This window comes from Arthrobacter sp. fls2-241-R2A-172 (assembly GCF_030208885.1).
GTDB lineage: Bacteria > Actinomycetota > Actinomycetes > Actinomycetales > Micrococcaceae > Arthrobacter.
In genome coordinates this window covers 287100-401155 of the sequence record NZ_JARVTB010000004.1, presented here as the reverse complement: position 1 = coordinate 401155, position 114056 = coordinate 287100, and the positions used below count along the sequence as shown (strand labels likewise).

Sequence of the window (114056 nt, the reverse complement as noted above, 5' to 3'; positions counted from 1 at the left end):
GGTTCAGGACGATGTCCACCGGGGTACCGTCTGCAAGGAAGGGCATGTCCTCGATCGGCAGGATCTTGGAGATAACACCCTTGTTGCCGTGACGGCCGGCGAGCTTGTCGCCGTCGGTGATCTTACGCTTGGCTGCAACGTAGACGCGGACCAACTGGTTCACGCCCGGGGGCAGTTCGTCGTCGTTGTCGCGGTCGAAGACGCGCACGCCGATGACCGTACCGGACTCGCCGTGGGGCACCTTCAGCGAGGTGTCACGGACTTCGCGGGACTTCTCACCGAAGATGGCACGCAGCAGGCGCTCTTCCGGGGTCAGCTCGGTTTCACCCTTGGGGGTGACCTTGCCTACCAGGATGTCGCCTGCTTCAACCTCGGCACCGATGTGGATGATGCCGCGCTCGTCCAGGCCTGCCAGGACTTCCTCGGACACGTTGGGGATGTCACGGGTGATTTCCTCGGCACCAAGCTTGGTGTCGCGGGCATCAATTTCGTGCTCCTCGATGTGGATGGAGGAAAGAACATCCTCAGCGACGATGCGCTGGGACAGGATGATGGCATCCTCGAAGTTGTGGCCTTCCCATGACATGAATGCCACGAGCAGGTTCTTACCAAGGGCAAGCTCACCCTGGTCCGTTGCGGGACCGTCAGCGATAATGCCGCCAACTTCCAGGCGCTGGCCTTCGTTGACCAGGACGCGGTGGTTGTAGCAGTTGCCCTGGTTGGAACGGGCGAACTTGTTGATGCGGTAGTTGGTTTCGGTGCCGTCGTCGTTGATCATCACAACGAGCTCGGCGGAAACCTCGGTAACCACACCTGCCTTCTTCGCGATGACAACGTCACCGGCGTCGACGGCTGCTGCACGTTCCATGCCGGTACCCACGAAAGGAGCCTCGGAACGGACCAGCGGCACAGCCTGGCGCTGCATGTTGGCACCCATGAGTGCGCGGTTTGCATCGTCATGCTCAAGGAACGGAATAAGGGCCGTTGCCACGGACACCATCTGGCGCGGGGAAACGTCCATGAACTGGACCTCGCCTGCGGGAACCAGGACGGGCTCGCCTCCACCACCACGGGCACGGACAAGGACGGTCTCTTCGGAGAACTTCTTGTCAGCATCCAGCGGGGCGTTGGCCTGTGCAATCAGGACCTCTGCTTCGTCGTCGGCCGTGAGGTACTGGACCTCATCGGAGACAACTCCGTTGGACACCAGGCGGTACGGCGTCTCGATGAAGCCGAACGGGTTGATGCGGCCGTAGGAAGCCAACGAACCGATCAGACCAATGTTCGGGCCTTCAGGAGTTTCGATGGGGCACATACGTCCGTAGTGGGACGGGTGAACGTCTCGGACTTCCATGCCTGCACGGTCGCGGGACAGACCACCCGGGCCAAGTGCCGACAGGCGGCGCTTGTGGGTCAGACCCGAGAGCGGGTTGTTCTGGTCCATGAACTGCGACAGCTGGGAGGTTCCGAAGAACTCCTTGATGGCTGCAACAACGGGACGGATGTTGATCAGCGTCTGCGGCGTGATTGCCTCGACGTCCTGCGTGGTCATGCGTTCGCGAACAACGCGTTCCATACGGGACAGACCGGTGCGGACCTGGTTCTCGATCAGTTCGCCAACGGCGCGGATGCGACGGTTGCCGAAGTGGTCGATGTCGTCGATGTCGACGCGGAGCTCGTGGTCCTGGCCATCGCGCTTGCCCATGAGGGTCTTCTCGCCGGCGTGGAGCGCAACGAGGAACTTGATCATGGCAACGATGTCTTCAACGTGCAGGACCGAAGCTTCCTTGTCGCCAAGGGAGCGGTCGATGCCGAGCTTGCGGTTGATCTTGTAACGGCCAACCTTGGCCAGATCGTAGCGCTTGGCGTTGAAGTACAGGTTGTCCAGCAGGGACTGGGCAGCCTCGACTGTGGGCGGCTCGCCCGGACGCAGCTTGCGGTAGATGTCCAAAAGGGCGTCTTCGCGGGTTTCGGTGGCGTCCTTCTCCAGCGTTGCACGCATGGAGTCGTACTGGCCGAACTCTTCCAGGATCTGGCCTTCGGTCCAGCCGAGTGCCTTCAGGAGAACGGTGACCGACTGCTTGCGCTTACGGTCAAGGCGAACGCCGACCTGGTCGCGCTTGTCGATTTCGAGTTCGAACCATGCGCCACGGGACGGGATGATCTTCGCGGTGAAGATGTCCTTGTCACTGGTCTTGTCTGCGGTGCGCTCAAAGTAGGCGCCCGGCGAACGGACCAGCTGGGAGACGACGACACGCTCGGTGCCGTTGACGACGAACGTTCCCTTCTCAGTCATGAGGGGGAAGTCGCCCATGAACACGGTCTGCTGCTTGATTTCGCCCGTGTTGTTGTTCATGAACTCGGCCTTGACGTACAGCGGGGCCGAGTAGGTGGCGTCACGGTCTTTACATTCGGCCATGGTGTACTTCGGGTCAGCGAACTCCGGCTCGGAGAAGCTCAGGGACATGGTGCCCTGGAAGTCCTCGATAGGGGAGATCTCTTCGAAGATGTCGGCAAGTCCGGAGGTGGTGGCGACGCTGAGGTCGCCCTCCTCGACAGCCTTCGCAACCCGCGCCTGCCAGCGTTCGTTTCCGACCAGCCAGTCAAAGCTGTCAGTCTGCAGGGCGAGAAGATTCGGAACATCAAGGGGTTCGTGAATCTTTGCGAATGAGAGGCGGCGGGTGGCACCATCGGTGCTTGCCGTGTTAGCGGTTTCGTTATTAGAGGTGCTCGAGGCGACCAAGAGGGATCCTTCCACAGACCTTCAGGCGTTTTCAGATCTCCCCCGTTTGCATTCCGCGGAGTGCTCCGCAGGATACTTGTTCCGGTTCCGCTATATGACCCGGACCCAGCCTGCCCAAGGCCGTGCACGTTGAGGAACGGCACGTCAATGACGCAGCTGAGAGGTAAAGCCCACCGCTATATGAAGGCTGAAGGTTAACAGGGAAGACGCAAATATCTACAATACGGGAAAGCAGCCTTCCTGTCTACCCCAGATCGTCCGGGATTGCAAGCACCGTTGCTGAAGGCACCTACATGCCCATGCATGAGGCGCAAGGAATGCCTTGATAGGCACCTTCGTTGAAGGGAGTAGGTTCACGCTCGCCCGCGATAGCCTTGCTACACCACTCCCGGATCGGAAGAGAGACCATGACCAACTCCGCTGACGACAATGATGTTGTCATTCTTGCCGCTTCCCGAACCCCACAGGGTCGGCTCAACGGGCAACTGGCGGGATTCACCGCCGTCGACCTTGGTGCGCACGCCATAACAGCCGCCCTGGCAGCCAGCGGCGCGAAAGCCGAACAGGTGGACGCCGTCATTATGGGTCAGGTACTGCAGGCCGGCGCCGGACAGAATCCGGCCCGCCAGAGCGCCATCGCCGCAGGTATCGGGTGGAACATCCCGGCCGTCACCATCAACAAGGTGTGCCTCTCCGGTTTGACCGCAGTGATAGATGCTGCGCGCATGATCCGTAGCGGGGACGCGACAGTGGTGGTTGCCGGTGGCCAGGAATCCATGAGCCGCGCTCCCCACCTCCTGCCGGGCTCCCGGCAGGGATGGACCTACGGAGCCATCCAGGCCCTGGACGTCGCCGCCCACGACGGCCTCACGGATGCCTTCGATGGCCAGTCAATGGGTCTTTCCACCGAAACCAAGAACGTCACGCTCGGCATTGACCGCACCTCCCAGGACGAGGTCGCGGCCGCTTCACACCAGCGGGCCGCCGCGGCCATCGCAGACGGGACGTTCGACGTCGAAATCGCTCCGGTCAGCGTGAAGCAGCGCAAGGGCGATCCGGTGGTCCTCACCACGGACGAAGGAGTGCGGCCCAACACCACCGTGGAAACGTTGGCACCCCTCAAGGCCGCCTTCGCCACGGACGGCACCATCACAGCCGGCAATTCCTCTCCCCTGTCCGACGGCGCCTCCGCACTGGTGCTGGCAAGTCGCCGCTTCGCCGAGGACAACGGTTTGGAGTACCTGGCCGTGGTCGGTAAGCCGGGCCAGGTGGCCGGACCTGACAATTCCCTGCACTCCCAGCCGTCCAACGCGATCGCCCAGGCGCTGAAGCGGGCGGGGTGGACGGCAGAGGACCTGGACTTCATCGAGATCAATGAAGCGTTCGGTTCAGTGGCTGTCCAGTCCCTGAAGGACCTCCGCTACCCCCTGGAAAAGTGCAACATCCACGGCGGTGCCATCGCACTTGGGCATCCCATCGGCGCCTCCGGTGCCCGGTTGGCCCTCCACGCAGCCCACGAACTCAAGCGCCGGGGGACGGGCAAAGCCGCCGTTTCCCTGTGCGGTGGCGGCGGCCAGGGCGAGGCCTTGCTCCTGTACCGCGACTGATGGGAGACAGCATGTCTGAAAACGTGATGGACGGAGCCGAGCGCTTCCTGAAGGATGCCGCCGCCCGCGGACTGGACGTCGACGTCGTCGAACGTCCCGCCGCCCGCAGCCTTGAGGAGGCGGCCGGCATCCTGGGCATCAGCCCCGCGGACATCGTGAAGTCGCTGGTGGTCAAACACCGCGATGGGAGCTTCCTGTTCGCGCTCATTCCTGGGGATCGCCAGATTTCCTGGCCGAAGCTGCGCGCATTGGTGGGCGTCAACAAGCTCTCGCTCCCCCACGCCGACATCGCTTTGGCTGCCACCGGCTACGAACGCGGAACCATTACGCCCTTGGGCAGTACCACCGCGTGGCCAGTGTACGCGGACGCCACCATCACGGGGCGTCGGATCTCCATGGGCGCAGGCGCGCATGGCCGCAGCGCTTTCGTGGACGCCGACTCGCTCACTGCGGCGCTCGGGGCGACCGTGGCGGACATCAGCGAACCTTCCTAGGTCAACGCGGGGTAACTTACGGCCGGTAAATCCCCTGGGGATGGGCCGTAAGTGACCCCGCGTTGCTGCTTAAAGCAGGAAGCCCCGCCCGGCTCCTTTGACGGAACGGGCGGGGCTTCCACAAGCAAAACGAGTTACTTGAGGGTAACCGTTGCGCCAGCTTCTTCGAGCTGAGCCTTTGCCTTCTCGGCAGCTTCCTTGGTGGCGCCTTCGAGAACAGCCTTCGGTGCGCTGTCAACCAAGTCCTTGGCTTCCTTGAGGCCGAGGGAGGTGATGGCGCGAACTTCCTTGATCACTGCGATCTTCTTGTCGCCAGCAGCTTCGAGAACGACGTCGAATTCGGTCTTCTCTTCAGCAGCTTCAGCAGCACCGCCGGCAGCGGGGCCAGCAACTGCAACAGCAGCAGCCGTAACTTCGAAGGTCTCTTCGAAGAGCTTGACGAACTCGGAGAGCTCGATGATGGTCAGTTCCTTGAAAGCTTCAATGAGCTCTTCGTTGCTGAGCTTCGCCATGGTGGCGTCCTTCCATTAGTTGGTGCGGATCCGGGCTAAACCGGTCCAAGCACCAGAGTTTGATTGAGGGGAGAACTTAGTTCTCTTCGGTTGCAGCTTCGGCAGCGGCCGGTGCTTCTTCAGCAGCCGGAGCTTCCTCTGTTGCAGCCTCTTCGGCGGCCGGGGCTTCTTCAGCGGCCGGTGCAGATGCGCCGCCCTCTTCTTCAAGCTTGAGGCGCAGAGCGTCGATGATGCGTGCAGCAGCGGATGCGGGAGCCTTGAGGACACCAGCAACGCGGGCAAGCTGCAGTTCGCGGGACTCGAGGGCTGCCAGTGCGGCAACTCCTGCTGCGTCCAATGCCTTGCCTTCGAAGACGCCGGTCTTGATGACCAGCTGCTTGTTGGCCTTGGCAAAGTCCGTCAGGCTCTTTGCAGCAGCAACAGCGTCACCCTTGATGAAGGCGATTGCAGTGGGGCCGGCAAGCTGATCGTTGAATGCTTCAACTCCAGCTTCCTTGGCTGCAATGGCGCTCAGGGTGTTCTTGACGACCGAGAACTTGGTGTCCTGGCCGAGTGCAACACGCAGTTCCTTGAGCTGTGCAACAGTGAGCCCGCGGTATTCGGTCAGGACAGCCGCGTTCGATTCCTTGAAATCGTTGGTGATCTCTGCAACTGCGGAGACCTTGCTAGGCGTTGTCATAACCCTCCTTCCGGGGATAAAAGCCGGTCTTCCGGGTCCCCGCTCACGAGAGCTAAAACTAAAAACGCCCCGCGCAGATGCACGGGGCTTGGCTCAACATGGTTTGATCCATGGAGACTTGCTTCGTTCACCTGCGCCGGCCGCCCTATGTTCAGGGTCCTTCGTCAAGGAATTCACTTGTGCCTCAGGGGCGCAGCTGCAGAATTGAGCTGGGCTCGAAAGAGTGGATTCCCATCAACCGACGGTCTTTGGTATTTCAAGATTACGGGAGACTGTGCAGCAAACCAAATCGGGGGCTGCCTAGTCGGACGTCGTTGCTCCGGATGCCCGCCCCGGAAGTTCCTTCTGCCACAAACCCGTGACACCCGCCGTCGCGAATCCAAGCTGCTTATTCACTGTGAGGAGGTAGCGGTTCTCGGGCGCATTCCATGTGTAGATCACCCGGGCATCAGGGAACTGCTCGCTGAGCCTTTCCATGTTGGCCACCTTGATCAGCAGGCCCAGCTTGTTGCCCCGGTGTTCCTGCAGGACCAGTGTGTCGTCCTGGAACACCACATCCTGGCGGTGTGCCAGGACGCTGATGGTGGTCAGGCCCACGATGCGTCCGCTCTCCAGGTGCTCGACGGCGGTCACCACCGTTCGCCGGCCCTGCGCCAATGCTGCGTCCTCGGTCTCCCGCAGGACGACGGGATCGAACACCATGCCCGTGGGTTCAACACCGGGGGCTTCGCTGTCCTCGTCGTCGCGGACCACCTCCCCGGCCGCGTTCTCCAAGGCGGCCACGGCCTCCAGCCATGGCTCCGGGCACCGGTCTGTCCAGTGATGCAACGCGTAGCGGCCGCCATTGGCCTCGTCGGCTTCCAACTGGAGGGTGGCCGCCAGTTTGGAATCGAGCGGCAGAATGCAGGAACTGAACTGCTCGATGTGCTGCAGCGTGTAGCCGGCCCGTTTCGCGAAATCCACCTCACGGCTGCTGACCGGAACGAAGCCCGCACCACTGCCGGGGATCAGCTGGTCCTCGGGAATCTCCGTCAGGGATGTGGCCGGGTGGTTGGTGTCCACCAGGACCATGGTGCGGCCTTCGGCCCGCGCCAGCTCCTCGGCCGCTTCCAACAACTGGCGTCCTACGCCGCGGCTCTGGAACTCAGGAAGGATGTCCAGGGTGAACTCGGCCAGGTCCATGTTGTCCGCCAGGGGCAAGGCGATATCCACGGTGCCCACGATGTCGCCGTCCACCTTGGCCACCAGGATGATTTGGCGTTCGTACGGATCGGAAAACTCGAGCAGCTTCTCCAAGGGGGTGTAGGCGAGGTCGTCACTCCCCCATGTCTCCATCCGGACCCTTCGCCCAACTTCCACGGCGGCCAGGAAATCATTGGCATCAGGGCTGTCCAGGGTGTCAGGCACCCACAGCTGCTCGATGTGAACGGTCTTCGCCTCGTCTACAGTCATCCCAGCCGTTTCTGCCATTCGCCTTCAAAGCCGGAGGGCTTGAATCCCAGGGCGATATTTATGGCCAGCATATGCCGGTTTTCATTGGCGTTCCATGTCAACACCGATGTGGCGCCCGGCCAGGAGTCCTTGGCGCTGCGCAGATTGGCGATCTTTATCACCATTCCCAAGCCATGACCCCGGTGTCCCGGAGCCACTAAGGTGTCCTCCTGGTAGATCACGGCAGGCCTCGCGTCACGGTAAGTCAGAACCGTATAGGCTGCCAGTTCACCAGTGGCATCGTGCCGGGCCGCCGCCGTCAGCGAGTCCCCGCCACTTGCCTGCCATGTGACTTCGTCCTGGCGCACCCGCGCAGCATCCCACTCCTCACCCTCCCAGCCCAAGCCGGCAAGGGGGACCTCTGTGCTCATCAAGCCCTTGAGCCTGGAAAAGGTGTCCACCAGGTCCTCCGGGCAGCTCCCCCGCCATGTTACGAGGCTGTAGCCCAATGCTTTGGGCGCCACTTCCGCTTCGCACTTCCGGAGCAGTGCTTCCGGCGCCGGGAAGGGCAGCAGGCTGCTCGTTTCGACCTGTTCCAACGAGTAGCCGTGGTGCAGGGCGAACCGGGTTGGCGCAGCGTTCAAGGGCACGCAACCTGCACCCGATTTCGACTCCAGGACTTCCGTGCCAGGTGCCACAAGCTGAATGGGCGCACCGCAATACGCATCGAAGGACACGCGTCCCCGTCCCCTCGCAATGCCCTCCAATTCTTTGAGGATCAGCGACCCAAAGCCACGCCGCCGATAAGGCGCGCTGACCACAACGTCCACGCCCGCCGTCGTCGTGTTCTCGCTCAAGGGCAGTGTCAGTGTTCCGCTACCCACAACGGTGCCGTCCAGGCGGGCCAGGAAAACCTGCCGTTCTTCGTAGTTGTTGCCCTGCCAGAAGAGCACCGCCTCGGCAAAGGTGGCGCAGCGGTCCAGGTTGCCCCACAGCTCCAATTCGTGGGCTTCCGCCAACTGCTGAAAAGCGCTGAAGTCGGCCGATCCACTGGCCGCGGGACTTTTGGGGACGGCGATCCGTTCTACGGACAGCTCCCCACGTGCTGAAATGTTCGACGTCGACACGCACCACAGCCTACGGCCCACCGCCCGCAAGGAACAGGCAGGACAACAAAAGGACCGCCCGGCTAAGCCGGACGGTCCTTCATGTTCAGAGCAAGGGCTCGTGAAGCTTACGCTTCGGTGAGGACCTTGGTGACGTTCGGGTCAACGGTGATGCCCGGACCGAACGTGGTGGCAACAGTAGCCTTCTGGATGTAGCGGCCCTTGGAAGCGGACGGCTTCAGACGAAGCACCTCTTCCAGTGCAGCTGCGTAGTTCTCGGCCAGCTTGTTGGCGTCGAAGGACACCTTGCCGATGATGAAGTGAAGGTTGGAGTGCTTGTCGACGCGGAAGTCGATCTTGCCGCCCTTGATGTCGTTGACAGCCTTGGTGACGTCCGGAGTAACCGTACCGGTCTTCGGGTTCGGCATGAGGTTACGCGGGCCGAGGACCTTACCGAGGCGGCCAACCTTGCCCATGAGGTCAGGGGTTGCCACTGCGGCGTCGAAGTCGGTCCAGCCGGCTGCGATCTTTTCGATCAGGTCATCGGAACCAACGAAGTCGGCGCCGGCAGCGATTGCTGCTTCAGCCTTGTCACCGGTTGCGAAAACGAGGACGCGGGCGGTCTTACCGGTGCCGTGCGGCAGGTTGACGGTGCCACGAACCATCTGGTCGGCCTTACGCGGGTCAACGCCCAAACGGAAAGCTACCTCAACGGTTGCGTCGAACTTGGAAGGGTTGGTGTCCTTCGCGAGGTTGATAGCTTCGACCGGGGCGTAGATCTTGCCAGCCTCGATCTTGGCTACGGCTGCCTCATATGCTTTGCTGCGCTTTGCCATGCTGCTGTTTCTCCTTGTGCAGTTGTGGTCTGCGGACCGCGCTGGGTCCTGCCACAGTCATGGGATCCGGCAAGGATCCTCACGACATTTCAATGTTCAAATGCCGGTTGCCCGGCGGGGGAAAGCTGGGATCAGCCCTCTACCGTGATGCCCATGGAACGGGCGGTGCCTGCGATGATCAGGGCAGCTGCCTTGATGTCGTTGGCGTTGAGGTCTTCCATCTTGGTGGAAGCGATCTCTTCAACCTGTGCCTGGGTCAGCTTGGCAACCTTGACGGTGTGCGGGGTAGCCGAACCCTTGGCAACGCCTGCAGCCTTCTTGATGAGCTCTGCAGCCGGCGGGGTCTTGGTGATGAAGGTGAAGGAACGGTCTTCGTAAACCGTGATTTCAACCGGGATAACGTTTCCGCGCTGGGATTCCGTTGCAGCGTTGTACGCCTTGCAGAATTCCATGATGTTGACACCGTGCTGGCCAAGCGCAGGACCGATCGGCGGAGCCGGGTTAGCGGCACCTGCCTGGATCTGCAGCTTGATGAGGCCGGTGACCTTCTTCTTGGGAGCCAATGTAGGGTCCTTCTCTCAATAGCTTCCTGGGACACAGGAGCGCGTCCCAGGTTGGTGGCCGCCATGGCAAGGCGGCCGGCCGCTCCCGAACTGCTAAGCAGGCAGGGCTGGAGCGAAATTTGTGAATCAGCTAGATCTTTGTGACCTGGTTGAATGCGAGCGTCACCGGGGTTTCGCGCTCGAAGATCGAGACCAGCACCACCAGGGTCTGGGACTCGGGCTTGATCTCGGAAATCGTGGCCGGGAGGGTCTCGAAGGGGCCTTCCTTGACGATGACCGATTCGCCGACCTCGAAGTCGACGGCCACGGGAGTCTGGTTCTGCTTGTTGACCGGCTTGCCCTGCTCTGCCTGCTCTTCTTCGAAGACCGGGGCGAGCATGGAGAAGACCTCATCCAAGCGCAGCGGAACCGGGTTGTGGGCGTTGCCTACGAAGCCGGTGACACCGGGAGTGTGGCGGACAGCGCCCCAGGAAGCGTCCGTCAGGTCCATGCGGACCAGGACATAGCCGGGGATACGCACGCGGTTAATGACTTTGCGCTGCGCGTTCTTGATCTCGACGACCTCTTCCATGGGCACCTGGATTTCGAAGATGTAATCTTCCATGTCCAGGGTCTGGATGCGGGTCTCAAGGTTGGCCTTCACGCGGTTCTCGTAACCGGCGTAGGAGTGGATGACGTACCAGTCACCCTCCTGGCGGCGCAGCTTGCCCTTGAATTCCTCGGCGGGATCCACGGGTGCTGCAGCAGCAGCGGCAGCCAGGGCATCGCCGTCGGAATCTTCCGCAGCGTCGTCTTCGTCCTCGACATCGGCGGATGCGTCATCCGACTCGTCATCCACGTCAGCCTCGAAAGCGTCTTCGGAATCGTCGGCGTCGGCAGATTCGGGCGCAGCGGAATCAACCTCGGACTCTTCCACAGCTTCAGCTGCGGCGTCGTCAGTTGCTTCCAGCTCAGTCTCGTTTACCTCGAGCTCCTGCTCAGACACTTGGTCTCCTGCTTCCTCATTGCCTAACATGCCTATTTAAATGGCTCAATTCCGCAAACCCTGTCTATCCGGAGGAATTGACACAGTTTGCGGACAGATCCGCTTAGCGGTCCTTGATGCCTGACCCACCGAAGACCCAGCTGGCACCGGTCCCGAAGGCGATATCCAGCAGGCTGACGATGACCATCATGATGACCACGAACACCAGCACCACGAGCGTGTAGTTGATCAGTTCCTTGCGGGTGGGGGCAACAACCTTCTTCAGTTCACCAATGACCTGGCGGACGAAGAGTGCAATACGGGCGAAGAAGCCGCGATCGGCTTTCTTGGCGGGACGGCCCTTTGAGCTGCTGGCAGCTGTTTCGGTCACCTGGTCCTCACTCACCTTGCAAAGTCGTTGACCCGACTCTGATCAGAGCCATGGTTGCTGCGCGTGTTCCGGCGTTTCCGCCGGAACAGCTTGCGCAGGGCAGACAGGACTCGAACCTGCAACCTGCGGTTTTGGAGACCGCTGCGCTACCAATTGCGCCACTACCCTATGGAATGAATCCATGTTTCAGGCCGCACTTCAGCCTGTGGTGCTTTTCAACACCGGTGAACCAGTCTACGCAAGAATTTCGCGATAGTCGAACCGGCCTGTTCAAGCACCTCCGGATCCTGGATAAAGCCTGTGACCAGCAACATCAGTCACAAACTCCGGCAGGCGCCCGGGAGCTCCGCAGAACAGCATAAGGTAGTTTACGTCGAATCCCATCATCCAGCCCATGAGCTGCCTGCGAAGAACGGTACCTAGATGTCAGCCGGAACAACTGCCGCCCGCATTTCACAGCGAATCTCCGCCATTGCCGAATCCGCCACCCTTGCCGTTGATGCCAAGGCCAAGGCATTGAAGGCCGCAGGACGTCCCGTGATCGGGTTCGGCGCGGGCGAACCCGACTTTCCTACGCCGGACTACATTGTCCAGGCAGCCATCGAAGCGGCCAGCCAGCCGAAGTACCACCGCTACTCCCCCGCAGGAGGTCTTCCCGAGCTGAAGAAAGCCATTGCCGACAAGACCCTGCGGGACTCCGGCTACAAGGTTGATCCTTCCCAGGTCCTGGTCACCAATGGTGGCAAGCAGGCCGTGTACAACACCTTCGCAACCTTGGTTGACCCGGGCGACGAAGTCATGATCCCCACCCCGTTCTGGACCACCTACCCCGAAGCCATCCGCCTCGCAGGCGGCGTGCCTGTGGAAGTTTTCGCCGGCCCCGAGCAGGGCTACCTGGTGACGGTTGAGCAGCTGGAAGCGGCGCTCACGGACAAGACCAAGATTTTGCTGTTCGTTTCTCCGTCCAACCCCACCGGTGCTGTCTACAGCCCGGAGCAGGTTGCGGAGATCGGCAAGTGGGCTGCGGCCAAGGGCCTGTGGGTGGTCACCGACGAAATCTACGAGCACCTCACGTACGACGGCGTTGAGTTCACCTCGATCGCCACTGCCGCCCCGGAGCTCGGTGACAAGGTAGTCATCCTCAACGGTGTCGCCAAGACCTATGCCATGACCGGCTGGCGCGTCGGTTGGATGATCGGCCCGGCAGATGTCATCAAGGCCGCAACCAACCTTCAGTCGCACGCGACGTCGAACGTTTCGAACATCATGCAGGTCGCGGCCGCCGCTGCCCTCACGGGCCCGCTGACCGCCGTCGACGAAATGAAGGTGGCCTTCGACCGCCGCCGCAAGGCGATAGTCGCCGGACTGAACGCCATTGAAGGCGTTGAATGCCCGACGCCGACAGGCGCCTTCTACGTCTACGCTGACGTGCGGGGCCTGCTGGGTAAGGAATTCGAAACGTCCAACGGCCCCGTCCGTCCGGAAACCTCCGCTGAACTGGCGGCGCTCATCCTCGACGAAGTTGAAGTTGCGATCGTTCCGGGCGAAGCCTTCGGCCCCTCCGGCTACGTCCGCCTGTCCTACGCACTCGGAGACGAAGACCTCGCCGAGGGCGTCCGCCGCATCCAGGAATTCCTGGGCAAGGCCAAATAACGGTCCGTCCTGACGGCGAACGCTCTTCCAACCCCGGCGGGTGGAAGAGCGTTCGCTTTTAAGCGGGCGGGACGTGATTGAGCGTTCGCGGTTAAGGGGGCGGGAGGTGATTGAGCGTTCGGCCCAAGGGGGCGGGACGTGAGAGAGCGTCAGAGGAGGCGGCGCTCGGCCGCCCACTTGGTGAGCTCATGCCGGCTGGAGAGCTGCAGCTTCCTCAAGACCGCGGACACATGCGTTTCAACAGTCTTGATGGAAATGAAGAGTTCCTTGGCCACTTCCTTGTAACTGTATCCGCGCGCGATAAGCCTCATGACTTCCAGTTCCCGGGCAGAGAGCTTGTCCAGTTCATCGTCCGCGATGTCCGCCGGAGCCGTCCCAAAGGCATCGAGCACGAAGCCCGCCAGCCGTGGCGAGAAGACGGCGTCACCATCGGCCACCCGGATCACGGCGTCGGAAATCTCCTTGCCGGAAATGGTCTTGGTAACGTAGCCTCGCGCGCCGGCGCGGATCACGGAAACCACGTCCTCGGCTGCGTCGGAGACGCTGAGGGCCAGGAAGCTGGTGGTACCAAGCAGCGCGTTTGAACCGGCGATGACTTCCCGGCCGCCCCCACCCAGGCCGCCCGGAAGGTGGACGTCAAGCAGCACCACCTCCGGGCGCTTCTCCGCTATCACGGCGATGGCTTGTTCCACGGTGCCGGCCTCGCCCACCACGTCCATGCGTTCATCGAGGTCGGCTTTGAGCCCGGAGCGGAAGATGGTGTGGTCATCCACGATCACCACCCGCACCCTGCGTCCCGCGCCACTGTCAGGGTTGGTATTCATTGCTTCGATTCTCCATTCCGAGCATCACTGGTCCGTTGTTCCCCGGCTTCCACGGTTGCCAAAGGGAGCACCAAGCGGACTTCCGTGCCTGCACTGCTGCTGGTGATTACCGCTGTACCGCCGTGCCGCTTCATGCGGCCGATGATCGATTCTTTGACACCCAACCTGTCTTCGGGGACAGCATCGGGATCGAAGCCGGGGCCGCGATCCTTAATGAAGATCTCCGTGCTGCCTGCCGTACTTTCCATGTACACAGAGACCGTTCCTCCACCATGCCTCGAAGCGTTGAGCATCGCTTCCCTGGCAGCCTGGACCAGGGCTTCATGCCGGTCCGTCATGGCGGTATCCCCCACTGTTACCACCTCGACTGCTTGGCCGTGGGAATCTTCCACCTCGGCCGCCACGGATTTTATGCGGTCAGCGAGGAGCCCGGATTCCTTGGCGGCGTCGCTGAAGAGCCAGGCACGGAGTTCGCGTTCCTGCGCCCTTGCCAGGCGCACCACGTCCTGTTCGGAACCGGCCCGGCGTTGGATCAGGGCCAAAGTCTGGAGGACGGAGTCGTGCAGATGCGCCGCGATCTCGGCCCGCTCCGTCTCGCGTACCCGCCCGGCCCGTTCGGTTTCCAGGTCCTTCCAAAACTTCAGGCCCCATGGCAGGAGCACCAAGGCCACCCCACCCAAAACAGCCACGGATGCCAGGAGCGCCAGCCACGTTTGCTCCCACGAACCCGAACCGGACACCATCACCAGGACGCCGGCCACCACCAGCGCCAGGCCTGCTGCCAATCGAACCCAGCCACCGGCTTGGTCGGCTTTCGTCTTGTCCACCAGGCCTGCCCTGCGGGTCTCATCCAACTGCATCCAGGCGATCGCCGCACCACCCAGGATGGCCGCAGCCGGGATCAGCGTCCCCAAGGGGACGTCCACGCCGAACTGGCGCGCGATCAGGATGGCCGCCACCAGCAGCAAGGCGGCGCCCAACAGGATTTCCTTGCCGTACTGGATCCGACGGAAGGAGAACCACGATGCCAGCGCTGTCCCGCCCCACCGGTCTTCAGCGGAGGCAGCGCCGAAGCCATACGGTGCTCCCTCCGGGCTGGCGGTACCTCCGGCCGCTGGCCCGGCCGTTGGTCCGGCAGCAGCCGTGCCACCCGCAGAACGGTCACCGGGCACGGTCGCCGACCCTCCGGCGTTGTACGCTGCTGTGGCGGGGCCGACGCCGGGTGCCGGCACGGGCGGCAGGCTCACCGCCGGGGCAATGGGCGACGCCGGTCGGCGGGCGTTGCGCTTGGCGTTCTCATCCGCGGTGGGAACCATGGTCCACAGCCACGCGTAAAAGGCCACGCCCGCTCCACCGGCGAAGCAAGCCAAAATCATGCCGAGCCGTATGTATTTGACGGGCCAGCCCAGGTGGTCGGCCAATCCACTGCAGACGCCCGCGATCATGCGGTCGCTGCTGCGAACCAGCGCGGGGCGTTGTACAGCGGTTGTCATGTACCAATCCAAGCACGGATCAGGGTGCCCCGGACCGGGAACCAGCGTGGTTCGGGGGTCTCTCAGGGATCATTCAGGGTATCCCCCAGTAGAGGGCACGGGGCGCGGAACGGCAGGATCGAAGTATGAACGCGAACAGCATGAACCCAGAGGAACCCGGAACGCCTGGCAATGCCGGCCCGTCCGGCTCCAGTGCCTACACCGGTGCTCCTGCGGGCACGGGTCCCGAGGGCGGAAAGGGCGCTCCCACCAGCGGGGACACGTCCCCTGCCCAGCAGAACTTCTTCGACTGGATCCGCAGCCAGGGCATCCGCCGCGGTCCGGACCGGTGGATCGGCGGCGTCGCGAGCGGCGTAGCCCACAGGTTCGGCATCGACCCCCTGATCGTGAGGGGCATCTTCATTGTCCTGGCGCTCTTTGCGGGCGTGGGCGTGCTCCTCTATGGCGTTGCCTGGGCACTCCTGCCGGAACCCGATGGCCGGATCCACGTACAGGAAGCTGCAGCGGGCCGCTGGTCCGGTGGCATGACGGGCGCGCTGATCACTACCATCATCGGCCTGCCGGGCCTGGGGCGCGGTTTCTGGGGCTGGGGATGGGATGGACTGCCCGGCCTGTTCTGGACCCTCTTCTGGGTGGGCGGCGTCTTCTACCTGATCTACTTCCTGGTCCAACGCAATAAGGCGTCGAAGGGGACTCCGCCCGTAGGGCAGCAAAACTACGCAACGGCTCCGGGCAGTTCGCCCGCCTACGGCACGCCCACCACTTACAGCGCCGCGACGGCGACGGGCACCAACACCGGCGTTCCTGTTTACGGCCCGGCCCAAGCCGGCACCACGCACCGCGGGCGTCCGAGTCCGTCCGGCAACTACGGTTCCGGCCCTGTTCCACCATCCGGCCCTGTTCCGCCGTCCGGACCTGTTCCACCGTCCGGCCCTGTTCCGCCGTCCGGACCTACTCCTCCACAGGGATGGCAGCAGAAACCAGCTGCCCCGAAGCGTAAGGGACCGGGTCCCGCGATCGTCGCAGTCTCTGCCGGTGCCGCACTGCTGGCCGGCGGAACGTTGAAGGCGCTCGACGCCGGTAACGTCATTGAGCTGGGCAACTCCGCAAACGCCGTGGTCTGGGCCACGGGGGCTGCGGTCCTAGGCATCGGCATCCTGGTGGCAGGTCTCCGTGGACGGACATCGGGGTTCCTGGGATTCCTGGCAATCGTGGCACTCATCATCGGCGGAATCTTCAACGTGGTTCCCAGGAACGGCGACCGCTTCAGCTTCCACGACGTGAACTGGGCACCCACCAGCCTGGAGCAGGCGCGCCAGGGCATCAATGTCACCGGAGCCCAAGGCCGCTTGGACTTGAGCGATATGACCCTGGCTGCGCCCCTGATCTCTGAAGTGGTGGTCCCCGTGGACGCCACCGCCAGCAACGTGACCGTTGTTATCCCGGACAACGTGCCCGTGGAGGTCAAGGCGGACATGACCTTCGGAAACCTCAACGAACGCGGCTCTGACCGCGGCGGCCGCCTCCAGGACGACACCACCGTCTACAACACGGACAAGCCCGGAGCCAACCTTGTGGTGAAAATTGACGGCACGTTCAGCAACGTGACCATCCAGGAAGGAAACTGACATGGGTACCAACGAGCCAGGCGAGGCACGCGACGCACAACCGACCGAGGCCCTGCCCAAGGAAACCCGTCCCACGCAGGCCCTTCCCAAGCCGCAGCTCCAGCAGATTCCCTTGACGCCCCCGCTGGAACCCACGTACCGGGTGGAGCCCAAGGACGACGATGAGCCTCGCCAGGCCAGGATCGGAACAATGGTGTGGGGTTTGATCGTCATCGCCTTGGCCGCCCTGATCGTCGTTTCCACTCTTGGCTGGGTGGCACTGAACGGCACCTATGTGCTGATCGGCCTCATGATTGGAGCCGGTGCGGCACTGATAGTCGGCGGCCTTTTGTCCGCCCGTAAGGGTTCAGCTAAATCAAAGAGTTCGGCACGGTGACTTGGCCGTGCACGTGACAAAGCATCCACAACAAGGAAGTGTGTAGCCATGGACAAGTTCTTCAGCATCGTCAGGGGTTTCGGCCTGAAGCGTGGGCCACAGCGTTGGCTGGGCGGCGTCTGCGGAGGGATCGCAGCCAAGCTCAACGTGGACGTGGCGTACGTCCGCGTCGCGTTCCTGCTCTTCTGCTTGCTCCCAGGGCCAGCATTCGTGGTCTACATCCTGGCTTGGCTCATCCTGCCGGACCAGCAGGGCAAAATCGCCCTCGAATCCTTCATTAGCCAGCGTTCCAGGTAATAGCCTGAATCGCAGAGAAGCGCCTTGCCTGCCGGCAGGGCGCTTTTGCTTGTTTTCAGGCAGGTTTCCAATACCGCACGGCCAGGCTAAAAAGTAACCGTTTGTGTCCCACCCCACATGCCCGTCTACAATCATGGGGAGCTCAGCGTGGCGCTCTGACGTATTCCTCCAAGCCATGAGTGAGCAAACATGAAAATTGGCATTCTTACCAGCGGCGGCGACTGCCCCGGCCTCAACGCAGTGATCCGCGGCGCAGTCCTCAAAGGCATCGCGATCCACGGCCAGGAGTTTGTGGGTTTCCGCGACGGCTGGCGTGGAGTTGTTGAAGGTGATGTCATCGACATCCCGCGCACCATGGTCCGCGGTATCGCCAAGCAAGGCGGAACCATCCTGGGCACCTCCCGGACCAATCCTTTCGAAAACGGCGGCGGCCCGGACGTCATCAAGGCGCACATGGAGCGCCTGGGCATTGACGCCATCATCGCGATCGGCGGCGAGGGAACCCTGGCTGCTGCCAAGCGGCTCACGGATGCCGGCCTGAAAATAGTCGGCGTCCCCAAGACCGTCGATAACGACCTCGACGCTACCGACTACACCTTTGGTTTCGACACAGCCGTGCAGATTGCCACTGAGGCCATCGACCGGCTTCGCACTACCGGTGAATCCCACCACCGCTGCATGATCGCCGAGGTCATGGGCCGCCACGTCGGCTGGATCGCCCTGCACGCTGGAATGGCGGCCGGTGCGCACGCCATCCTGATTCCGGAACAGAAGGCGAGCATCGAACAGATCACCGAGTGGGTCCAGGAAGCCCACGACCGCGGCCGTGCGCCGCTCGTGGTCGTGGCCGAAGGATTCGTACCTGACCACATGGAATCCCCGCACTCCGAACGCGGCCTGGACACCTTCGGCCGTCCGAGGCTTGGCGGCATCGCCGATCAGCTCGCCCCCGAGATTGAGGCCCGCACGGGCATCGAGACACGTGCCACTATCCTGGGCCACATCCAACGCGGCGGCGTCCCCACCGCCTACGACCGTGTCCTGGCGACCCGCCTTGGCATGGCCGCCATCGATTCCGTGGTTGAAGGCCGCTGGGGCACCATGGTCGCCCTCAAGGGAACGGACATCTCGCACGTCGGTTTCGAGGAAGCCCTGGGCAAGCTCAAGACTGTGCCCCAGCACCGCTACGACGAAGCGTCAGTCCTGTTCGGCTAGTCCGCTAGGCTGAATCCATGACATTAGAGCCCACGTCCGCTGCAATTATCCAGCTGGCGTGGGCTCGCCATTTAGGGCTCGACGACGACGCTTTCGCCACCGCCGCTGCCAGGCTCGCCTCTACCGGGGCTGCCCCGGGAGAACCTGCCCACAGAATCACCCGTGTGGACGAGTCCGCCCGGGACGTTGTGTTTCTGCGGTTGTTCGGGGTGTCAGCCCTGGTGGGACCGCAATGGGCACTGGACGCGGCAGCAGGGATCCCGGACACGGACCTCGCACAGCATGTGACGCTGTTGACCCTCACCCGTTCACATGGGGGGCACGGACTGGGATCGTCGGCTTTGTTCTTCGCCGACGATCTGCCGCTCCAACAGCCCTCTGACGACCTCATGGTTTCGCCGGGCAACCCCGAAGCCATCCTCCTGGAAGGGCTGTGCCCTCCGGATGACGTGAACGAAGTGGGGCTCCAAGGCCTTGAACACCGGTTCACCATCATGAATCCGGCAGATGAGCAATCCACGCCTGTGGCCTGCGGAGCCTACTCCGAGTGGGAGGGGATACTGGCCGACATGGGTGTGCTGGTTGCTCCGCCATGGCGCCGGCGCGGCCTGGGAACACTGGCTGCTTCCATCGCCGCCCACGAAGCCCTCGCAGCTGGCCTTACGCTCCAATGGAAGTCCGACGTCAGCAACACCGGAGCACTTGCGATGGCCCGCCACCTTGGCCTCGCCACGGGCGGTCTCCACGCAAGCGTTCGGCTCGGCTGACTCCTCGCGGAAGTTTTGTACAGCTGACGGCCCAAAGAAGCGCCAATGAGCACGTCAGCTGCACAAGAACACCACTGCTAGCTCTGGAGTTCGGCGTTCGCTTCCTCGGCTTGTGCCGGAGCCTTGCCACCCCAACCTGATACGGACTTCGGCTTCGCGAAGAACAACGCCACGATGGCGCCGACCAGGACGGCAAAGGCGGGCAGCAGGATTGACTGGCTCATCGCCGTCGAGAATCCTGCGTGGAGGAACTCCGGCAGGACGCCGCCCATGGACGCTTCGCCGGCCGGTGCACCGGCCGGTGCTGCCGGCAGTTCCGCGGCCAGGCGGGATTGGATCAAGGCAGCGATAGCGGCCGAACCCAGTACAGCGCCAATCTGGCGAGTGGTGTTGAAGACACCTGAACCAGCACCAGCCTGGCGGGGATCCAGGTTGCGTGTGGTGGCATTGGAGACCGGGCCCCAAATGAAGCCATTGGCAACACCCTGCAGAGCGCTCGGCAAAAGGAACATCCAGATGGGCGTATCAGGACCCAGCAGGGACGCCGTCCAGAACAAGGCACCCGACAAGCACAGCAAGCCGAAGGCTGCGAACCACCGCGGGTTGGCACGGTCGATCAGCTTGCCCACGAACGGCGCCAGTGCACCGGAAATCACGGCCATGGGGATCATGAGCAGCGCCGACTGCGTAGGCGTCAGGCCGCGAACCGTCTGGTAGTAGAAAATAGTAGGCAACGGAAACGCGGTCACAGTAAAGCCAACAACCATAATGGCGGTGTTGCCCAGCGAGAAGTTCCGGTCCTTGAACAGGCCCAGCGGAAGCAATGGCTCACCGCCGCGGCGCTCAAGAATCCACTGCCATGCGACAAAGAGGGCCAGCACAACAAGTCCCGTGATGATGAGTCCCCACACCGAAATGACACCGGAAACGGTGCCCCACTTGTAGGTCTGTCCCTCCTGGATGCCAAACACCAGCAGGAACATGCCGACGGCGGAAAGCAGCACTCCGACGACGTCGAAGGTGTGGCTGTGCGTGGTCAGCTTCGGCACGAAACGGGTCACCAGGATGAAAGCGACGAGTCCGATGGGAACGTTGACGAAGAAGATCCACTCCCATCCGAGGCTGTCCACCAGGACACCACCGAGGATGGGGCCGACGAGGACTGCCATGCCTGCAGTGGCACCCCACAGGCCCATGGCCGCACCCCGACGGTCCGGCGGGAAGATCCGGGTGATGACGGCCATGGTCTGGGGTGTCATCATGGCAGCACCCAGTCCCTGGACTGCGCGGGCGGCGATCAGCATGGTGACATCACCAGAGAGGCCGCACCACAAGGAAGCCAGGGTGAAGACCACCAGGCCAATCAGGTAGAGGTTCTTGGGACCGAACCGGTCACCCAACCTGCCGGTGATCAGCAGGGGCACCGCATAGGCCAGCAAGTAGGCACTCGTGACCCAGATGACGGCGTTGATGTCGGTGTTGAGGCCCTCCATGATGCGCGGATTCGCGACCGACACAATGGTGGTGTCGATGAGGATCATGAAGAACCCCACGACGAGTGACCACAGCGCGGGCCACGGTTTAGCTACGTTTTCCAAGGGATTCCTTAGGCTTGTTTGAAAGTTCGACAGGAGTTGGCCGGGGTTCATCCCAGGGCAGTTGCCCGCTGCTCAACTCCTCGAGGAGACCGCGGATCCACGCAATCTCCGTACGGCGCATGGCCTGTTGGTAAGAGATATCAATCCAGTACTTACGGTCCAATCCTTTGCCAGTCACGACGTCCTCGGCATGGACCAGGAAGTCGAGGTCGGCGGTGAGTGCCACCACCCGTTGTTCCAGCAATTCGGCCACCACCAGGGCCGGCAGGTGGTGGGCTTCGGCGATGGCGTGGGGGAAAATCGGATACTCATTGACGGGCGTGGACAGCATGGCCTGCAGCCGCGAGTCCAAGGCCTGGTGGCCGGCATCCGTAATCCGATACGTCGTCCGCTCGGGCCGGTTACCTTCCCGCTCGGTTCCGGTGGCCTCCACGAGTCCGTTTTCCTCGAGGCGGCCGACCGAGTGGTACAGCGTACCCGGACGAACCTTGACCAGCCGGTCTTCATGGCGGGCCATGAGCAGCTGGTACATCTCGTAGGGATGCATTGGCCCTTCGGCCAGAAGAGCCAACGACGCCACACCAAGTGGCGTCAGTTCTGCAGCTTTGGGCATACAGCGCCTTCCCCTCATATATTCCACAACAACTATTCCACGTGGAATAGTATGACGCAAGAAAGCCCGGCCGCCATGGCGACCGGGCCGTCCTGGTGGTGGTTCAGCCCAGGAGTGCCAGGATCTCCGCCCGGGCAAACATCGCGGCGGCCTCCCGGGCGGTGGGCTGACCGGCGTCGGGGTCCGCACCCGCATCCAGCAGGACCCGTGCGACGCTGGTGTAGCCCTTGAAAACAGCGCCGGCAAGTGGCGTCTGGCCGCGGTCGTTGGCCGCATTGACGTCAGCGCCGTGATGGAGGATCAGCTGCACGGCCTCTTCGTGGCCGTGGTAGGCGGCCAGCATCAAGAGGGAATCCCCTGCGGCATTGGTCAGGTTCGCCGGAGCACCGGCATCCAAGTAGCCCCTCAGTAAGTCCGTGTTTCCTTCACGGGCAGCATCGAACAGAGCGTGGGCGAGTGCCAAGGCGTCGTCGTCTGCGCCGCCCTCGGTACCGGCGTTGGTGGGTTGGCTCATCGGTGGGGTCCCTTCAGGAATCCGGTCTGGCGCCCGACGACCTGGCCGGCGTCGGGGGCGACGATCACTTCCTGGGCAGCGGCGTAAGGCTCGTCACCGTCCATCACCGTCAGGTCTTCTTCAGCCGACACTGACCGCTTGATGACAGCCAAGGCCACTGGCCCCATTTCGAAGTGCTGCGCCACAGATGTCAGGGTACCCACCTTGCGTTCCCCGGCAAATACGACACTGCCGACTGCCGGCAACGTGTGCTGCGAACCGTCCAACTGCAGGAACACGAGGCGCCGCGGCGGGTGCCCCAGGTTATGGACCCGCGCGATGGTCTCCTGGCCCTTGTAGCAGCCCTTGTTCAAATGGACGGACGTGCGGAGGAGATCCAATTCGTGGGGAATGGTCTTCTCGTCAGTCTCAGCGCCAAGCCTCGGCCGCCACGCGGCAATACGGAGGGCATCCGCGGCCATCGCGCCAGCCAACGGCAGGCCATCCACGGCATGTTCCAGCTCAGCGGACGGGACCAGGTACTCGAACCAGGGCCGCTCGAGGCCCGGATGGGACTCCTCCGGGACGATGCTGTAGGCGTAGCCGCCCGGGCCGACACGCGGCCACGGATCTTCCCACACCAGGCTCGACGACAACTGCTCTACGGGCTTGGTGGCACCCACCACCGCCCACTGCTCAGAGACGTCCTGGATGTCGACACGGAGCATGAACTTCATCTTGTTCAGCCACTCGGCCAAGGGACCTGCTTCTGCCGCCTCGACGATCAGCCAGGTGGTCGCGCCGTCGTCAATGACCCGGGCATCAAATTCAATGCGGCCTTGGACACTGAGGAGGAGCAACTCGCTTGAGACGCCGGCCTGCAGATTGGTGAGCTGCTGCGACGACAGCGTGTTGAGCCAGCTGAGCCGGTCCGGGCCGGACACAGTCACCACCCCGCGATGCGAAAGATCGACGACGGCGGTTCCGGTCGCCAGGGCGCGCTGCTCCCGCAGGGGTTCACCGTAATGCGCCGCGACACCGGCGTCGAGGCCGGTATCTTCGACCGCGCCAGGGCGCGACAACAGGGGGCTCTTGTAAGTCATATGTAGTAGAAGTCCTTGCGCCTTAGCGGTATTCCGGATTCTCGAAATCAAAACGGGTGCCGGCTTTCCACTCCGCCGGAAGATTGCCGTACGCGGGGATCCCGCCGGCGTCCCGAAGGATCTTGGCCATGTGCAGGAGGTTCCACGTCATGAACGTGGTGTTCCTGTTGGTGAAATCACTCTCGGGGCCACCCGATCCTTCGTCCAGGTAGCTGGGGCCCGGACCCACGGGACCGATCCACCCGGCGTCGGCCTGGGGCGGGATCGTGAAGCCGACGTGCTGGAGGCTGTACAGCACGTTCATGGCGCAGTGCTTGATGCCGTCTTCGTTGCCAGTGATGAGGCAACCGCCGACTTTCGGGTAGAACGCCCACTGGCCCTTGCTGTTCAACTCGCCGGAATGGGCATACAGGCGTTCGATCAGCTTCTTGGTCTGCGATGAATTGTCACCCAGCCAAATAGGACCGGCAACCACCACAATGTCGGCATCGCGCACTGCGGGGTAGAGCTCGGGCCATTCGTCCGTCGCCCAACCATGTTCCCGCATGTCCGGGTAGACGCCGCTGGCGATGTCGTGGTCCACCGTGCGGATGAGCGTGGTGGAAACGCCCTGCTTTTCCATGATGGCGCGGCTGATGCTGATCAGGCCGTCAGTATTGCTCAACTGCGGCGAAGGCTTAAGGGTGCCATTGAAGAAGACGGCCTTCAGGCCCTCGTAGCCCTGGGGCTTGAGGTTGGTGTTCACTATCTGCTCCTTTTGCTGGTTGCTGGGCGGAACGTACAGTGAGACCTCTTGTCAGGAAGACCTCTTGTCAGGAAACCCTGTTGAGGAAAGCCGAGGCGTGCGCTTCGAGGGCCTTGCCACTGGCAGCAACATCCCAGCGCCATAGCAGGTTGCCATCAACCAGGCCGAAGATCCGGGTAGCTGCGGTGTACTCCTTGGAGTGGCTTCCGCGCATCACCATGTCGGTGCTGAGCTGGATCTGGGGCCCCTTGATCTGGCCATAGTAGAGCTCGGTGATGCCACCGGGATGGGCAATCGACACGGAAATGTCGAAGCCGCCGTCGTCGTTCCGGCGCTCCTCCACCTCGTCCGCGGTCTTGAGCACAGGGACGATGTCGGCCGGAATCAGTCCCGGGCCGCCGTCGCCCTCTTCAAGCTTTCGCTCCAAGGCCCAGAAACCCGTCTCAACCGTCAACGGGCGCAGCTTTGCGCCGGCGTCGTCACTGAGCCAGGTTTCGGCCCTGTACTGCAAGTACGGAAGGCCGTTGTGGGTGAAGGAGACATGCTGGACGAAGTGCTCGGAATCCTCGTCTCCACTGCCTAGCCGTCCACGGCCTTCCCACTCACCAATGAGCCAGGAAAGGGGGACGAGTTCAGGCGTCAGGTCAGTTGGGATCTCAATAGGCACAGCGGCAACCTTGCTTGGACTGCAGAACCAAAAGTCCTACTTCTGGCCCTGGAACAGACGGTAGACGACATAGCCGGCAAACCATGCCATCGCGACACTTGCCAGGCCGAGGAGAACGAGGAAGAAGATTTCATATGCGAGAACAGACATGATGCCATCCTAACCGTTAGTAGATGAGAAGTTTGTCGATGAAGTAAGCCAAGGCGCCCACGGCCCATACGGGTGCGACACCCATGCCAATCGCGGCAGCAAGGTTAAGCCGGCCGCGCCGCAACGTGGTCATCCGCCGGAAGCTGACCAGCACCGATCCGACGACGACACCCACCAGCGCCGCGGGAAGCACTGCGATGTCCGAGAAGACAAGGCCGGCCAACGGACCCATCAGGGCCGCCATGACCACGCCGAGCGGGGCCACGATACGGTCGGGCCAACGGATGATTCCCACCAGCAGGGCAACCGCAGCGCTCAGCCCTGCCACGAGGACCATTTCCTTGACCCCGTTGAAACGGGCACCGGCAATCCAGCCTGCGCCCAGGCAGTTCAGCAGGACGCCGGCGCAGCAGCCAAGGGTCGATTCGAGGCGTTGGGCCTGGCCCGTGCCACGGACAAGCTGGACGACGAAAACTGCCATGACGCCCAAAGCAACGAAAGCGGGGGCGCCATCCAGGAAACCCGGCGCCGGCATGTAAGCCGCGGCCACAGCCGATCCCGCACCCGAAAGCCCAATGACGGCGGCCAGGGTCTTCTTGGCCGGAACCGCCAGGAAATGCGGCCACCCGATGCCCACGGCTGCAGAGGCCACGATGCCCACGCCCACCATGGCTTCCCGGGAAACGAAGGTGCTGGCCACGATGGCTGCGAGCGCCACAAGTCCGAATACCCCGATGCTCCAAGACTTCACTGTGTGCCGACCTCAATCCGATGCGCCTTACGACCTCTCGACAATCCTGCCTTAACCCAGGCCAATATGTCGTAATTCCGCCCCCTGCCCGTCACGAATCCCTGTCTGGCCGGGCCCGGGTGGGTATACTCAGACTTCAACGGCGCACAGTGTATGCCTTGATCCCGTTACAACGGGAAGAGGCGGCCTGCGTGCTGTGACCGACCGGTGAGACTCCGGTTTCGACGCCCGATGATGCGCGTAAAGCCCATTGGAGGAACTATGTCGCACATCCTGCTCCTAACGAACAGCACCGGCTCTTCGGTGGACATTCTGCCTGCCTTGGAACTGTTGAACCACCGTGTGCACATCCTCCCGACGGAACCCACAGCCTTGCTGGAAACCGATCCCACGGACATCGTCTTCCTGGATGCCCGTAAAGACCTTGTGGGTGCCCGCTCGCTGACCCAGTTGCTCAAGGCCACCGGCCTCAGCGCACCCCTGATGTTGATCCTCACCGAAGGCGGCATGGCTGCAGTCTCGTCGGCGTGGGCTGTTGATGACATCGTGCTGGACTCCGCGGGACCGGCCGAGGTCGAGGCCCGCATCCGCCTGGCCATGGCGCGGGCCGTCACCGGCGAAGAGGAAACCCAGACAGAGATCCGGGCGGCCGGCGTCGTTATTGATGAGGCGAGCTACACAGCGCGCGTCAACGGCCAACCGCTCAACCTGACCTTCAAGGAATTCGAACTCCTCAAGTACCTGGCACAGCACCCAGGGCGCGTGTTTACCCGCCAACAGCTGCTGACCGAAGTGTGGGGCTACGACTACTACGGGGGAACCCGGACAGTGGACGTCCACATCCGGCGCCTTCGCGCCAAGTTGGGCGTGGACCACGAAAACCTGATCAGCACCGTGCGCAACGTCGGCTACCGGCTGACGTTGGTTCGCCTTCCCGACGACGAACTCTCTGAAGCCTGAGCACGTTTTGATGCGGGCCTGATACAGAAAAGGCCGGAATCCCTGCGGATTCCGGCCTTTTCCTTGTTCTGTGGTGGAGGACATACGGGTCGAACGTATCGAGGCCACCCCACTGGTGGATCCCCCTCGGGTTCACTGCTGCGGTCTAGCCGCAAAGCCGAACGAGATATAGAGACTATCCGTGTTTAGCGGTTACTTCAAATCCCGCTGTTTGCCCGTGGCGTATAGCCTTGCATCATGAGTCACGCGCACCCGGAGAACTGGCCCGTCTTGATCGTCAACGGCGCGTTGGACGCCGAACTCCTCAAGGACTTCACCACCCTTGCCGCTGCAGCGGAGGAATCCGATGGGAATCCTCCCCTCTCGGAGCAGACCTTGGTGATGTTGCGCGGCGCCGACTCGGGGGAATCCTCGGTTCTGTCACTGGCCGTGTACGCCCCGGACGAGGACTCAGATCCGGCGACCGGAGAAGATCTGGCGGGGATCGCCGTCGTGGTTGAAGGCCCCGACGGCAGCGGCGTGCTGGAGCTGGCGGTCCACCCGAGCTACCGCAACCAAGGGGTGGCGGGCCGGCTGCTGGCCGCGCTCCAGGAAAAGCGGAGCTTGGACGGCCTCAGCGCCTGGTCCCACGGAAACCATGAAGCCGCTGCCGGGCTTGCCACCCGTTTCGGTTATCGGCCGGTGCGTGAGCTGTGGAAGATGCGGCTCATGTCTTCTGCTTCTGCACTGCCCGACGCCGGCCTTCCGGACGGGGTCTCGCTGCGCGCCTTCGTCCCGGGCCAGGATGAGCAGGCATGGCTGGACGCCAACCGGGCGGCGTTCTCACACCACCCCGAGCAGGGTTCGATGACTCTGGCGGACCTTGAGGCCCGCAAGTCCGAGGACTGGTTCGACCCCCAAGGCTTCCTGCTCGCCGTCAATGACGACGGTGAACTGCTGGGCTTCCACTGGACCAAGGTCCATCCGCGGCAGGGTCCGCACCCGGCCATCGGCGAGGTCTACGTGGTGGGGGTGACCCCGGCAGCCCAAGGCATGGGCCTCGGCAAGGCCCTTACCGTGGCCGGGATCACCTATCTCCAGGACAAGGGCCTGCACGCTGTGATGCTTTACGTGGACGCCGACAATGAGGCTGCGGTAGCCCTGTATCAGAAGCTTGGCTTCGTTCGATGGGACACCGATGTCATGTACGGTCCGGTCGCCAAGGATTAACCTGGTGCGAATGCCGGGACATCTTGGATTCGGGCACCCGAATTGCTTGTAATGTGGGAGGAAACCCTGTCCTGAGCTTAGGAGAAACCCATGCAGCCGGACCCCGTCGGCACCGCCGGATCCACCTCGAAGGGCGCTACGTTGCCTCCGCGCTTCGGATCATCGGAGGTCCCGGCCTCGCGTGCCACACAAGACCGCATCGACATTCCTGAGTTCGCACCAAGCCTGGAGCCTGAAGGGGACATCTCCCCGGACCGTTTCCTTGATCGCGAGCTGAGCTGGCTGGCGTTCAACTCCCGGGTCCTGGAACTTGCCGAAGATCCGGACCTTTACTTGCTGGAACGCGTCAATTTCCTCTCCATTTTTGCCTCCAACCTTGACGAGTTCTTCATGGTTCGCGTGGCTGGCCTCAAACGGCGTATCGCTACCGGGCTGGCGGTCCCGTCCCCCGCCGGGCTGAGCCCCATCGAGGTACTGGAGCAGATCAGCGAGGAGGCCCACAAGCTGCAGGAACGCCACGCGCGGGTCTTCGCTGAACAAATCCGCCCCGCATTGGCCTACGAGCACATCCACATCATGCACTGGGATGAACTTGATGAGGATGCCCGCCACCGCATCAGCGCCATGTTCCAGGAGAAGGTCTTCCCCATCCTGACGCCCCTGGCCGTGGACCCGGCCCACCCGTTCCCCTACATCTCCGGGCTCTCCCTGAACCTTGCTGTCATTGTCAGTAACCCGGTCAGCGAGAAGGAACTCTTTGCCCGTGTCAAGGTTCCGGACCAGCTCCCCCGGCTGATCTCCGTGGACGGTCCGCGTGCCGGCGCCATCCCCGGACGCGTGGCCCGGTTCATCGCCCTCGAAGAAGTTATTGCCGTGCACCTGGACAAGCTCTTCCCCGGCATGGAAGTCCTGGAGCACCACACTTTCCGCGTCACCCGCAACGAGGACCTCGAAGTTGAAGAGGACGACGCCGAGAACCTCCTCCAGGCCCTGGAGAAGGAACTGCTGCGCCGGCGTTTCGGTCCTCCCGTGCGCCTGGAAGTCACCACGGACATCAACCCGAACATCAAGGCACTGCTCATCCGTGAGCTCGGCGTCGAGGAGTCCGAGGTCTACTCCGTGCCGGCACCCTTGGACCTGCGTGGGCTGTCAGCGATCAGCGGCATCGATCGCGCCGACCTCCACTACCCCAAGCACGTGCCACACACGTCGCGGTACCTGAACGAATCTGAAACGTCCAAGGCAGCCAACGTCTTTGCCGCGATGCGCCGCAGGGACATCCTGCTGCACCACCCGTACGATTCGTTCTCCACCTCGGTCCAGGCCTTCCTGGAGCAGGCTGCGGCGGACCCCAAGGTGCAGGCCATCAAGCAGACCCTGTACCGGACGTCCGGCGACTCCCCCATCGTGGACGCCCTGATCGATGCCGCAGAGGCAGGCAAGCAGGTTCTGGCCCTGGTTGAGATCAAGGCCCGCTTTGACGAGCAAGCCAACATTTCCTGGGCACGGAAGCTGGAACAGGCAGGCGTGCACGTGGTCTACGGCATCGTCGGACTGAAGACGCACTGCAAGTTGTCGCTGGTTGTCCGCCAGGAGGTGGACGGCCTGCGCCGTTACTGCCACATCGGAACCGGCAACTACCACCCGCGCACTGCAAGGTACTACGAGGACCTGGGTCTGCTCACCGCCAACGAACAGGTCGGCGAAGACCTGTCCAAGCTGTTCAACCAGCTCTCCGGCTACGCGCCCAAGTCAACGTTCAAGAGGCTGCTGGTGGCGCCCCGGTCCGTGCGTGCCGGGTTGGTGGAACGGATTGAAACCGAGATCCGCAATGCTCGTGCAGGTATCCCCGGCCTGGTGCAGATCAAGGTCAACTCGATGGTGGACGAAGCGATCATCGATGCCCTGTACCGCGCCTCGCAGGCTGGCGTGAAGGTCGACGTCGTCGTCCGCGGTATCTGCTCGTTGCGTCCCGGGGTTCCGGGGCTCAGCGAGAACATCACCGTCCGCTCCATCCTTGGCCGGTTCCTGGAACACTCCCGCGTATTCGCTTTCGGAAACGGTGGCGAGCCTGTGGTGTACATCGGGTCGGCCGACATGATGCACCGCAACCTGGACCGTCGCGTGGAGGCCTTGGTGCAGTTGGCAAGCAAGGAAGACATAACGACGGTCATGGACCTGATGCGCCGCTACGTTGACGACGGAACAGCGAGCTGGCATCTGGACAACCAAGGCCACTGGACGCGTCATCACCTGGACGCCGACGGCAAACCGCTGTTGGATATGCAGTCATGGCTTCTGGAATCGCGTTCCCGGCAGCGAGCATCGGCACGGCGGTAGAGAAGCAGTTGAACAGCGATACCCCCGTGGCCGATCAAACAGATCACCCTGGCGAGTCGGTGGCCGTTGTTGCGGCCGGAGGCATCCCCTGGCGGCTCAACAAGGGTGCCCTTGAGGTACTCCTGATCCACCGGCCGCGCTACGACGATTGGTCCTGGCCCAAAGGAAAGCTCGACGCCGGCGAAACGGTTCCCGAATGCGCCGCACGCGAAGTCCGGGAAGAGATCGGGCTTCAGGCCACCCTGGGCATCCCGCTCCCACCCATCCACTACCACGTGGCTGCCGGGCTGAAGGTGGTCCGGTACTGGGCCATCAAGGTCAATGGTGCGCAGCTGCGCCCTGATGGGAAAGAGGTGGACAGCGTCATGTGGTGCACCCCGGACCGGGCCGCCACATTCCTGAGCAACCCGAGCGATGTGGAGCCACTGGAATACCTTCAAAAGGCGCACGTCCGTGGCGAGCTGGACACGTGGCCTTTGATCCTGATCCGCCACGCCAAGGCAAAGCCCCGGTCCTCATGGACCAAGGCCGAAGGTGACCGGCCGCTGGCGGCAACCGGCCAGCGCCAGGCTGTGGCCGTCCAGCGCCTCCTTGGCGTGTGGAAGCCCCAGCGTGTCGTCACCAGCCCATGGGTGCGGTGCGTCGCCACCATCGCACCCTACGCCAAAGCCAGTGGGGCCAAGGTGAAGCTGGTGGAAGCCCTCACGGAACACCACCATCAGCGCTCCCCCAAAAAGACTGCGGCCGCTGTTGAGTCGTTGTTCGACAAACAGGTGCCCATAGCTGTGTGCACGCACAGACCTGCACTGCCTACGGCTTTGAAGCAATTGGGACAGCACATGCCTCCGGCTTTAAGGGCAGTCCTGCCGGGCGCGGACCCTTACCTGGCCCCCGGCGAGGTCATCGTGTGCCAGGTAGCGCGGGGTGCCGAACGGAAGATCGTCTCCGTGGAGCAGGTCAAACCCTTCGACGACTGACGTATGACTTGACCCCCGGCTCTTTGTGACGAATCGTAGGAACTTCGTTTCAAAGACTTGGGGGTCTTGTTGTGGTTGCAGTGCTGGGACCGGGTATCGGGGCTGTCGTGGTGTACCTGTTCCTTCGGATGCTGGTCTGGTCAAAGCCCGATGCCCGGTCCTTGGCCTCGCATGGGCTCTGGGTGGGAATCATCGGCTGGATGGCCAGCTCGCTCCAAGGGGCCATGAACGCCGGGATCCTGCCCGGAAACCCGACCGTGCCGGCTGCTCAAGCAACTCCTGAACAGATCGGCACCGCCCTGGCATGGCCCATCCTCGCCTGCCTCGCCATCCATGCCCTGGGCCAGTCCAGCTATCCAGCGGCCAAGGGGCAACGCAGGTTTACCGAACGCCCGGGCTGGGAGTTCCTCCCCCGACGGCTCGCTTGGACCACCACATCGATATTCGCCTTCACGGCCGCGGTCTTAGCGTGGGTTGCCACCCTTCCCGGACACACCCCGGTAGCCCCTTCAGCTACCCCGCCGCAGCCCCAGGACGTCGACACCGGGTACTACGGTCAAGGACAGGACGGCAGGATTCCGGGCTGGGAGCTGGCCGCGTGGCTCGGAGGCGCGCTGCTGGTCCTCGCCTCCGGCACCCTGCTGTTGCTGTGGTTGATTGGGCGCCGCCGCCAGCTGGAAGCGCTCGACGCCGACGACGACCGAACACTCCGTGGCATCGCAGCCAACCGGCTCCTGCGCACGGTGGCAACCATTGCGGCAGGCCTTGCCACCATTGCCGGGAATTTCGCGGCACAACCAGAAACCGGATCCGCGTGGCAATCGTCGTGGTTCAATGCCCTGGGCGTGGTCAATATGGCGGTACTGCTGGTGATGTTGTTGTGGCCGGTTCCCCGCATGCCTTCGCTCTGCACTGCAGGAAAGGGCACCAGCGTCTGGGCCATCCGTGCTCACCCTGGAACTCACGGAGCAGCCCGGCTAACCATCAGCATCGGCGTTGCGCTCGGCATGCTTGGAGGGCTGGCGGCAGTCGCGGGTTTCGTTGCAATGTACGCGCTGACCCAACCCCAAAATTCGTGGGTGGCACCCCTTGCGCTGGGGCTGGTGGCGGCACTCCTCCTGGTAACCATTTGGGGAGGAGACGTTCTCATCGGACGAAATTACGGAACCCTGGAGGCACCCGTCAGGTGGCCGTTACGACCAGTATCCCGCGGGCTGTCGTCTTTCGCGTTGGCCAGTGCGCTGCTGGTCGTTGCGTCCATCACCTTCGTCGTGGCCATCCACGCCGGGCAACCATTCGCTGCGGCAACATGGCCGGCTGCCGTAACCGGGACCTTGCTGGTCGCCGCGGCAGGTGCCGTTGCTATCCTTGCTGCCCGCCGGCGTCGTGGTATCCCCGAAGACGACGGCGACACCGGCTTGGACGCCGCCCTGAGGGTAATCTCCATGTACCGCATCGTCAGGACCTTGAGCGCCTACTGCCTCGGGCAATCGGCCCTTCTCCTCATGACTTCGGGGGATGCCTGGTACCAGCTGTTCGTGCCCACCCCGGGGGTCTATCCGCTCGCACCAAGCCCCGCCGTTACCCTCGGAATGGTGCTGGCAGCGATCGCCGTCATCACCGCCATCACCCCTGCACGGGGACTTATCCAGGCTATTCCCCGCCCTCGACATGCCACCTCCGTGATGGCCAACCCGCCCCGGCAAAGTAAGCTGGACCCGTGAGTATCCCCACCCCCTATGAAGACCTTCTGCGCGACGTCATGGCCAACGGCACGCACAAGTCGGACCGCACCGGAACCGGGACGCGCAGCGTCTTCGGCCGTCAGTTGAGGTTCGATCTTGCCGAAAGCTTCCCCCTCATCACCACCAAACGGGTTCACTTCAAGTCCGTGGCAGTGGAGCTCCTGTGGTTCCTCCGCGGCGACTCGAACGTGAAATGGATGCAGGACCAGGGCGTCTCCATCTGGGACGAATGGGCGGATCAGGACGGCGAGCTCGGGCCGGTATACGGAGTCCAGTGGCGCAGCTGGCCCACTCCTGACGGTGGACATATCGACCAGATATCCGAGGTCATGAAGGGCCTCGCCAGCAACCCGGATTCACGACGACACATTGTGTCCGCGTGGAACGTGTCCGAGCTCAAGGACATGGCCTTGCCACCATGCCATGCGTTCTTCCAGTTCTACGTGGCAGACGGCAAGTTGTCCTGCCAGTTGTACCAGCGTTCGGCGGACACTTTCCTGGGCGTCCCCTTCAACATTGCCTCGTACGCCCTGCTGACGCTCATGGTCGCGCAGCAGTTGGGCCTCGAACCCGGTGAGTTCGTGTGGACGGGTGGGGACGTCCACGTCTACGACAATCACGTGGAGCAAGTTGCCGAGCAGCTGAGCCGCGAACCGTACGAATACCCGCAGCTGAAGATCCTCCGCAAACCTGATTCGATCTTCGACTACACCCTGGATGACTTCGAGGTTGTGGACTACCGCCACCACCCAACCATCAAGGCGCCGATCGCCGTATGAGCACCCCGTCCCCCGACGTTCCCGCGCAACTCCCCGGCGTCATCTTTACCCAGGAGACGGCTGCCGCCATGACCGGGATCGGAATGATCTGGGCCCAAACCAAGGCCGGTGTGATCGGCAAGGACGGCAGCATGCCATGGCACCTGCCGGAAGATTTGAAGCACTTCAGCCAACTCACCACCGGTCACCCCGTCATCATGGGACGCAAGACCTGGGAGTCATTCCCCGCGAAGTACCGCCCCTTGCCCGGGCGCACCAACATCGTGGTGACCCGGAACGCTGAATGGGCCTCCACGCCAGAAGCAGAAGGCGCACTGGTGGTTTCCTCGCTTGACGAGGCCCTCCTGGAGTCCCAGTTCGCGCCCGGCGGCCAGAAGGTGTGGATCATCGGCGGCGCGCAGATTTTCGAGCAGTCCATGAACCTCGCCAATCTTGCAGTGGTCACCATCATCGATGCCGACTTCGATGGCGACACTTTTGCGCCTGAACTCGGTGATGATTGGACTTTTGACACCATGGCGCCGGCCGAAGGCTGGCTCACCGCCAAAAATGGCACAAAATACCGGTTCACCTCGTGGCGCCGGAACGAACCCTAGGAACGACTGCATGCTGAAGAAACCCGAAACCCTGTTCGTGCTGGGCTACATGCTGCTGCCGCTCTTTGCCCTGATCTCCGCCATCGTGGGCCTGACCATGATCCTGGGCGGAAACAAGATCGTGGGCATCATCATCCTGGTGATCGTGACCCAAGTATTCACGTTTGGCTCATTCTTCGCCGTCCGGGCACGCAAAGCCGCTCTGGTTCAGGAGCATGAAGCCGGCAACTAGCTTTCGAGCCGCAAGCGGGGGTGGAGGTTGGATCGGCCGCCTGGCCGGGTGTCGTCGTAGTGCGTCCCGCCCGTGACGTAACCAACAGCGGCAGTCCGCTCCGAAAGTTTAGACTTGGTGAATGACTACAGCAGCTAATCCGTCCGTTGGACTGGTCGGTTGGCGTGGCATGGTCGGCTCCGTCCTGATGCAGCGCATGCAGGAAGAGAACGACTTCGCCAACATCAACCCGGTATTTTTCTCCACCTCGAATGCAGGAGGTGCCGCCCCTTCCTTCGCTGAGGGGGCAGGCAAGCTCGAGGATGCGTTCGATATTGAGACGCTGGCCAAGCTGCCTATTATTGTCACCGCCCAAGGTGGCGACTACACCAAGCAGGTCCATGGTGAACTCCGCAGCCGTGGCTGGGACGGCCTCTGGATCGACGCTGCTTCCACCCTGCGCATGAACGACGATTCGATCATCGTGCTGGACCCCATCAACCGCGACGTCATAGACGCAGGGCTTTCCGGCGGGGTGAAGGACTTCATCGGCGGAAACTGTACGGTCTCCTGCATGCTGATGGGCCTCGGCGGCCTCTTCAAGAACAACCTCGTGGAGTGGGGTACGTCCATGACGTACCAGGCCGCTTCCGGTGGCGGTGCCCGCCACATGCGTGAGCTCCTGAACCAGTTCGGCACCCTCAACAACGAGGTCAGCAGTGAACTGGAAGATCCCGCCTCCGCCATCCTGGAGATCGACCACAAGGTCCTCGCAGCGCAGCGCACAGGTGTTGACGCCACCCAGTTCGGCGTCCCGTTGGCCGGTTCCCTGATTCCTTGGATCGATGCCGACCTCGGCAACGGCCAGTCCAAGGAAGAGTGGAAAGCCGGAGTAGAAACCAACAAGATCCTCGGCACCGGAAACGGTACCGCCGGCAAGGACCACATCGCCATGGACGGTCTCTGCGTCCGCATTGGTGCCATGCGCTCCCACTCGCAGGCACTGACGCTCAAGTTGCGTGAGGACCTGTCCGTCACCGAGATTGAGAACCTCCTGGCCAAGGACAACGAGTGGGCCAAGGTTGTTCCCAATACCAAGGAAGCCTCCATGGCGGACCTGACCCCGGTGGCTGCGTCCGGCACGCTGGACATCCCCGTGGGCCGTATCCGCAAGCTCGAAATGGGTCCGGAATACATTAGCGCCTTCACTGTGGGCGACCAGCTCCTGTGGGGTGCGGCCGAGCCGCTCCGCCGTATGCTCAACATCGCGACGGGCAAGCTCTAATAGCCGTCCGCCCCTGAACGTCGTTAACCCGCTGTTCCGTTGCTGCCCAGCAACGGAACAGCGGGTTTTCGACTTCCTGCCTTGGCCAGGGCGGTTTTGAGCAGACGTTCAACCTCCCAGGGCCTGCTGAGGTCTCCCCACTCGATCCTGATGACGTTCCAGCCCATTGCCATAAGCGCTTTCTCCCGCCGCCGCTCCTGGAATATGACATCCTCAGTTGGTGCGTAGTCGAAGTACTTGGCTCGACCATCAAACTCAAGGATGAGCTTGTGGTCCCTCCAACCGAAGTTTCCCCTGTAGGTTCCGATGGGCGTCGTGACCTCTACCTGAAGGTCTGCGCCAACGATGCCGAGCCGGTCCAGGAGCGCACGGGTACGCGTCTCCCCTACTGATTCGGACCTCCCATCCATGGCGTCCAGGATCCGCCACAAGCGTCGGGCACCCCGCGTGATCGCTCCGGTGCTGAGGTAATCCCGCATCGCTTGCGGGTCAGCACCCTTTCGAAGAGCTTGGTCCGCGATAACCAAAGCCCGCTCAAAGTCCAGGGCCCGTGCACAGTCCACCACGGTGCGCTCAAGGCTGGTGACCGGGATGGGCCTTTCCCAGGGGGCCAGCACCTCGACGATCTCAGTACCCGACAGCGGACTTCCGTGGGCCACAACATCGTCACCAGAGCTCCCCTGGGACGGGGAAAACGGTGTGGTCACGTGCACCTGGGCACCACTGTCCCAAGGGGAACATCCGTGCAACCGTGCGGCACTGGCATGACTGTAGACACTGGTTGTCCGCGCGCCACGATGATGCGCCTCTATCCGCAGCAGGTCCTGTTCCCATGGCTTTCTCCGATGCCAATCCTGGGCCCTGACGTAGGCACCACGCCTCAGCCTGATCAGTTTCCCGGAGCGGACGCCAGCTGTGAGCACCCGATCACTAAAGCCGAGCCCGGACAAGTCTGCTGTTGTGGCTACCGAGGTGCCGGGCCAGAGCTTCGAGATGTGTTCGTCAAGTTTCTTTGTTTGCATCTGTCCATCGTGTGGGGCAAAGGGATGCCTCACCATGGCCCAGTTCCCGTATGTGGACAACCTAGATCAGCTCATCGGAGTCGGGGCGCCGGGGAGTGCGCCAGCACCCACTGCGTCGGCAAAGCCGTGCCAACCCGCTACAACGTCGTTGGCCAGCAACGGAACAACGGGCCAACCACGGATCAGCGGGCCAGCAACGGACCACCCGGCCGGGCCGGCCTCAGCTCGCCATGAACTTCAGGTACGCCCGTCCCTGAGCCTGGAACGCCCGCTCGGCGGCAGGACCAAGCTCGCCTGCAAACGGTTCCGGGACCACCCCGGCGTTCTTCCCGGAGCCCGAACGGGCCCAGGTCCCCACCACTTCGCCTCCGGAAACGATGATGCGCTTGAAGACGCCGTTATTCCCCGGCACCACGCGTTCGGCGTACTCCGGGGCGAGAACCAGGCTTCGGTCCTGGTAGCCGAGAAGGTATTCGTCGAACCCAGGCAGTGCCAGCAGCGAGCGGGAGCCGGGAACGCCGTCGTCAAGCATTGCTGCCGCTTCGGGTGACAGCCAGTAGCTGGCTCCGCGGAATTGAAGCTCAACCAAGCGGTCCCGCACAACTGCCAAGGCAGCGCGGGCCTCGGTGAGCGGCACTTGGCTCCACCACGCAAAGTCCTTGATGGTCGCCGGACCGTGGCCCCGGAAGTACCGGAAGAGGAGTTCGGCTATACCTTCCTCACGGCCCAGGTCCCTGGACTCCGGAATCCAGTCCTCGAAGGGGACAAACAGTTGCTGGACGCCGGCTTTTCCGCCAGAGGCCGCCATGGGTCCTTGGACCAGCCATCCTTCGCGGCACAAAGTTCCCAGGATGTGGATGCCCCGCTGGGAGGTAGTGGGCTGGCCGGCTTCCTCAAAAGCGGTGAACAGCTGTTCGCGGGTTGCCCCGGCGGCACCCTCGCCTGTCTTGAGGACTTCGGCGGTTTTGTACGCTATGTCCCGGCAGTGGCTGATGTCGTCGGAAGTGATGGCCAGTTCGCGGTGCCGGCTCGCCACCGCCACTGCCAGCCGGCCGCTGGTGATACCGAGGATCCAGCGCAGATCTTCGGGTGCCAGCAGGTGCAGGGTCCCGCGCATGGGCCAGGAGCGAACCACCGTCCCGGCATCGAGGGCTGCACGGACGTCCGAGGCCGCAACACCGGGCACCCTTTTCCCAACAGCCCAGAAAGCCATCCCAAGGTCCTGGGCCTGCATGGCCGTCATCCAGCGGACGGCATCGGCGATGCCAGGGAAGCCACCAGCCAGAAGGCCCTGGCTGGCGAGCCGGAGCCGGCCCATGACGCGGGGAGTCAGCGGTGTAGGCATGCTTCATCCTAAGAGCGCACGCGGGCACAGGGAACCTTGCCGCGCCTCCCAGCCGTCACCCAGCAGGGGAACCTAGGATAAGTTCATGCTTTTTGGTGACCTCGCTCCGTTCGTGCGGCCGATGAGCCGGTGGTTGGCTACCGCCGGCTGGTTCTGCACGCTCGTTGGACTTGGTGCCGGTCTGATCGTGGCCGTCGGGACCGGCGTCAGCCTTTCCCCATCGATGCAGGCCATCCAAACCGTCAGTCTGGTCGCAACGGCTACGGCCGCGCTCCTCATTGGAACAGCTGCGGCCAGCCAGCCCGTGTCCGATCGTGATGATGACGCCCCGGAGCCGTGGTTCTACCCGGCGGCGGCCGCCCAAGTCCGCAGCTTCCTGCTCGGGTCAGTTGTCATGCTCCTGGGCTTGGTGGGCTTCGCTGCAGCCGGGCTGTTCATGCCGAGTGGTCCCTCGCCCCAGAGCATCGCCTTTAGCCAGATATTCCTTCTGGGCTCCATCAGTTGCGGGTTGACGTTCTTGCTGCTCAACAAGGTCCTGCCGATCGCCGAGCGGCGAACACGCTAGGACCGCCGAGGGGCAAGATCCCCGGGAGCCCCCCAGCGAACGCGCCTTAGAGGGACACACCGATCAACAGCGGCTCCGGGTGCAGCTCAATACCAAAACGCTCGAGGACGCCGGCACGCACCTCGCGCGCGATCGCCACCATGTCCGCAGCTGAGGCTGAACCGCGGTTGGTGATGGCCAACGTGTGCTTGGTGGACAGGGACGCCCTCCCCCCGGAAACACTGCCCTCTTCAAGCCCGAAGCCCTTCCCGAACCCGGCTTGGTCGATGAGCCAGGCGGCGGAGAGCTTCACCAGTCCATCCGTTCCGCCTGGGTATTGCGGTGCGTTCGCTGGCAGCCCCGCGGCGCGCTCTGCGGGCACAATCGGGTTGGTGAAGAATGAGCCGGTGGAGTAGGTATCCCGGTCTTCTGCGTCCAGGACCATTCCCTTGGAAGCCCGGAGCCGGAGGACTTCACGGCGGACATCGTTGGAGTAGGCGCGCTTGCCTGCCTCCACGCCCAGCACCCGGGCCAGCTCGGCGTACCGGATAGGGGCACTCATCCGACCCAGCGGCAACTGGAACTCGACGGTCAGGACCACGTAGCGCGGCGAGCCCTCCACCGTGGTCTGCTTGAGGATGGAGTCGCGGTATCCGAACTTGAGCTCGGAGTTGGTGAAGGTCTGCACGGCGTTGCGTTCACGGTCCCAGGTCCGCACGGCCGCAATGGTTTGCGATACGTCGGCACCGTAAGCTCCCACGTTCTGCACGGGCGTAGCTCCTGTGGCACCCGGAATGCCGGACAGTGCTTCCAGGCCGGACCATGCGTGCAGGACGGCGTGTTGGACCAGGGCGTCCCAGTTGTGGCCGGCCTGTACCACCACCGACACGCCTCCGCAGCTGTCCTCGGAGTTCACTGTGAACCCTTCGGATGCGATCTTAAGGACTGTGCCGGGGTAGCCTTCGTCCGAGATCAGGAGGTTGGATCCGCCGCCGATGATGAGGAGTTTTTCGCCTGCAGCGTCAGCCGACCGTACGGCGTCGATGATTTCAGCCTCGGTGCGGGCCTCCACAAAGTTTCCTGCGGGGCCGCCAACAGCGGCGGTGGTCAATTCGGAAAGCAGCGTCTGGGTCACCAATCAAGCCTAACGGGCTTCGTTGGGCTCCATGGACTTCCTTGTGGTTTGCCCGGCGAGGGGGGCCAGGAAGAAGCTGACAACCAGCATCACAAGAGGTGCAAGCAGGGAGTGGAGGATGCCAAAGTGTTCGGCCAGCAGGCCCAGGAGTGGCGGTCCGCACAGAAACGCACCGTAGCCAATGGTGGAGACGACGGAAACGCGGGCGGCAGCGTGCACGGGGTCATCAGCTGCGGCGGACATTCCCACCGGGAACCCCAGCGAGGCACCGAGGCCCCACACAGCCAGCGCCACGAAAGCAAGCCAAGGCACGGGCGAAAAGACAAAAAGCGCCAAACCCACGACGGCGGTGGCCGAGCACCAGCGCATCACCACTACCCGCCCGAACCGGTCAAGGATGACGGTGCCGGCGAAGCGTCCAATGGTCATGAACGTCACGAACAGGCCGTAGCCAACCGCTCCTGCCGCGTCCGATTGGCCGTAGCCGTCGGACAATGCCAAAGCCACCCAGTCTCCAGCAGCCCCTTCGGCCAATGCCAGGCCGAGGACCAGTACGCCGATCAGCAGCGTTCGACGGTCACGCCAGGCCAGGGCCACGAGCCGTTTGTTGTCCAGTGGCGCAGCGGCGGTCCCGGTTTCCGCCGTAATAATGGGCAACGGTCCAGTAGAGGGATCCTGGAAGGTATCGGTTTCCTCCGGACGCGGAGCACGGGCCGGCGCCGCAGTCTTCTCGGCCCGGAAGAAGAAGCCTGCGGTCACCACGGAACCAGCCACCACGACACCCGCGATGAGGAAATGCCAGAACACGGCCAGGTGCACGGCGGCGGCCCAGGCACCAAACCCCGCAGCCGCGACAGTACCGAGGCTGAAGGCGCCGTGGAGGTGCGGCATGACGTGCCGTCCCAGTGCCCGCTCCATAGCCGCGCCTTCGACGTTGGACGCCGTGTTCCAGCTGGCAGTGCCAAGGCCCAGTACCACCAAACCCGTGGCAACAACCACAGGGTTCGCCGCGATGGACGCCCCGACGCCAACCGTGACCAGGCCTGCCCCCACCATGCAGCTTCCAATCCAGCTGGTGAGTTTGGGCCCGAGCCGCAGCACGATGAGCCCGGATGCGGAGATCGAAATGAACGACGCCACGGTCATGCACATGAGCAGAAGCCCGATGCCGCCGGGGGTCAGGTTCAGTCCGTCACGGATCGCCGGGAGCCGCGACACCCACGTGGCGAACGCAACGCCGCTGGCCGCATAGGACGTCAGGACAGCAACGCGCCACTGGAGCATCTGGGTCGCAGTGGCGCGTTGCGGGGAAGGGTTCGGTTGATTCAAGAGACCTTCACGACCGCCTGCGACTTCATGAGGACTTTCTGTCCGCCGGCGACGACAGTGAGGTCGATACGGGCGGTGCGGGCGTCGGCGTCGAGGGCTCCCACCACGCCGGTGACGTCGATGACAGCGCCGGGTTCGTCCGTGCCGGTGGTGTCCGTGACCAGGACTGGCTTGGTGAAGCGGGTCTGGTAATCGACGACGGCGGCCGGGTCGCCCGCCCAGTCACTCACGAGCTGCACTGCGGCTCCCATGGTGAACATGCCGTGCGCAATAACTCCGGGCAGTTCAACCGAGGTGGCGAAGGCTTCGTTCCAGTGGATGGGGTTGAAGTCACCCGAGGCCCCCGCGTACTTGACCAGGTCCTGGCGGGTGACGTCGATGCTGCGCGTGCCGATTTCCTGGCCGACAGCGAGTTCTTCGAATGTGAGGCTCATGGTTACTGTCCCTCTCCGCGGACCAGAATGGATGAGGTGGTGGTGGCGACCTTTTCGCCCGCTTCGGTGGAAATTTCGGAACGTGTGGTGATCATTGCTCCTCCACCCATGGCCCGGACGCCGTCGACGTGCAGTTCGGCCACGAGCCGGTCACCGGCAACAATGGCGCGGTGGTGCGTAAACCGCTGGTCGGCGTGGACCACGCGGGAAAAGTCGATGCCGGACGCGGGGTCCTGTACAAGCTGCGCGTCTGCGCGCTGGGCGACGATGATGGCAAACGTTGGCGGTGCTACGAGGTCGCTGTGTCCGAGGGCTTTGGCCGCCTCCACGTCAAAGTGCGCGGGGTTGGTAGCCTTCACGGCCTGGGCGAATTCGCGAATCTTTTCGCGCCCGACGTCGTATACCTCTGCGGCAGGGTAGCTTCGGCCCTGCAGGTCCGGATTGATACTCATGATCCAACCCTATCGGCCCGAAGGGTTGGTTTACTTCCTGTAGTCCTTGCGGATTTTCTGGCCGCGGACCACGAGCCCCGCAACGTGCAGGAGCAGGCCGACGCCGATCAGCGGAAGCGATGCCAATGCCAGTCCCTGGTTGCCGGACGTGTTGCCCACAATGCTCAGGATAATTCCGACGGCGATCAGGCCCATGGCGCCAAAGACCAGCACTTTGTAGGACGTAGGGGCGGTGGCCCAGAATTGTTCAAGCACCGTCCAAGTCTACCGGCGCGCGTTGAAGGGGTTGCGTTGCGGGGCCCACTCTGCGCCCCACGACCACGAAATACCCCGCACAACAGGCCCCACAACGGGAGGGGGTTAGAAGAGGGAGTCCTGCAGGGCCGGGATCTCGGTGGTGTGCGGGCCGAACTCCACTTTGCGGCCCTTCAAGGCACCAAGGTCTGCCACGAAACTGCCGTCCACCTCGTTCCCTGAAGCGTCGGGGAGGCCAACCAACGCGATTGCTCCGCTCAGCGAGCGGACCCGCACACCGTGCCCACCGCCGTCGAACGTTGCCGGATAACGGTGGCGAAGGCCGGTGTGCGCGGTGCAGAGGGTGTCCGCCAGCGCAGGCCTCTCCCACTCTTCCTCCACCACCGTGTAACCGGTCATGGCCAGGCCGCCCAACAGTTCCCGCACGCGCCCGGCATGCCGGCGGTTCACAGCGGCAAGCTCGACGCCGGAACGCGGCTCCACCAGGCCGGTCACCTTTGCCGCCGAGCGGACCTGCTGGACGAGGCCGAGTTCGCGGGTTACCAGGTCCTCCAGGACACGGACAGTGCGGCCGTCTTCGGCGTGCGCCACGTAGGAGGCATGCACGGCGCCCTGTTCAGCAAGGCGGTTCCACTTGCGTGGCGCTGAAGCTGTCCCGACTTTGCTTGCACCGTTCGCGAAGGTGGCCACGTAGAGCCAGTGCGGTTGCATGAGGTAGGCCCTCAGCCCTGACGGTACGGAGCCACCCCGGTGGAAGTCATGCATCAACCGCGGCTCGTCGCGCGCAAAGCACGCACCGCACTGCTTGCCCCGCTCCGCCGGGGCACCACTGGGGCAGGCAACATACGTCCGGTCTCCGGGTCCGTGGACCCTTGTATGGCCAAGGCACCACAAACCGGGGGCAACGCGAAGGCCCAGGGACGTACCCCGGGCCAACGCAACATCAGTAAATTCCGCCTGCGGCGACCACAGCCTCAACGCAGGGACGGAATAGTCCCATGAGACTCCGTGGACCAGCATCCCTACAGGGAAGGCTGGACTCCGAAAGCCACTGCGAGCTTCATGATCTTCTCGGCACGGCCCAAACGCGGGAGATCGGAACCGTCGCGGATGACACGTCCGTTGGCTTCGAAGTCGTTCATGAAGTCCGTGGCCCAGGCGACGTCTGACGGGGTGGGGCTGATGACTTCGTTGATGACCGTGGTCTGGTCAATGGCCAGGCACAGCTTGCCGGTCATGCCCATGGTCACGGTGATGCCGGTCTGCTCGCGCAGGATCGGGTGGTTGGTTCCCACGGTGGGTCCGTCGATGGGGCCTGGCAGGTTACCGACGCGGCTGGCGACAACCAGCTTGGCGCGAGGGTAGGCCATGGCCTCCGGCGTGGCCGCCATGCCGGTGTCGCGGCGGAAGTCGCCGGAACCGAAGGCGAGGCGGAAGGCGCCTTGCGCACGGGCGATGTGGTTGGCTTCCTCGATGCCGAGGGCCGATTCAACCAGGGCCACGACGGGGGTCTTGCCATCCATGCGGTGGTACGACTCAGTGACCTGGTCAGCGGACTCGGTCTTGGCGAGCATGACACCCAGAAGTCCGGGCGTGCCACGCAGGCCGGCAAGGTCGTCGGCCCAGAACGGGCTGGTGGCGTCGTTGATCCGGACCCATGCCTGTCCACCTGCGGTCAGCCAGTTCACCACGTTCTCGCGGGCGGCATCCTTCTGGGAGGGGTCTACGGCGTCTTCGATGTCGAGGATGATCGCGTCTGCCCGCGAACCCGCAGATTCTTCAAAAAGCTCCGTTTTCATGGCATTGACAAGAAGCCAGGAACGGGCGATATCGGCAGGAATATTGCGGGTAGGCCGAACGGACTCGGCGGCGATGCTAGACGTCATGTATCTACCGTATCCGGCCAGCGTGCCGCGAGGCGAAGAATTTCGCCCGGTTGTGAGGATCAATACGAACTAAACCCCATATGACTGTGGGGTCCCGCAGTATGAACGCCCGACGGCGATACCCGCCAGTCACACGGCGCCCACCAGACGCTGTTGTTCACAGGGCTCAACGCAGCGTCTTGTGTCCCCCGGTTGCCGGGAATTGCCCTGGATTTCCTCCCGTGTCGGGCTGTTTCGCAGCGTTTCCAGGCGTTACCCGATCGCTTCCCACCCGGCGTCGAAATGGGCTTTCATCGTTCCCAAGCCGTTGCACGGGTTTCCAAACTCCTGCATCGGCCGACCACCCAACACCCCCCCATCATCTGAAAGTAGCTCCCATGAAACTGCATCTGCCCCTCCTGAGCGTCGCGGCCGCCGTCGTACTAGCGCTGACGGTGTCCGGCTGCGGCGGTGCAGCCGAAGCCGGACAAGCCAACCAAGCAGGCAACGAGGTCAAGGAACTCCGCTACCAGGGCTCAGCGAACAACGTGACCTTCCCCGAACTCGCAGCGGACCTGGGCTACCTGGGCGACCTGAAACTGAACTGGGTTGGCAACACCACCAGCGGCCCGCAGGACATCCAGTCGGCAGCGACCAACCAGACCGACTTCGGCGGCGCCTTCTCCGGTGCGGTGGTGAAGCTGATCGAGGCCGGAGCGCCCGTGAAGGGCGTCGTCAACTACTACGGCTCGGACGACAAGAACTTCAGCGGCTACTACGTCAAGGCAGACAGCGACATCAAAGGCCCGAAGGACCTGATCGGCAAGAAGATTGCGGTCAACACCCTCGGCGCCCACCACGAGGCAGTCATCAACACGTGGCTGACCAAGAACGGACTGAGCCAGGACGAAATCAAGCAGGTCCAGCTTGTCCCGCTGGCACCGAACGACACCGAGGAAGCGATCCGCCGCGGCCAGGTCGATGCCGGAACGCTCGGCGGGATCCTGCAGGACCATGCCGTCGAAGCAGGCGGACTGCGGTCCCTCTTCAGCGATGTCCAATTGTTTGGATCGTTTGCCGGCGGGCAGATCGTGCTCCGCAACGACTTCATCGAGAAGAACCCCAACACCACCCGCACCTTCACCACAGGCGTGGCCAAGGCCATCAAGTGGGCAACGGAAACGCCGCGCGCAGAAGTGATCGCCCGCTTCACCAAGATCATCGAAAGCCGCGGCCGTAACGAAAGCACAGCCAACCTGAAGTTCTGGAAGAGCCCGGGCGTTCCGGACGCAGGCGTGATCAAGGACGAGGACTTCACCCGCTGGGAGGCCTGGCTCAAGTCCTCGGGCATCCTCAAGGGCGACCTGGCGCCGTCCAAGTACTACACCAACGACTTCAACGACCTCGCGAAGAAGGGATAGCCATGACGGCGAAAATCAGCTTGTGCAACGTCACCAAGGAATTCACGGTCCGCGCCACCAAGACTGCTGCGGCCACCCGGTTGACCGCCATCGATGGGCTCAGCCTCGACGTCCGCGACGGCGAATTCCTCACCCTGGTGGGACCCAGCGGCTCCGGCAAGACCACGCTCCTGGACCTGCTTGCCGGCTTATCCTCCCCGACGTCCGGCGAAGTCCTGGTGGACGGCAAAACAGTTACCGGTCCGGGCAAGGACAGGGCCGTGGTGTTCCAGCAGTACGCCTTGTTTCCGTGGCGGACGGCGTCAGCCAATGTGTCGATCGGCCTTGAGGGGGCGGGTCCGGACGGGAAGAAGCTGAATCGCCGGGAACGTGCGGCAAAAGCCAAGGAGTACTTGGCGTTGGTAGGCCTTGCCGGCTTCGAGGACCGCTACCCGCATGAACTCTCCGGCGGAATGAAGCAGCGGGTTGCCATCGCCCGCAGCCTGGCCTACGAGCCGGACGTGCTTCTCATGGATGAGCCGTTCGCCGCACTGGACGCCCAGACCCGTGAGCAGTTGCAGGACGAACTTCTCCGGATCTGGAAGGCCACCGGCAAGACGATCGTGTTCATCACCCACGGCATCGACGAGGCCGTTTACCTCGGCGAGCGCGTTGCCGTGCTGAGCGCGCGCCCGGGGCGGCTCAAGGAGATCGTGGACATCAACATCCCGGACCGTGAAGGCGACGAAGACATCCGTTCCAACCCTGCCTTTGTTGAGCACCGGCACCAGGTCTGGACCCTGCTGCACGACGAAGTCCGCCGGGCACAGGACGCCGGGCACCGCAAGATCCTCCCGGATGGCAGCGCACCGGACGAACCTGTGACCACCACTATTGAAAGGAGCGCGGCCTGATGACCACCACCTTGGCACATCCAGAAACCGCAACCTCCGCGGCTGGCGCACGCACCGCCGTCGAACCTTCCGTGACGGCAGCCGCCGGAGAGGGTACGACGCCGGCACCCGGCATAGTGCGTCGTGTCGCCGCGGTGCTTGGTTCAGCCGTGTGGAAGTCCGCGGCGGTCCTGGCGTTCCTGGCGCTGTGGGAGTTGGGGCCCACGTACTTGGCGAGTCCCTCCACCCGGGTGTTCCTGCCGCCGCTGCACGAAGTGCTCCTGGCCTGGGGCAAGCTCTTCGAATCCGGCACCATCCAGGGCCACATCGCGGCCAGCCTCACGCGCTCCGTTGCGGGCTTCGGTGCCGCGCTGGTGGCGGGTGTCTCGCTGGGTTTGCTCATTGCCTGGTACGGGCGGCTGAACTCGGTCCTGAACCCGCTCCTGGAGCTGTTCCGCAACACGGCGGCCCTGGCGCTCCTGCCTGTGTTCACGCTGTTGCTGGGCATCGGCGAGGAATCCAAGATCAGCATCGTGGCCTACGCGGCCTTCTTCCCGGTGCTGCTGAACACCATCGCCGGGGTGAAGACCGTGGATCCGCTCCTGATCAGGGCAGCGCGTTCCTTGGGACTCAACAGCTTCCGGCTCTTCCAGAAAGTCATCCTGCCCTCCGCGGTGCCCACGATCTTCACGGGCATCCGCATGGCCGGTACCGCATCCATCCTGGTGCTGATCGCCGCCGAAATGGTGGGCGCGAAGGCTGGCCTGGGCTACCTGATTGTCAATGCGCAGAGCAGCTTCCTGATCCCGGACATGTACGCGGGCATCCTCACGGTGTCCTTGCTGGGCCTCGGTGTGAACTTCCTGCTGGTGGCCTTGGAACGGCACTTCTCCCGGTGGCGGACCGCCGTCGGTTCTGCAGCCTCCTGAATTTTTACCCGTGGCGACCCAGCCACACACATCACAGAAACGAAAAGGAAAAACAATGACAGTCATTACCGAAACCAAACTCGAGTTCGCCAAGCTCGGCTCCCGCATCGGTGCCGAAATCCGTGGGCTGGACATCAGCGGAGACCTCAGCGAGGAAACCGTGGCGCAGATCAGGGCAGCCCTCAACGAGCACAAGGCGCTGGTGTTCCGCGAGGCCAACATCCTCACGGATGAGGCCCAGGTGAAGTTTGCTTCCCACTTCGGACCACTGACCAAAGCCCACCCGACCGTGGCTTCGGTGGAAGGGGAAGAGAACGTCCTGCCCGTTGACAGTGAAAACGGCTCGGCCAACAACTGGCACACGGACGTCACGTTCGTGGTGAACCCGCCGCAGGCATCCACCCTGCGCAGCATCGACCTTCCGGCCTACGGCGGAGAGACGCTGATTGCCTCCTCGGCCGGGGCTTACCAGGACCTGCCCGAGGAACTGCGCACCTTTGCGGACAGCCTGTGGGCCATCCACACGAACGACTACGACTACTCGGTGCCCAAGAACCTGGAGCACTCCAACGCCGAGGAACGTCGCAAGGAGTTCACCCGGCTGAAGTTCGAGACCGCCCACCCCGTGGTGCGGGTCCACCCATTGACCGGCGAGCGCGGATTGTTCATTGGGGGCTTCGCGCAACGGCTTCGCATTGTGGGCCTGTCCAACACCGAGTCCAAGGACATCATCCGCCTGCTTCAGGCGTATGTGACGCGACCGGAGAACGTGGTCCGCGTGAACTGGGAGCCCAACCAGGTGGTTCTGTTCGACAACCGCATCACCCAGCACTACGCACCGGACAACTACGATGGCCAGCCGCGCAAGCTCAACCGCGTGACCATCGCCGGCGACATCCCGGTCAGCATCGACGGAAAGCCCAGCCAGGCGATCCAGGGTGACTCCAGCACGTACTCCGTGGTCGCTCCGGCCAGCCCCGTCTCATAGCCATGTGTTGCTGTAGGCACCCAACTGAGTCGCAGCTGAACGCGTTTTGAGAGGTCATCACGCACACAGCTGCGACTCAGTTGGGTTAAAACCAGCGTTACGGGATGTTGTTTCCCCTCGCCGACACCCATAGTCCGTACCACTCGGCACGGGACATGCCGGCGGCCACGCCGGCGGCATCAGCGCATGCCTGAATACGTGCGGGGTTAGTGGTCCCTACAACAGGCGAGATCCCGGCCGGGTGCTTCATCAGCCAGCCCAGCAGCACTGATTCGGGCGTGGTGTTCTTCTCAGCCGCCAACTCTGCGAGCTTGTCTGCAGTTGCTGATTCGGCCAGCGAAAGCTCTGCAGACTGCGCCCCCGTAAAACGGCCTTGGGCCAGGGACCCGTACGCCTGAAGTTCCACCCCATTAGCCACGCAGTACTCAACGGTCCCGTGCGGAAAGCTGTAGCCCCGGCCTTCCGGATGGTTTACCAGCACGGTGCTCTCCACCCAGTCCCGCCGCAGCAGGCTCATTTCCAACTGGTTCGCCACGATAGGTGTCTCCAACTCGTCCTGGAGGAAGGCAATCTGCGCGCCGGACATGTTGGACACCCCCAACTGCCGCACCTTTCCTTCTGCCATCAACTGCCCGACGGCGGCCGCCACCTCATGCGGGTCCATCAGGGGATCGGGCCGGTGCAGGAGCAACAGGTCCACGTAATCCGTTTGAAGGCGTTTCAGGCTCCCGTTGACCCGTTCAAGGATGGCTTCCCGGCTGAGGTCGTAGTGCGTATCCAACCCCCGCTCCCCCAGCCTGATCCCGCACTTGGTCTGCAACTTGATATTTTCGCGCAGGCCCTGCGAACGGGCGAGGACCTCCCCAAAAACTGCCTCGGACTTGCCGCTGCGGTAGATGTCCGCATGATCGAACAGCTCAACGCCAATCCCGCGCGCGGCGTCGATCACTGCAGCGGCCTGGTCGATCTCCGCAGCTCCGTAGGACGTACCGTCCCACGAACCGCCCAGTCCCATGCAGCCGTATATAAGGCGTCCATGCCCGTTCGCCATTGCGTCAGTACTCCCCTACGCCTTGCTCACAACCCAGGCAGTGGTGTCCGACGGCAGTTTGCCCTCTTCCAATGGTCCGCTGGAGACCACGGCCTCGCCCTCAGGAAGATCAACGGGATCACTGCCGAAGTTGGTCAGCGTATGCCACCCTCCGGGACGGCTGAAGTGCAGCACATCCGGGTTGCCGGTCTCCACCCATTCGAGTTCCTCATCGGCCTGGAGTTCGCTTCGCAGGTGCAGCGCCTTCCGGTACAGCTCAAGCGTGGAACCCTCAACGCCGTCCTGCTTGGCCACTGCGTACTCGGCAAACCACGCAGGCTGCGGAAGGTGCGCGCCGCCGGAGCCGAAACCGAACGATGGGCCCTCCGCTGTCCACGGCAGCGGGACACGGCACCCGTCACGGCCGATCTCCACTCCCGGGTTGCGGAAGAAGGACGGGTCCTGACGCTCGGAGTCGGGAATCTCCGTCACTTCGCGCAAGCCCAGCTCTTCACCCTGGTACAGGTACGCGGAGCCCGGCAGCGCAAGCAACAACAGCGTTGCGGCGCGGGCGCGACGCAAGCCAAGTTCGACGTCGAGCTCTTCAGCCGGCGCGCCGGCCAGAAGCCACCCCTTACCGTCCTGGCCCTTGGGTTCGCTGCCGGTGATGTCCTGCGCGGCGTTGGTTCCCTGTGCCACTGAGCCGCCCTTCGGCAGCCCGTAGCGGGTGGCGTGGCGGACGACGTCGTGGTTGGAGAAGACCCACGTTGAAGACGCGCCGGATTCCTTGGCGTGGACCAGGTTGTCCGTGATGATCTTCCTGAAGGATGCGGCGTCGAAGTCGGACTGCAGCAGGTCGAAGTTGAACGCCTGGCCCAGTCCCTCAGGGCTGGCGTACCGGGCCCGGCGGGACTCGTGGACCCATGCCTCGGCAACGGCTGTCCGCGGCGGGTTGTATTCGTTGAAGAGCTTGCGCCACTCGGCGTAGACCTCGTGCACCTCGTCACGGTCCCAGAAGGGGTGGGAGCCGTCGGTGAAACCGTCGGTTCCGTGCGCCTTCTTCAGCAGGTCTGCCTTCATGGGCATCGGCTCGGACAGGTCCTTGGCCATGCCGTGGGCAACATCGATGCGGAAGCCGTCCACCCCGCGGTCGGACCAGAAACGCAGGGTCTTGAGGAAGTCTTCGCGGATTTCCGGGTTCTCCCAGTTGAAGTCAGGCTGTTCCTTGGCGAAGATGTGCATGTACCACTGTCCGGGAGTGCCGTCCGGCTCGGTGATGCGCTCCCAGATGGGTCCACCGAATACGGAGTCCCAGTCGGAGGGAGGAAGCTCACCGTTTTCGCCCTTGCCGTCACGGAAGATGTAGCGCTCGCGGGCGGCTGACCCCTTCGGCGAGGCCAGGGCCTCCTTGAACCATTCGTGACGGTCCGAAGAGTGGTTGGGCACGATGTCCACCACGATCTTGATTCCCGCGGCGTGCAGGGCTGCGGCCATCTCGTCGAAGTCTTCCAGGGTTCCCAGCTTGGGGTCCACATTGCGGTAGTCATCCACGTCGTAGCCGCCGTCAGCCAGGGCCGAGGGATAGAACGGGCTGAGCCAGACGGCATCGATTCCCAGTTCCTTCAAGTACGGGACCTTGGCTGTGATGCCCTTGATGTCGCCCAGCCCATCCCCGTTCGCGTCGTGGAAGCTGCGGGGATAGATCTGGTAGACCGCTGCTTGGCGCCACCAGTTCGGATCCGCCATGCGTCCGGCGTCGGTACGGTGTGCCTGCGTAGTGGGGGTGCTCACGGAACTCCTTTGATTTAGATTCTAAATTTAGATCCCGGACCAGTATGAAACGCTGGACACGGGAAGGTCAACAGTGGTCAGCCCTTGACTGCGCCCTGCGTGACGCCCGCCATGACCCACCTCTGGGTAAAGAGATACGCAACGATCGCGGGTGCCATGGCCATGAGGTAGGACGCGAAGGACACGTGGTAGTTGTTGCTGAATTGGGTCTGGAACAGGTTCTGCCGCACCGGGAGGGTCTGCAGGGCCGGATCGGAAATGATCAAGGACGGCATCATGAAGTCGTTCCAGGCATAGAGGAACGCAAAGATGCCAACCGTTGCGCTCATCGGCGCCAGCAGCGGAAAGATCAGCTTCCAGAACGTCTGCCACGTCGTAGCACCATCGATCCGGGCACTCTCTTCCAACTCCATGGGGATTGAACGGAGGAACGCGGTGAAGAGCAACACGCTGAAGCTCAGTTGGAACATGGTTGCGAGCAGGATGACGCCGAATGGATTGTCCAGACCCAGCCGGCCGGTGAGCTGGATTTGCGGCAGTGCAACCACAGGGAACGGGATGAACATGGCCGCGAGCAAGTAGAAGAACGAGTACCGGAACAGCTTGCGCTCCCAGTTACGCACTATCGCGTACGACGCGAACGCAGCCAGGATGATGGTTGCCACCACCGTGCCTGCCGTGACCAGCAGCGACATGGCAGCGCCGACGGGGAAGTTCGTCAACGTCCAGGCCTGGACGAAGCCATCCAGGCTGAATGGCGCCGGGAAGGAGAACGCATTGCCGTCAACTGCCTGCCCCTGGGTCTTGAACGCCATGGAAACCGTGACGTACAGGGGAAGCAGGACAGTAACGGCGCACAGCAGGAGGATGGCGGTCCCCGACCAGTTGGCCCGCTCCGGCTTTACTCTTCCAGCGGAGCGGGATCGTCCGACGGCGGTGCTTGGCTTGGTTTGCCGGGCTTCGGTTTCGATGGTGGCTTGTTCGGTCATCAGAGGGCATTCCGTCCGCGGGTCAATGAGAGCTGTACAAGGGAAATCAGGATGGCGACAACGAAGAAGATCGTTGCGTTGGCCATCTGGTAGGCGTAGTCGCCGCCGTTGAAGCCGGCGATCACGGTCATTGCGATGCTTCGGGTGGAGGTTCCCGGGCCGCCGTTCGTCAGCCCGACAATGATGTCGTAGGCGTTCAGGAAGCCCTTGAACCCGAGAATGATGTTGATGACTACGTATCCGGCCACCAGCGGGAGGGTGATCTTGACGAGCTGCTGGAACTTGCTGGCGCCGTCGATGTCCGCTGCCTCGTAAACATCCCCGGGAACAGCGACCAGGCCCGCAATGTAGATGAGCAGGGCGCCGGGAACTGCCTGCCACGCGGTCACCAGCACGATGGCAATCCATGCCAGGTCCGGGTTGGCCAGCAGGCTGCTTTCCAGCCATGGAATCCCTGCTGCCGCCCCGGCCGCCGGCAGCGAATTGGAAAACAGGAAGTTGAAGACGTAGGCGATGATGATGCCGGAAACCACCATGGGGATGACGAAGACGGTGCGCAGCGCGGACTTCATCCGGATACGCGAGGTCAGGCCCACTGCCAGGAGGAAGGCCACGACATTGACGGCGATTACCGTAACCAGCGAGAAACCGAAGGTGAAAAGGTAGCTCTGCAGGATCGCAGGATCACCAAAGATTGCAACATAGTTGGTGAGGCCAACGAACTTCCAGTCACCGATGCCAATGGAATCCGTGAAGCTGAAGAAGATACCGATGATGGCCGGGACGGTGATGGCAAGGGTGAACAAGAGAAGGCTGGGCAGAAGGAAGAGGTAGAAGATCGGTTCGACGGGACGCTTGCCGCGTTGCCGGGGAAGGCCCCTGCGGGAGGTGGTTTTGTTGGTGAGGATTGACATTTTTGGCTCCAGGGTCCGGCGCTACTGGCGAAACGCCAGGCGCGCCCAATCTGCGTCGAGGGTGCGGAGGGTGGATTCAGGTCCCGCGCCGAAGACGAGCGCCTGGGTGTAGTTCATGATCGGGATGGTCTTTGGCACCAGGACCGAGGGACCCTGATAGACCTTTCCCTGCTCGTAGTACCCGGCCATGCCCGCGATCCGCGGGTCCGGGACCACCGTGGAGTCCTTAGTTGGGGTAAACCCGAGCTGGGACTTGTTGTAGGCGTCCATCACTTCCGGCTTGTACAGATACTCAAGGAAGTCACGCGCGGCGTCCTTGTGCTTGGACGCCTCAGGAATCCACGCGGCGAGGTCCACGTTGACGCGGACGCGCAGGTCCTCCGGATTCTCGGTCATCGGCAACGGGAAAGTCCCGAGCTTGAGATCCGGTGCGGTCTTGGCCACTTCGCTGAATGCCCAGGGCCCCTGCAGGTACATGGCCGCCTTGCCTTGTGAAAAGGCCAGGTTTCCGTCGCCATAGGCCCGGCTCGCTGCATCCTTATTGACGTAGTTCTTGGTCAACTGCAGCATCCTGGAAACCGGCTGGTCGAAGTCTTTCTGGAACGACACCGAGGAATCCGGACCGACGCCCGTCCCTTCATCGGCGAGCTTCTTGAAGAAGTCAAGGGTGTCCACTTGACCGCCAACGGAGTAGTCGAACCATCCCTGCGCGATGGTCCAGTCGTCCTTCCACGTGGCGTAGAACGGCGTCACGCCAGCGGCTTTCAATTTCTCGCAGGCGGCGATCAGCTGGCTCCAGGTTGTCGGGACCTCAATGTTGTTCGCAGCGAAGATGTCCTTGTTGTAGATCACGGAGGACGCCATCACCGAATAGGGAAGGGCACTGGTACGCCCTGGGTACTTGCCGTACTGGTCCATCAACGGCTGGAGGTCTTCCCTGATGCGGGAGGCAGCGTTGGTTCCGGAAAGATCGCTCAAAACCCCGCGCTGGACGAACCGGGACGATTCCATGTTGTAGTTGGCCAGTGCAATGTCCGGCGGGTTGCCTCGCACGAAGCTGGCTGAGACGACGTCGACGCCGGAGGTGTCCATGACAACCTCTGTCTTGTCCTGCGAAGCGTTGTAGTCGGCAACGAGTTTGCCCATGAAGCCGATGGCCTCACGCTTACTGAACGTGAACCGGATTGTTTCCTTGCCCGGTTCGCCCGTGCACCCCGAGAGGAGGCCTGCCAGCAGGGCCAGCCCCAGCCCCATCGCTGCCAGGCGTTTCTTGCGTGTCGATTGTGCAGACACCATAGTCCTTTCATCCTGCGGACCCCAACGGCCGCGTCACCATCAGAGGGCCAACCATCCTGCCCACCGAGTTTAGATAGGAGATAAATTTACAACCTATCGCTAAGCTTGGGTGACGGCCGCCACACCGTCAAGACTTTCAGCGAAATGTGTCGGGATCTAAATTTATGAACTAAATTTAGAAAGGCCGCTGTCTCAGTTCCTGCAGGCGGTCGGGAAAGTGAGGAAGCAGCATGCTGACCGGTACCGCACCGTCAACGCAGCTGGTCCGCCGGGTTAACGCCAGCGCAATGCTCAAGGCAATGCGCGGCGCGGGAGTCGTTACAGGCACCGAACTGATGGCCTCCACCGAACTGTCGCGCGCCACCGTCATCTCGATCTGCGATGAACTGGTACGGCTGGGATGGCTCCAGGAACTGGAAAACCAACGGGTGGCCGGAGATTACGTGAAGGGCCGCCCGGCCCGCCGCTTCGTCTTCGACGACAGTGCGGCCCACGTCCTGGGCATAGACATCGGTGCCACCAAGATCACCACCATTGCGGCGGACATGGCCGGCACCCCCCTGTCCCAGGTCACCATGCCGTTCCGGACCGACAACGTGCCCGCCGATGAACGGGCCGACGTCCTGGACCGCATCGCTGCAGATGCCATGCACAAGGCCGGCATCACGGCCAACTCCGTCCTCGCCGTATCCGTCGGCGTAGCTGCCCCCGTCAACCGCCAAGGCGAAGTGCCCACGGTCCAGGAATTCTGGCGCTCGTTCGATGTGCGCCGAATAGTTTCCGAACGGCATGGCTGGCATGTGCTCCTCGAAAACGACGCCAACCTTGCGGCCCTCGCCGAGCGGTGGCAGGGAACAGCCCAAGGAGTGGACAACCTGGTGGTCATGCTGGCCGGCGACCGCCTGGGCTCGGGCATCCTCGAGTCAGGACGCCTGCTCCACGGCCAACTGGGCGGCTTCGGCGAGCTCGGCTACCTCGACAACGTCGACGGCGTCGGCGACACCTACGGAATTGCCCACTACGCTGCCCTGTGGGGCCGCGAAGCCCTCAAAAACGACGCCGCCTCGGCGCTCGGGGCCCTGTGTGGCGGTGACCCATCAGCCCTGACCGCAGAGATGGTCTTTGCGGCGGCAGCCGACGGCGACCCGGCCGCGCAAAGCGCCCTGGACCGTTTGGCACATCGAATGGCCCGGGTCATCGGCTCGATCAGCACCCTGGTGAATCCCGAACTGTTTGTCATAGCGGGAGGTGTCGCAGCGTCCGCCAACGCCCTGATTCCCGCCATCGAACAGCAGTTGCCGGAGTTCACCTTCACTCCCCCACGACTTGCCAGCTCCACCCTGGGCGATGGCATCGTGTCTCTCGGAGCGGTTCGTCACGCACTGGACTACGTGGAAGCGAATGCCCTTGACCTCTCCCCTGCGTCGTTGAACAGAGCCTAGGCTCGCCCAGGACTTAGTCGGGCATCGACATGGTCCGGAGGTCCAATTGCCGCAGCACCCTGTCAGCCACCTCCGGGTCGGTCCCGGGCTCGTTGCGCGCTGAGACCACTTCCTGTCGGGCGGCGTCCAGCGCGATCGTCTGAACGGCGATTGACAGTTCCCGCCCGCGTTTGCGCTTCTCGGCCGTGGTCTCGTTCTGCAACGTGCCATCCAGCAGCTCGGCGTGAAGCCGGCGCATCTTCTCCTTAATCAAGGCCACCTTCTCAGCAGGCAATTCCTTCATGAGGTCGTGTTCCTTCAGCGCCGCAACGGCCGCCGACTGGGCACGCCGTGCCAAGACCCGCGCTGCGTCCTGTTCGTGCGAGCCATCCTCGGTGGCCTTCAGGACCCGCATCAGCCACGGCAACGTCAAACCGGGGAGGACCAAAGTGGCCAGGAGGACGGCGCACGCAATGACCAGGATCTCGTGCCGGGCCGGGAAATCGCTGCCATCGGGCAAAGTCATGGGGAGCGCCAGTGCCAACGCCAGCGTTGCCAGCCCACGCATACCGCACCACGTCAGGATCAGCACCTCCTTGGGGGACGTCGGCAGGAGGTTACGCCGCCGTCGGGCAGTCAGGGAGAGCAGGCCCAGCCAGAGGAAGCGCACCACGAAGACCAGGACGCAGATCACCACGGCCATGCCGATCATCCCGAAAATGGCCGTCCCCTCATCCCGGATGACGTGACGGATTTCAAGGCCCACCAGGCCGAAGGCCAATCCCGTGGCGAGCAGTTCCACCACGTCCCAGAAAGCCGTCCGGGTGATCCGTTCGGCAGCGTCCTGGGGTCGCGTATGGCGTTGCAGTTCCAAGGCGGTTACGACGACGGCCACCACGCCAGAGGCGTGCAGCTCTTCCGCGAGGATGTACGCGGCGAAAGGCACAACAAGGGTGACAGCGCTTCTGGCCACCATGGAGGTAACCAGCTTGGTGATGACCTTGGTCACCCAGCCCATCGCGATGCCGATGAGGATGGCCAAGGCCGCGCCCACGACGAACTGAAGTATCACGTTCGGCCCCACGTCACTGCCTGAGACCGTTGCCGCCACTGCGGCCTGGAAGATCACGATGGCCGCGGCATCGTTGAACAGGCCCTCACTTTGGAGGACTGTGATGAGCCGCCGCGGCATATGGACGCGTCCGGCGACGGATTCCACGGCTACAGGGTCCGGGGGCGCCACCATGGCGCCCAGTGCTATGGCCGCCGGTATGCCGATGCCGGGAATCATCAGCCACGCGGCGCCGGCCACCGTGGCAGTGGACACCACCACCAGGGCCACGGCCATGAGCAGCAGTGTCCGCCAGCGCACGCGGAAGACTGCCCAGGAACTCTTCTGCGCCGTGGCGAACAGCAGTGGCGGGAGGAAGATCGGCAGGATCAGGTCCGGCGAGATCTCAAACTCGGGAAAGCCCGGAATGAACGTCAGTGCTACAGCGAGCAGCAGCATCAGCACCGGATAAGGAAGGCGCAGCCGGTCGCCAAGGCCCACAGCCACCACCGTCGCAAGCAGCAACCCGATAATGAGCGCCAACTGATCCATAACCCTGCTTCCCCAGATGTTGTACGGCCCTTCCCGGCATTGCCGAAAAAGTTCCCTACCAACATATCCCGGGCCATCCCCCGGTCAGGAGCTGTCAGTCCTTGGTCAGGGCGTCCACCACGTCTTCGGTGCCGTCCTTGAAGGGGATCGTCCGGTGGGCCGTCCCCGGTAGTTCCAGGACGGCAGCGGCCACCAGCGCCACGTTCGCCCGTGAAGTCCGGGTCCCGTCTGCTGTGTTGCGGGGGTCCGTTTCGATCAACCCCGTGGCCGGCTCATCAGTCAGTGTGCCCGGGCCCAGGACTGTCCAGTCCAGGTCTGTGCTCCGCAGGTAATCGTCGGCGGCAGCCTTGGCCTCCGCGTAGGCGAAGAATGGATTGTCCGGTGGCACGCCGTGGTCCTTGGCGGCGCCGAGATACGAGACCATCACGTAACGGGAGACACCGGCTTGCCCTGCAGCATCCATGGAGCGGATCGCGGCGTCCCGGTCCACCGCATAGGTCCTGTCCGGGTTGCCCCCTCCAGCTCCGGCCGACCAGACCACGGCATCGTGGCCGCTGAGCGCTTGGGCGAGTTCCGCCGTCGTCGAGTTCTCCACATCCAGCACCTCAGCAGAGGCTCCCGTTTCCGTGACATCGGACACATGGTCGGGATTTCGGATGAAGGACGTGACATCGTGACCTTCGCCACTGAGGATTTTGGACAGATGCAGGGCCACTTTGCCGTGGCCGCCAATGATTGCGATTCGGCTCATGGACCCATTCTGTCCCAGGAAATGAAAAAAGACCCCGCAGGTGAATTCTGCGGGGTCTTGCTCTGTAGCGGTGGGGAGGCTCGATCTCCCGACCTCACGATTATGAGTCGTGCGCTCTAACCAACTGAGCTACACCGCCACGAATGAGAAAAACCTGTGTCAAGCCGGTCAAAACCGCCCTGACACAGGCCCTCATTCAGAGCCCCCCACCGGAATCGATCCGGTGACCTCGTTCTTACCAAGAACGCGCTCTACCACTGAGCTAGGGGGGCAACGAGTAAATACTCTACCGGACGTTTTCAGAAGCTACAAATCGGCGAAACGACGCGGAAAAACCGCCGCGACACAATTTGCAAAAGTGCCCCGGAGTTGATCTCCGAATGGAGAAGATCAGGGCAAGCGAAGCACCTGGCCGGGGTAGAGAAAATCGGGATTTGGCACGGTGTCCGCGTTGCTTGCAATCAGGGCGCCGAGGTCCACGCCAAACTGGGCCGCAATCCCACTCATGGTGTCCCCGTGCTCCACCACCACCTCGGTGACCCTGGCGGCACCCTGGGAGAGCCCAGCGGAGCCCTCAGGGGCGCCCTCCTGGGCTTCCTGTGGCTGCCTGGCGCCGTCGGTGCCTGCCTCCGGCTCCCTGGCCGCCTGCTCGCCCGCTACGTCGGGAACGGCTGGGGCACTGTGCTCCTCTTCGGCGTGATCCTTGTCGCCTTGATCCTTATCGCCGATGCCAAGGGCTTTCTTCACGTTCTCGAGCAATCCCATGAAGCGATGGTACGGCTGGATCCCGCGCACCGTAACCCGGTCTCGTTCGAAACAGCCGGCGTACAAGGGCGGGCCCGGCCAACAATCCCGGGACAGTGCTTAAACGCAACAGGGGGCCGGCTCGAAAGCCGACCCCCTGAGGGAACTACTGAGGGGTCACCGCCAAGCGGTGATTACCACCGGGCCGTGTTTACCACTTGCCCTTGCGGTTGAAGTCGCGGTGTCCGCCTTCGCCGCCACTGCGGGGCTTGCGTGCGCCGTCGCCGTGACCACCGAAGCGGGAGCCGCTGGCCTGGCCGCGGTCGCGGTCGCCGAAGCTGCCTGCGGTGCGCTCGGAACGGTCGCTGTAGGAGCGTCCGCCACGGTCAGCGGAGGTACGCTCGCCGTCGTTCTTGCGGAAGTCCTTCTTGAAGCCGCCGTTGCCCTTGAAGTTGCCGCCACCACGGTTTTCGCGGTCGCCGTAGCCACCACGTCCACCGCCGGAGCCGCCACGTTCGCTGTTGGGCCTGCGGCCGTTGTCCAGCTCAAGGTGGATCAGTTCGCCACCAATGCGGGTGCGGGACAGTGCGCGCAGCTGCTCGGGGCTGAGGTCTGCCGGGAGCTCCACCAGGGAGTGGTCCGAGCGGATGTCGATGCCACCGATCTGTGCGGAGGAAATGCCGCCCTCGTTGGCAATGGCGCCCACGATCGACCCCGGCATGACGCGCTGGCGGCGTCCGACGGCGATCCGGTAGGTTGCATTGCCCTCGGTGAGTGCACGGGTCGGGCCGCGGGAACCGAAGCCGTCCTTGGAGCGCTCACGCTTCTGGTACTCAGGAGCTGCAGGCAGTTCCTTGACCAGGAGGGGCTGACCACCCTGGGCCATGACGGCCAGGGCTGCGGCAATCTCCGAGGCCGGCACGTTGTGCTCTTCCTCGTAGGAGGAGATGAGGTCGCGGAATGCTGCAACATCCTCGGACGCCAGGGTCTCGGTGATGCGCTCGGCGAACTTGCCAAGGCGCAGCGTGTTCACGGTCTCGGCGGTGGGCAGGTGCATCTGCTCCACCGGCTGGCGCGTGGCCTTCTCGATGGAACGCAGCAAGTACTTCTCTCGCGGCGTCATGAACAGGATCGCGTCACCGGAACGGCCTGCACGGCCCGTGCGTCCAATGCGGTGCACGTAGGACTCGGTGTCGTGCGGGATGTCGTAGTTGATCACGTGGCTGATGCGCTCAACGTCAAGGCCACGGGCCGCGACGTCGGTGGCCACGAGGATATCGATGCGGCCTTCTTTCAGCGCGTCAACAGTGCGCTCACGCTGCTGCTGCGGAATGTCGCCGTTGATGGCGGCAGCCTGGAACCCGCGGGACTTCAGCTTGTCGGCGAGGTCCTCGGTAGCCATCTTGGTGCGCACGAAGGCAATAACGCCGTCGAACTCTTCAACTTCGAGGATGCGGGTGAGTGCGTCCAGCTTGTGCGGGCCCATGACCTGCAGGTAACGCTGGCGGGTGTTGGCACCGGTGGTGGTCTTGGACTTCACCGAAATCTCAGCCGGGTTGTTCAGGTACTGCTTGGACATGCGGCGGATCTGGCCCGGCATGGTGGCAGAGAACAGGGCAACCTGACGGTCCTCGGGGGTCTGCTGGAAGATCTGCTCAACGTCATCGGCAAAGCCCATGCGCAGCATTTCGTCAGCTTCGTCCAGCACGAGGTACTGGAGTTCGGACAGGTCCAGGGAACCCTTGGCGATGTGGTCGATCACGCGGCCGGGGGTACCGACAACAACCTGTGCGCCACGGCGAAGGCCGGCAAGCTGCGGACCGTATGCCGAGCCACCGTATACCGGGAGAACCGTGAAGTCATCAATGTGCTTGGCGTAGGAGGTGAATGCCTCGGCAACCTGGAGGGCCAGTTCACGCGTGGGAGCCAGGACCAGTGCCTGGGTCTTGCGGGAGGGACCGTTGAGGTCGTGAAGCTCTGCCAGGCGGGACAGGGCAGGAACAGCGAACGCTGCGGTCTTGCCGGTACCGGTCTGGGCCAGGCCAACGACGTCGCGACCCTCAAGGAGCAGCGGAATGGTGGCGGCCTGGATGGGAGACGGCTTTTCGTAGCCAACATCCTGGAGTGCGGCCAGAACGCGGCCATCGATGCCGAGCTCGGCAAAGCGGACGCCTTCTTCGTCGTCCTCAGCCTTGGGGGCGGGAGCGTCGGTGGAGGCGGGGGCTGCAGTCTCGGCTGCAGCGGTCTCGACGGGGGCAGCGGCAGCAGCCGGTGCTTCGGCTTCGGCGGGAGCGGTGGTCTCTACTGCTTCAGCAACGGGGGCTGTTTCAGCAGACTCATCGTTCTGGGCGTCGAAGTCTTCGTTGAGATTTTCGGTCATAGGGAGAAATTCCTCATCCATAGGGCATCGGCGCGACCCGGTTGGGCTGGCCGCAGTACTCGTCGCGAAGAGACAGGGAAAAAGGTGCCCTGCTTTCGCAAGAAGTCCGGCGCTATCGCAATCCCATGGCAGGACTTCCCGCTGCATCTCTTGGCTGCTATCCCAGCAGTCTGTACAGCGTTTTCTTTAGCCGGCTCTCCCTATGAAAATGCCCGCACACAGTTGCGGGCCCCAACACTTACCAGTCCTGCCTCAAGAATTGGGCAGGATAAAGGGATTTCCGGAGTGGGGGATATTTCAAGTGTAGGGCACAGGACGTTAGGTCCGCGACCCGGAGTCCGGTGAGCTTGTTCACATTCTCCCCGCCGGGTAGTGAACGGAGCCCGACGGGCCCGCAAAGCCGGTCTCAGAGGCCGCTGCGGCGCAGGACCTTTTCGAACTTCGCGTGATATTCGTCCTGCAGCCGGATCTCCCCGTCTGCCTCGGCATCCAAAAGTGCCTGGATGAGCTCCGGGGTGGGTTCACTGAACCACTGGCCCACGGTGACGCCGTGCTTCGGAACGAACGTGCGGTGGATGTGGTCCCCCGCCGAGATGGTGCCCGCCCGGATCACCCTGAGGTAGTTGCCAACCCTGCCGGCCTGCGTGAACCTCTTCACCCACTGCGGCTCGTTGACTGCCCGTTGGAAGGTGGCGCAGGGAACCCGGGGCGAGGTCACTTCCAGTTCCACGTCCAGACCGATCCTCCAGCGTTCGCCGATAACTGCTCCCGTGGTTTCGATCCCCGTGACGCGCAGGTTCTCGCCGAAGAAACCTGTCGCGAGCTCCCGTCCCAGCTCCGCCGACCAGTAGTCAGCGTCTTCCTGCGAATAGGCGTACAGTGCCTGGTCCTCTCCGCCGTGGTTGGCCCGGTCCGCCTGCACATCACCATGGAGCCCGAGTTTGTGTACTTTGACCGGACCTTCAACGGGACGCTTGTCAATGGCGGTTACTCCCACGTTGCCGGGATCGGGCAGCAACTGGTGGACACGGCAGACGGCCAGCAGGGAAGCGGTATTCATGGACAACAGTGTACGGATGCCCACACCGAACTAGGGATCGAACCGGTAGCCCATGCCCGCTTCCGTGTGGAGGTGGCGTGGCTCCGCAGGATCCCTCTCCAGTTTCCGCCGGAGCTGGGCGATATACACCCTGAGGTATTGGGTTTCCTTGGCGTACGCCTGGCCCCAAACCTGGGTGAGGATCTGTTGTTGGCTCACCAGTTTCCCTTTGTTGCGGACCAGCAACTCCAGAATGTTCCACTCGGTGGGGGTCAACCGCACGTCCGCACCATCCCGGACGATCTTCTTGCCCGCCAGGTCCACTACGAAGTCGGCGGTGGCCAGGGTGGGTTCTTCTTCTCCGGTGACTACCCTGCGGGAGGCAACGCGCAACCGGGCAAGAAGCTCATCCAGACCGAAAGGCTTGGTCACGTAGTCGTCCGCACCGGCGTCGAGCGCTTCCACCTTGTCTTCGGACGCGTGCCGGGCGGACAGCACGATGATGGGCATGTTGCTCCAGCCGCGGATACGGCGAATGACCTCCACACCGTCCATGTCAGGCAGGCCGAGGTCCAGGACCACAATCTTGACCGGTTGCTTGGCCGCGGCATTCAAGGCATCGGCGCCGTTTCCCACGGTCAGGGCCTGGTAGCCGTGGGCCTGGAGGGTGACCTGCATGGCGCGTGCGATGCGCGCCTCGTCCTCAACGATCAGCACCAAAGTCACAGCTGCTCCCCGGTCCACAGCGGCAGCGTGACCACCAGCGTCAGTCCACCACCCGGCGTCGGCTCCGCCGCGAGGCTTCCACCCATGGCCTCGGTGAATCCTTTGGCGACCGCAAGCCCCAGCCCGATCCCACCGGCAGGGCCCGGTGTGGGCGCATCTCCAAACCGCTGGAACGGTTGGAACATGGTGAGGACCTCCTGCGGGCCTATCCCCTGCCCGTGATCGACAATCCGCAACTCGCTGGCCGGCCGCTCCCCCAAGGTGATCCCCGCACCGGCCGAGGCCCTCAGCACCACGTCCGAGTCAGGTGCATACTTCACCGCGTTCTCCACAATGTTCGCCACCACACGTTCGAGCATGCCGGTATCAGCCTGAACCGGTGGGAGGTTGGGCGGCAGTTCGTTGCGGAGACGGTCCCGGGGAATACCTTGCAGCGCTTCCGGCAGCACGTCGGCCCATGCAGTACCGGTCAGCAACGGATTGACGGCGTCCGCCGTGATGCGCGACATGTCCAGGAGGTTGTCCACCAAGTGGTCCAGCCGGTCCGCATAATCCTCGATGGTCTCCAGCAATTCCCGCTCCACATCCGGCGGAAAATCCACGTCGTCCTGGCGCAGGCTGCTGACCGCCAGCTTGATCCCGGCCAACGGCGTCCGCAGGTCATGCGACACCGCCCGCAGGATAGACGTGCGCATTTTGTTGCCCTCCGACAACCGCACGTTATCGCGCCGGCTCTGCACCAGCTGCTGGCGCTCGCGCACGGCAACAACAAAAGCGCCGAAGGCCGCAAGCATCCGCTGGTGCTGCGGCGATAGCGGCCCGCCGCGCAGCAACAGGGTGTAGTGGGGATCGACGACGGCGGCATGGTCTGCGGCGGCATGGGTCACCGGCGCATTTGAGCCGGCAGAGGCTAGGACACGCCACTCCGGTGCCGCACCCTGCGCCGTAATTCCCTGGCTCCCCAGCAGTGTCACCGCCTCCATGCCCAGATTGCCACGGACCTTCTCAAGGAACGACTCCAGGCTGCCGTCGGAGCTGAGGATCCGCAGGGCCAGCTCGCTGAGCGCCGTGGCCTCCGCCCCCGACCTCGCCGCTTCCTGCGCCCGCCGGGTGGCCAGGCCCACAGCAAGCCCCACCCCACACGCAACGGCAAGGAAGACCACCACGGTGAACAGCGTGCTGGGGTCCGCGATGGAGAGCGAACCCACAGGGTCCGCTGAGAAGTAGTTGAGCAGGAAGCTGCCCAGCACAGCTGCCACCACCGCCGGCCACAAGCCCCCGATCGCGGCCACGGCCACTGCAACCGCCAGTTGCAGGAGCATGATCATCGCAAAGTTACGGAAACCCAGCACCGTGACGAGAAGTTCGACGGCGGGAGGCAGCAATAGTGCCAGGACCAGCCCGCTGATGACCCTACCCTGGCCGATGCCCCGCACGGACGGAAGCCGCAGCAGTACGCCGTCCTCGCCGTTGCCGTGTGTCTCAGGTGCCGCCATGGCTACATCCTTACATGGTTGCTTGGTGGGCAGTTGTCCCCATGTGGGACTGTCACCGGTGCCAGCGATGCGCACAGGTACTAGGCTTGCTCTGAGCATTCTGGTCCGGCGTGGCGCCGGACACTTCCACGGTCTATCCAGGGGGATACGCATGGGCCCGAAAGACAACCCTGACGCTGCCGGCACCAACGGCAACGGCGGGGACAACAACCCCGATTTCGCAGCGGGCAACAATCCGCCCAAGCCCCCGCCCTGGCAGGTGCCCAAACCCGAACTCCACCCCGAACTGTTCGCGCCCGTTGAAGAACCGGCCCAGGAACAGCAAGGCAAGACCCGCGCCGCCAGCAAAGGCAAGAAGCGTACCGTACCCGCTGGGGCATCCCCGGGCCAGGCAGGAACTCCTGAGCCCGGCCAGCCCCTGCCCGTCATTGATCCTTTCGCCAAGGAACGCGAACGTGGCGCAGCGGAAGCAGCCAAGAGGAAGAAGCGCTCGCAGCGCCGGACCGTCGTGGTGGGCCTGGGCGTGACTGCCTTGCTGGCTGGAACCATCACCGCCATCGTGGCCAGCAACGAGCAGGAAGCAGACTACGCCCAGGTCTGCTTCAACGAGGAAACCGGCGAGCGCGTCGACGACAACCAGTGCGACAACAGCAGCTCGGCGGGCCGCAGCTCGGGCGTCTACGCCTGGTACTTCTACTCGCGGGGCGCCAGTGTCCCGGCTATCGGGCAGAACAGGTCGGCCTACCCGAGTTACACCAAGAACGTGCCGTCCGGTGCCAAGTCCTCCACCGGGTACAGCACCAAGGGCGGCACAGTCAGCCGTGGTGGCTTTGGCAGCAGTTCCAAAAGCGGCGGAAGCTCGGGAGGCTAGGGATGCGTCGACTGCCCTCCGTGCCGAGGCCGGACTGGAAGAAGAAGATCGAAGAACAGGGCCTGGTTTTTTCCACCACCACCATGCCCGATGGCCGCAAGATCGAATACTGGAACGAATCGGCCTACTACGAATTCACCATGGACGAGGTGGAAACGCTGGAAAAGACCGCCGAGGACATGCACATCATGTGCTTGGAAGCGGCGAAATACCTCGCTACCGGTGCCATGGGCGACATCGGGATCGGGCCACAGGCGCTGGAGCTTGCCAGTGACTCCCTGCTGGCTGCGGACATGGACATCTATGGCCGCTTCGACTTCATCTATGACGGCAAGGGCGGTCCAGCGAAGATGCTGGAGTACAACGCCGATACCCCCACAGGGTTGATCGAAGCTTCGGTGGCCCAGTGGTTCTGGCTTCAGGACGTCTTCCCGGAAAAGGACCAGTGGAACGGCATCCATGAGGCCCTGATCCGGCAGTGGAAGAAGCTGCAGTTCCGCACCGGCATGAGCACCCTGCACGTGGCCCACTCCGAGGCTGAGGAGTCGGGCGAAGACTGGATGACGGCCGCCTACATGCGGGACGTCGCGAGCCAAGGCGGGTGGACCACCATCGGCATCAACATGTCCGATATCGGCTGGGACCCGAACCTCAACCGCTTCGTGGACCTGGACAACTTCATGATCAGCACCATGTTCAAGCTGTACCCGTGGGAACTCATGATGAAGGAGCCTTTTGGGCAACGGCTGCTGCAGCGTGCCCACAACCCACGCTGGGTTGAGCCTGCCTGGAAGATGCTGCTGTCCAACAAAGCCCTGCTCGCAGCACTCTGGCACCTCTACCCCAACCATGAGAACCTGCTGCCCGCGTACCTGGGAGACCCGGGTCCGCTCAAGGAATGGGTGGCCAAGCCGTTGCATGGACGTGAGGGCGACAACATCCGCATCCACGCCCCCGGGATCGACATACAGCAGCCTGGCGGTTACGGCCGCGAAGGCTGGTGCTTCCAGCAGTACCACTCCCTTCCGGACTTCGACGGCAACCACCCGGTGCTCGGCCTCTGGGTGGTGGACGGCGAGTCCGTGGGCTGCGGCATCCGCGAATCGGACGGCCCCATCACGGACTACTTCTGCCGCTTCGTGCCCAACACCATCGATGCCCCGGCGCCTGTGGCGCCCCCTGCTACTTCCTACGGAGCTGCCCTATGAGCACTGAAATTACGACGCCGGGTGGCGGCGCGGCGGGCGGCGACCGTTCCGCCGTCGTGCCTTCCAAAGGCCTCCGCGCCGGCATCCTGGACCTGGGCGACTCCGTCATGCTGGGCCTGGCCTCCACCGCGCCCGTGTATTCGCTGGCCGCGACGCTGGGCCTCATTGTGGCTGTCAACGGCAACTACACTCCACTGATCCTGGTCCTCGGCTTCATCCCGGTGCTGTTCATTGCCTATGCCTTCCGGGAACTCAACAGCGCCATGCCCGACTGCGGCACCACGTTCTTTTGGGCCCGCAAGGCCTTTGGTCCGTGGGCTGGATGGCTTGGTGGCTGGGGGGTTGCCCTCGCCGGGATCGTGGTGTTGGCCAACCTGGCCCAAATCGCCGGCAAGTATCTCTGGCTGCTGGTCGGCGACGGTTCCCTAGCGGACAACACCTGGTTGGTGACGGCCACGGGAGTGCTTTTCATTGTGTTCATGACGTACGTAAACCATCGCGGGATCCGGCTTGGCGAGCACGTCCAGCGCACCCTGACGTACATCCAGTACATTTCCTTGGGCATTTTCGCCGTGGCCATCGTTTTCAGGATCACCGGCGGCGCGCCTGAGGGGCAGCCGTTCGACATCGAATGGTTCAACCCCGCGGGGGCCTTCGCGGACCCAGGCGCCGTGGTGCACGGGGCTCTCCTGGCGCTGTTCATTTATTGGGGCTGGGACACGTGCTTGGCGCTCAACGAAGAAACCGAGAACCCGGCGAAGACCCCGGGCCGCGGCGCCGTCATTTCAGCCACCGTCCTCCTGGCCATCTACGTTTCCGTGGCGCTGCTGGTCATGATGTACGCCACCATCGGCACGGACGGCATCGGGCTTGGCAATGAAGCCAACCAGGATGACGTCTTCCTGGCCATGAAGGACGTTGTGCTGGGCCCCTGGGGTTGGTTGATCGTTGTTGCCGTGCTGGCCTCCGTCCTGTCCTCCACCCAGACCACCATCCTTCCGACTGCCCGCGGAACCCTGTCCATGGGTGTTCACGGAGCCCTCCCTCCGCGTTTCGGCAAGATCCACGAGCGTTTCCAGACGCCGGGGTTCTCCACGCAGGTCATGGGCGTGGTGGCCGTTGTCTATTACGTGGCCATGAGCTTCCTCAGCCAGAACCTGCTCTCCGATTCCATCAGCGCCATCAGCCTTTTCATCGCGTTCTACTACGCCTTGACCGGGTTCTCCTGCATCTGGTTCTTCCGTTCCACGCTGCGCGACTCAGCCCGCAACCTGTGGTTCCGTGGCATCCTGCCGTTGCTCGGCGCGCTGTCCCTGACCGCTGCCTTCTTCATCTCGGCCGTGCAGATGTGGGATCCGTCGTACGGCGACACCCAGATATTCGGCATCGGTGGCGCGTTCGTCAGCGGCGTCCTGCTCCTGGCCCTCGGCGTGGTGCTGGCCGTTGTGTGCAGGTTCGCGCCGTCCACCCGCGGCTATTTCACGGGCGAACGTGCCGAGGCTGGGATCGTCCGCGGCGAGTAGCCGCCTAGGATGCTGGAATGAGCGATTCAACGACGAACCCCTCCGACATCCTGGCGCTTGATTCCTTGTTGACGGCGGACGAGGTAGCCCTCCGTGACAGGGTGCGGGACTACACAGCGCAGCGGATCAGGCCGAACATCGCCCGCTGGTATGAGGACGCCGTCTTTCCCCGGGAAATTGCCCCTGAACTGGGTGAGCTTGGGGTGCTGGGAATGCACCTGGAGGGGTATGGATGCCCTGGCCGGACCGGGGTCGAATATGGCTTGGCAGCGATGGAACTGGAAGCCGGCGATTCAGGGATCCGCACCTTTGTCTCGGTGCAGGGCTCCCTCGCCATGACTGCCATCCATAAGTGGGGTTCCGAGGAGCAGAAAGAGCGATGGCTTCCACGGATGGCGGCGGGCGAGCTGATCGGCTGTTTCGCCCTGACGGAGCCGACGGCGGGTTCGGACCCGTCGTCCATGACCACGTTTGCCCGACGGACCGCCGACGGTTGGGTCCTGGACGGTGCCAAGCGTTGGATCGGCCTCGCCTCGATCGCCGACGTCATGGTGGTGTGGGCCAACACCGAGGACGGCATCCGCGGTTTCCTGGTCCCGGCGGGAACCCCGGGAGTGACCGCTACGCCGATCGAACCAAAGCTGTCGATGCGCGCCTCGATCCAGTGCGATGTGACGTTCGACGCCGTCGGACTGGGAGCGGACGCGATCCTCCCGGGCGCTGCGGGTTTGCGGGGGCCGTTCACTTGCCTGAACGAGGCACGTTACGGAATCGCGTGGGGCGCGATGGGTGCAGCACGGGATTCCTACGAGGCAGCCCTGGACTACGCGGGCGAACGTTTGCAGTTTGGCCGCCCCTTGGCCGGATACCAAATGACGCAGGAGAAACTGGTCAACATGCTGGTGGAGATCCAGAAGGGCACCCTCCTGGCCCTCCACCTGGGCCGTTTGAAGGATGCCGGTCACCTGCAGCCGCAGCAAATTTCGCTCGGAAAGCTGAACAACGTCCGTGAGGCCATCAAGATCGCCCGGGAGGCACGGACCATCCTGGGCGGGAACGGCGTCACGCTGGACTACTCCCCTTTGCGCCACGCCAACAACCTGGAATCTGTTCGGACCTACGAGGGCACGGACGAGGTGCACACCCTTATCCTGGGGCAGCACATCACGGGGATCGGGGCATTCCGCGGCTGACCGTCCCGAGTTGCGGGGCCCGCTCTACGCTTTCCCCGGCCGGAATACTGTGCAGAGCGGGCCCAACAAACGCCATCAAGCCACCGCGACTGGCACTTTCTTGGCGGCGTCCTTTCGGATGGTGGCGCTGATGACGGCCGCCACGGTGCACATGGCGGCTGCACCGAGCCACGCGTAGTTGTAGTGTCCCGTGGCGTCGCGTATGAACCCGGCTGCCAGTGCTGCGGCAGCGGCACCGAGCTGATGGGCTGCGAATACCCAGCCGAACACCACAGAGCCGTCAGCGCCGAACACTGACCGGCAAATCGCTGCTGTGGGAGGCACCGTGGCAACCCAGTCGAGCCCGTAGACCACCACGAAGATGATCATGCTCGGCTCTACCGATGAGCCCAGCAGCAACGGTAGAACCAGCAGGCCGATCCCGCGGAATTGGTAGTACACGGCCAGCAGGACCTTGGGGTTGAATCGGTCGGTGAGCCAGCCGGATGCGATGGTCCCCACGATGTCGAAAATTCCGACGACGGCCAACAGGCCCGCCGCTGTGGTTTCCGGCATGCCGTGATCGTGGGCCGAGGGGATGAAGTGCGTGCCGATAAGCCCGTTGGTGGTGGCTCCACAGATAGCGAACCCGGCCGCCAGCGCCCAGAAGGTACGGACTTTGCTGGCACGCTTGAGGACCTGCAGGGCACGCACGGCAGCGTTGGCGGAGTCGTGCGTTGCCGGCGACGCAACCACAGCGCCGGCTCCGCCTGACAGCGGCGGCGTGGTACCGGCGTCGGCGGCAGCGGCTTCCGCATTGGGTTCTTCTGCCCCATAAGGCAACACCCCGACGTCGGCCGGTGAGTTCCGCAACCAGCGCAGCACCAGCGGAACCACGGCGAGGGCACCCGCGGCAATGAGCAGGGAAGCACCCCTCCACCCGGGGTTCTGGGCGAGCGCTGCGATGAATGGCAGGAAGACCAGCTGTCCGGCTGCGCTTCCCGCGGTGAGGATCCCGATGACCAGGCCACGGTTCTTTGCAAACCAGGTGTTGGCAATTGTCGCGGCGAAGACCAGTGCCATGGATCCCGTGCCGAGCCCGATCAGCACGCCCCACGTGAGCAGGATTTGCCAGGACTGGTTAACGAAGACCGTCAGTGCCGAGCCCAAACCGATCAGGCACAAGGCAAGCGAGGTGACTTTGCGGATGCCGAACCGTTCCATCAACGCAGCGGCGAAGGGCGCGGTCAACCCGAACAGGACCAGGTTGATGCTGACGGCCAGGGACAGCACCGTGGTTGACCAGCCGAACTCCTGCTGAAGGGGGACCATGAGCACGCCTGGTGCCGCCCGGAACCCTGCCGCGCCAACAAGCGCCAGGAAGGCTACCGCGGCAACGATCCAGGCGGGATGCAGGCGTCGTCGTTTGCCCGAGGGAGCGCCTTTTGTTCTGGCGGGGGTTCCTGTGAGGTCGGGAGCGGTCATGCGGGAATCTCCGATGTGAGGACGGGAGCGTGGTTTTCGCGGGGTGCCACGGCGAGGGGAAGGGGATGGTCGCTCCGCTTGTAACTGTGCCAGCTGGTGTTGGCGGCAGTCAGTGCGACGCCGCAATGCGCGCAGGTGTCAGCCGACGATGTCGCTTGCCCACAGTCGGTATGGATGACCCGCATATGGGAGACCTCGTTCGGGGCGTCCAGGTGCTTTTCGGCCCAGATGATGATGGCGTTCAGGACTGGCAGCGCGTCCTCGCCTTTGGGAGTGAGGACGTATTCCTGGCGGGTACGTGCTCCGTCCTGGTACGGGCGTTGGACGAGCAAGCCGGATTCAACCAACCAGGCCAGGCGTTTGCTCAGGACATTGTCTGCCACCTCGAGCCGCCGTTTGATGGCGTCGAAGCGGCCGTTTCCAAAGAAGATTTCGCGGAGGACCAGGCTTCCCCATGGGTCGCCGAGGACATCCAGGCCGCGGGCGAGGCTGCACGTGCGGGCGGACCAGTCAGATCGGAGGGGCATGTGCACCAAAGTAGCTGACTTCTCTAAAGAAAGCCAGAGTCCCGGCACGCACCGGTGGTTTGCCGCGGTTTCATCATCGGTTCACCTGGACTGCCTAAGCTGGCGTGGTCAACCCTGACCATGAAAGGCCCCTTGATGTCCTCGCACTCCCCTGATTTGGTGAAACGTTCAACCGACGGCTCAGCCGGACTGTCCCGTCGTGGCTTCCTCGGCACCGCTGCCGCAGCCACGGCACTGGCCGCGACCGGATCCCTGCTGCCTCCCTCCGTCCAGGCGGCGATGGCCAAACCCGTTCCACCAGGAAACCTCCAGTCCATCAAGCATGTGATCGTGCTGATGCAGGAAAACCGTTCCTTCGATCACTACTTTGGTGCCCTTCGCGGCGTCCGCGGCTACGCCGACAAGTCCGTCACCCGCCTGCCCAACGGCAAGTCCGTGTTCGAACAGCCCCGCGCCACGGGGGAGACGGTGTTGCCCTTCTCCCTCCGCAAGGCCGCCGAACTCGCCGGACGGCCAGGCTCGGACATCCAATACCTTGGCGACCTGGACCACTCCTTCGCCGGCACCACCACGGCCTGGAACAACGGCTGGTGTGACAAATGGATTCCCGCCAAAAGCGCCTCCACCATGACGTTCTACGAGCGCCAGGACATCCCGCTGCAGTACGAACTCGCTGACACCTTCACCATCTGCGACGCCTACCACTGCTCCGTCAACGGCTCCACCAACCCGAACCGCACCTACCTTTGGAGCGGCACCACGGGCAACGAACCCGGGAGCAGCAAGAGGGCCGTCACCAACGCAGCCTACGGCTACGACCACGGCGGCTACGACTGGACCACCTACCCCGAGCGGCTGGAGCAGGCCGGTATCCCGTGGCGGATCTACCAGGACTGGGACAACTTCACGGACAACGCCGTGGAGTACTTCCAGACATTCAAGGCAATTGGCAGGAAGATGCTGGCCTCCGTAGACGGCAAGCTGCGCACCACCGAAGAGTTCTACGACAGCCTCGCCGGCAAGGACCCTGCAGAGCAGGATCGTCTCCTCGCCCAATTGGAAGCGGGCCGGAGCACACTGACCGATGCCGAAAGGTCGCTGTTCGACAAAGCCATGTGGAGGGGGCGCCCCAATACCCTCCTTGAACGCCTCAGCACCGACATCGCCAACGGCACTTTGCCACAGGTCAGCTGGCTCGTTCCGTCGGCGGCGGATTCCGAACACCCCGGAGCTTCCACGCCCGTGGGCAGTGCCAACTTCGTGTACCGCCTGCTGGATACCATTGCCAGCGATCCCGCGACATGGGACAGCACGGCCATTTTCCTGAACTTCGATGAGAACGACGGCTACTTCGACCACGTTCCGCCGCCGGTCCAGCCGCGCCCGGCCTCCGGCGAATCCACGGACTGGACCACCGCACGGCCTATCGGCCTGGGCCCGCGCGTCCCCATGACCGTGGTCTCCCCCTGGACGATTGGCGGCGTCGTCAGCTCCGAGGTCTTCGACCACACGTCCGTCCTGAGATTCCTGGAGCTATGGACCGGCGTCGAGGAACCCAACATCTCGCCATGGCGGCGCGAGGTCTGCGGCGACCTCACCGGTGTCTTCAACTTCGATTCCCCGGGCACGCCCCCAACCCTCGACCACCCCGCCCCGGTGCCCGCCAAGATCAGCCGCTGGCACCCGAATCCCCCTGCCGTCCAGGTTGCCCCGATCCAGGAAACGGGCGCCCGGCCTGCCCGGCCGCTGCCGTATCGGCCGCGGGTTTCCGCCACGGTCCAGCGGGGGAAGATCAACCTGGCCCTTGCGAACAGCGGGTCGCGCTCCACCCATTTCACCGTCTACGGCTACGCGGGCGAAGTCTCCGAACCCCTGCACGCGGATGTCACGGGCAGCCGGACCGTTGAACTCCCGCTGGCCACGGGAACGTTCGACGTCGTCGTCACCGGGCCCAACCGCTACCAGTACGAACTGAAAGGCACGACGGCGGGTGCCGCCTCCGGCGTCGACGTCGCCGTCACGGGGCGCCGCGGCAAGAAAGCCGTGGAAATCGAAGTGCGCAACGCGGGCAATGCGACCGTGACGGTTTCACTGGAGTCGTTGCAATACGTTGCCGGCAAGGAAACGGTGAAGCTCAAGCCGGGCCAGAGCAGGAAGATCGGCTGGGACACTGCAAACGGCTGGTACGACGTCCAGGTCACCGCCGCGGAGGACGGATCCTTCAGGCGTCGGCTGACCGGCCGTGAGGAAGACGGGCAACAGGGCATCTCGGGCTAGCGAGTTCCCCGTTCCCGCCTCTGTCCGTCACGCCCACCGTAGAAGGGTGGGTGTGACGGACAAGAGCGGGTTCACGCGATCGTTAGCCGATCTTGGCGAAAGCCTGCTCGAGGTCCGCAATCAGGTCCGCTGCTTCCTCGATGCCACAGGACAGGCGCAGGAGGTTCACGGGGACGGCCAGTTCTGTGCCCTTGACCGATGCATGGGTCATTTCCGAGGGGTAGTTCATGAGCGACTCGATGCCGCCCAAGGATTCCGCGAGCGTGAACACAGTGGTGTTCTCGGCAACGGTCCGGGCCGCTGCTTCGCCGCCCTTGAACTGGACGGAGACCATGCCACCGAACTTCTTCATCTGCTTCGCGGCGAGATCGTGGCCGGGGTGGTCCGGGAGGCCCGGGTAAAGCACCGCTTCCACCTCGGGACGCTGCAGCAGCCATTCAGCAACGGCCTGGCCGTTCTCGCTGTGGCGATCCATGCGGACGCCCAGTGTCTTCAAGCCACGGGTCGTCAGGAACGCGTCCATGGGACCGGAAACGGCACCCACTGCGAACTGGATGAAGCCGATCTTCTCAGCCAGCTCCGCATCCTTGACCACAAGGGCACCACCTACGACGTCGGAGTGGCCGCCGATGTACTTGGTGGTCGAGTGGACCACGACGTCGGCGCCCAAGGCGAGCGGGGTCTGCAAGTAGGGAGACGCGAAGGTGTTGTCGACCACCAGGAGGGCCCCGGCGTCGTGCGCTACGGCGGCGAGCGCCTCAATGTCGGTGATCTTCATCATCGGGTTGGACGGCGTTTCGACCCAGACAATACGTGTCTTGTTGGCCTTGACTGCCGCAGCTACGGCATCGAGGTCGGACATGTCCACGGGGGTGTTGCCGATGCCCCAGTCCCCCAGGACACGGTTGATGAGCCGGTAAGTGCCACCGTAGGCATCGTTGCCCAGCACGATGTGGTCACCGGGGCGGGCCAGCGCGCGGATCAGCGAGTCTTCGGCGGCGAGTCCGGAGCCGAAGGAAAACGCGGCCGATCCACCTTCCAGGGCGGCCAGCTGTTCCTGCAGTGCGTCACGTGTTGGGTTGCCACCGCGGCCATACTCGTAGCCGGACCGCAGGTTGCCAATGCCGTCCTGCGCGTAGGTGGTGCTGAAATGCAGCGGCGGAACAACTGCCCCGGTCCGGGGCTCGAAAGCCTGTCCCGCATGAACGGCTCGCGTGTTGAATCCGGCGTTGTTGTTGGCAGTCATGGAAGCACCTCTTTGTTTCTTGAAGGTTTGTTCGTTCAGCGGGTGGATCGGGCGCACGCTTAGTTGCTCAGGTACGCCAAAAGGTCGTGACGGGTCAGGATGCCCACCGGGGCCCCCGCGAAGGTCACCATGACGGTATCAACGTCGGACAGCAGCTCACGGGCGGCGGAAATGGTTTCCAGCGAGCCGATCACCGGGAGGCGTTCACCCATGTGTTCGGAGATCTTGTCCGCCAGCTTGGCTTCGCCACGGAACAGCTTGCTGGTGAGGCTGCGTTCGTCCACGGCACCCAGGACCTCGCCCATGACCACGGGCGGTTCCTGCGAGAGGACCGGGATGTGGGAGACACCAAACTCGTTCATGATGTTGATGACGTCGCGGACGGTTTCGTTCGGGTGGATATGCACCAGGTCCGGCATTTCGCCGGTCTTGGACTTCAGGACTTCACCCACCGATGCTTCCTCACCGCCGGAAAGGAAGCCGTAGGAGCGCATCCATTGGTCGTTGAAGATCTTGGCAAGGTATCCACGGCCGGAGTCCGGAAGGATCACCACAACCACGGCCGATTCGTCCAGGTCCTTGGCCGCCTCGAGGGCCGCAACCACGGCCATGCCGGACGAGCCTCCCACCAGGAGGCCCTCTTCGCGGGCAAGGCGGCGCGTCATGGAGAACGAGTCGGCATCCGAGACGGCGATGACCCGGTCCGGGACGGCGGGATCGTAGTTGGCCGGCCACATGTCCTCGCCCACACCCTCAACGAAGTAGGGCCTGCCGGTGCCGCCGGAGTAGACCGAACCTTCCGGATCCGCCCCGATGACCTTGACCGGGCCGCCGTCGGACTCTGCCCGGTCGGCTGATACCTGCTTGAGATACCGCCCGGTGCCGGTGATGGTGCCGCCGGTACCGGCGCCGATCACCACGTGCGTGACCTTGCCGTCGGTGTCGTTCCAGATCTCCGGGCCGGTGGATTCGAAGTGGCTGCCGGGAGCGGCAGGATTGGAGAACTGGTCAGGCTTGAAGGCGCCCGGGATCTCCTTGACCAGGCGGTCGGACACGCCGTAGTAGCTTTGCGGGCTTTCGGGAGCAACGGAAGTGGGCGTTACCACCACGTCAGCGCCATACGCCTTCAGGACCGCACGCTTGTCCTCTCCCACCTTGTCCGGCACCACGAAGATGCACTTGTAGCCCTTTTGCTGGGCCACGAGCGCCAAACCCACGCCTGTGTTGCCCGACGTCGGCTCAACGATGGTTCCGCCCGGCTTGAGCCGGCCATCCTTCTCGGCATCTTCGATCATCTTCACGGCGATCCGGTCCTTGATGGACCCGCCGGGATTGATGTATTCGAGCTTGACCAGGACGGTGGCTTTGATGCCGTCGGTGACGTGGTTGAGCTTGATGAGCGGCGTATTGCCGATGAGGTCCAACACGGACTGGGCGTACTTCATAGATACAAAGCTACCGCTTGCCTGCGCCCAGCCCTGCCTCAGCCATGTGGGCCGCCACCGCCGACTAGCTACCCGCCCCCGGATCCGTTTGCCAGAGGCCCATGATGTTTCCTTCGGTGTCCTTGAAGTAGGCGTACCAGCCCATGGTTGGTACCGCGTCTTTCCCTTGAACCACACTGCCTCCGGCCGACTCCACCTGCGCCAGGGCCGCGCCGATGTCATCGACGTCGATGGTCAGGATAGGAGTCCTCAGCGCCTCCGTCCGGGGAAACAGGGCACCGTTGATGGCGCCTGGCTCCTTGGGGGCACCGGTCTTCTCGTCGGATGGGGTGGTCATGGCGATGGTGTAGTCCATCCCCTGCATGGGGCTGAGGTTCAAGCCGAAAGCACTCTGGTAAAAGGTGTTTGCCCGTTCTTTGTCATCCGTGGGGATCTCGAAATGCACTATTGCGGCCATGGTTGGCGCTCCTTGTTCCTGGAAGTCTTTCCTGGGATGCGGCGCGGCCCACCCGTGCCACATCAGGGAGTCTAGACCCGGGCGGCCGCTGCCGTAAGGGGCTATTAGCTGCCGTAAGGGGCTATTAATGGGATTGTCAGCCGGGCGTGGGACCATGAAAACATGACCATCGCAGAAGCCCCGCCACGCATTGCGGCCGCGGCAGATGCAGCCATCAGGTGGCATCCCGGCAGTTCCTTCCGTTTGGATCAGACCATGTTCCCCCTCATGCGGGGCAATGCTGATCCATCCTTTGCGGCGCACTCCTCCGGTTACTGGATGGCGTTCACCGCTGCTTCGGGACCGGTTACGCTGCGTCTCTCGGGAGGCGGCCTCGGGGCCGGCTGCTTCGTGGATGCCCAGGCGTGGGGCCCCGGCGCCGCGGATGCCGTGGCCGCGGTGCCCAGGTTGCTCGGCGCCCACGATGACTGGACCGCTTTCGACGAACCAGCCTTCCATGCCACGCTCCCCCGCCTGGTCACAGAATCACGACGCCGGAACCTGGCTGTGCGGCTACCCTCCACCGGGCGGATGGTTGACTCATTGGTGCCCACCATCCTGGAGCAGAAGGTCACCACCTTGGAGGCACGGCGCGGGTACCGGTACCTGATGTACAGGTATGGAACGCCGGCCCCTGGCATGGCCCCCGCGGGGCTCCTCGTTCCCCCAACTGCCAGGCAGTGGTTGGCCATTCCATCGTGGGAGTGGCACAAAGCCGGAGTCGGGCCACAGCGCTCGGCAACAGTCATGCGGGCGCTGCAGTCCGCCGTCGCCCTTGAGCGTCTCGCGCAACTGGACTCAGCGGAAGCCGGAGCCAAGCTGCAGACCATCCCGGGCATCGGGATCTGGACGGCCGCCGAGGTGGTCCAACGAACCCACGGCTGCCCCGACTCGATTTCCGTGGGCGACTACCATTTGGCTTCCTACGTCGGATACGCGCTGACCGGACAGAAGACCGACGACGCCGGCATGATCGAGCTGATGAAACCCTGGCAAGGGCAGCGGCAACGGGTGGTCCGGATGCTGTACTTGAGTGGCTTCCGCAAACCCACGTTCGGACCCCGGATGACCGTGCAGGACCACCGCTCCCACTAAAGCGTTGCTTTAGAGGTGAAGGCGGGAGACCGCCTCTTGGCGCATGTCCACTTTCCGTACCTTGCCGGACACCGTCATGGGGAAGCTCTCGCGGACATCCACGTAGCGCGGGATCTTGTAGTGGGCCAGTTTGCCCCGGCAGTACTCGGCCAGGTCCGCGGCAGTCAGCGGACCGGCTCCGGGTTTGAGTATGATGCAGGCCATGAGCTCCTCGCCGTACTTTTCGTCGGGGACGCCGATCACCTGCACGTCCTGGATGGACGGGTGCAAGTACAGGAACTCCTCGATTTCACGCGGGTAGATGTTTTCACCACCGCGGATCACCATGTCCTTGATCCTGCCCTCGATCACTAGGTAGCCGTCCTGGTCCATGCGGGCGAGGTCGCCGGTGTGCATCCAACCCTCGGCGTCGATGGCCTCGGCGGTCTTGTCCGGCTGGCCCCAGTATCCCTGCATCACCGCGTAGCCCCTGGTGCAGAGCTCACCAATCACTCCCCGCTCCACCACCTCACCGGTTCCAGGGTCAACGATCCGGCTCTCGAGGTGCGGCATGGTCCGTCCCACGGTGCTGGTCCGCTGCTCCAACGTATCTCCGGCGCGCGTCATGGTGGACACGGGCGAGGTCTCGGTCATGCCATAGCAAATGGCCACATCCACCATGTGCATCTCATCGATGACCCGCCGCATAACCTCGATGGGACAAAGGGATCCGGCCATGACTCCCGTCCTCAAGGTCGAGAGATCATAGGAGTCGAAATCCTCCAGGGCCAGCTCCGCGATGAACATGGTTGGAACGCCGTACAGTGAGGTCCCGCCGAAGTCCTGCACCGCTTCCAGGGCCGCCGACGGGCTGAACCCACGGCTGGGAATAATAGTGGCAGCCCCGAAGCTCAGGGCATTCAGGTTGCCGATCACCATGCCGAAGCAGTGATAGAAGGGCACCGGGATGACCACACGGTCATGCTCTGTATAGTTCAGGAGCCTGCCGATCGAGTGCCCGTTGTTGAGGATGTTGTGGTGGGTCAGGGTGGCGCCCTTCGGGAAGCCCGTGGTGCCCGAGGTGTACTGCAGGTTGATGGGATCGTGCGGATCGAGTTCTGCCATGCGGTCGCGTAGCGCTGAGGGCGCGACGCCGTCAGCACGGGTCAGCAGCTCGGCGTAGGACAGTTCGTGGCCCGCTTCGGGGACGCCGGCTGTGAGTCCGTTCGCCGGGTCACCTGGGAGGAACACCACCTCGCGAAGCTCGGGACAGGAGACAGCCGCAGCACGCGCCATGCCGACGTAGTCGCTGTTTTTGTCCGACGGGGCAGTCACCAGCATCCGCATGCCGTTCTGCTTCACCACGAACTCCAGCTCATGGCTGCGGTATGCAGGATTGACGTTGACCAGCACCGCGCCGATCTTCGCTGTGGCGTATTGCAGGATGGTCCACTCGGCGCAGTTGGGGCTCCAGATACCCACCCTTTCGCCCTTGGCCACGCCTGTGGCCAGCAGCGCGCGGGCGAGGCGGTCGACGTCGTCGTTCAGCTTCTGGTAGCTCCAGCGGCGGGCGTCCCCTCCCGGTGTGGGCGCCGCCTCGATCAGGGCGTCCCGGAGGGGAAACCGGGCGGCGATGCGCTCAAAATTGGCACCAATGGTCTCTTCAAGCAGCGGGACGTCAGTGTCTCCGGCGGTGTAGGACAACATGACGGAACGCTACCAAGACAGTGCCCGCAACAGAACCGTCATCACCTCCAGCGCCGCCGTGTCCTGCCGGTAGGGTTGGAACCATGAGTGCACCCATTGACCTGCAGGCCACATTTATCCCCAACGAGGGCGAGTTCTTCCGCGTGAAGCTCGCTTTGGAAATCGCGATCGATGAGGTCGTCAACGAACCCGGCTGCATCCGTTACGAACTGACGGAAGCCACCGAAGAAAAGCTCGTCCTCACGGAGCGCTGGGAATCCGAGGAACTCCTCGAGAAGCACTCCAAGGGCATCGCGGTCCAGGACCTCAACGAGTCGCTGAGCGCCCTGCTTGCCGAGCCCGTCAAGCTCGACAGGCTCTAAGGATTCGCCGGAGGCTGCGAGAACGCCTTAAAGCACCGAGGTCGCCGGAATTTTCCGGCGACCTCGGTGCGTTTCCGGCGAATTCACCGGACGGGTTTAGCTTTCCTGGGCCTCGGCACGGGCCTTGGCAACGTGGGCGTGGACTTCTTCCATGTCCAGGCCCTTGACGGCTTCAATGACCTGTTCCAGCTGGGGTCCGTTGAGGGCGCCGGGCTGGGAGAAGACCAGAACCTTCTCGCGGAAGGCCATCAACGTGGGGATGGATGTGATCCCGGCTTCGGCGGCGAGCTGCTGCTCGGCCTCGGTGTCCACCTTCGCGAAGACGACGTCAGAGTGCTTCTCCGAGGCTGCCCCGTAAGTGGGAGCAAACTGGCGGCATGGGCTGCACCAGGCAGCCCAGAAATCCACCAGGACAATATCGTTGTCCTCGATGGTCGATGCGAACTGTTCTCCAGTGATGTCAACTGTAGCCATGCTTCCACGGTACGCGACCCTGCCTGCTATGTCCCGCGGTGTTCGCTTCCCGCGTCACAGGGAATAACGGCGGGGTCCCCTCCGTTGCGGGGTCCGCTTAGCGGGCCAAAACCAATCCGGAGGGCGTAGAGCGGGCCCCGCAACGGGATGCTACCTGCCCAGGACGTACCTCAAGGCCGATGCGTAGAGCGGAGCCACTTTGTTGTGGCCAACCTGGTTCATGTGGATGTTGTCGAGGTAATTGCCGTCTGCTCCGGCGATGGTGGCCGTACCGGCCATGGAAATGTGCGGCCAGCCACGGAGCGCGGTTTCGCGCATCAGCATTCCATCCACCCATCGACGCTGGAAGTGGCTGGAGTCGTAGCGGGACAAAACGCCATTGATCACGATGTTGCTGCGCGGGTACTTGCGTCTGAGCTCGTCCCACAGCTTGTTGGCCTGGGACAGGATGGCTGCATCCGTCGCGAAGATCCGCGCATCGTTGCCACCAAGGTTCACCACCACCAGGCCCGGGTTGCCTTGGGGCAGGAGGATCCGGTCGTTCAGGACAGCGTCCGTTGCCGAGCCAACCGCGCTTCCGGAGACGTAACCTATTCCGCCGATGCTCCGCACCACCTGCCGGGGGTAGCCGGCAGCACGGGCTCCCTGTTCCGCCCAGGAATCAAGGTCGAGCTGGGAGTCGCCAAGGAACACAGCTGTCGATGCGTCCACGGGCTCGGCTGAATACAGCTCCTGGGTGGCCTTGTTCCAGATGGTCTCCAATTTTTGGAATGCCGCATGTTCGCCGCGGTAATCGGTCCAGGTGTCACGCAGCGGCCAGCCGAAGTCACCCGGGTTTTCCGACCACACCCTGTATGTCGGATTCCCAACGACTTGCGCTCCGGTGCCCGGCCCCCAGACCAGCCACCCCTTGGAGAATTGCTGTACCAAACCGCCGGCCCGCGGAAGTTTGTCTGTGAGGGGCAGGCCCAGGCTGCCGGCCGCTCCCCCAAGGGCCACGTAGCGGTTGTGGATGTCACCGTTCGTGGTGGAGTGCGCCCCGGTTGCCGCCGACCAATAGACCGTGCCGCCTTGGAACTGTTGGTACACAAAGTTCCCTTGGCGGTTTTCCTCCCCCACGGGATACCCCAGTGCACCGTTCTGTCCGCCCGTGGACGACCAGTAGGCACGGATTGCACCGGTCAGAGCGTGGGCTCCGGTGGCCGGGGACCATGCGATCATTCCGCGTTGGTACTGCTGTGCCGATCCCCCGTTCTTCAGTCCGGTGGATTCGTCCGTGGTGGGGTATCCAAGTTCCCCGCCTTCAAGCCCTGACTGGCGCCAGCGCTCACGGATGGCTCCCATGGACGGATGCGCTCCGCTTGCCTGCGACCAAAAAATGAAGCCGTGTTCGTACACCTGGTACGTGCCGCCGTCGGGCAGTCCCGTACGCTCGCCGGTAACGGGATAGCCAAGGTAGCCGGATTCGGATCCCGTACGCAGCCAGGCAAAGTGGGTCGATCCCGTGGTCTCCTGCGTGCCGGTGGCCCTCGAGGAAATGATGGCGCCGCGTTCGAAGACCTGCTTTGTTCCACCATCCCGAAGCCCGCTCGCCGTGTCGGTCGTGGGATAGCCGTGGGAGCCGAACGGCCCACCCAAGTCCCACCACGCCGTGCGAACGGCACCGTTCACTACCACCCTGGCTCCAGTCCTGGCCGACCACGCGATGTCTCCACCGGCGAATTTCTGCACGCATCCTGTAGAGGTGCACTGCTCGGTACCTGTTGGCCGTAGCAAGACGCCGCGCGCCCAGGGGCTCGTGTTGTACAGCTGTCCTATGGCGCCACTGACGGCCGGCCCCTGCACCCCGGTTTCCGCCGACGCCGACGCCACCCCTGACGGAAGGACCATGAGCAGCAATGCTGCTGCCGCTGTGGCGATTTTGTGCCGGAATCCTCCGGTGTCCGATCCTGAGGACCCCATGCTGCTACCCCATATAAACGCGGGCGGATTGCCCTGCCGTTGCTTCCCTGCCGGAAACACTCAGCCAAGTATCCCGATGCATGTCACCCAGTTGCACGGCGACGCGTCCATTGCTGCGACATCGTTACTTTTCTTGCAGCCCTTGCCGCACATTGAACAAGTGTTTAGTGTTTGAAACATGCGTTCAACCGCAGAAGATTTGACCACCAGGGCGCGTATCCGGGATGCGGCAATTGGCCTCTTTGGCCGTGAAGGTTTCTCCCGCGCCACGGTCCGCTCCGTGGCAACCGAGGCCGGAGTTAGCCCGGGCCTGGTAATCCACCACTTCGGCAGCAAAGCCGGACTCCGTGAGGCCTGCGACCAGCACGTACTGTCACAGACCGCCAGCCAAGGCCGCGAGAAGACCGACCCGGGAACAACCCGGATGCTTATCCAGGATTACCTCAACCACCCGGACGAATACGCCGATGAGATCGCATACATCCGGCGTGCACTGGGCGATGAATCAGATGCCGGCAACGCGTTTTTTGATGGCGTGGTCAGCCAGACAGAGGACATCATCAACGCCGGTATCCAGGCCGGAACCATCCGGGCCTTTGCGGATATCCGGGCCACCGCCGTCGTTATCGCTTCCAACAGCCTGTCCATGCTGATGCTGGGCAGGCACCTGTCCCGGGTGCTGGGCGCTCCGGTGTCCGGGCCACACGGCATCGGCCCGGAGTTGCTGAGGCAGCTGACGTTGCCCGCCCTGGATGTCTACACGAACGGTTTCTACACGGACTCGCGGTTCCTTGATGCGGCCCGCGAAGCCCTCCAACAACAAGAAAGCACCACCGAAGGGAGCATGCCCCGTGACCCAGGCAATCGTCGTCGAGGGGTTGCGTAAGAAGTTCGGCCGTCGCGAGGTCCTGCACGGACTGGACTTCGCCGTCGAGGCCGGAACGGTGTTCGGAGTCATCGGACCGAACGGCGCAGGAAAAACCACCACCATGCGCTGCCTGCTGGACATCATCAGGCCCAGCGCGGGAACCATCTCGGTGCTGGGCCAGGATCCGCGGCGCGCGGGGACAGGCCTTCGACGCCGGATCGGGTACCTGCCAGGTGAGCTGCAACTTGAAAACCGGACCACCGGACGTCGCATGCTGGATCACTTCGCGGCAATCAGCGGGCCAGTGGAACCGCGGTACATCAACGAGTTGGCGGACCGGCTGAACCTTGATCTGGACCGGCAGACCCGCAAGCTCTCCAAGGGCAACAAACAAAAGCTCGGTCTTCTGCAGGCGTTCATGCACCGACCCGAGCTGCTGGTGCTGGACGAACCCACCAGCGGCCTGGATCCCCTGGTCCAGCAACAGTTCCACGCGATGGTCCGTGAGGCGGTCGATGGCGGCGCCACGGTGTTCCTCAGCTCTCACGTCCTCAGCGAAGTCCAGCAGGCAGCAGACGCGGTAGCCATCCTTCGCGACGGCGACATTGTCACCGTTTCCACGGTGGAAGCCCTCCGCACCGCTGCCGTCCGGCAGCTGAAGTTCAACGCAATAGGCACACGGACGGACGACGTCGGCGCGTTGCTGGCCAGGGTGCCGGGAGTCGCCAACGTGGTAGTACGGGAGCTCCCCGCCGACGGCCATGCGGCCCGGACAGTGGAGGCCACCGCCTCGCTCTCCGGACCCGTCCAGGCCCTTGTCCAGGAGTTGGCGCGTTTGAACCTGACGGACCTTGTGCTTGAAGAACCCGACCTCGAAGAGGCGGTGCTGACGCTTTACGCAGGAAGTGACCTTGCGGAATCGGATAACACCGGTATATCTGACGGCTCCGCAGCCAACCGCAGCCCTGAAGCCGGCCGCAACCTTAAGGAAGGGGCACACCGTGCCTAGGATCCTGCCACTGTTCACAAAAGCCCTGACGGACTCCTGGCGCTCCACCCTCGCGTGGGCTTTGGGCCTCACCGGGGCCTGCATGCTGTACCTGCCGATCTATCCCTCCATCGGGGGCAGCTCGCAGATGCAGGAGCTGATCAATGCGTTGCCACCACAGATGACCAAAGCCTTGAACTACGACCAGATCGCGACCGGTCCCGGCTATACGCAGGCCACCCTGTTCGGGTTGATTGGCTTCCTGCTGATGTCCATGGCTTCTGTTGGCTGGGGCGCTGCCGCGGTTGGCGGCGACGAGGAATCAGGGTTGCTGGAACTGACCCTGGCGCACAGCGTTACCCGTGTTCAGGTGGTGCTGGAGCGGGCACTGGCGATCGTTGTCCGGGTTGCAGCCCTCTCCGTTCTCGTCTTCGTGTTGGTGCTGGGACTGAACGGTCCGGCGCAACTGAACATCGACGTCGGGCATCTCGCCGGCGCTGTCCTGCTGTTCGCCGCGTTGGCCTTGCTGAGCGCGACGGCCGCGCTATTCGTGGGCGCCCTGACGGGCCGGAAGGTGTTCGGCGTCGCGGCTGGCGCCGCGGTGGCGGTCCTGGGCTACGTGTTCAACGCCGTGGGCAGGCAAAGCCCCAAGGTTGAGTGGTTGCTGAACCTTTCGCCCTACCACTGGGCGTACGGCAACTCCCCGGTGGCCAATGGGGCCGATTGGGGAGTTGCCGTGGGTTTGCTCGGGATCTCGGCAGCACTGATCGTGCTGGCGGCCGTGGCTCTGCAGCGGAGGGATGTGGGAGTCTAGCTCCAAACATGCGGGGCGGGGCGGCGTGCTCCTGGGAGGGCGTTGTTCTCCCGCCATTCATGGATCCATTCCGGCAGTTCCAGGCCTGCGGGAGGTGCACCGAATTCCGCGATGATTTCTTCCTGCGTGACCGGCTTGCCCTTATGGACCAAGCGGGTGGCGATGTGCGCGCGGGCGTAGATCTCGCCGTCCACCACCATCCGCTGCTCAAAGTAGATGGCCTTGGTGTCCAAGCCAATGATGCGTGTTTCGATGCTGTATTGCTGCCACAGCTGCAGGGATTTGCGGAAGGCAATAGTCTCCCCGGCTGCAACCGGGGTCCATCCGCGTTTGCGCATCTTGCTCCAGATACCGCTGCGGACCATGAGGTCGAACCGGCCCAGGTCCATGAGCGAGAAATACATACCGTTGTTGACGTGCATGGCGATGTCAATGTCCGTCGGCAGCACCCGCAAAGGCAGGGATGACTCCTCCCACACGCCCAGCCGGGAGCGTCGTGACGAGGTGAACAGCAGCATGAGAGTGCGAAGTAACACGTGCATACCCCAATGTTACCCGCGGGTAACTTCTGAGGGAATAGACGAGCCCGGGTTGGACGCATGCCGCACTTCATGTCCAACGATTGCACTAACGTTTACCGCCGGTTCATCAAACACGTGCACAATATCTGGAACTGAATCGATGGAAGAACATACAAGGGGACCCCTTTGAGCACGCTGCAAACCACCAAGCCTCACGGTGAAGTCTGGCCGGAACTCTCCCGCCACCAGGTTGTTGTCCTTCAGGATGCCCGCGGCAACCGCATCGAAGGAACCATTGACGGTATGACGAATGACCGCAGCACCCTGTGGATCCAACTCAAAGGCGGCCTGGGGCGGCAACTGATTCACTACCTGGACGGTTACTGGCTCGAAGCACCTGCCGCCTAACGCAGGCTTAGCTTCCGCCGTGGCTAGTATTCCCCTATGACTCAAGCGCGATACCGCGACCTGGTGGAATGGCCGCTCATGGCCACGGCACTTATCTTCCTCACTGCCTACGCCTGGCAGGTCATCGGGCGCGTCGACGGTGCCGCGGGTACACCCTTCGAAGTCATCATGTGGATCACTTGGGGCATCTTCGCGCTCGATTATTTCGTCAACCTGTGGCTCGCCGAGAACAGAACACGCTGGTTCCTGTGGAACCTGCATGAACTCCTGATCGTCGTGCTTCCCTTCTTCCGCCCCCTGCGTCTGTTGAGGCTGGTGACACTCCTCTCGGTCCTCCAACGCACGGTAGGAGAAACGCTGCGAGGGCGCGTGGCCACCTATGTGGCAGGGGCCGCCGCGATGCTCATCCTTATTGGCGCCCTTGCGGTCCTCGACGTCGAGCAAAACGCCCCCGACGCCAAAATCCTGACCTTCGGCGACGCCGCCTGGTGGGCTGTCACCACCATCACGACAGTGGGCTACGGCGACCTCTACCCGGTTACCCCCATTGGCAGGGTGGTGGCCGCTGCCCTCATGATGAGCGGCATCGCTGTCCTGGGTATCGTCACCGCGTCCATCGCATCCTGGCTGGTGCAAAGGATCGAGGAGAACGCGGAGGGCATGGCGGCGGCCGCCGAAGTGAAGGCCGCAGCGGCCGAGGAGCCCGTCCGCGCGGAGATGGCCGACCTGGTTGCTGAAATCGCCGCACTGAGGGTGGAGATCGCCGAGCTCCGACGGATCACCGAACGCCCCTAGTTGTAGGTCCCGCGGGCTCGCATGCCCCGCTGGTCCCGCGGGCTCGCACGCCCCGTTGGACCCTGGGCGCTTTTGGGCACAAAAAATCCCCGGAACCATTGGTTCCGGGGATTTTTCCTGGGTGGCAGATGAGGGATTCGAACCCCCGTAGGCGTTGCCAGCTGATTTACAGTCAGCCCCCTTTGGCCGCTCGGGTAATCTGCCGAACTTCAAAAGAAGATCACTTCCGGAGACCGTTTCTTTTCGATCCGGTAACCGAAGGCAGAGACAACCTTACAGAAGTTTGTGCGAAGAATCTAATCGAGGCTCAGCACGCTGAAATTCCACGTGGTTCAGGCTTCGCCGAGGATCCGGCCGGCCAGTTTCGCTTCGAACTTCTCGGCCTGCTCCGGAGTGATCTGGTTCAGCTGTACGGCCCGGAGCAGGTCCGCGTGCACACCGTCCATGCGGGACGTTGCATCCGGAACGGGGCTCAGGACAATCGAGGCTGCCACAGCCGCCGCTGCCACCGCACTCGCCGCAGCCACCGCCGCCGTCCCAATGGAGCCCGCTGCCGCGGAAGCGGACTTGCTGATGGACTGGACGGCCTTGCTGCTCATGCTGTTCCTCCGACGTTGCGCTCTTCCAACAGGTACAACTTTCGGCGCGCTGCCTCAGTTCCAACCTTGCGTGTGCTGTGAGCGAACTGTGAAAGCCGTCCACCGCCCCTAAAGGCGCCTTCCGTATTAGGCTGGATGGCAGACCAACCCCGCCCTACAGGGCCCCAAACCTAAGGAGAGTCATGGCAGGCGAATCCACATTCGACGTCGTCAGCAAGGTAGACAAGCAAGAGGTCGCCAATGCGCTCAACCAGTCCCAGAAGGAAATCGCGCAGCGATACGACTTCAAGGGCGTCGGCGCGGAGATCGACTTCAGCGGCGAGAAGATCCTCATGAAGGCCAACTCCGAGGACCGCGTCCTGGCTGTCCTGGATGTCTTCCAGTCCAAGCTGATCAAGCGCGGCATTTCCCTGAAGTCCCTGGACCAGGGTGAGCCCTTCCCGTCGGGCAAGGAGTTCCGCCTTGAGTGCACCATCAAGGAGGGCATTGCCCAGGACATCGCCAAGAAGATCAACAAGATCATCCGCGACGAGGCTCCCAAGTCCGTCAAGTCCCAGATCCAGGGCGATGAACTCCGGGTTACCTCCAAGTCGCGCGACGATCTGCAGGAGACCATGAACATCCTCAAGAAGTTCGAAGAGGCCGACCTTCAGTTCGTGAACTTCCGCAGCTAAACCGGATCTGGCCGCGTGATTATTGGGCGCTTGTCCCGGTAGTCCGCATAGGGTCCGCAGAATCTCCGAGGACCGCAGCGATCAGCCTTGATCCTGCGGTCCTCGTTTTTGTCTTCGGCGGTAGGCCACAGGTGGGAGTAGGTGTTTAGCGTGGTCGACGGCGCCGCATGCCCCAGCGACCGCTGTACGGTCACGACGTCGCAGCCATCGGCGATCAGACCGGATGCGAAGTGGCTGAACTCGTGAAGGGTGAAGTCCCCTATCCCGGCTGCCTCGCGGGAGCGACAGTAAGGACCGCGTGGCGGACAGCGGGTGTGGTCGCCTCGCGGAGCTATTGCGTGGGGTCTTCTCGAACGACAACGCCTTCGTCCCCGGGGAGTACTTTGCCCTGATCCCGCTCGGCCTGATCCTCAACGTTGAGCTCATAAGCGTCTCCCGGCGAGCAGGGAGCAGTGGCACCAACGCTGTACGACTTGTCAGATGCGTCAGTATCGAACTCAGCCCGAAGGACCGGACCACCCTCTGCGAAGACAGTCGGATGTGTCGTTGGATTAACGGTGCGTACGGTCATCCCCAGGGATTTCCAATACTCGGCTACGCGTTTGGCGTCCTCGATATGGTCGGTTCCTTGGGGTGCCCAGTGGTCGTATCCATAGCTGGCTCCCTTCTCGCCCTTTCCGAGGGAGCACTCCTGCGCTCCGGCGACGCCGTTGCGGGGCCACCAGCCGGTGACGTCGAGCTGCTTGGTGGTGTTGATGACGAGTTCGACCACGCGGTCCCGTCCTTCCCTGGCACTGATGGTCTCTTCCGGCGTCGCATCGTCAGACATTGTCGAGTTGGGCCCCTTCTCAGCGCATGCGGTCATTGTCATTCCCATCATGAGCACAGCCGTCGCAGCCGTGAGAATCCTTATATGCGTCCTAATCGCTGGCATTCGACAACACACGCGACATAGAAACCCCCAAAGTGAAAATATGAACCGCCAGCGGCATCACCACCGGGGCCGGACATGGCCGAGACTATCAATACCCAACTAATAAATCCAACAAATGGCTAAATAGCTTGTCCGATAGTTTGATAGCGCCAGGGAGTCAGTCGCGACCTCCCGCAGAAGCTGGAAGCGTCTCGACCTGCTCACCGGCTCCATTCGGTTGACGGCTACCCGAGCGAACTCCCTGGGTAGCTCAGCCGACTTCGATACAAGGTGGGCCGCGGAGTTGCGAATCCCCTAGGAACTGGGCGAGCACGAAGCGAGCCCCAGCCCTTCGGCGACATGATCACCGTAATGCAGCCGCAAATTAGGACATGAATAGTTTGCGTAATCGATGGAACCCAGTATTCTTCTTCCTTAGGCGGGCCTAAGTACGGCTCCCCTTAGTGAAAGAAACCTACATGACCGCCAACTTCCTGATCGGCCTGCGCGAAGGCCTTGAGGCATCACTCGTCGTGGTCCTCCTGATGGCCTACCTCGTCAAGACCGACCGGCGGCACCTGATCCCCCGGCTCTGGGCCGGAGTGGGACTCGCCATCGCAGTTTCCCTCGCCTTCGGTGCAGTCCTCACCTTCGGTCCGCGCGGCCTGACGTTCGAAGCCCAGGAAGCCATAGGCGGCGGACTGTCCATCGTCGCTGTGGGCCTGGTGACCTGGATGGTCTTTTGGATGGCACGCACTGCGCGCAGCCTGGGCAGCGAGCTTCGCTCCCACGTGGACAAAGCAGCCGACGGCGCCGCCTGGGGCCTGGTGCTCGTGGCAGCACTCGCCGTGGGACGGGAAGGGCTGGAGACAGCGCTGTTTATTTGGGCCGCGGCGCAAGCCACCGGACAAACCACGTTCCCGCTGCTCGGCGCGTTGTTGGGCCTGCTGGCCGCCGCGGGCCTGGGTTACCTGCTCCACCGGGGCGTCCTCAAAGTAAACCTGGGCCGGTTCTTCACCTGGACCGGGGTAGGCCTGATCGTCATCGCAGGCGGCGTCCTGGCGTACGGAATCCATGATCTCCAGGAAGCCGGAATCCTCCCGGGCCTCCACAACCTTGCCTTCGACGTCTCAGCTGCCATCCCGCCGTCGTCCTGGTACGGCACCTTGCTGAAGGGCACCCTCAACTTTTCCCCGGCCACCACCTGGCTTGAAGCCGCAGCCTGGCTCCTCTACGTTGTTCCCGTCTTGTTCCTGTACATCCGGGCCAACCGCAAGCCTTCAACCCAGGCTGCAAGCAAGACCTCCGCTCCCGTCGTCGCGGCCCACCCCTGATCCTGCGCCCCGACGCCACTCCCCCTTAACGAAGGAAACACCTATGTTTGGCACTTTCCTGCCCTCATCCCCCACGTTCCGAAAGGCCCTTGCCGTCATCGGAGCAGTGGTTGCCGTGCCTTTGGTCCTGACGGGCTGCACGGACAACACCAAGCCGGCGAGCGCCACCGATGGCCCCATCCAGGTCTCCAGCACCGCCAACGAGTGCAAGGTGTCCACGGGCACGGCACCCAGCGGCAACCTGACCTTTTCCGTGAAGAATGAGGGCACGGAAGTCACCGAGTTCTACCTGCTCGCCGAGGATGGCCTGCGGATCATTGGTGAAGTGGAGAACATCGGCCCGGGCATTTCCCGAAACCTGGTGGTGACTGCTCCCGCAGGAAAGTACACCACGGCGTGCAAGCCGGGCATGCAGGGTGACGGCATCCGGGCGTCCTTCGAAGTCACTGAGTCCGGCAACAAGCCCAGCGTCGATGCCGATCTCCAGAAGCTCGTGGACACGGGGACCCAGCAGTACGCGGCCTACGTCAAGGACCAGACCGAGCAGCTGGTCACGGGCACCAAGGCGTTCGCAGACGCTTTCGCTGCCGGTGACGCCGCCAAGGCTCGTGACCTGTACGCCGCCACACGAATGCACTGGGAGCGCATTGAACCCGTCGCGGAGTCCTTTGGCGATCTGGACCCCAAGCTCGACGCCCGGGAAGCGGACCTTGAGCCTGGCCAGGAATGGACAGGCTGGCACCGGGCGGAGAAAGACCTCTTCCCGCCGGCAGGCTACACGGCCATGACCGCCGCGGAACGCACTGCCATCTCTACTCAGCTCGTAGCCGACACCGAGGACCTCGCCAAGCGCACCCGCACCGTGGAACTCACCGCGGACAAGCTGGGCAACGGAGCCAAGGAACTGTTGGACGAAGTAGCTACCGGCAAGGTCACGGGCGAGGAAGAGATCTGGTCGCACACCGATTTGTGGGACTTCCAGGCCAACGTTGACGGGGCCCGGATCGCCTTCGAGAGCCTGAAGCCGGCCTTGGAGCAGAAGAACCCTGAGCTCGCCACGTCCCTGGCAGGCAAGTTCGACGCCCTCCAGGCTGAGCTCAAGAAGCACGCCAAGGGCGAGGGCTTCGCTTACTACAACGAGCTGACCCCTGAGCAGGTCCAGCAGCTCGCCGCTTTGGTCGATTCGCTGGGTGAGCCCCTGTCCAAGCTCACGTCAGCCGTAGTCTTGTGAGCGGCTGCCCCTACGGGCACACCAGCGGTCCCGCCGACGGGGACCGCACTGGTGAGGTTGCCGGCGTAGAACGTTCCGGCGGGACTGCCGCCGTGGTGAGTTCGCAGGAAGCGTCCGACGGCGGTACGGCAGCTGCTGCTGGAACCGGCAGGACGCGCTTTTCCCGCCGCGGGCTCCTGTCCCTCGCCGGTGTGGGCGGCGCGGGCGCCGTCGCAGGCCTCGCGGCCGGTTTCCTAGGCCATGACGTGGTGACGGCTGCTGAAGCGAAGGCAGCAACACCAGATGCTGCCTCAGGCGTTGTTCCGTTCTTCGGCAAGCACCAGGCCGGCATCACGACACCAGCGCAGGACCGCCTGCACATGGCCGCGTTCGACGTAACCACGGAGGATCGCAAGGAACTCATCAGGCTCCTGAAGGACTGGACTGCCGCTGCCGAGGCCATGACCACCGGGGTCCCGACGGGTAAGACTGGCGCCGTCGATGGCCCGTACGACGCCCCACCGGAGGACACCGGCGAAGCGTTGGACCTGCCGGCGGCAAAATTGACCCTGACGTTCGGTTTCGGCGCTGGGTTGTTTGAAAAGGACGGCAAGGTCCGCTTTGGTCTCGAGGGGCGCCGCCCCGAGGCTTTGATCGATCTCCCGCATTTCCCGGGTGACGACCTGCAGCCAGCACGCACCGGTGGCGACATCGTCATCCAGGCCTGCGCCGACGACCCCCAGGTCGCCGTGCACGCCATCAGGAACCTGGCGAGGATTGGCTTCGGCAAGGTCCGGGTCCGTTGGTCGCAGCTGGGCTTTGGCCGAACGTCGTCGACGTCCAGGGCGCAGGTGACACCACGGAACCTCTTCGGCTTCAAGGACGGCACCAACAACCTCAAGGTTGAGGACAATGCACTGCTGGAGGAGCACGTTTGGGTTTCCAACACGGCTCGTTCGTCCGAGCAGTGGATGGCCGGTGGCAGCTACCTGGTAGCGCGCAGGATCCAAATGCACATCGAAACCTGGGACCGGACCTCGCTCCGGGAACAGGAGGGACTGATCGGCCGGACCAAGGGTGCCGGCGCTCCCCTGTCAGGCGGCGATGAATTTACCGCCCCCGACTTTGCCTTGGCCGGCCGGGAAGGCGCTCCGCTCATCCCACTCGACTCCCACATGCGCCTCGCCCACCCGGACCAGAACGGCGGTGTGAGGATGCTGCGCCGCGGCTACAACTTCACCGACGGTTCAGACGGCCTGGGACACCTGGACGCAGGGCTGTTCTTCATTGCTTTCGTCAAGGATCCACGGACGCACTACGTCCCCATGCAACTGGCACTGGCCAAGGGCGACACCCTGTCCGTGGAGTACTTGAAGCACACCGGTTCAGGTCTCTTCGCCGTGCCTCCGGGCGTGGAAGCGGGCGGGTTTATCGGCCAGGGGCTGTTCGCTTAGTCCGCCGGAAGCGGCAACGTCGCTGGCCCTCTGTTTCGTTGTTGGCCAACGACGGAACAGCGGGTAAGGAACGCGCGTGTCGCCAGGAAACGCGCGTTGCTAGGAGAGCGGCCGCCCGGCCATCTGCTCCAGCCTGCTGATCCGGTCCTTCATCGGAGGATGCGTGGAGAACATCCGCCGCATGCCACCGCCCCGGAACGGGTTGGCGATCATGAGGTGTGAGGCGTTGACCAGCTGCTGGTCCTGCGGCAGCGGCAGTTGGCTCACGCCGGACTCGATCTTGCGCAGGGCCGAAGCCAGGGCCAGCGGATCACCTGTCAGCTGGGCGCCGTCCTCGTCGGCGTCGTACTCGCGCGTCCGGGAGATAGCCATCTGGATCAATGAGGCCGCGAACGGTGCAAGCAATGCCATGGCAATGGTGGCCAACGGGTTGGCGTTTCGCCGATCGCCGCCGCCGAAGATCAACAGCATCTGACCCACGGACGTAATGACGCCGGCCACCGCCGCAGCGACGGACGAGGTGAGGATGTCGCGGTTGTACACGTGCATCAGTTCATGCCCCAACACGCCCCTAAGTTCACGGGCATCAAGCAAATGCAGGATTCCCTCGGTGCAGCAGACAGCGGCATTCTTGGGATTGCGGCCCGTGGCAAAAGCGTTGGGTGTCATGGTGGGCGAAAGGTAGATCCGCGGCATGGGCTTGTTGGCGCGCACGGACAGCTCACGAACAATCTGGTAAAGCTGCGGCGCCTGCGCTTCGGTGACCGGGTAGGCGGCCATGGAACGGATGGCGATCTTGTCGCTGTTCCAGTATCCGTAAGCTGTTGTGCCCACGCCGATCAAGGCCATGATCCAGATGGGCGTGGTGCTGCGCGTCCCGGCTGCGATGATGGCGCCCAACCCCAACAACACTGCCCACAGCACACCGAAAAGCGCTGCTGTCTTGAGTCCATTGTTGTGTTTATGCACGGTTATCGCTTTCTTCCGCTCTTGCAGGGGTTTTGTACGGATTAACGCCGACGCCGGTCCCCGGGTTCCGTTATCAGCCTACGTCGGCGTTGCCGCTGGCGGAGCTAAGGGACGGGGTGCTTGGCGTCGTAGGCGACGAAGCCGGGCTGGATGCGCGAGGCCAGCCACGCCAGGACAATGCACAAAAGCCCGCCGAGCAACAGCACCCCGCCTTCGCTGAGGAACTGGGAGACCCCACCGGCCAGCATGTCGCCGACCCGCGGGCCGCCCGCAACCACCACGATGAACACGCCCTGAAGCCGTCCCCGGAGATGGTCGGGAGTTGCGGACTGAAGAATGGTGGTGCGGAAGACCGCACTGATGGAGTCGGAGATCCCTGCAAGTGCGCAACACAGCGCAGCAGGCAGCAACCAGGGCGTGACGCCCTCACGGCCCGAGTCCCCGGCCAGCAGCACCACCAGTCCGAATCCGGCAATTGAGGCTCCCCAGCCAACCACGGACCACACCACGGCGCTCCCCTGTTTCCGTACCCGGCCGAGGGACCCGGAGAAGAGCCCGGCAAGGAAAGCCCCCACGGCTGTGGACGCCAGCAATACGCCCACTGTTGTTTCGCCTCCGCCGATCATGACGGCGCCAATGGCAGGCATGAGCGCCCTGGGTTGGGCACAGATCATGGCGATGAGGTCGATGATGAAGGTCATGCGCACATTGGGCCGGGTTCCCAGGAAGCGGAAGCCCTCCACCACTGAACGCAGCCCCGGCCGCACCGCGTCCTTGGACGGCGGCAGCGGCGGAAGCCTGAAGAGTCCCCAGAGGGCAAACGTGAAGCTGATGACGTCAATGGTGTAGGTCCAACCAAACCCGATGGTGGCAACGAGGACACCGGCAAGCAGTGGTCCGGCCGTCATGGAAAGGCCGAAGGTCAGCATGCTCAGGGCGTTGGCGGCCGGAAGCAGGTCCTTCCGGACAAGGAGCGGAATGATGGCGCTGCGGGCCGGACCGTTGATGCCCTGCGCTCCGCTTTGGATCGCCACCAGGGCGTAGAGGATCCAGATGTTGCCAATCCCCAGCCAGGCCTGCAACGCCAGTCCTGCCGTGGTTGCCCAGAGGACCAGTGAAGCGATGATCGCCACCTTGCGGCGATCGTAGGCATCCGAGACAGAGCCTCCGTAGAGCCCTGCAATGACCAAGGGAACCAGTGCGAAGATTCCCAGGAGGCCCACGTAAAAACTTTCCTGCGTCAGCCTGTAAACCTCCAGGCTGACGGCCACCAACGTCAGTTGGGTACCAATGGCGGCCACCGAGGCTCCCAGCCAGAGTCGTCGGAAAGCGGGACTCTCCTTCAACGGAGTGATGTCTGCCAGTAGTTTCGCCACCGTCCAACCCTAACCAGCATGAGGGCGCCTCCCGCACGCGGCTCCCTGCTTGGTAGGCTCACCCCGGGGAGGGAGTTGACACGTCATGTCGCGACGATTGCTGTACCGTTCGGCCTTCTGGGAGATAGCCCGGCCGCGCCATCCCCTCACCGCCGGCCATGTGCTGCTCAGGTTGTCTGACCCTTCCACAGAGTTCGCCTACCCCTCGGCGACCGACTGGCTGCTCTGCCACAACCTGATCCGGACGGCACTCCGCGATGTCATGGGCGTTGTCCGTTGCCCAATCATGTTTACCTACCGTTGGCACCCGCTCGGTGCTGCGATCGGCGAACCCGTCGCCGAATCCTCCACACCCACCTTCCACCTCTTCGGGCGTGGACCGGGTGAAACCACGACGCCGGGACACCAACTGTTGTTGCCGGCGCACCGGCGCGCGGGGGAACCGCTGGAACGTTTGGAAGCAACTGACGATGCGATCAGGGATGCGCTGGTACGTGCCCGACCAGCAGCGACGGCTCCGTTCCCGGACGGGGTGGGTACCGCCGTCGAGCCCATCCTGGACCCGGGCGGGCTGGTTGAATCGACGGGCGCGGGGCGCAACCACGCAGTGATCCAACCGATCAGGGCCGTGGGGTCGATCGCGGAAGTCTCTCCGGCGGAGCTCTTGGCCATGGGCGCTGCCCTGGGCTCGCTGCCCCTGGCCGGCGGGCTCAGCGGGTTCAGCTGCCTGGCGCTGGAACCAGACAACGGGGCCACAGTACGCGTCCATGCACTGGGACGGTCGGCCGCAGAGGAAGCGAATCCCTTGGAGTCTTTGCTCTGTTCACCCGAAGTTAGTCTTGCCTTATTGTGAACTCCTCATAATAAGTGTTTTACTGATTACATGACCGATCACACAGCCGAGCAAGCAGAATGGGCCGCAGCCCTGCATGCCCACGGCCGGCGTGTGACCAAACAGCGTCTGGCAGTCCTCGCCGCCGTCCAGCACCACCCGCACTCCCCGGCAGAAGGCATCCTTGCTGCTGCCCGCAAAGAGCTTCCTGAACTGACGGCGCAGTCCGTTTATGTAGTGCTTAGCGATCTCACGGACCTGCAGATGCTGCGCCGCTTCGAACCCCCGCACTCCCCGGCGCTTTATGAGACCCGGGTTGGCGATAATCACCACCACGCTGTGTGCATCAGCTGCGGCAGGGTGGAAGACGTGGATTGCGCCGTGGGACACGCCCCGTGCCTGACACCGCACTGGGATGAAAACTCCAAGCCAATGACCATCCAGATCGCAGATGTCCTGTACCAAGGCATCTGCCAGGACTGCCAGTCCAAACAACAGCTTCCCGCAACTTCCGTAACTCATAAATAGAAATAGGAGAACAATGACTGCCATTTCAACAACCCAGTCAGGTGCCCCCGTTACTTCCGACGCGCACTCGAAGTCCGTCGGCGCTGACGGTGCCATCATCCTCACCGACCACTACCTGGTGGAAAAGCTCGCACAGTTCAACCGCGAGCGGGTGCCGGAGCGCGTAGTGCACGCCAAGGGCGGCGGCGCATTCGGTACGTTCAAGACCACCTCGGACGTTTCGGCCTACACCAAGGCAGCTTTCCTGCAGCCGGGTGCCGAGACCGAAATGCTGATCCGTTTCTCCTCCGTCGCAGGCGAGAACGGCTCCCCCGACACGTGGCGCGACCCCCGTGGTTTCGCCGTGAAGTTCTACACCTCCGAGGGCAACTACGACCTCGTGGGCAACAACACCCCGGTCTTCTTCATCCGCGACGGCATCAAGTTCCCGGACTTCATCCACTCCCAGAAGCGCCTCCCGGGCAGCCACCTGCGCGACGCCGACATGCAGTGGGACTTCTGGACCCTGTCCCCCGAGTCCGCACACCAGGTCACCTGGCTCATGGGCGACCGTGGCCTCCCGGCTTCCTGGCGTGAAATGCAGGGCTACGGTTCGCACACGTACCAGTGGATCAACGCCGCAGGCGAGCGTTTCTGGGTCAAGTACCACTTCAAGTCCAACCAGGGCGTCAAGACCATCACCGGCGACCAGGCTGAAGAGCTTGCTGGTTCGGACGCGGACTTCTACATCCGCGACCTCAAGGAAAACATCGACGCCGGCAACTTCCCCTCCTGGGAACTGCACGTCCAGGTCATGCCTTACGAAGACGCCAAGACGTACCGCTTCAACCCGTTCGACCTGACCAAGGTTTGGCCGCACTCGGACTACCCGCTGATCCACGTGGGCACCATGGAGCTGAACAAGAACCCGGAGAACTACTTCGCGCAGATCGAGCAGGCCACCTTCGCGCCGTCGAACTTCGTACCGGGCATTGCCGCTTCCCCGGACAAGATGCTGCAGGCCCGCATCTTCTCCTACGCAGATGCACACCGTTACCGCGTGGGCACCAACCACGCACAGATCCCGGTGAACCAGCCGAAGAACCAGGTCAACAACTACAGCCAGGATGGCCAGGGTCGTTTCCTGTTCAACTCCCCCTCCACCCCGGTGTACGCACCGAACTCCATGGGTGGCCCGGCCGCTGTTGAGCCGACGTCGCCCGCCGGTGGCTGGGAGAACGACGGCGAGCTCACCCTCTCCGCGCACACCCTGCACGCTGAGGACGACGACTTCGGCCAGGCCGGTACGCTGTACCGCGAGGTCTACGATGACGCCGCCAAGGCCCGCCTCCTGGACACCATCACCGGTGCTGTTGGCGGCGTGAAGAACGCTGACATCAAGGAACGCGCCATCCAGTACTGGACCAACGTTGACGCCGACCTCGGCGCCAAGCTCCGCGCCAACCTCGGCGCAGGCCAGACCGAGTCCGACGCAGAAGCAGCCAACAAGCTCTAAGCGTTGCACTTCAGGAACACCCCGTTGCGGATCTCCGCAGCGGGGTGTTCTTTTTCCACATAGCGCTTTGAACCTATGGCTCCGACCACCGCGCGGTTCATAGGATCCTTGCATGAGCACATTCAAAGGCATTTCCCCGGCTGCATTCCGCTTCTACGAGGAGCTTGAAGAGAACAACAACCGTGAGTGGTGGATGGAGCATAAAGCAACGTACGACGCCGAGGTGAAGGAGCCGCTGACAGCCCTGCTTTCGGAGCTGGAGCCGCAGTTCGGCCCGGCCAAGATCTTCCGGCCGAACAGGGATATCAGGTTCTCCCAGGACAAGTCACCGTATAAGACAGCGCAGGGAGCCTTCGCGGCAACCCAGGAAGGCGTGGGGTACTACGTCCAGATCAGCGCCGACGGACTGTTGATTGGCGGTGGATACCACTCCCATACCCCGGCCCAGTTGGCCCGTTTCCGTGCGGCAGTGGATGCCCCGGACAGCGGATCGGAGCTGCAGGGAATCGTTGACGCGGTCGGATCGGCCGGCTTCGCCATTGAAGGTGAGAAGCTCAAGACTGTTCCGCGGGGTTTCGACAAAGACCATCCACGCGCTGAGCTGCTCAAGCACAAGTCCCTCTCCGCCGGGGAGGAGATCGGGCAGCCCGAGTGGTTATCCACTCCGGCGGCGAAAGACCAGATCGCTGCCCGCTGGGAAGTGCTGAGGCCTTTTGTGGAGTGGGTCAGTGAGCATGCAGCGCCGTAGGGTGGTGACACCAAAAGCGCCCGGAAACTGTTTGTTTCCGGACGCTTTTGTGGCTGATTCGTCATGGCTGTCTGACAGGCAGCCTCTCTTACGGTCAGGCGTAGGTCGTGTCAGACCTTGGTGAAGGTGTCTTCGTCCTCATCGCCCTTGGCCTGGCGGCTTTCGGGAACACCGTTGACGGAGGCCTTGGCAGAAGCGAACCTCTCGTTGAGGCGTGAGTGGCGCTGGCCGTATGCGAAGTAGATGACCATGCCGATAACCAGCCAGATCGCGAAGAAGATCCAGGTTTCAACAGCCAGGTTGGTCATCAGGTAAAGGCAGAGTACTGCGGAGACCCAGGGGATGACCTTGCCGAGAGGGACACGGAAGGCAGGCTTCAGGTCCGGGCGCTTCTTGCGCAGCACCAAAATACCCAGGCTGACCATCACGAACGCGGAGAGCGTACCGATGTTGATCATTTCCTCGAGCAGATCCACCTTGGTCACGCCGGCCACCACTGCCACTGCGGCGCCACAGATGATCTGCAGACGGGCCGGAGTGGAGCGCTTGTCGCTGGTCTTGGACAAGGAGCGCGGCAGCAGGCCGTCGCGGCTCATGGCAAGGACAACGCGGGACAGGCCCATGAGGAGCACCATGATCACGGTGGTGAGGCCAACCAGGGAGCCGAACGCAATGACCTTGGCTGCATCCGTGTTGCCGACGGCCTCGAAGGCTGTGGTCAGGGTGGGGTTCTTGACCTCTGCCAGTTGCGTGTAGGAGACCATGCCGGTAAGCGCCAGGGAGACCAGGATGTACAGCAAAGTAACAACGGCCAGGCCACCGAAGATGCCGCGCGGCAGGGTCTTCTGCGGGTTCTTGACCTCTTCGGCGGAGGTTGCCACCACGTCAAAGCCGATGAAGGCGAAGAACACCAGGGCTGCACCGGCGAAGACACCCAAGGTCCCGTACTGCGCTGGAGCAGCACCGGTAAGGAAGCCGAAGAAGGACTGCTTCATGACGTCCGCGGCACCGGAATCGGTGGGCTCGGAGGCAGGAATGAAGGGGGTGTAGTTGGAGAACTTCACATAGCTGAAACCAACCACGATCACGAAGAGCACCACTGCGATCTTGATCAGCGTGAAGACGTTGCCGACGCGTGCGGACAACTTTGTCCCCAGCACCAGCAGCACGGTGAAGATCGCGACAATGAGGAAAGCGCCCCAGTAAAGGTCAACGCCGCCAACGCTCACTGACGGCGGCATGTCCACGCCCATCAGGCCAAAGACGGTGCTGAGGTAGATTCCCCAGTACTTCGCGATAACGGCAGCGGCGGTGAACAGCTCAAGGATGAGGTTCCAGCCGATGATCCACGCGAGGACTTCGCCCATGGTGGCGTAGGTAAAGACGTAGGCGGAGCCCGCCACGGGAATCGCGGTGGCGAATTCTGCGTAGCACATGATGGCCAGCGCACAAGTCACGGCGGCGATGGCAAAGGAGATGGTGACGGCCGGTCCCGCAAAGTTTGCGGCGGCCTTGGCACCAACGGAGAAGATGCCGGCACCGACGGCAACGGCGACGCCCATGATCATGAGGTCCCAGGTGCTGAGGCTGCGTTTCAGCTTGCGCCCGGGTTCGTCGGCATCAGCGATCGACTGCTCGATCGACTTGGTCCTGAAAATGTTCATAAAAATGCCACATTCTGGATGGGAGTGGTATAGGACTCATCAAGGATAGTGTCCGGCCAATGGACGACCATATTTATCCCAGATAGTGAGACGAGCCCGGAAATCCCGTGACTGCTGTGGCTGGTGTGACGGAGGCAGGTAGCCTCCGTCACACCAATCAAATGCTGGGCACGTCCCAGTCCATGAGCGTTGAGCGAATCAGGAACCGCTTCCCTTCGGGAGACTCGACGGAGAACCCACTGCCTCGCCCCGGAACCACATCCACTGTGAGATGGGTGTGGGACCAGTAGGCGAACTGTTCCTTGGACATCCAGAACTCCAGCGGTTGCGCTTGCCCATCGGACCCAATGTCGAACCTGCCCAGGAGCACATCGGAGTCGCCGGTCAGGAACTCTCCCGCCGGATAGCACATGGGTGCGGAGCCGTCGCAACAGCCACCGGACTGATGGAACATGAGCGGGCCGTGCTGGTCCCAGAGTTTCCGCAGGAGTTCAACGGACACCGCGGTGAGCCCTACCCGGGAGAAATCCTCCCCGGGGAGGGTCACGGCGGCTTCCAAGCTGATGTCGTTCATCAGAACTTCAGCACCACGCGACCGTCGATCTTGGCGTGCTTCATCTCGTCAAAGACCGCATTGACCTCGGAGAGTTCCCGCGTGGAGACCGTTGGCTTGATCTTCCCCTGAGCGTAAAATTCCAGCGCCTCTTCAAGATCCTGCCGCGTTCCCACGATTGAGCCGCGGACGGTGAGGCCTTTGAGGACGATCTCGAAAATGGGCGCCGGGAAGTCTCCCGGAGGCAGCCCGTTGAAGACGATCGTTCCACCGCGCCGTGCCATGCCGATCGCCTGGCCGAACGCAGAGGGGTGCACCGCCGTGACCAGAACACCGTGGCATCCGCCCGTTTCGCGCTGGATGACTTCCGCCGGATCCTCGTGGAGTGCGTTCACCGTCAGTTCGGCGCCGTGCTCACGTGCCAGGGCCAGCTTGTCATCGGCAATGTCCACCGCGGCTACCCGCAGGCCCATGGCTACGGCGTACTGCACGGCGATGTGGCCCAGGCCGCCGATGCCGGAGATGGTGACCCACTGCCCCGGCCTGGCCTCGGTCATCTTCAAACCCTTGTAGACCGTGACGCCCGCGCACAGCACGGGCGCAACCTCCACCGGATCCGAACCGTCTGGAATCCGCGCAGCAAAACGGGTGTCCACCAGCATGTACTCACCGAACGAGCCATCCACGCTGTAGCCACCGTTTTGCTGGGACTCGCACAGGGTTTCCCACCCGGTCCGGCAGTACTGGCAGTCACCACAGGCAGACCAGAGCCAGGCGTTGCCCACCAGGTCGCCGACAGCAACATCCGTGACGCCCTCACCGAGGGACACTACTTCCCCCACACCTTCATGGCCTGGGATAAACGGTGGCGTCGGCTTGACCGGCCAGTCGCCTTCGGCGGCGTGCAGGTCGGTATGACATACCCCCGATGTGATGAGGCGGACCAGCGCCTGGCCGGGACCCGGCGTCGGCCTTTCCACTTCCTTGATCTCGAGGTCGGTACCGAACTTGGTGACGACTGCAGCTTGCATGGTGGTCATTGACGATCTCCTTTGATCGGTAGACAAGACGGTTTAGAAGAAGCCGAGCTTGTTCTCGTTGTAGCTGACCAGGAGGTTCTTGGTCTGCTGGTAGTGGTCCAGCATCATGGCGTGGTTCTCACGGCCAATACCTGAGGACTTGTAGCCGCCGAAAGCGGCACCTGCCGGGTAGGCGTGGTAATTGTTGACCCACACGCGGCCGGCCTGGATTTCCCGGCCTGCGCGGTAAGCGACGTTTCCGTTGCGCGACCAGACGCCGGCGCCAAGCCCATAAAGGGTGTCGTTAGCGATGCCGATGGCGTCGTTGTAGTCGCTGAACTTGGTCACTGACACCACTGGGCCGAAGATCTCCTCCTGGAAGATGCGCATGCGGTTGTGGCCTTCGAAAATGGTGGGCTGGACGTAGTAGCCCCCGGCGAAGTCACCGTCCAGTTCGGCTCGGGCGCCGCCGGTGAGGATCTTGGCGCCTTCCTGCTTTCCGATGTCGATGTAGGACAGGATCTTCTCCAGCTGGTCGTTGGAGGCCTGGGCACCGACCTGGGTATCCGTATCCAACGGGTTGCCCTGGATGATCTTGTTGGTCCGGGCCGTGACGTCGGCCATGAAGGAGTCGTAGATACCTTCCTGGACCAGAGCACGGGAAGGGCAGGTGCAGACTTCGCCCTGGTTGAACGCGAAGAGCGTGAAGCCCTCCTGCGCCTTGTCGTAGAAGGCGTCGTTCTGGTCGGCGACGTCGTCGAAGAAGATGTTGGGGCTCTTGCCGCCAAGTTCCAGGGTGACGGGGATGAGGTTGTTCGACGCGTACTGGCTGATGAGCCTGCCTGTGGTGGTCTCACCCGTGAAGGCGATCTTGCGGATACGGGAACTCGAAGCGAGCGGCTTGCCGGCTTCGACGCCGAAGCCATTGACCACGTTCACGACACCAGCCGGCAGAAGATCTCCGATGAGTTCCATCAAAACCAGGATTGACGTCGGCGTCTGCTCGGCGGGCTTGAGCACCACGGCGTTTCCGGCCGCGAGCGCCGGGGCCAGCTTCCAAACAGCCATGAGGATGGGGAAGTTCCACGGGATGATCTGGCCAACAACTCCCAGCGGCTCCTTGAAGTGGTAAGCCGTGGTGTCCTCATCCAGCTGGGAGAGGTGACCTTCCTGTGCTCGCACGGCAGAGGCGAAGTAGCGGAAGTGGTCGGCGGCCAACGGGATGTCGGCGTTCAGGGTCTCGCGGACGGGCTTGCCGTTGTCCCAGGTCTCCGCAACCGCAAGAAGCTCCACATTCTCGTCAATACGGTCGGCGATCTTGTTCAGGATCGCTGCGCGCTCAGTGGCGGAGGTCTTGCCCCAAGACGGTGCAACCTTGTGGGCGGCGTCGAGCGCAAGCTCGATGTCCTCGGAGGTTCCGCGGGCAACTTCGCAGAAGGCCTTGCCCGTGACGGGGGTGATGTTCTCGAAGTAGCCGCCCTTGACGGGGGCAACCCACTCGCCGCCGATCCAGTTCTCGTAGCGGTCCTTGAAGGTGACCTTCGAACCCTCGGTACCCGGCTGTGCGTAAACAGTCATTGCTAGCTCCTTTGCTGCGAATCACGGTGGCTGTCGCCATTGATCCGAGCCTAGGAGCGATGAGGTTGCAGCTACGTTGCAACCCTGTGATTCAGCTCACGCAGAAAGTTCAGTGTCGATCCGTTCAAGGTCGGCCACGACGGCGGCCCGCTTGGGTGAGCGGGGCGGCAGCAGCTTCAGCACGGCCAGGCGGAGGTCGACGTCGTACTTCGCCTCAGGCAACTCCGCGTACTTGAGGAGCGAATCGACGCTGCCGTCGCTGAGCAGCGCTTCGCGCAGCAAGTGCGATACCCGCTCACGCAACTGCACGACGCCGGGTGCCTCCGACCGCGGAAGGACAGCACCTTTGTAGATTTCCAAGGCGATGCGGTGGGCGCCGCGTTGGAGGCAGCTGAGGACCTGTCCGGAGTCGGGCAGCAATTCCACGGGCAAGCGGTAGGGACGGGATTCGGGAACAGCATCGGGGCTGAGCCCGTGGAGGACCTTGCGCAGCCGCACCATCTCGGCGCGCAGCGTCACGGCAGAACCGTCTCCTGGGTACAACTGGGCGCAGAGATCGTCAGCGCTCAGGCCGGAAGGGTGGTTGCCGAGGATCGCCAGGATTTCGCTGTGCCGGGCTGACAAGGAGACGGTTCGGCCATCAATGCTCAGCAACGCCTGATCGCGACCCAACAATTGCAAGCTGTTCCGGTACAGCGCACCAGTGGTTTGGGTCGACGTTGAAGGCGCGCTCCGCCGTCGTGGTTTGTCTCGAATGGCTGCGGCGAGTTGGAGCCGCTCGATGCGCAACTGTGCCTGGGCCGCAGCAACGGTTGCCTCCACCAGAGACAGGGTGTGCGGCGCCACTGCTGTTTCCGTGCCGGTAATGTCCACGACGCCCAGCACGGCACCGGAATCAGGGTCATGGAACGGCACGGCTGTACAGCTCCACGGGTGAACGGACCGTTTGAAATGTTCGGCACCGGAGATCTGGATGCTGCGGTCCAGGGCCAAGGCAGTTCCGGGGGCGCTGGTCCCAACGGAGGCTTCGGACCAGTCAGCGCCGGCCACGAACATCATGCCCTCGGCGCGGCGCTGCATCACGGGGTCGCCGTCAACCCACAGGAGCCGCCCGACATCGTCGCCTACCGCTACCAACAAACCACTGTCATGGCTGGGTTGGACCAGGAGCTTCTTGATCACCGGCATGATCGCAGCCAACGGATGCTGCCTGCGATACTCCTCGAGTTCGTCCCTGTCCATCGCAAGGGGCGCCTCGGCGACGTCTGGATTGGCTTGCAGGGTCGCAGAACGCTGCCAGGACTCACGGACCAGGCGACGCAGGCCAACGATGCCTTCATCGTCCAGGAGGCCGCTGTGATTCAGGCGCTCATGGCCTGCCAGCGCACGCCTCTGCACCAATTCCGCGGTGTCGCCTGGAACCGGCGGATGGATTGGATTCCTCATCGAACTCCCCTGGGTACCGTGCATGTGGTGGGCGGCACAGTACCCAGCAGTCTAGTTCGGGAGCCGGAGTTTTTGTACAGCCAACGCCCTTGGAGCGGCCAAGTGGACAAAAACTCCAGGGTCAGCCGCGCGAGATCCGGACCATCTCCTCGCGCGGGACCACCTTGATGCGCTCGCGGACCACCCCGTCGCCCGAACCATCACCGGCGGCCGCGGCTGCGGCTTCGCTCCATGACGCGCCCAACGCGGCCTCATGGGCATCCAGCCGGTTCCAACCTTCCCACGTCGTGTATTCGATCCCGCGCTCTTCAAGGAGGTCGATGATGGCCTGCGGGTCGGGGTTTTCCGCCGGGGGCAGCGTGAGCCGGTCTTCAAGGAGGAAGCCGATGGTCTCCAGGGCATCGCCCTTGGTGTGGCCGATCAGGCCTACGGGACCGCGTTTGATCCAGCCGGTGGCGTAGATACCCGGGACGTAGTTACCGTCCGCATCCAGGACCCGACCGCCGTCGTTCGGGATCACACCGCGGCGGGCGTCGTACTCAAGTTCCTCCAACGGCGAGCCATGGTAGCCGATGGCGCGGTAGACAGACTGGACCGGGTACTCGATGAACTCGCCAGTGCCCTTGACGTTGCCCGTGCCGTCGAGCTCCATCCTCTCGAACTTGATTCCGGACACCTTGCCCGGAGTTTCGGGTGAGTCCAGGATTTCCACGGGGCTGTGCAGGAAGTGCAGGTGAAGGCGACGGGACGAGGGCTGCTCGGACTCGGCGTGCTCCTCCACCAGCCAGTTGGTCATGGTGTTCACCATGGTCTTGATCTGGTTGTTGGTGCGGATGGCTTCGTCGGAGGCTTCGTCGAATTCGAAATCCTCTGGGTAGAGCACGATGTCCACGTCCTTGCAGTGCGAAAGCTCCCGCAGTTCCAAGGGGGTGAATTTCACTTGCGCAGGACCGCGGCGCCCGAACACGTGGACGTCGGTGACAGGCGATTTTTTGAGCCCGGCGTAAACATTGTCCGGAATCTCGGTGACCAACAGCTCTTCCGGGTGTTTGACCAGCATGCGGGCAACATCGAGGGCGACGTTGCCGTTACCGATGACCGCGATCTCCTTGGCATCCAAGGGCCATTCGCGGGGCACATCGGGGTGCCCGTCGTACCAGGACACGAAATCTGCGCCGCCGAAGGAACCGTCCAGGTGGACGCCGGGAATGTTCAGGTCCGCATCCTTGATGGCACCCGTCGAGAAAATCACGGCATCGTAGAACGCGCGGAAATCATGGAGAGTCAGGTCCCGGCCGTAGGTCACGTTGCCCAGGAAGCGGATATCGCCGCGGTCCAACACCTTGTGCAGGGCGTTGACGATGCCCTTGATCCGGGGGTGATCGGGGGCAACTCCGTAGCGGATCAGACCGTACGGTGCGGGGTATGCCTCGAAGAGATCGATGCTGACCTCAACCTCGCCGTCCTTGACCTCGTTGGACTTGGTCAGGATATCCGCGGCATAGACACCCGCCGGGCCAGCGCCAACGATGGCAACGCGTAACGGACGATTGGTTGCGGCTGAATTTGGCACCGTAAGCCCTTCCGAAGCAGTGAGCCGCGCCGTTGGTGGGCGCGCAGGGTTCAATTCTAGATGTCGACCCTACGCCAAGCCGCTTATATGGCAGGAGTCACAGAAATTCATAAAGATTGCGGAATATTGCGCCCATGAACGGTGTTTGCGACATTGTGTCGACTCCGGATCAGATCATCTCAAGCTCCTCTACAACTACGTCAACGACGGCGGGTGGCAAGGGCGGCGGTACCGGCAACGCCGGTAAACCGGTGAGGAGCGAATCGACGGCGGGCGTCCTGTTCGGCATTGGCGCGTACGGGCTGTGGGGTCTGCTCCCGCTCTATTTCTTCATTCTCATGCCGGCCAGTGCCGTGGAAATCGTCGCCAACCGGGTTGTCTGGTCGTTGATCTTCTGCGCGCTGCTCATCACCATTACCCGCGCGTGGCGCGTCTTCGGTGCCGCAGTCAAAGACCGGTCCGTCTTTGGTCCTTTGGCGTTGGCCGCCGGCCTGATCGCCATCAACTGGCTCACCTACACCTTCGGCGTGACCACGGGACACGCCGTCGAAACGTCCCTGGGGTACTTCATCAACCCGCTGGTCTCGGTCCTGCTGGGCGTCTTCGTCCTGAAGGAAAAATTGCGTCCCCTCCAGTGGGCAGCGGTGGGCATCGGCTTCGTCGCAGTTGGCGTCCTGACGTTCTCCTACGGACAGCTTCCCTGGATAGCGCTGATCCTGGCCTTCAGTTTCGGTTTGTACGGCTTCGTGAAAAAGCGCGTAGGACCCAAGGTTGACGCGCTCACGAGTCTGTCGGTTGAAACGGTGGTGCTGGCCCCGTTCGCCGCGATCACCATGGTGGTCCTCGGCGTATCGGGGGCCGCAACATTGACCACCCACGGCGCCGGACACTTCTGGTTGCTGGTGGCATCGGGCGTCATCACGGCCGTCCCCCTGCTCTTCTTTGGTGCTTCGGCCCGCCGTTTGCCCATGACCACCATCGGCCTGCTCCAATACTTCGCCCCGGTCCTCCAGTTCATCGTTGCCCTGACAGTCTTCAACGAGACCATGACCACGGCCCGCTGGATCGGTTTCTGCGTGGTGTGGCTCGCCCTGGTTCTCCTGACCATCGACATGCTCCGGACGACGCGGAAAAACTCCGTGCTCAAGAAGAAAGCCCGGCTCGAGGCGTCGCACCCGTAAGGGTTTCCGCTATCCGGGAGCCATGAGCACTTTTGTTCATTTCTGCTGAGGGGCCCGGGAGTCGGACATAAAGTTGCGGAAACTTTTACCGCAATGTCCACTCCCCGCACCCAGCAGTTTTGAACGGAGCAGTTTTGAACTTCAATGGACCCCCAGTGAGCCGCAGGACCCTTTTCCGCGCCGGAGGGGCGGCCGCCCTTGCCGGCGTCATGCTTTCCCAGGCTGGACCTTCTTTTGCGGCTTCCGGGCTGCAGGAACTCATCGACCGACGGCGGCTGGTCCTCACGGGTGGACAGAGCGCAGCGGGTATCCCGGAATTAGCCTCGCAGCTTGCAGGCATGGGCCAGACCACCGAGAAATGGTGGTCCTCCATGGACAAGGCATCCTCCCGGACAGCATTGTGGGCCGACATTCCGCTGACCGGCATCGGTCAGTCCACTGCCGCTACCGGAAACATGGGCCTGCACTTCAACCGCCTCTACGACATGGCCCTCGGATACGCAGTCCCAGGCAACCCCTGCGCCGGCAACGCGAACCTGGCCGCGGACATCGTTGCCGGCTTGCAACTCCTGAATGACACTTCGTACAAGCCGTCCATCAAGGCAGCGGGCAACTGGTGGTTCTGGGAGATCGGCGTCCCGCGCAAAGCCGTCGACATCCTGACGCTTCTTCATGCCGAAGTTCCCGAAGCATTGCGGACCTCCCTGTTGGCAGCTGTCCGTTGGTTCGCACCCAACCCGAACTGGCGCGGCCGCGCTACGTCCCTGGCAGAGACGGGCGCCAACCGCGTCGACAAGTCGTTGGCCTGCTGCATGCGGGGGATCCTGGATAACAGACCGGACGAGATCGCCCTGGGCCGCGACGCCCTGAGCGATACCGTACGCGGCGGAACCAACAGTGTCTTCACCTATGTCACCAGCGGCGACGGCTTCTACGCGGACGGCTCCTATGTCCAGCACTCCTATCTGCCCTACGCAGGAACCTACGGTGTGGTGGCTTTGGCTGGGATCGCCGAGATCATCGCGATGCTCGGGGGAAGCAGCTGGGCCGTCAATGATCCCAAACGTTCGGTGCTCCTTGATGCCGTGGAGGACACCTACGCCCCCTTCGTCTGGGATGGGCGGATCATGGACACCATCCGCGGACGCGCCGTCTCCCGCCAGCGCGAACCCGACTACGTCAGCGGCTTCGGTCTTATCTCAGCGGTCCTTCTCCTGGCGCCTGGTTGCGACGAACCGTACCGTTCCCGCTTCCTGGCTCTGGCGAAAGGCTGGCTGGAACGCTGCGCGGACCAGAAGCTCGTCGGGCATCCTACCCAGAGCCTGGCAAAGTCGTTGCTGTCCCTCGGAGTGCTTTCTGATTCCGCAGTGGTTGCCGCACCGGCTCCCGTCTACAGCCGGATGTTCGCCGACCAGGACAGGTTGGTCCAGCACCGTCCGGACTGGGGCTGCACGGTAAACCTGTCCTCCAAGCGGATTGGACGCTATGAGTGGGGCAACAGTGAAAACAACCTCGGCTGGTACCAGGGCGATGGCATGACGTTCCTCTATACCCGGGAAGACCCTTCACAGTTCAGCGCAGACTTCTGGCCCACTGTTGACCCCTATGCCCTTCCCGGGACCACCGTTAACGACCAAGTTCGTGCCACTGGGGCGGGGGCCGCAGGAACCGGAATCCCCCGCGCCTTCCAGGCCTTTGCCGGCGGGCTTACCGTGGACGGCCGCTGGGGTGTCATCGGCATGGACCACCTCAACCACAACAAGACCCTGTCCGGCCGTAAGTCGTGGTTTTTCCTGGATGACGCTGTGGTCTGCCTCGGCGCAGGCATCACGGGAACGGGCGGAGCTGCGGTGCGGACCACCATTGAGAACAGGTCGTTCGCCACGGATTCCGCCCCGGCGGTCCGGACAGACTCCAGGAACCGGCGGATGGCGCCCGGGGAAGCGCCCGTGGTCTTGAAACGGTCCGTGCATCTTGAAGGCCACGGCGGGTACGTCTTCCTTGATGCTCCGGGCGTTTCCGGTGCTCCCGACGTTGCGGTGGTGCGCCGGACAGGGACCTGGTTCGACATCAATTCCGGCGCAGACACCGGCGGAAGCACGGATCCCGTCACCAGGGACTATGTGACCATCACGCACCGCCACGGCGTTGACCCTGCGGGATCGGGCTACGCCTACATGATCCTGCCTGCCGCCGACCATTCGACCACGTTCTCCCAGTCCGCTAATCCCGACGTAAAGGTCCTTGCCAACTCGGCGGATGTGCAGATGGTTGAGTCCGGCAAAGACAGCCTGGTCATGGCCAACTTCTTCTCTGCAGCATCCGGGGGCGGATACACAGCATCCGGGCCATGCACGGTGTCCGCACGCAGGATCGGTGACAAGCTCACGGTGTCCGTGGCGGATCCGTCCCGGACACAGGCTTCGGTGCGTGTGACGCTTCCCGGCTCGTGGAACACCGTGGTCCAGGCGGATGCCGGTGCTGTGCTCACTGCCGGCAACACCATCGAGGTCCAGCTCGACGGACACGGCCACCATAAGAACCTGACGCTGGGCAGCTAGGCAAGCACCGCCGTCGTGCATACGCGCCCAAATCGTGGGAAGAGCGCCAAACAGTCCGGAGCTGGACAGCGAACACGCGCGGTTCCCACGAACTCGGTCCATGGTGGAAACGCAAAAGAGGGAGGGCCGGGGAAGTAAAACCCCGGCCCGCCTCTTGCGCTGGAAAACAGCCCTTACGCGTGGGCCTTGATGGCTGCGGAGAGGACCTCGAGGCCGTCGATGAGCAGCTCGTCGCTGATGACCAGCGGCGGGAGCAGGCGGATGACGTTGCCGTAGGTGCCGCAGGTCAGGATGACGACGCCTTCCTGGAGGCAAGCAGCCGCAACAGCCTTGGTGAGCTCGGCGTTGGGTTCCTTGGAGCCGGCCTGAACCAGTTCGATGGCAAGCATGGCGCCGCGACCACGGACGTCGCCAACCACGGAAACTTCAGCTGCCAGTTCGCGGAGCTTGCCCAGGGCCAACTCTTCGATGTGGCGGGCACGGCCGTTGAGGTCGTGCTGCTCCATGGTGTCGATGGCTGCCAGCGCTGCTGCACAAGCTACCGGGTTGCCACCGTAGGTGCCGCCGAGGCCGCCCGGGTGAACGGCGTCGAGCAGGTCCGCGCGACCGGTGATTGCCGAGAGCGGAAGGCCGCCGGCGATGCCCTTGGCCATGGTGATGATGTCCGGGACAACACCTTCGTGGTCAACGGCGAACCATTCGCCCGTGCGGCAGAAGCCGGACTGGACCTCATCGGCGATGAACACGATGCCCTTTTCCTTGGCCCATGCGGACAGTGCCGGCAGGAAGCCTTCGGCCGGAACAATGAAGCCACCTTCACCCTGGATGGGCTCGATGATGATCGCGGCAACCTGGTCGCCACCGATCTGCTTCTCGATCATGGTGATGGCACGCTTGGCGGCCTCGGCACCGGTGATCTCCGGGTTCTCTTCACGGAACGGGTAGCTCATGGGCATGCGGTAGACCTCGGGCGCGAACGGGCCGAAGTTGGTCTTGTACGGCATGGCCTTGGCAGTCAGTGCCATGGTCAGGTTGGTGCGGCCGTGGTAGGCGTGGTCGAAAGCTACGACGGCGTCGCGGCCGGTGGCCAGACGTGCAACCTTGACGGCGTTCTCCACAGCTTCAGCGCCGGAGTTGAACAGCACGGTGCGCTTGGCGTGGTCGCCCGGGGTCAGGCGGTTGAGCTGCTCGGCGACTGCAACGTAACCCTCGTACGGGGTCACCATGAAGCAGGTGTGCGTGAAGTGTGCGGCAGCTTCCTGCACGGCGGCGACGACGGCGGGATCGGACGCGCCGACGCTGGTCACGGCGATGCCGGAGCCGAGGTCGATGAAGGAGTTGCCGTCGACGTCGCGGATGATGCCGCCGTCGGCGTCTTCAACGTAGACGGGAACGCCGGAAGCAACGCCGGCAGCAACGACGGCGGCGCGACGCTCGGCAAGTGCCTGCGACTTGGGGCCGGGGAAAGTGCCGTTGATGTTGCGCTTCTGCTCGATGCGGTACGAGAGCTCGTTCGCGGTGGTGGTCATGGGTTTGCCTTTCTGGGAAATTCGTACGGGTGGGGCGGACGCGCTACGCGGGTGTGTCATGCATCCAATGCAGACATCACGTGCTTAATGCGCGTGTAGTCCTCCACGCCGTACATGGAGAGGTCCTTGCCGTAGCCGGACTGCTTGAAGCCACCGTGCGGCATCTCTGCCGTGAGGAGGATGTGGGTGTTGATCCAGACTGCACCGAAGTCCAGGTCGCGGCTCATGCGCATGGCCGTTCCGTGGTCGGTGGTCCAGACGCTGGAAGCCAGGGCGTACTCGACGTCATTGGCCATTTCGATCGCTTCTTCTTCAGTGCTGAACTTCTGGACGGTGATGACCGGTCCGAAGGTTTCCTTCTGCACGATGTCGTCGCTCTGCTTGGCGCCGGAGATGATGGTGGGCTCGAAGAAGAAGCCCTTCTCCCCTGCGCGGTGGCCACCCGTTTCGATCTTGCAGTTCTCCGGGAGGTGCTCCACCACGGAGGTCACGGCGTTGAAGTGGTTCACGTTGTTGAGCGGGCCGAAGTAGTTGTCTTCGTCGTTCTGCGAGCCGGTGTGCAGGGTCTTGGTGTGCTCCACCATCGCTGCCACAACGTCGTCGTGGACCGAGTCCTCGATCAGCACGCGGGTGATGGCGGTGCAGTCCTGGCCGGCGTTGAAGAAAGCGAACTCGGCGATGGCCGCTGCGCTCTTCTTGATGTCGGCATCCTTGAAGACGATGGCCGGGGCCTTGCCGCCAAGTTCCAGGTGGGCACGCTTGAGGCCCTTGGCTGCGCCGCTGGCGACGGCGATGCCGGCGCGGACGGAACCGGTGATGGACACCAGGCCGGGGACCTTGTGGTCAACCATCATGGCGCCGGTCTCTCCAGTGCCGAGGACGACGTTGAGGACGCCGGCAGGGAAGATCTCGCCTGCGAGGCGGGCCAGGACGAGGGTGGATTCCGGCGTGGTGTCGGAAGGCTTGAGGACCACCGTGTTACCGGCAGCAAGTGCGGGGCCGATCTTCCAGATGGCCATCAGGAACGGGTAGTTCCACGGCGCAACCTGGGCCACGACGCCGATGGGTTCGCGGCGCACGTAGGAAGTGTGGCCTTCGAAGTACTCGCCCGCGGACTTGCCTTCCATGATGCGTGCAGCACCGGCGAAGAAGCGGAGCTGGTCTGCGCCTGCCGCGATTTCCTCGGAGGCGATCAGCGAGCGGACCTGTCCGGTGTTGCGGTGCTGAGCTTCGACCAGTTCGTCGCTGTGCGCCTCTACTGCGTCCGCGAGCTTGAGGAGCATGAGCTGGCGCTGGCCGGGGGTGGCCTTCTTCCACGACCTGAACGCTTCATTGGCAGCGGTCATGGCGGCGTCCACGTCGGCCTGGACCGAAATGGGCGACTTGGCAACGATGTCGCCGGTGGCAGGATTGACGATGTCCAGGAGACCCGTACCTGCCGGCGTAACGAATTCGCCATTGATGAAGTTCTGCAAGGTTTGAACCACGGCGTGCAACCCTCTTTCGGTGTCTGGGCATGGATTGAGCTGATCAGAGCCTATGCCAGGGAGGGGGTCCAAGGAATAGTCAGCTGCACACAGACGACCCGCTCCCTTAGTGCGCTTGCCCAGCGCCGGGTTACCCTTAATCCATGGCCATGTCCCTCGCTTCGCTCGTCGCTGTCCCCTCCCTCAAACTCCGCCAGGCTGGCCTCGCAGAGACCACGCTTAACCAGGACATCAGCTGGGTCGCGGTAACGGAGCTCGAGGATCCCCAGCGCTTCCTGAGCGGTGGCGAGCTGGTCCTCACCACGGGCTTGCGCCTCAAGAGCGCCGCGGACCAACGGCGTTTCGTCCGGCAGGCCCAACGCGCCGGTGCCGTCGGGATCGGTTTCGGCATCGGCCTGACCCACGAGTCCGTCCCGGAGGCTCTGGTCGCAGAGGCCAACCGCTGGGGTCTGCCACTGGTGGAGGTCCCCTACGAGATCCCGTTCATTGCCATCGGTAAACTCGTGGCCGAGTCGCACTCCGCGGACCACTATGCCAA

Annotated in this window: 106 protein-coding genes and 4 tRNA genes (2 of these 110 cut by a window edge); 46 read left to right on the top strand and 64 right to left on the bottom strand. The window is 63.3% G+C overall.

Going from position 1 to position 114056, the window contains the following annotated elements; translation table 11 throughout:
- Window positions 1-2743, bottom strand: partial view of a DNA-directed RNA polymerase subunit beta gene (gene rpoB, locus QRM57_RS10015; RefSeq protein WP_235517129.1) — the 5' portion only. The gene continues 764 nt to the left of window position 1, outside the view; the window shows 2743 of its 3507 coding nt (coding positions 1-2743); it begins with the start codon at window positions 2741-2743; its stop codon lies beyond the left edge, outside the window.
- Between the two features lie 407 nt (window positions 2744-3150).
- Between rpoB and QRM57_RS10010 the strand changes: the two genes are divergently transcribed.
- Together QRM57_RS10010 and QRM57_RS10005 are read left to right on the top strand one after the other, a co-directional pair.
- Window positions 3151-4350, top strand: a complete 1200-nt coding sequence (locus tag QRM57_RS10010; RefSeq protein ID WP_235517130.1) for an acetyl-CoA C-acetyltransferase — start codon at window positions 3151-3153, stop codon at window positions 4348-4350.
- An 11-nt stretch (window positions 4351-4361) separates the two neighbouring features.
- The gene (locus QRM57_RS10005; RefSeq protein ID WP_235517131.1) at window positions 4362-4844 is read left to right on the top strand and encodes an aminoacyl-tRNA deacylase; all 483 of its coding nucleotides are present in this window, start codon (window positions 4362-4364) and stop codon (window positions 4842-4844) included.
- A gap of 134 nt (window positions 4845-4978) precedes the next feature.
- Here QRM57_RS10005 and rplL read toward each other — a convergent pair whose 3' ends face one another.
- The 9 genes from rplL to QRM57_RS09960 form a co-directional block, all read right to left on the bottom strand.
- The gene (rplL, locus tag QRM57_RS10000; RefSeq protein ID WP_011775604.1) at window positions 4979-5356 is read right to left on the bottom strand and encodes a 50S ribosomal protein L7/L12; all 378 of its coding nucleotides are present in this window, start codon (window positions 5354-5356) and stop codon (window positions 4979-4981) included.
- 76 nt (window positions 5357-5432) lie between these two features.
- A complete protein-coding gene (gene rplJ / locus QRM57_RS09995) occupies window positions 5433-6035 on the bottom strand; it encodes a 50S ribosomal protein L10 (protein WP_235517132.1) in 603 nt (200 codons plus the stop codon).
- A 300-nt stretch (window positions 6036-6335) separates the two neighbouring features.
- A complete protein-coding gene (locus QRM57_RS09990; protein ID WP_284986476.1) occupies window positions 6336-7505 on the bottom strand; it encodes a GNAT family N-acetyltransferase in 1170 nt (389 codons plus the stop codon).
- The gene (locus QRM57_RS09985; protein WP_284986475.1) at window positions 7484-8593 is read right to left on the bottom strand and encodes a GNAT family N-acetyltransferase; all 1110 of its coding nucleotides are present in this window, start codon (window positions 8591-8593) and stop codon (window positions 7484-7486) included. Before QRM57_RS09985 ends, QRM57_RS09990 begins: the two co-directional genes overlap by 22 nt.
- Window positions 8594-8700: 107 nt before the next feature.
- Complete coding sequence (rplA, locus tag QRM57_RS09980) at window positions 8701-9408, bottom strand: 50S ribosomal protein L1 (RefSeq protein ID WP_284986474.1); 708 nt, start codon at window positions 9406-9408, stop codon at window positions 8701-8703.
- 131 nt (window positions 9409-9539) lie between these two features.
- Window positions 9540-9971, bottom strand: a complete 432-nt coding sequence (rplK, locus tag QRM57_RS09975; RefSeq protein WP_011775609.1) for a 50S ribosomal protein L11 — start codon at window positions 9969-9971, stop codon at window positions 9540-9542.
- 130 nt (window positions 9972-10101) lie between these two features.
- Window positions 10102-10956 (bottom strand): transcription termination/antitermination protein NusG, encoded by an 855-nt coding sequence (gene nusG / locus QRM57_RS09970; RefSeq protein WP_284986473.1) that lies wholly within the window; start codon window positions 10954-10956, stop codon window positions 10102-10104.
- Window positions 10957-11059: 103 nt separating this feature from the next.
- Window positions 11060-11341, bottom strand: coding sequence for a preprotein translocase subunit SecE (gene secE, locus QRM57_RS09965; RefSeq protein WP_235517137.1), 282 nt, complete (start codon window positions 11339-11341; stop codon window positions 11060-11062).
- Between the two features lie 80 nt (window positions 11342-11421).
- Window positions 11422-11494 (bottom strand) — tRNA-Trp (locus QRM57_RS09960).
- Window positions 11495-11749: 255 nt separating this feature from the next.
- On the opposite strand from QRM57_RS09960, the gene QRM57_RS09955 reads away from it, so the two are divergent.
- Entirely contained in the window at window positions 11750-12979 is a 1230-nt protein-coding gene (locus QRM57_RS09955) for a pyridoxal phosphate-dependent aminotransferase (protein WP_284986471.1), read from the top strand.
- 149 nt (window positions 12980-13128) lie between these two features.
- On the opposite strand, the gene QRM57_RS09950 is transcribed toward QRM57_RS09955, so the two are convergent.
- Both QRM57_RS09950 and QRM57_RS09945 read right to left on the bottom strand, forming a co-directional pair.
- Window positions 13129-13803 carry a LuxR C-terminal-related transcriptional regulator gene (locus QRM57_RS09950; protein ID WP_257370563.1) on the bottom strand — a complete coding sequence of 225 codons (675 nt, stop codon included), beginning with the start codon at window positions 13801-13803 and terminating at the stop codon, window positions 13129-13131.
- Complete coding sequence (locus tag QRM57_RS09945; RefSeq protein ID WP_284986470.1) at window positions 13800-15296, bottom strand: ATP-binding protein; 1497 nt, start codon at window positions 15294-15296, stop codon at window positions 13800-13802. The genes QRM57_RS09950 and QRM57_RS09945 overlap by 4 nt, the downstream gene beginning before the upstream one ends.
- Window positions 15297-15421: 125 nt before the next feature.
- On the opposite strand from QRM57_RS09945, the gene QRM57_RS09940 reads away from it, so the two are divergent.
- From QRM57_RS09940 to QRM57_RS09920, 5 genes are all read left to right on the top strand, one after another.
- Window positions 15422-16924 (top strand): PspC domain-containing protein, encoded by a 1503-nt coding sequence (locus QRM57_RS09940; RefSeq protein ID WP_284986469.1) that lies wholly within the window; start codon window positions 15422-15424, stop codon window positions 16922-16924.
- 1 nt (window position 16925) lies between these two features.
- Window positions 16926-17300 (top strand): hypothetical protein, encoded by a 375-nt coding sequence (locus QRM57_RS09935; RefSeq protein WP_284986468.1) that lies wholly within the window; start codon window positions 16926-16928, stop codon window positions 17298-17300.
- A gap of 48 nt (window positions 17301-17348) precedes the next feature.
- Window positions 17349-17597 (top strand): PspC domain-containing protein, encoded by a 249-nt coding sequence (locus QRM57_RS09930; protein WP_235517143.1) that lies wholly within the window; start codon window positions 17349-17351, stop codon window positions 17595-17597.
- Between the two features lie 189 nt (window positions 17598-17786).
- Window positions 17787-18812: a 6-phosphofructokinase gene (locus tag QRM57_RS09925; protein WP_018776708.1), complete on the top strand. Its 1026-nt coding sequence runs from the start codon at window positions 17787-17789 to the stop codon at window positions 18810-18812.
- A 17-nt stretch (window positions 18813-18829) separates the two neighbouring features.
- Window positions 18830-19579, top strand: a complete 750-nt coding sequence (locus QRM57_RS09920; RefSeq protein ID WP_284986467.1) for a GNAT family N-acetyltransferase — start codon at window positions 18830-18832, stop codon at window positions 19577-19579.
- 77 nt (window positions 19580-19656) lie between these two features.
- Here the strand turns inward: QRM57_RS09920 and QRM57_RS09915 are convergent, their stop codons facing one another.
- The 7 genes from QRM57_RS09915 to QRM57_RS09885 all read right to left on the bottom strand — a co-directional run bounded on the left by QRM57_RS09915 (window position 19657) and on the right by QRM57_RS09885 (window position 25699).
- Complete coding sequence (locus QRM57_RS09915; protein WP_284986466.1) at window positions 19657-21177, bottom strand: DHA2 family efflux MFS transporter permease subunit; 1521 nt, start codon at window positions 21175-21177, stop codon at window positions 19657-19659.
- Window positions 21161-21790 carry a PadR family transcriptional regulator gene (locus tag QRM57_RS09910; protein ID WP_257370569.1) on the bottom strand — a complete coding sequence of 210 codons (630 nt, stop codon included), beginning with the start codon at window positions 21788-21790 and terminating at the stop codon, window positions 21161-21163. The genes QRM57_RS09915 and QRM57_RS09910 overlap by 17 nt, the downstream gene beginning before the upstream one ends.
- Window positions 21791-21893: 103 nt before the next feature.
- Window positions 21894-22304, bottom strand: coding sequence for an ankyrin repeat domain-containing protein (locus tag QRM57_RS09905; RefSeq protein WP_284986465.1), 411 nt, complete (start codon window positions 22302-22304; stop codon window positions 21894-21896).
- On the bottom strand, window positions 22301-23386 hold the full coding sequence (gene ygfZ / locus QRM57_RS09900; protein WP_284986464.1) for a CAF17-like 4Fe-4S cluster assembly/insertion protein YgfZ: 1086 nt from the start codon (window positions 23384-23386) through the stop codon (window positions 22301-22303). The genes QRM57_RS09905 and ygfZ overlap by 4 nt, the downstream gene beginning before the upstream one ends.
- A gap of 22 nt (window positions 23387-23408) precedes the next feature.
- On the bottom strand, window positions 23409-24131 hold the full coding sequence (locus QRM57_RS09895) for a flavodoxin family protein (RefSeq protein ID WP_235517150.1): 723 nt from the start codon (window positions 24129-24131) through the stop codon (window positions 23409-23411).
- Between the two features lie 67 nt (window positions 24132-24198).
- A complete protein-coding gene (locus tag QRM57_RS09890) occupies window positions 24199-24798 on the bottom strand; it encodes a nitrobindin family protein (protein ID WP_235517151.1) in 600 nt (199 codons plus the stop codon).
- A gap of 166 nt (window positions 24799-24964) precedes the next feature.
- The gene (locus tag QRM57_RS09885; protein WP_257370573.1) at window positions 24965-25699 is read right to left on the bottom strand and encodes a permease; all 735 of its coding nucleotides are present in this window, start codon (window positions 25697-25699) and stop codon (window positions 24965-24967) included.
- Window positions 25700-25960: 261 nt separating this feature from the next.
- Between QRM57_RS09885 and QRM57_RS09880 the strand changes: the two genes are divergently transcribed.
- The 9 genes from QRM57_RS09880 to asd all read left to right on the top strand — a co-directional run bounded on the left by QRM57_RS09880 (window position 25961) and on the right by asd (window position 35801).
- Window positions 25961-26659: a winged helix-turn-helix transcriptional regulator gene (locus tag QRM57_RS09880; protein WP_284986463.1), complete on the top strand. Its 699-nt coding sequence runs from the start codon at window positions 25961-25963 to the stop codon at window positions 26657-26659.
- A gap of 237 nt (window positions 26660-26896) precedes the next feature.
- The gene (mshD, locus tag QRM57_RS09875) at window positions 26897-27868 is read left to right on the top strand and encodes a mycothiol synthase (RefSeq protein WP_284986462.1); all 972 of its coding nucleotides are present in this window, start codon (window positions 26897-26899) and stop codon (window positions 27866-27868) included.
- A gap of 90 nt (window positions 27869-27958) precedes the next feature.
- The gene (locus QRM57_RS09870; RefSeq protein ID WP_284986460.1) at window positions 27959-30208 is read left to right on the top strand and encodes an RNA degradosome polyphosphate kinase; all 2250 of its coding nucleotides are present in this window, start codon (window positions 27959-27961) and stop codon (window positions 30206-30208) included.
- Between the two features lie 8 nt (window positions 30209-30216).
- A complete protein-coding gene (locus tag QRM57_RS09865; protein WP_284986608.1) occupies window positions 30217-31185 on the top strand; it encodes an NUDIX hydrolase in 969 nt (322 codons plus the stop codon).
- 71 nt (window positions 31186-31256) lie between these two features.
- Window positions 31257-32909, top strand: a complete 1653-nt coding sequence (locus tag QRM57_RS09860; RefSeq protein WP_284986459.1) for a hypothetical protein — start codon at window positions 31257-31259, stop codon at window positions 32907-32909.
- A complete protein-coding gene (locus QRM57_RS09855) occupies window positions 32906-33709 on the top strand; it encodes a thymidylate synthase (protein WP_284986457.1) in 804 nt (267 codons plus the stop codon). The genes QRM57_RS09860 and QRM57_RS09855 overlap by 4 nt, the downstream gene beginning before the upstream one ends.
- Window positions 33706-34305, top strand: a complete 600-nt coding sequence (locus tag QRM57_RS09850) for a dihydrofolate reductase (RefSeq protein ID WP_284986456.1) — start codon at window positions 33706-33708, stop codon at window positions 34303-34305. Before QRM57_RS09855 ends, QRM57_RS09850 begins: the two co-directional genes overlap by 4 nt.
- A 10-nt stretch (window positions 34306-34315) precedes the next feature.
- Window positions 34316-34537, top strand: coding sequence for an NF038396 family protein (locus QRM57_RS09845; protein WP_235517158.1), 222 nt, complete (start codon window positions 34316-34318; stop codon window positions 34535-34537).
- A 121-nt stretch (window positions 34538-34658) separates the two neighbouring features.
- A complete protein-coding gene (gene asd / locus QRM57_RS09840; protein WP_235517159.1) occupies window positions 34659-35801 on the top strand; it encodes an aspartate-semialdehyde dehydrogenase in 1143 nt (380 codons plus the stop codon).
- A 23-nt stretch (window positions 35802-35824) separates the two neighbouring features.
- Here asd and QRM57_RS09835 read toward each other — a convergent pair whose 3' ends face one another.
- Window positions 35825-36508 carry a hypothetical protein gene (locus QRM57_RS09835; protein WP_284986455.1) on the bottom strand — a complete coding sequence of 228 codons (684 nt, stop codon included), beginning with the start codon at window positions 36506-36508 and terminating at the stop codon, window positions 35825-35827.
- 535 nt (window positions 36509-37043) lie between these two features.
- Window positions 37044-38168 (bottom strand): winged helix DNA-binding domain-containing protein, encoded by a 1125-nt coding sequence (locus QRM57_RS09830; protein WP_284986454.1) that lies wholly within the window; start codon window positions 38166-38168, stop codon window positions 37044-37046.
- An 85-nt stretch (window positions 38169-38253) separates the two neighbouring features.
- Between QRM57_RS09830 and QRM57_RS09825 the strand changes: the two genes are divergently transcribed.
- Window positions 38254-38733, top strand: a complete 480-nt coding sequence (locus QRM57_RS09825; RefSeq protein ID WP_235517162.1) for a hypothetical protein — start codon at window positions 38254-38256, stop codon at window positions 38731-38733.
- Between the two features lie 46 nt (window positions 38734-38779).
- Here QRM57_RS09825 and QRM57_RS09820 read toward each other — a convergent pair whose 3' ends face one another.
- The 7 genes from QRM57_RS09820 to QRM57_RS09790 all read right to left on the bottom strand — a co-directional run bounded on the left by QRM57_RS09820 (window position 38780) and on the right by QRM57_RS09790 (window position 44203).
- Window positions 38780-39847 (bottom strand): UDP-N-acetylmuramate dehydrogenase, encoded by a 1068-nt coding sequence (locus QRM57_RS09820; protein ID WP_284986453.1) that lies wholly within the window; start codon window positions 39845-39847, stop codon window positions 38780-38782.
- Window positions 39848-39856: 9 nt separating this feature from the next.
- Window positions 39857-41131, bottom strand: coding sequence for an MFS transporter (locus QRM57_RS09815; protein WP_257370694.1), 1275 nt, complete (start codon window positions 41129-41131; stop codon window positions 39857-39859).
- 41 nt (window positions 41132-41172) lie between these two features.
- Window positions 41173-41610, bottom strand: a complete 438-nt coding sequence (locus tag QRM57_RS09810) for a MaoC family dehydratase (protein ID WP_235517164.1) — start codon at window positions 41608-41610, stop codon at window positions 41173-41175.
- A gap of 2 nt (window positions 41611-41612) precedes the next feature.
- Window positions 41613-42062, bottom strand: coding sequence for a MaoC family dehydratase N-terminal domain-containing protein (locus QRM57_RS09805; RefSeq protein WP_284986452.1), 450 nt, complete (start codon window positions 42060-42062; stop codon window positions 41613-41615).
- A gap of 30 nt (window positions 42063-42092) precedes the next feature.
- A complete protein-coding gene (locus QRM57_RS09800) occupies window positions 42093-42317 on the bottom strand; it encodes a DUF3188 domain-containing protein (protein WP_211712085.1) in 225 nt (74 codons plus the stop codon).
- Window positions 42318-42422: 105 nt separating this feature from the next.
- Window positions 42423-43337 (bottom strand): DUF2797 domain-containing protein, encoded by a 915-nt coding sequence (locus QRM57_RS09795; RefSeq protein ID WP_284986451.1) that lies wholly within the window; start codon window positions 43335-43337, stop codon window positions 42423-42425.
- 2 nt (window positions 43338-43339) lie between these two features.
- Window positions 43340-44203 carry an HpcH/HpaI aldolase/citrate lyase family protein gene (locus tag QRM57_RS09790; protein WP_284986450.1) on the bottom strand — a complete coding sequence of 288 codons (864 nt, stop codon included), beginning with the start codon at window positions 44201-44203 and terminating at the stop codon, window positions 43340-43342.
- Between the two features lie 377 nt (window positions 44204-44580).
- Here QRM57_RS09790 and QRM57_RS09785 point away from each other — a divergent pair, with 377 nt between their 5' ends.
- Genes QRM57_RS09785 through QRM57_RS09770 form a run of 4 tightly spaced genes read left to right on the top strand, consistent with a single transcriptional unit; the run spans window position 44581 to window position 48392 of the window.
- Window positions 44581-45603, top strand: coding sequence for an ABC transporter substrate-binding protein (locus tag QRM57_RS09785; RefSeq protein WP_257370584.1), 1023 nt, complete (start codon window positions 44581-44583; stop codon window positions 45601-45603).
- 2 nt (window positions 45604-45605) lie between these two features.
- Window positions 45606-46496: an ABC transporter ATP-binding protein gene (locus QRM57_RS09780; RefSeq protein ID WP_284986449.1), complete on the top strand. Its 891-nt coding sequence runs from the start codon at window positions 45606-45608 to the stop codon at window positions 46494-46496.
- Complete coding sequence (locus tag QRM57_RS09775) at window positions 46496-47404, top strand: ABC transporter permease (protein ID WP_284986448.1); 909 nt, start codon at window positions 46496-46498, stop codon at window positions 47402-47404. Before QRM57_RS09780 ends, QRM57_RS09775 begins: the two co-directional genes overlap by 1 nt.
- Before the next feature lie 55 nt (window positions 47405-47459).
- On the top strand, window positions 47460-48392 hold the full coding sequence (locus tag QRM57_RS09770) for a TauD/TfdA dioxygenase family protein (RefSeq protein WP_284986447.1): 933 nt from the start codon (window positions 47460-47462) through the stop codon (window positions 48390-48392).
- 97 nt (window positions 48393-48489) lie between these two features.
- Here the strand turns inward: QRM57_RS09770 and QRM57_RS09765 are convergent, their stop codons facing one another.
- The 5 genes from QRM57_RS09765 to QRM57_RS09745 all read right to left on the bottom strand — a co-directional run bounded on the left by QRM57_RS09765 (window position 48490) and on the right by QRM57_RS09745 (window position 54412).
- A complete protein-coding gene (locus tag QRM57_RS09765; protein ID WP_284986446.1) occupies window positions 48490-49443 on the bottom strand; it encodes an aldo/keto reductase in 954 nt (317 codons plus the stop codon).
- A gap of 15 nt (window positions 49444-49458) precedes the next feature.
- Window positions 49459-51213 (bottom strand): glycoside hydrolase family 13 protein, encoded by a 1755-nt coding sequence (locus tag QRM57_RS09760; protein ID WP_284986445.1) that lies wholly within the window; start codon window positions 51211-51213, stop codon window positions 49459-49461.
- Window positions 51214-51290: 77 nt separating this feature from the next.
- The gene (locus QRM57_RS09755; RefSeq protein ID WP_284986444.1) at window positions 51291-52202 is read right to left on the bottom strand and encodes a carbohydrate ABC transporter permease; all 912 of its coding nucleotides are present in this window, start codon (window positions 52200-52202) and stop codon (window positions 51291-51293) included.
- A complete protein-coding gene (locus QRM57_RS09750) occupies window positions 52202-53116 on the bottom strand; it encodes a carbohydrate ABC transporter permease (protein ID WP_284986443.1) in 915 nt (304 codons plus the stop codon). The genes QRM57_RS09755 and QRM57_RS09750 overlap by 1 nt, the downstream gene beginning before the upstream one ends.
- Window positions 53117-53137: 21 nt before the next feature.
- Window positions 53138-54412, bottom strand: a complete 1275-nt coding sequence (locus QRM57_RS09745; RefSeq protein WP_416404912.1) for an ABC transporter substrate-binding protein — start codon at window positions 54410-54412, stop codon at window positions 53138-53140.
- A 230-nt stretch (window positions 54413-54642) separates the two neighbouring features.
- Between QRM57_RS09745 and QRM57_RS09740 the strand changes: the two genes are divergently transcribed.
- Window positions 54643-55854, top strand: coding sequence for an ROK family protein (locus QRM57_RS09740; RefSeq protein ID WP_284986441.1), 1212 nt, complete (start codon window positions 54643-54645; stop codon window positions 55852-55854).
- 13 nt (window positions 55855-55867) lie between these two features.
- Here the strand turns inward: QRM57_RS09740 and QRM57_RS09735 are convergent, their stop codons facing one another.
- The 9 genes from QRM57_RS09735 to QRM57_RS09695 form a co-directional block, all read right to left on the bottom strand.
- Complete coding sequence (locus tag QRM57_RS09735) at window positions 55868-57436, bottom strand: Na+/H+ antiporter (RefSeq protein ID WP_257370590.1); 1569 nt, start codon at window positions 57434-57436, stop codon at window positions 55868-55870.
- Window positions 57437-57530: 94 nt separating this feature from the next.
- Window positions 57531-58187, bottom strand: a complete 657-nt coding sequence (locus QRM57_RS09730) for an SDR family oxidoreductase (RefSeq protein WP_257370591.1) — start codon at window positions 58185-58187, stop codon at window positions 57531-57533.
- Between the two features lie 65 nt (window positions 58188-58252).
- Window positions 58253-58326, bottom strand: a tRNA-Met gene (locus QRM57_RS09725).
- Window positions 58327-58387: 61 nt separating this feature from the next.
- A tRNA-Thr gene (locus QRM57_RS09720) sits at window positions 58388-58459 on the bottom strand.
- Between the two features lie 118 nt (window positions 58460-58577).
- On the bottom strand, window positions 58578-58952 hold the full coding sequence (locus QRM57_RS09715; protein ID WP_284986440.1) for a LysM peptidoglycan-binding domain-containing protein: 375 nt from the start codon (window positions 58950-58952) through the stop codon (window positions 58578-58580).
- Between the two features lie 190 nt (window positions 58953-59142).
- Window positions 59143-61311, bottom strand: a complete 2169-nt coding sequence (locus QRM57_RS09710; RefSeq protein WP_284986439.1) for a DEAD/DEAH box helicase — start codon at window positions 61309-61311, stop codon at window positions 59143-59145.
- A 406-nt stretch (window positions 61312-61717) separates the two neighbouring features.
- Window positions 61718-62371: an MOSC domain-containing protein gene (locus QRM57_RS09705; protein WP_284986438.1), complete on the bottom strand. Its 654-nt coding sequence runs from the start codon at window positions 62369-62371 to the stop codon at window positions 61718-61720.
- 30 nt (window positions 62372-62401) lie between these two features.
- Window positions 62402-63076 (bottom strand): response regulator, encoded by a 675-nt coding sequence (locus tag QRM57_RS09700; protein ID WP_235517183.1) that lies wholly within the window; start codon window positions 63074-63076, stop codon window positions 62402-62404.
- Window positions 63073-64572 (bottom strand): sensor histidine kinase, encoded by a 1500-nt coding sequence (locus QRM57_RS09695; RefSeq protein WP_284986437.1) that lies wholly within the window; start codon window positions 64570-64572, stop codon window positions 63073-63075. Before QRM57_RS09695 ends, QRM57_RS09700 begins: the two co-directional genes overlap by 4 nt.
- Before the next feature lie 151 nt (window positions 64573-64723).
- Between QRM57_RS09695 and QRM57_RS09690 the strand changes: the two genes are divergently transcribed.
- The 4 genes from QRM57_RS09690 to QRM57_RS09675 are packed head-to-tail and all read left to right on the top strand — an operon-like array spanning window position 64724 to window position 69367.
- Window positions 64724-65443 (top strand): Tat pathway signal protein, encoded by a 720-nt coding sequence (locus QRM57_RS09690; protein WP_284986436.1) that lies wholly within the window; start codon window positions 64724-64726, stop codon window positions 65441-65443.
- A 2-nt stretch (window positions 65444-65445) separates the two neighbouring features.
- The gene (locus tag QRM57_RS09685; RefSeq protein ID WP_284986435.1) at window positions 65446-66651 is read left to right on the top strand and encodes a glutathionylspermidine synthase family protein; all 1206 of its coding nucleotides are present in this window, start codon (window positions 65446-65448) and stop codon (window positions 66649-66651) included.
- The gene (locus tag QRM57_RS09680; protein ID WP_257370599.1) at window positions 66648-68174 is read left to right on the top strand and encodes an APC family permease; all 1527 of its coding nucleotides are present in this window, start codon (window positions 66648-66650) and stop codon (window positions 68172-68174) included. The genes QRM57_RS09685 and QRM57_RS09680 overlap by 4 nt, the downstream gene beginning before the upstream one ends.
- A 17-nt stretch (window positions 68175-68191) precedes the next feature.
- The gene (locus tag QRM57_RS09675) at window positions 68192-69367 is read left to right on the top strand and encodes an acyl-CoA dehydrogenase family protein (protein WP_284986434.1); all 1176 of its coding nucleotides are present in this window, start codon (window positions 68192-68194) and stop codon (window positions 69365-69367) included.
- Between the two features lie 75 nt (window positions 69368-69442).
- Here QRM57_RS09675 and QRM57_RS09670 read toward each other — a convergent pair whose 3' ends face one another.
- A complete protein-coding gene (locus tag QRM57_RS09670; RefSeq protein WP_284986433.1) occupies window positions 69443-70831 on the bottom strand; it encodes an MFS transporter in 1389 nt (462 codons plus the stop codon).
- Complete coding sequence (locus QRM57_RS09665) at window positions 70828-71358, bottom strand: winged helix-turn-helix transcriptional regulator (RefSeq protein ID WP_284986432.1); 531 nt, start codon at window positions 71356-71358, stop codon at window positions 70828-70830. The genes QRM57_RS09670 and QRM57_RS09665 overlap by 4 nt, the downstream gene beginning before the upstream one ends.
- Before the next feature lie 159 nt (window positions 71359-71517).
- Between QRM57_RS09665 and QRM57_RS09660 the strand changes: the two genes are divergently transcribed.
- The gene (locus QRM57_RS09660) at window positions 71518-73635 is read left to right on the top strand and encodes a phosphocholine-specific phospholipase C (RefSeq protein ID WP_284986431.1); all 2118 of its coding nucleotides are present in this window, start codon (window positions 71518-71520) and stop codon (window positions 73633-73635) included.
- Between the two features lie 82 nt (window positions 73636-73717).
- Here the strand turns inward: QRM57_RS09660 and QRM57_RS09655 are convergent, their stop codons facing one another.
- From QRM57_RS09655 to QRM57_RS09645, 3 genes are all read right to left on the bottom strand, one after another.
- Window positions 73718-74881 carry a cystathionine gamma-synthase gene (locus tag QRM57_RS09655; protein WP_284986430.1) on the bottom strand — a complete coding sequence of 388 codons (1164 nt, stop codon included), beginning with the start codon at window positions 74879-74881 and terminating at the stop codon, window positions 73718-73720.
- A 59-nt stretch (window positions 74882-74940) separates the two neighbouring features.
- Window positions 74941-76326, bottom strand: a complete 1386-nt coding sequence (locus QRM57_RS09650) for a cystathionine beta-synthase (protein ID WP_235517193.1) — start codon at window positions 76324-76326, stop codon at window positions 74941-74943.
- 64 nt (window positions 76327-76390) lie between these two features.
- Window positions 76391-76783, bottom strand: coding sequence for a VOC family protein (locus QRM57_RS09645; RefSeq protein WP_284986429.1), 393 nt, complete (start codon window positions 76781-76783; stop codon window positions 76391-76393).
- Between the two features lie 162 nt (window positions 76784-76945).
- Here QRM57_RS09645 and QRM57_RS09640 point away from each other — a divergent pair, with 162 nt between their 5' ends.
- Complete coding sequence (locus QRM57_RS09640) at window positions 76946-77917, top strand: DNA-3-methyladenine glycosylase family protein (protein WP_284986428.1); 972 nt, start codon at window positions 76946-76948, stop codon at window positions 77915-77917.
- Window positions 77918-77926: 9 nt separating this feature from the next.
- Here the strand turns inward: QRM57_RS09640 and QRM57_RS09635 are convergent, their stop codons facing one another.
- On the bottom strand, window positions 77927-79603 hold the full coding sequence (locus tag QRM57_RS09635) for an AMP-binding protein (protein ID WP_284986427.1): 1677 nt from the start codon (window positions 79601-79603) through the stop codon (window positions 77927-77929).
- A gap of 83 nt (window positions 79604-79686) precedes the next feature.
- On the opposite strand from QRM57_RS09635, the gene QRM57_RS09630 reads away from it, so the two are divergent.
- Window positions 79687-79965: a putative quinol monooxygenase gene (locus QRM57_RS09630; protein ID WP_211712056.1), complete on the top strand. Its 279-nt coding sequence runs from the start codon at window positions 79687-79689 to the stop codon at window positions 79963-79965.
- Window positions 79966-80061: 96 nt separating this feature from the next.
- On the opposite strand, the gene QRM57_RS09625 is transcribed toward QRM57_RS09630, so the two are convergent.
- Window positions 80062-80439 (bottom strand): thioredoxin family protein, encoded by a 378-nt coding sequence (locus QRM57_RS09625; protein ID WP_211712055.1) that lies wholly within the window; start codon window positions 80437-80439, stop codon window positions 80062-80064.
- A gap of 150 nt (window positions 80440-80589) precedes the next feature.
- Window positions 80590-82401, bottom strand: a complete 1812-nt coding sequence (locus QRM57_RS09620; protein ID WP_284986426.1) for an SGNH/GDSL hydrolase family protein — start codon at window positions 82399-82401, stop codon at window positions 80590-80592.
- Between the two features lie 178 nt (window positions 82402-82579).
- Between QRM57_RS09620 and QRM57_RS09615 the strand changes: the two genes are divergently transcribed.
- Genes QRM57_RS09615 through QRM57_RS09605 form a run of 3 tightly spaced genes read left to right on the top strand, consistent with a single transcriptional unit; the run spans window position 82580 to window position 85071 of the window.
- Window positions 82580-83287 carry a TetR/AcrR family transcriptional regulator gene (locus QRM57_RS09615; RefSeq protein WP_284986425.1) on the top strand — a complete coding sequence of 236 codons (708 nt, stop codon included), beginning with the start codon at window positions 82580-82582 and terminating at the stop codon, window positions 83285-83287.
- Entirely contained in the window at window positions 83253-84278 is a 1026-nt protein-coding gene (locus tag QRM57_RS09610; protein WP_284986424.1) for an ABC transporter ATP-binding protein, read from the top strand. The genes QRM57_RS09615 and QRM57_RS09610 overlap by 35 nt, the downstream gene beginning before the upstream one ends.
- Window positions 84271-85071, top strand: a complete 801-nt coding sequence (locus QRM57_RS09605; protein WP_284986423.1) for an ABC transporter permease subunit — start codon at window positions 84271-84273, stop codon at window positions 85069-85071. Before QRM57_RS09610 ends, QRM57_RS09605 begins: the two co-directional genes overlap by 8 nt.
- On the opposite strand, the gene QRM57_RS09600 is transcribed toward QRM57_RS09605, so the two are convergent.
- The gene (locus QRM57_RS09600) at window positions 85068-85613 is read right to left on the bottom strand and encodes an acyl-CoA thioesterase (protein WP_284986422.1); all 546 of its coding nucleotides are present in this window, start codon (window positions 85611-85613) and stop codon (window positions 85068-85070) included. The genes QRM57_RS09605 and QRM57_RS09600 overlap by 4 nt on opposite strands.
- Window positions 85614-85778: 165 nt before the next feature.
- Between QRM57_RS09600 and QRM57_RS09595 the strand changes: the two genes are divergently transcribed.
- The gene (locus QRM57_RS09595) at window positions 85779-86000 is read left to right on the top strand and encodes a hypothetical protein (RefSeq protein WP_211712050.1); all 222 of its coding nucleotides are present in this window, start codon (window positions 85779-85781) and stop codon (window positions 85998-86000) included.
- Window positions 86001-86036: 36 nt separating this feature from the next.
- Complete coding sequence (locus QRM57_RS09590; RefSeq protein ID WP_284986421.1) at window positions 86037-86795, top strand: potassium channel family protein; 759 nt, start codon at window positions 86037-86039, stop codon at window positions 86793-86795.
- A 122-nt stretch (window positions 86796-86917) separates the two neighbouring features.
- Here QRM57_RS09590 and QRM57_RS09585 read toward each other — a convergent pair.
- Window positions 86918-86999, bottom strand: a tRNA-Tyr gene (locus QRM57_RS09585).
- Between the two features lie 128 nt (window positions 87000-87127).
- Window positions 87128-87394 carry a hypothetical protein gene (locus tag QRM57_RS09580; protein WP_211712039.1) on the bottom strand — a complete coding sequence of 89 codons (267 nt, stop codon included), beginning with the start codon at window positions 87392-87394 and terminating at the stop codon, window positions 87128-87130.
- Window positions 87395-87576: 182 nt separating this feature from the next.
- Between QRM57_RS09580 and QRM57_RS09575 the strand changes: the two genes are divergently transcribed.
- Window positions 87577-88068 (top strand): YajQ family cyclic di-GMP-binding protein, encoded by a 492-nt coding sequence (locus tag QRM57_RS09575; RefSeq protein WP_017200185.1) that lies wholly within the window; start codon window positions 87577-87579, stop codon window positions 88066-88068.
- Between the two features lie 331 nt (window positions 88069-88399).
- Here QRM57_RS09575 and QRM57_RS09570 read toward each other — a convergent pair whose 3' ends face one another.
- A complete protein-coding gene (locus QRM57_RS09570; protein WP_284986420.1) occupies window positions 88400-88897 on the bottom strand; it encodes a hypothetical protein in 498 nt (165 codons plus the stop codon).
- Window positions 88898-89460: 563 nt separating this feature from the next.
- Between QRM57_RS09570 and efeU the strand changes: the two genes are divergently transcribed.
- The 3 genes from efeU to efeB are packed head-to-tail and all read left to right on the top strand — an operon-like array spanning window position 89461 to window position 92979.
- Window positions 89461-90315, top strand: coding sequence for an iron uptake transporter permease EfeU (efeU, locus tag QRM57_RS09565; RefSeq protein ID WP_235517204.1), 855 nt, complete (start codon window positions 89461-89463; stop codon window positions 90313-90315).
- A 43-nt stretch (window positions 90316-90358) separates the two neighbouring features.
- A complete protein-coding gene (gene efeO / locus QRM57_RS09560; RefSeq protein WP_284986418.1) occupies window positions 90359-91546 on the top strand; it encodes an iron uptake system protein EfeO in 1188 nt (395 codons plus the stop codon).
- The gene (gene efeB / locus QRM57_RS09555) at window positions 91543-92979 is read left to right on the top strand and encodes an iron uptake transporter deferrochelatase/peroxidase subunit (RefSeq protein WP_502868635.1); all 1437 of its coding nucleotides are present in this window, start codon (window positions 91543-91545) and stop codon (window positions 92977-92979) included. The genes efeO and efeB overlap by 4 nt, the downstream gene beginning before the upstream one ends.
- A 99-nt stretch (window positions 92980-93078) precedes the next feature.
- Here efeB and htpX read toward each other — a convergent pair whose 3' ends face one another.
- Window positions 93079-93948, bottom strand: coding sequence for a zinc metalloprotease HtpX (htpX, locus tag QRM57_RS09550; RefSeq protein ID WP_257370615.1), 870 nt, complete (start codon window positions 93946-93948; stop codon window positions 93079-93081).
- A 104-nt stretch (window positions 93949-94052) separates the two neighbouring features.
- The gene (locus QRM57_RS09545; protein ID WP_284986417.1) at window positions 94053-95324 is read right to left on the bottom strand and encodes an MFS transporter; all 1272 of its coding nucleotides are present in this window, start codon (window positions 95322-95324) and stop codon (window positions 94053-94055) included.
- An 85-nt stretch (window positions 95325-95409) separates the two neighbouring features.
- On the opposite strand from QRM57_RS09545, the gene QRM57_RS09540 reads away from it, so the two are divergent.
- The 4 genes from QRM57_RS09540 to QRM57_RS09525 all read left to right on the top strand — a co-directional run bounded on the left by QRM57_RS09540 (window position 95410) and on the right by QRM57_RS09525 (window position 98927).
- Window positions 95410-96177 carry a hypothetical protein gene (locus QRM57_RS09540; RefSeq protein ID WP_257370617.1) on the top strand — a complete coding sequence of 256 codons (768 nt, stop codon included), beginning with the start codon at window positions 95410-95412 and terminating at the stop codon, window positions 96175-96177.
- 30 nt (window positions 96178-96207) lie between these two features.
- Window positions 96208-96684 carry a Fur family transcriptional regulator gene (locus QRM57_RS09535; protein ID WP_257370618.1) on the top strand — a complete coding sequence of 159 codons (477 nt, stop codon included), beginning with the start codon at window positions 96208-96210 and terminating at the stop codon, window positions 96682-96684.
- A gap of 13 nt (window positions 96685-96697) precedes the next feature.
- Window positions 96698-98179, top strand: a complete 1482-nt coding sequence (locus tag QRM57_RS09530) for a catalase (protein ID WP_284986416.1) — start codon at window positions 96698-96700, stop codon at window positions 98177-98179.
- A gap of 112 nt (window positions 98180-98291) precedes the next feature.
- Window positions 98292-98927 (top strand): DUF2461 domain-containing protein, encoded by a 636-nt coding sequence (locus QRM57_RS09525; RefSeq protein ID WP_284986415.1) that lies wholly within the window; start codon window positions 98292-98294, stop codon window positions 98925-98927.
- A 110-nt stretch (window positions 98928-99037) separates the two neighbouring features.
- Here QRM57_RS09525 and QRM57_RS09520 read toward each other — a convergent pair whose 3' ends face one another.
- From QRM57_RS09520 to QRM57_RS09495, 6 genes are all read right to left on the bottom strand, one after another.
- Window positions 99038-100591: an APC family permease gene (locus QRM57_RS09520; RefSeq protein ID WP_284986414.1), complete on the bottom strand. Its 1554-nt coding sequence runs from the start codon at window positions 100589-100591 to the stop codon at window positions 99038-99040.
- A 157-nt stretch (window positions 100592-100748) separates the two neighbouring features.
- Window positions 100749-101165: a DUF779 domain-containing protein gene (locus tag QRM57_RS09515; RefSeq protein WP_284986413.1), complete on the bottom strand. Its 417-nt coding sequence runs from the start codon at window positions 101163-101165 to the stop codon at window positions 100749-100751.
- A complete protein-coding gene (gene adhP / locus QRM57_RS09510; protein WP_284986602.1) occupies window positions 101165-102175 on the bottom strand; it encodes an alcohol dehydrogenase AdhP in 1011 nt (336 codons plus the stop codon). The genes QRM57_RS09515 and adhP overlap by 1 nt, the downstream gene beginning before the upstream one ends.
- A 42-nt stretch (window positions 102176-102217) precedes the next feature.
- Entirely contained in the window at window positions 102218-103741 is a 1524-nt protein-coding gene (gene exaC, locus QRM57_RS09505) for an acetaldehyde dehydrogenase ExaC (protein ID WP_284986412.1), read from the bottom strand.
- A gap of 96 nt (window positions 103742-103837) precedes the next feature.
- Window positions 103838-105187: a GAF domain-containing protein gene (locus QRM57_RS09500; RefSeq protein ID WP_284986411.1), complete on the bottom strand. Its 1350-nt coding sequence runs from the start codon at window positions 105185-105187 to the stop codon at window positions 103838-103840.
- A gap of 121 nt (window positions 105188-105308) precedes the next feature.
- Window positions 105309-106760: an FAD-dependent oxidoreductase gene (locus QRM57_RS09495; RefSeq protein WP_284986410.1), complete on the bottom strand. Its 1452-nt coding sequence runs from the start codon at window positions 106758-106760 to the stop codon at window positions 105309-105311.
- Window positions 106761-106876: 116 nt separating this feature from the next.
- Between QRM57_RS09495 and rarD the strand changes: the two genes are divergently transcribed.
- Together rarD and QRM57_RS09485 are read left to right on the top strand one after the other, a co-directional pair.
- A complete protein-coding gene (gene rarD, locus QRM57_RS09490) occupies window positions 106877-107941 on the top strand; it encodes an EamA family transporter RarD (RefSeq protein ID WP_257370626.1) in 1065 nt (354 codons plus the stop codon).
- A 155-nt stretch (window positions 107942-108096) separates the two neighbouring features.
- A complete protein-coding gene (locus tag QRM57_RS09485) occupies window positions 108097-110502 on the top strand; it encodes a polysaccharide lyase 8 family protein (RefSeq protein WP_284986409.1) in 2406 nt (801 codons plus the stop codon).
- Between the two features lie 173 nt (window positions 110503-110675).
- On the opposite strand, the gene gabT is transcribed toward QRM57_RS09485, so the two are convergent.
- Window positions 110676-112031, bottom strand: coding sequence for a 4-aminobutyrate--2-oxoglutarate transaminase (gabT, locus tag QRM57_RS09480; protein WP_284986408.1), 1356 nt, complete (start codon window positions 112029-112031; stop codon window positions 110676-110678).
- Between the two features lie 56 nt (window positions 112032-112087).
- On the bottom strand, window positions 112088-113518 hold the full coding sequence (locus QRM57_RS09475) for a gamma-aminobutyraldehyde dehydrogenase (protein WP_257370629.1): 1431 nt from the start codon (window positions 113516-113518) through the stop codon (window positions 112088-112090).
- A 143-nt stretch (window positions 113519-113661) separates the two neighbouring features.
- On the opposite strand from QRM57_RS09475, the gene QRM57_RS09470 reads away from it, so the two are divergent.
- Window positions 113662-114056, top strand: partial view of a PucR family transcriptional regulator gene (locus QRM57_RS09470; protein ID WP_257370630.1) — the start only. The gene runs 1048 nt beyond the window's last position; only the first 395 of its 1443 coding nucleotides appear in the window; it begins with the start codon at window positions 113662-113664; the stop codon falls past the right edge of the window.

Excerpts from the sequence above, each read along its gene's own strand:
- QRM57_RS09780 (WP_284986449.1), top strand. The coding sequence starts at position 45,606 with ATGACGGCGAAAATCAGCTTGTGCAACGTCACCAAGGAATTCACGGTC.
- ygfZ (WP_284986464.1), bottom strand. The coding sequence starts at position 23,386 with ATGACTTACAAGAGCCCCCTGTTGTCGCGCCCTGGCGCGGTCGAAGAT.
- QRM57_RS09990 (WP_284986476.1), bottom strand. The coding sequence starts at position 7,505 with ATGGCAGAAACGGCTGGGATGACTGTAGACGAGGCGAAGACCGTTCAC.
- QRM57_RS09695 (WP_284986437.1), bottom strand. The coding sequence starts at position 64,572 with ATGGCGGCACCTGAGACACACGGCAACGGCGAGGACGGCGTACTGCTG.
- QRM57_RS09950 (WP_257370563.1), bottom strand. The coding sequence starts at position 13,803 with ATGAATACCAACCCTGACAGTGGCGCGGGACGCAGGGTGCGGGTGGTG.
- QRM57_RS09910 (WP_257370569.1), bottom strand. The coding sequence starts at position 21,790 with ATGCCCAAAGCTGCAGAACTGACGCCACTTGGTGTGGCGTCGTTGGCT.
- QRM57_RS09690 (WP_284986436.1), top strand. The coding sequence starts at position 64,724 with ATGGGCCCGAAAGACAACCCTGACGCTGCCGGCACCAACGGCAACGGC.
- QRM57_RS09615 (WP_284986425.1), top strand. The coding sequence starts at position 82,580 with ATGCGTTCAACCGCAGAAGATTTGACCACCAGGGCGCGTATCCGGGAT.
- QRM57_RS09590 (WP_284986421.1), top strand. The coding sequence starts at position 86,037 with ATGACTCAAGCGCGATACCGCGACCTGGTGGAATGGCCGCTCATGGCC.
- QRM57_RS09600 (WP_284986422.1), bottom strand. The coding sequence starts at position 85,613 with ATGCACGTGTTACTTCGCACTCTCATGCTGCTGTTCACCTCGTCACGA.
- QRM57_RS09790 (WP_284986450.1), bottom strand. The coding sequence starts at position 44,203 with ATGACGTCTAGCATCGCCGCCGAGTCCGTTCGGCCTACCCGCAATATT.
- QRM57_RS09620 (WP_284986426.1), bottom strand. The coding sequence starts at position 82,401 with ATGGGGTCCTCAGGATCGGACACCGGAGGATTCCGGCACAAAATCGCC.
- QRM57_RS09655 (WP_284986430.1), bottom strand. The coding sequence starts at position 74,881 with ATGACTGCCAACAACAACGCCGGATTCAACACGCGAGCCGTTCATGCG.
- QRM57_RS09665 (WP_284986432.1), bottom strand. The coding sequence starts at position 71,358 with ATGCCCCTCCGATCTGACTGGTCCGCCCGCACGTGCAGCCTCGCCCGC.
- QRM57_RS09540 (WP_257370617.1), top strand. The coding sequence starts at position 95,410 with ATGTCGCGACGATTGCTGTACCGTTCGGCCTTCTGGGAGATAGCCCGG.
- QRM57_RS09810 (WP_235517164.1), bottom strand. The coding sequence starts at position 41,610 with ATGAGCCTCACATTCGAAGAACTCGCTGTCGGCCAGGAAATCGGCACG.
- mshD (WP_284986462.1), top strand. The coding sequence starts at position 26,897 with ATGAGTCACGCGCACCCGGAGAACTGGCCCGTCTTGATCGTCAACGGC.
- QRM57_RS09825 (WP_235517162.1), top strand. The coding sequence starts at position 38,254 with ATGCTTTTTGGTGACCTCGCTCCGTTCGTGCGGCCGATGAGCCGGTGG.
- QRM57_RS09755 (WP_284986444.1), bottom strand. The coding sequence starts at position 52,202 with ATGACCGAACAAGCCACCATCGAAACCGAAGCCCGGCAAACCAAGCCA.
- QRM57_RS09735 (WP_257370590.1), bottom strand. The coding sequence starts at position 57,436 with ATGGATCAGTTGGCGCTCATTATCGGGTTGCTGCTTGCGACGGTGGTG.
- QRM57_RS09750 (WP_284986443.1), bottom strand. The coding sequence starts at position 53,116 with ATGTCAATCCTCACCAACAAAACCACCTCCCGCAGGGGCCTTCCCCGG.
- QRM57_RS09870 (WP_284986460.1), top strand. The coding sequence starts at position 27,959 with ATGCAGCCGGACCCCGTCGGCACCGCCGGATCCACCTCGAAGGGCGCT.
- QRM57_RS09650 (WP_235517193.1), bottom strand. The coding sequence starts at position 76,326 with ATGAAGTACGCCCAGTCCGTGTTGGACCTCATCGGCAATACGCCGCTC.
- QRM57_RS09740 (WP_284986441.1), top strand. The coding sequence starts at position 54,643 with ATGCTGACCGGTACCGCACCGTCAACGCAGCTGGTCCGCCGGGTTAAC.
- QRM57_RS09525 (WP_284986415.1), top strand. The coding sequence starts at position 98,292 with ATGAGCACATTCAAAGGCATTTCCCCGGCTGCATTCCGCTTCTACGAG.
- QRM57_RS09745 (WP_416404912.1), bottom strand. The coding sequence starts at position 54,412 with ATGGTGTCTGCACAATCGACACGCAAGAAACGCCTGGCAGCGATGGGG.
- QRM57_RS09635 (WP_284986427.1), bottom strand. The coding sequence starts at position 79,603 with ATGTTGTCCTACACCGCCGGAGACACTGACGTCCCGCTGCTTGAAGAG.
- gabT (WP_284986408.1), bottom strand. The coding sequence starts at position 112,031 with ATGACCACCACCGCGAACGAGCTCTCGTACCGCATCGAGCAGAAGCGC.
- QRM57_RS09680 (WP_257370599.1), top strand. The coding sequence starts at position 66,648 with ATGAGCACTGAAATTACGACGCCGGGTGGCGGCGCGGCGGGCGGCGAC.
- QRM57_RS09685 (WP_284986435.1), top strand. The coding sequence starts at position 65,446 with ATGCGTCGACTGCCCTCCGTGCCGAGGCCGGACTGGAAGAAGAAGATC.
- QRM57_RS10005 (WP_235517131.1), top strand. The coding sequence starts at position 4,362 with ATGTCTGAAAACGTGATGGACGGAGCCGAGCGCTTCCTGAAGGATGCC.
- QRM57_RS09675 (WP_284986434.1), top strand. The coding sequence starts at position 68,192 with ATGAGCGATTCAACGACGAACCCCTCCGACATCCTGGCGCTTGATTCC.
- QRM57_RS09765 (WP_284986446.1), bottom strand. The coding sequence starts at position 49,443 with ATGGCGAACGGGCATGGACGCCTTATATACGGCTGCATGGGACTGGGC.
- QRM57_RS09920 (WP_284986467.1), top strand. The coding sequence starts at position 18,830 with ATGACATTAGAGCCCACGTCCGCTGCAATTATCCAGCTGGCGTGGGCT.
- QRM57_RS09940 (WP_284986469.1), top strand. The coding sequence starts at position 15,422 with ATGAACGCGAACAGCATGAACCCAGAGGAACCCGGAACGCCTGGCAAT.
- QRM57_RS09845 (WP_235517158.1), top strand. The coding sequence starts at position 34,316 with ATGCTGAAGAAACCCGAAACCCTGTTCGTGCTGGGCTACATGCTGCTG.
- efeO (WP_284986418.1), top strand. The coding sequence starts at position 90,359 with ATGTTTGGCACTTTCCTGCCCTCATCCCCCACGTTCCGAAAGGCCCTT.
- QRM57_RS09520 (WP_284986414.1), bottom strand. The coding sequence starts at position 100,591 with ATGAACATTTTCAGGACCAAGTCGATCGAGCAGTCGATCGCTGATGCC.
- efeU (WP_235517204.1), top strand. The coding sequence starts at position 89,461 with ATGACCGCCAACTTCCTGATCGGCCTGCGCGAAGGCCTTGAGGCATCA.
- QRM57_RS09640 (WP_284986428.1), top strand. The coding sequence starts at position 76,946 with ATGACCATCGCAGAAGCCCCGCCACGCATTGCGGCCGCGGCAGATGCA.
- QRM57_RS09805 (WP_284986452.1), bottom strand. The coding sequence starts at position 42,062 with ATGAGTATCAATCCGGACCTGCAGGGCCGAAGCTACCCTGCCGCAGAG.
- QRM57_RS09955 (WP_284986471.1), top strand. The coding sequence starts at position 11,750 with ATGTCAGCCGGAACAACTGCCGCCCGCATTTCACAGCGAATCTCCGCC.
- QRM57_RS09630 (WP_211712056.1), top strand. The coding sequence starts at position 79,687 with ATGAGTGCACCCATTGACCTGCAGGCCACATTTATCCCCAACGAGGGC.
- QRM57_RS09645 (WP_284986429.1), bottom strand. The coding sequence starts at position 76,783 with ATGGCCGCAATAGTGCATTTCGAGATCCCCACGGATGACAAAGAACGG.
- rplJ (WP_235517132.1), bottom strand. The coding sequence starts at position 6,035 with ATGACAACGCCTAGCAAGGTCTCCGCAGTTGCAGAGATCACCAACGAT.
- rplL (WP_011775604.1), bottom strand. The coding sequence starts at position 5,356 with ATGGCGAAGCTCAGCAACGAAGAGCTCATTGAAGCTTTCAAGGAACTG.
- QRM57_RS09710 (WP_284986439.1), bottom strand. The coding sequence starts at position 61,311 with ATGACCGAAAATCTCAACGAAGACTTCGACGCCCAGAACGATGAGTCT.
- QRM57_RS09580 (WP_211712039.1), bottom strand. The coding sequence starts at position 87,394 with ATGAGCAGCAAGGCCGTCCAGTCCATCAGCAAGTCCGCTTCCGCGGCA.
- adhP (WP_284986602.1), bottom strand. The coding sequence starts at position 102,175 with ATGCAAGCTGCAGTCGTCACCAAGTTCGGTACCGACCTCGAGATCAAG.
- QRM57_RS09730 (WP_257370591.1), bottom strand. The coding sequence starts at position 58,187 with ATGAGCCGAATCGCAATCATTGGCGGCCACGGCAAAGTGGCCCTGCAT.
- QRM57_RS09850 (WP_284986456.1), top strand. The coding sequence starts at position 33,706 with ATGAGCACCCCGTCCCCCGACGTTCCCGCGCAACTCCCCGGCGTCATC.
- rplA (WP_284986474.1), bottom strand. The coding sequence starts at position 9,408 with ATGGCAAAGCGCAGCAAAGCATATGAGGCAGCCGTAGCCAAGATCGAG.
- QRM57_RS09705 (WP_284986438.1), bottom strand. The coding sequence starts at position 62,371 with ATGAATACCGCTTCCCTGCTGGCCGTCTGCCGTGTCCACCAGTTGCTG.
- QRM57_RS09570 (WP_284986420.1), bottom strand. The coding sequence starts at position 88,897 with ATGTCTGACGATGCGACGCCGGAAGAGACCATCAGTGCCAGGGAAGGA.
- QRM57_RS09575 (WP_017200185.1), top strand. The coding sequence starts at position 87,577 with ATGGCAGGCGAATCCACATTCGACGTCGTCAGCAAGGTAGACAAGCAA.
- QRM57_RS09815 (WP_257370694.1), bottom strand. The coding sequence starts at position 41,131 with ATGCTCCAGTGGCGCGTTGCTGTCCTGACGTCCTATGCGGCCAGCGGC.
- QRM57_RS09670 (WP_284986433.1), bottom strand. The coding sequence starts at position 70,831 with ATGACCGCTCCCGACCTCACAGGAACCCCCGCCAGAACAAAAGGCGCT.
- QRM57_RS09930 (WP_235517143.1), top strand. The coding sequence starts at position 17,349 with ATGGACAAGTTCTTCAGCATCGTCAGGGGTTTCGGCCTGAAGCGTGGG.
- asd (WP_235517159.1), top strand. The coding sequence starts at position 34,659 with ATGACTACAGCAGCTAATCCGTCCGTTGGACTGGTCGGTTGGCGTGGC.
- exaC (WP_284986412.1), bottom strand. The coding sequence starts at position 103,741 with ATGACTGTTTACGCACAGCCGGGTACCGAGGGTTCGAAGGTCACCTTC.
- QRM57_RS09625 (WP_211712055.1), bottom strand. The coding sequence starts at position 80,439 with ATGGCTACAGTTGACATCACTGGAGAACAGTTCGCATCGACCATCGAG.
- QRM57_RS09500 (WP_284986411.1), bottom strand. The coding sequence starts at position 105,187 with ATGAGGAATCCAATCCATCCGCCGGTTCCAGGCGACACCGCGGAATTG.
- QRM57_RS09945 (WP_284986470.1), bottom strand. The coding sequence starts at position 15,296 with ATGACAACCGCTGTACAACGCCCCGCGCTGGTTCGCAGCAGCGACCGC.
- QRM57_RS09925 (WP_018776708.1), top strand. The coding sequence starts at position 17,787 with ATGAAAATTGGCATTCTTACCAGCGGCGGCGACTGCCCCGGCCTCAAC.
- QRM57_RS09795 (WP_284986451.1), bottom strand. The coding sequence starts at position 43,337 with ATGCTGGTCCACGGAGTCTCATGGGACTATTCCGTCCCTGCGTTGAGG.
- QRM57_RS09935 (WP_284986468.1), top strand. The coding sequence starts at position 16,926 with ATGGGTACCAACGAGCCAGGCGAGGCACGCGACGCACAACCGACCGAG.
- QRM57_RS09905 (WP_284986465.1), bottom strand. The coding sequence starts at position 22,304 with ATGAGCCAACCCACCAACGCCGGTACCGAGGGCGGCGCAGACGACGAC.
- QRM57_RS09785 (WP_257370584.1), top strand. The coding sequence starts at position 44,581 with ATGAAACTGCATCTGCCCCTCCTGAGCGTCGCGGCCGCCGTCGTACTA.
- QRM57_RS09770 (WP_284986447.1), top strand. The coding sequence starts at position 47,460 with ATGACAGTCATTACCGAAACCAAACTCGAGTTCGCCAAGCTCGGCTCC.
- QRM57_RS09535 (WP_257370618.1), top strand. The coding sequence starts at position 96,208 with ATGACCGATCACACAGCCGAGCAAGCAGAATGGGCCGCAGCCCTGCAT.
- QRM57_RS09515 (WP_284986413.1), bottom strand. The coding sequence starts at position 101,165 with ATGAACGACATCAGCTTGGAAGCCGCCGTGACCCTCCCCGGGGAGGAT.
- QRM57_RS09715 (WP_284986440.1), bottom strand. The coding sequence starts at position 58,952 with ATGGGATTGCTCGAGAACGTGAAGAAAGCCCTTGGCATCGGCGATAAG.
- QRM57_RS10010 (WP_235517130.1), top strand. The coding sequence starts at position 3,151 with ATGACCAACTCCGCTGACGACAATGATGTTGTCATTCTTGCCGCTTCC.
- QRM57_RS09530 (WP_284986416.1), top strand. The coding sequence starts at position 96,698 with ATGACTGCCATTTCAACAACCCAGTCAGGTGCCCCCGTTACTTCCGAC.
- QRM57_RS09775 (WP_284986448.1), top strand. The coding sequence starts at position 46,496 with ATGACCACCACCTTGGCACATCCAGAAACCGCAACCTCCGCGGCTGGC.
- QRM57_RS09830 (WP_284986454.1), bottom strand. The coding sequence starts at position 38,168 with ATGCCTACACCGCTGACTCCCCGCGTCATGGGCCGGCTCCGGCTCGCC.
- QRM57_RS09880 (WP_284986463.1), top strand. The coding sequence starts at position 25,961 with ATGTCGCACATCCTGCTCCTAACGAACAGCACCGGCTCTTCGGTGGAC.